This window comes from Dyella monticola (assembly GCF_003363155.1).
Classification (GTDB): Bacteria; Pseudomonadota; Gammaproteobacteria; order Xanthomonadales; family Rhodanobacteraceae; genus Dyella_B; species Dyella_B monticola.
In genome coordinates this window covers 346,028-461,370 of sequence record NZ_QRBE01000001.1, presented here as the reverse complement: position 1 = coordinate 461,370, position 115,343 = coordinate 346,028, and the positions used below count along the sequence as shown (strand labels likewise).

Below are 115,343 nucleotides of genomic sequence, written 5' to 3'. Positions count from 1 at the left end.
TTCGTTGAGACCTTCGTCCAACATCGGCTCTTCGAATTCGTTGGAAGCGATCATGCCGTAGAAATAGCCATGGCCGAATTCGTGGATGTTCACAAAGTCGCTTGCCGTCTGATACATCGTGTCCGGCTCGACCACTTTGTAACCTTCCGACGTAAAGAAGGTCGGGTATTCCATGCCACCGGCTTCTTGTGCGTTATAGGGCGGAACCACCGCTGTCACCGTTTCATACGGATACGGGCCGAGCGTGCGTGAGAAATAACCGAGCGCGTCGATGGTCGACTTCAACGTCGGCGCCGCACTCGCTTCGTATTCCGCGGGATAAATGACCCGCACCGCCACTTTCGGGCTGCCCGGACCTTCATAGGTACCATCCAGCGTTTTGTAGCCTTTGGCGGCCACCCATGCGAAATCGTGCACGTCACCTTGCACGAAGTGATAGGTCGTTTTGCCGCTCTTTTGTTCCGGCGTGCCCTGTAACTTGCCTACTGCGCCGACCGTGTAATCGCTGGGCACGGTCAGGTGCACATCGTACAGACCGAAATCGGCATAGAACTCGCTGTTGAAATGGAACTCGTGCACGTTCCAGCGTACCTGCGTGGCGCCACGTTCCCCGGGCAGCTCAAGCACGCCGATCTTGGGAAACCACTGCCCGATGAGATTGAAATCACCCCACCAGCCCGTGCGCTCCACCACGCGTGGCAATTGGCTGAGGAAATCGATATCCAACGCCATTGAGCCGCCCGCTGGTACGGGTTGCGCCAAATCGATGCGCACCACCGTTTCATCGGTTGCGGGGCCGCCGTCGGGGTGCACGAAGCTCCACTTCAACGCTGTACCGTTCTGCTGCACGCTCTGCAGCCGGACCCAGCCCCACTGCCCTTTTTCCAGTACCGCATTGCCGCGCGACTGGCCATGCGCGGTCAGCACTTTGCGCTCGGTGAAGAAGGTACTGCCTTCGTTCTGGAAGGCGTTGAGATAAAGATGGAAGTAAACACTGCGTACATCGCGATCGCTGCGATTGCGCCAGGTCATGTGTTCTTTGCCGGTTACCGCATGCTTGGCGGCATCCAGATCCGCATCGATGGTGTAACTCACCACCCGATCGGAAAGCGTGGGTTCACTACCCGTACGCTCGCCGCCCCATGCATTGGATGCGCTTTGCGTCGTGATGATGGTGTCATGCGCCGGAGCGAAAGGAATTTCTTGCGCGACTGCCGAAGCCGTACTTGCGGGTGCCGTTGTCGTTTGCGCCATCGCCTGACAGGACCAAAGCACGACGCATGCGGCGAGCCATCGCCCGCCCCTACCCGTTGCAAAGCTCATCATGGTCTCCCCTCGTGATGATTGCCGAGCCTGCGGCAAGCATAGCCAACTGGCATCAGCCAGACGTCATGTCATACGCACCATCTGTGCGAATCCGACCACACGCGCTAAGCTGCCTACCGTAGCGCATCACCAAGCGTAACCTGCTGGAAATCATGGACATACCGCAATACCCGCGGCCAGACGGAGCCCATTGACCATGCGTATCCTGATTGCCGAAGACGACCCCTCCATTGCCGCCGGCGTGAGCGCCGCGCTGCGCCAAGGCGGCCATGCGGTCGACCACGTCGCCGATGGCGTGCGCGCCGACGCTGCATTGAAAGACACCCCTTACGACCTGCTCGTGCTCGACCTGGGCCTGCCGAGCCTGGATGGCAGCGAAGTACTGCAGCGCGCCCGCAAACGCGGCAGCGGCCTGCCGGTGCTGGTGATTACCGCGCGCGAAGGTTTGCGCGAGCGCGTGCGCGTCTTGGATCTGGGCGCGGACGATTATCTGGTAAAGCCCTTTGCACTGGCCGAATTCGAAGCGCGCGTACGGGCACTGCTGCGCCGCTACACCACCCAGGGAGCGCCGGAAATAACCCTGGGCCGCTTGCGTTTGGATCTGCCCGGTCATCGCGCATGGGTTGGCGACAAACCATTGGAACTGACCGCGCGCGAATTTGGCTTGCTCGAAGCACTGGCCGCGCGTCCCGATCGCGTCACCAGCCGCGCGCAACTCATCGAAGCACTGTGCAGCTGGGATCAGGAGCTCACCGATAACGGCCTGGATATCGCCATTTATCGCCTGCGCCGCAAGCTCATCGATTCCGGCACGCAGGTGCGCACCATTCGCGGGCTCGGCTATTTGCTGGAAGAGGTCAAGGGCGCATGAGCCAGCCCCTGCGGTGGCACAACGGGCGCCAAAGCCTGCGCAGGCGCCTGTTGACGACACTGCTGGTGCCGCTGACAGCGTTGTTGCTGTTGAACAGCCTCATCACCTATATCGGTGCGCTGATCTACGCCAATCACGTGCACGACGTAAGTCTGGTGGACGATACGCTGACCTTGGTGCAGATGATGGCCACCAAGAGTCCCGACGGCCAGGTCGCCCCGCAAGCAAAGTTTCTGCTGGAGTACGAACCAGAAGGCCGCAATTACTTCAGCGTATTCAGCGCCAAACATGGACTGATTGCCGGGCACGCCGCATTGAAGCCACCGGGCGGCTTGTTCACCGACGGCATGGCGCCGCAGCTTTACGACATACAGATTGAAAACCACGCCATGCGTGCGGCCAGCATCCAGATGCCCAATCCGCGCGAGGCCGGCGATCAGCTCGAAGTCACCGTCGCCGAAACCCTGCGTGATCGACACCTTGAAGCGCGCCAGATTCTGCTGCTCAGCATTCCCGCGCAAGCGCTATTGATCATTGCCGCCTTTCTGCTGGTATGGCTTGGCGTGAACACCAGTCTGCGCCAATTGGAACCACTCACCAAGCAGCTTGCCAATCGCGAGCATGATCTGGCGCCCATCGGCGATGCCGATGTACCGGTGGAAATTCTTCCGCTCACACGCACCATCGACGGTTTGTTCGCGCGTTTGCGCGCCATGCTCGCGCTGCACGAGCGCTTCATCGCCGACGCCGCGCATCAATTGCGCACACCACTGGCGGGTTTGAGCGTGCATGCAGAACGCGCGCGCTCCACCTCCGATCAGGCCACGATCCAGGATGCGCTCGACCATATTCAGCGGTTGATCCTGCGCGCCAATCGCACGTCCAGCCAATTGCTCGCGCTCACGCGCGCGCAGACCGCGGGCCACGATGCCGGGGACACCCAACTACTCGACCTTGCCACGTTGATTCCCGAGCTCGTCGGCCAGCGCGTGCATGAAGCATTGGCGGCCGATATCGATCTAGGTTACGAGGGCCCGGCAGGTCCGCTACTTATCGAAGGTGATTGTCACCGCCTGCAGGAAATGCTCGACAACCTTATCGACAATGGTCTGCGCTATGCCGGTCGTGGCAGCCTGATGACCGTGTCGCTCGATCGCGAAGGGGACGGCATCTGCCTCGCCGTGGAAGACAATGGCCCCGGGGTACCGCCGGCGTGGATCGAACGTCTGGGCGAACGTTTCTTCCGCGTACCCGGTAGCGAAGAACAAGGCAGCGGCCTTGGATTGGCTATCGTGCAACGCATCGCCGAATGGCACAACGCGCGCGTGCGATACAAAAGCGCAAGCAACACAAGTGGCTTGCGCGTGGAAATTGTTTTTCCTCAATACACCCAATAAGGGCAATCACATCATGCCCGCATAAAAAAAGGCGGCGCTAAGCGCCGCCGTGTTTGTCAGCTTCCCCTGCATGGGAACATCGACAAAAAAATCGGTTTAACGCCCTCACCCGAAAGGGAGAAGACTTAAAAGCATTTACATCGCTTTCTTTGCCTTAGTCAGCAACTGATCGAGCAGCACAATGGCCAGATCGATTTCTTCGTACGTGATGTCCAAAGACGGGGCGAACGTGATCACATTCTTGTACCAGCCGCCGACGTCCAACACGAGGCCGATCTTCTTGCCGTTATGTTCGAGATCACCGGCCAAGCCGATGTCCACCATCTTGTCCAAGAGTGCTTTGTTCGGCGTGAAGCCATCGTCAGTGCAAATTTCAGCGCGCATGGCCAACCCTAGGCCATCGACATCACCGATTTCCTTATGGCGCTTCTGCAAATCCTTAAGCCCTTCGAGGAAGTACGCGCCCTTCTGCGGCACGGTCTTCTCGTAATCGAGCTCGTAACCCATCTTGATCACTTCCAGGCCAAGCGAGGTACCGAGCGGATTGGAATTGAACGTGGAATGCGTGGAGCCCGGTGGGAAGATGGTGGGATTGATCATCTCCTCGCGCGCCCACAGGCCGGAAAGCGGATTCAAACCATTGGTCAGCGCCTTGCCGAATACGATCACGTCCGGCGTCACGCCGAAGTGCTCGATCGACCACAGCTTGCCGGTGCGCCAAAAACCCATCTGGATTTCGTCGACCACCATCAAGATGCCGTATTTATCCAGCACCTTCTTCAGATCCTTGAAGAAATTGCGCGGCGGCACGACGTAGCCGCCGGTGCCCTGGATCGGTTCCACATAGAAGGCAGCGTATTCGGCCTGATTGACCTTTGGATCCCACACGCCGTTGTATTCGGTTTCGAACAGACGCTCGAACTGGCGCACGCACGCATCGGAATATTCTTCCGGTGTCATGCCTTTCGGGCGACGGAACGGATACGGGAACGGGATGAACATCGCGCGCTCGCCAAAATGGCCGAAGCGACGGCGATAGCGGTAGCTGGACGTAATCGACGAAGCACCCAGCGTGCGGCCGTGATACCCACCCTCGAAGGCAAACATCAGGCTCTTGCCGTTCTTGTAGTTGCGAACGAGCTTGAGCGAATCCTCCACTGCCTGCGCGCCACCCACGTTGAAGTGCACGCGGCCTTTGAGGCCGAACTTCTTCTGCGCGTCGACAGCAATGGTCTTGGCCAGTTCGATGCGTGTCTGATGCAGGTACTGGCTGGCCACTTGCGGCAACGTGTCGATCTGCTGCTTCAGCGTCTCGTTGAGGCGCTTGTTGCTGTAGCCGAAGTTGACCGCCGAGTACCACATCTGCAGGTCGAGGAACGGCACGTCGTTCGTGTCGTACATGTAGCTGCCTTCGCAGCGACGGAAGATTTTCGGCGGCTCGACATAATGCACGGTGTCGCCAAAGGAGCTGTATTGCGCTTCGTCGGCCAGCAATTGGTCGTCAGGGAGCACGCTGAGCGTTGCGTTTTTATCGAAAGCATTCATGGAGGGGAAACGTGGAATCGGCTGAGTGTGTTAGAGGGTGATGTCACTGCGTGCTGGAACGTCATTCCCGCTTTCACGGGACTGACGGCGAGGCGACATGGAACATCACAGCGCATGTACGAAGAAGCACAAGCAATGCTAAAAATTGGAAACCGCCGGCAAAACCCGCGGCGCATGCTCGGCCAACAAGCTGCCATCCAGCAAACGCGGCAGCAATTCCAGCGCGTCCTCGAAGCCGGTGATCGGCACATAGGGAATACCGGCAGCGCGGCAGTGCTCGATCAGGCGATGCTTGGCGAACACGAAATCCACCCGGTCGGCGGCGCAGAAATCCGATGCCCCATCACCGATCAACAAGGTCTTGCTACCACCCGAGCGCGCCTGCGCGACACATGCGCACTTGCACGTACCGCTGCGGCAGCCTTCGCTCTGGAACGGCGAGGTAAGCTGCCACTGCCGTGGCGGGGTTCCCGGCGCCAGGTGATTGGCAGCCAGCGGGAGAGAATCCAAACCGTACCGTCCAAGAATTCGATGGATGGCATAATCCAGGCCGTCGCTGACGATGCGGATCGGCGCATCCAGTTCCGCCGCGCGCGTGACGAAGGCGGGAAACGCGTGATCGATCCACAATGCGTTCAGATGCTCATCGAGTTCTTCGCCGCTCATGTCGAGCAAGGCCACCTGGCCGCTCATGCATTCGCGCGAACCGATGCGGCCGGCGCGCCAGTCCTGCTCCAGCGCTTCCCACCCGGGACGTCCGAAACGATCCAGCAGCGAGTCGATCACGTCCTCGACGGAAATGGTGCCGTCGAAGTCGCAGAGGATGTTCCAGGCAGTCACACGCACCACTCCCAACCCAAGGTATCGTGCATCTTGGCGATGAACCCCTTTCGGGCGGCTTTCCGTTGCCACTTGAGCCACCGCTCGAACACGAGAGTTGAGGGCCATAACAGGCTATGCTTAAGGCCTTGCACGCTTCCCTTCACGGCCCGCACCCTGTGCACGATTCCGCATTGCGTCACGCGTCCTTCGCATTTCGACTGATTCCCGCGCTGGCGCTGACGTTGCTGGCCGGTTGCGCCGCAGCACCGTTGCCCGAGCTGAAGCCGCCCACGCCCACGACCTGGCGCAATGCGACGGTCGCCAGCATCGCCCCGGCCCAGCCGGACCTGCAGCACTGGTGGTTGGCCTTCAACGATCCTGAGTTGAACGCTTTGGTGAAGCGCGCGCTGGACAATAACCTGGATGTGAAAGCGGCCGCCGAACGACTGCTCGCCGTGCGTACGCTTTACCGGCATACCAACGACAAGTTTCTGCCCAGCCTGAACCTCGACACCAACCAGGTGATCCAGCCTGATGCCAGCGCCTCGTATTTCATCGTCGGCTTCGATGCCCTGTGGGAGCTGCCGCTTTTCGGGTCGCTTAAGAGCGCGCACCGAGCCGCCGCAGGCGACCTCCAAGCCTCGCGCGCGCAACTGCAAGGCACCTATGTAACCCTCGTGGCAGAGGTGGTGCGCTGCTGGATCGCGCTGCGCAGTGCGCAAGAGCAGGCGCATCTGCTGACCGCAGTAGGCGATGCGGACCGCGAGAAATTACGCCTGCTGCAGGTGCGCGAAGGGCTGAATCTAGTCTCGCCCACCGATGTCGCCAGCGCGCAGGCTGAACTGGCGCATGCGCAGATGGCGCTGACCGATCCGCAGCGCGCGATCAACGCCAATGCTCAGCAGCTCGCCATGCTGCTGGGGCAGAGCGAGCCTGATCCGGCATGGCTCCAGGACAACGGTGCGCAACCGCAGTTGGGCGACTGGCAAATGACCCACGCCCCGGCCGAGCTGCTGCGCACGCGCCCGGAAATCGCCGCCGCCGAAGCCGACGTGTTGCGGGCGGCCGGCGAAGCAGGCATCAGCCATGCGGATGTCTATCCGCATATCGGGCTGGGCAGCTCGCTGGACTGGTCGGTGAATTTGCTCTCCCATCACCATTTGATCCGCTCGGGCGAGGGCATTTTCTCGGCCGGCCCTGTGATCGACATGCCGCTGTTCGACTGGGGCACGCGTGTGGCCAAGGCCCGTGCGCAAGATCATCAACTGCTCGCCGCGGTGTATGCCTATCGCCAAGCCGTACTGCAGGGCGTGGCCGAAACAGAAACGGCCATGGGTGATTTGCAAGCCACGCATCAACGCGAAATCGCCGCCGAACAGGCAACCCAGGCGCTCGACGGCAACGTCACGGCGCTGGACAAGCGTCAACGCCTCGGGCTTTCCAGCACACTGGACGTACAGGATGCCTTGATCGCCCAGCAGAACGCGCAACTGGAGTTGGTATCGGCTCGCGCCGACCGCGATCTGGCCTATGTATCGCTCTACAAAGCACTGGGTGGCGCACCGTTGCCGCCTACGGATGTCGCTGCCGATTACAAAGCGCTCGACACCCACAAAGGGGCGCAGTGATGGTCGCCCTGGCACGAAAGACGCTGATCCACGAATGGCGCCGCTTCGTGCCCGCCATTCTCGCCGTGGGTTTCGCCGGGCTGCTGCAACTGCTGCAGGCGGCACTGGTGCTGGGCATCTTCGGCAGCGCCAGCGTGTACATCACCGGTTCTTCCGCGGATCTATGGGCAGGCTATCCCGGCACGCAGAGCGTGAACCTGGGGCGCCCGATCAGCGAGGACGTAGCGATGCGCCTGCGCATGGATCCGGATGTGGTGAAAGTGGAACCATTCCGCTGGGTGGATGCCGACTGGCGCGGTCCACGCGATACCGGCGGGGTGTCGGTATTCGTCTCCGGCATCGATCCTCGCCCCGACGGCATGATGTTCTCGCGTGCCCTGCCCCAGGCACTACGCGCACGCTTGAACGAACCCGGTGCGGTGATCGTCGACAAAGCCGACCTGGATAGCCTCGGCGTGAACATTGGCGACACCGCCGCCATCAACGGCCAGCGTGTGCGTGTGGTCGGCGTAAGCAGCGGCCTGCGTGCGCTGGGTGGCGTGAACATCGTCGCTTCGCTGGAAACCGCACGCGTGCTCGATATCGACCCGGTCGATGCCGGCAGGATGACGTACTTCGTCGCCAAGTTGCGCCACGGGGTAAAACCCAAAGCGGTGGCCAATCGCATCAATGGCTCCAATGCCTTCGGGCCCTACACCGTTTGGACGGCTAAAGCGTTTGCACGCGAATCGAGTCTCTACTGGATGTTCGACACCGGCGCGGGTGCGGGCGTGCTGTTCCTGGCTGGCATCGTGTTCCTGGTCGGCGCGGTGATCACCAGCCAGACATTGATCGCTGCGGTGATCGGTTCGATTCGCGAGTACGCCACCTTGAACGCGCTTGGCGTCGGCCGCGGTTCGCTGCGCAAGGTCGTCATGGAGCAGGCGTTCTGGGTCGGTGCACTGGGCCTGATATGCAGCATTGTGATAGGGCTGATTCTGCTTGAGATCGCTCGTAACCGCAGTGTGCCGATGGAATTGCATCCGCTCACCGCCATTGTCTGCCTGGCGCTTAGCATGGCATTGGCGATCGTGTCAGGCCTTGCGTCCGTACGTAGCTTGCGTCGCGCCGATCCGGCAAGCTTGCTGAGATGAGCATGGCCACGGTTGCAGCGACACCTCCATCGAACACCCCAGCGCTCCAGGCCAAGGATGTGCGCAAATCATTCGTGTCCGGCCGCCTTCAGAGCACGGTGCTGCACGACCTCACGCTGGATGTCCATGCCGGCGAACTCACGTTGATCTCTGGCCCTTCCGGCTGCGGCAAGAGCACTTTGCTCGCCATCTTGAGTGGCCTGCAGCCTGCCGACACGGGGCAGGTGCGCGCGCTCGGTCAAGACCTGAGCGGCTTGAGCATGCGTGCGCTGGAAGCCTTCCGCTTGCAGCACACCGGCTTCGTGTTTCAAGGCTTCAATTTGTTTCCAGCGCTCACCGCGCTGGAACAGGTGGAACTGCCGCTGAGCTACATGGGGTTGGCCAAAGACGTCGTACGCAAACGCGCGATGGATTCGCTCGAGGAAGTCGGCCTCACTCCCCGCATGCGGTTGCTACCGGCCGAATTGTCCGGTGGTGAGAAGCAGCGCGTGGCCATCGCGCGCGCCCTTGCCAAGCAACCGGAGCTGCTGTTCGCCGACGAACCCACCAGCGCACTGGATGCCGCCAATGGGCAGATCGTGATCGACATCCTGCATCGCATTGCCCGCACGCACGGCACCACGGTGTTGTGCGTCAGCCACGACCCGCGCCTGGTCCATCACGCCGACCGCGTGCTGGCGATGGAAGACGGGCGCATTCTGAGCGACCATGTGCCGCCCACCGCATCAGTTCCTTCGCCTCTCCAGGCAGAGGGGTTGGGGTGAGGGGCCAAACGTGCCAGCAGCCTGCTTTATTTCCAGGAAACCCATGACGTTGCGTGATCTTCGCCTCCCGCTGGCCCTGTTTGCGATAGCGCTGGCCGGCTGCTCGCAAGACCAGCCCCCCGCATCGCCCAACGCGGCCGCCACGTCCACGTATGCCGCCGTGGCGCGTGGACGCATCGATATCGAGGGTGGCCTGCTCAAACTCACCATGCCGGTCGAAGGCGTCGTGGCGCAGGTCGATGTGCGTGAAGGCGAGCATGTGCACAAGGGACAGCTCCTCGCCCAGCTCGACCCGGAACCGGCAAAGCTGGCGCTGAACACCGCCATCGCCGAACAGCAGCAAGCCACGGCCCAGATCGGCGCGCTGCAAGAGCGGGTGAAATCCGCCACGCTGCGCGCATCGCGGCTTCAACAGGCGGCCCAAGCCGGCGCGGGCGACGTGCAGAGCGCGGACGATGCACAGGAAGCCGCGCGCCAGGCACGCGTCGATCTGGACAATGCGCGCGCTGCCGCATCACTAAGCACGCAGAAGGTGGCCGGTGCGCGTTACCAGCTCCAATTGCGCAGCCTGCAGGCACCGGTGGATGGCCAGGTCGTGCAGCGCATGGTGCAGCCGGGTGCGACGGTGTCGCCGGCGGCCGGCCCGATCTTCGTCATACTGCCCGATGCACCGCGCATCGTGCGGGCCGAGCTCAATGAATCATTCGTCGGCGTGGTGCACGAGGGCATGCCAGCGGAAGTGGACGACGACAGCGGCAGCGGCATGGCGCCGCTGAAGGCGCACGTGCTACGCATCGGCAATGTGTTCGGTGCCAGCACGCTGGAGGACGATCCTGAGGTGCGCGCCAATACACGTTCGGTGCAATGCGTGCTGACCTTCGATCAGCCACCGTCGACACCACTGCGCATCGGCCAGCGCGTGCTGGTGAAGTTTGCACCCAGGTAAGAAGCACAGGCTTCCCCTTTATCCTGGGCCCAATCAGCGTCGAATCTCGGTTGCGCGAGACCTCGCGATGGATCATCAAACATCATCGCGAGATTGGCTTCACCCCAACCCTCCCCTACTACATGTAGGGGAGGGAGGAACAGTCGCCACATACCGAGACAACCTAGTCACATCCCGAAGGGGACAGACTCCGGGTCTTACCGCGCCTCAACGATCGTCACGCGTCCAGATCAAGCCATCCGCCTCACGCACCGGAAAACGATGAATCGGCTCATATGCCGGCGGACAGGTGGGTTCGCCCGTACGCAGATCAAAGCGCGCACCATGACGCGGGCACTCCACTTCATGTCCGATGATCTCGCCACCGGCGAGCTCGCCACCGTCGTGCGTGCAAATATCCTCGACCGCATACAGGTCGCCATCAATATTGAACACCGCTATGGCGCTATCGCCATCCCATACGACCTTGAATTCACCGGGTAACAGGTCCGAGCGCGTGCCCACTTCCACCCATGTCTCGCTCATGCCCCCACTCCCGGCCACTCTTTGACCATCAATTCGAACCGCAGATCATTGCGGCGCGGAATGCCGACTCGCTCGTCGCCGGAAGGAAAAGGCGAATATTCGCCGGTACGACGGTAACCGCGCCGCTGATACCAATCGATCAGCTCGCTGCGTACGTCGATCACCTTCATGTGCATGGCCTTGCAGTGCCAGGTTTCGCGCGCGAAGCGTTCCGCCTCGGCCAGCATCAGTCGCCCCACTCCGCCGCCCTGCCGATGCGGGTCTACCGCAAACATGCCGAAATGCCCGACGTCGCCGTGGCGTTCGATGTGACAACACGCAAGCAGCCGATCATCGACCAGCGCCAGCAAGACGGTGCTGTCGGGCACGGCCAACAATTCGACCACGGCTTGCACATCGGTGCGGCGACCATCCAAAAGATGGGCTTCGGTGGTCCAGCCGCGACGACTGGATTCACCGCGATAGGCCGATTCGACCAAAGCGACGACGGCATCGGCATCGGCCTTCGCGGCCGCACGAAAAAGGGGCGTGATAGGGTTATTCATCTCCCTATGATAAACCGCACGCGCCGCGGCAGCAGGGCTGTCCTGGAGCCATTGTTACGGGAAGGCCGGCCCGGGCCGATAAACATGCCGATGACACGCGTCGAATTTGCGCACCCGTACATTGCGGCCATCCGACAACGTGGTACGCAAGTCGTAGAGGCAGTCGTCACCATTACCCTGCACCTCGACGAGCTTCGCGTCCCCGTATTCAAATAGCGGATCGTGAAAATCGATCGTGGTCCAGTTGCTGCTTCCAGCCAGCGCGACGGAAAACGATACAACCCGTGTCCGCGTGTCATTGACAAGCGTGAAGCTATGCACCGACGCGGCATCGACCAGCGTCGTCAAACACAAAAGGCCCATAGCGAAAAGACCAACACGCATGATGCTCTCCTTCAAAACCGGGCACAGCAAACCCTGTGTCGGCACGCACGGCATGCCAACGATGGCTGGGCGATCAGTTGAAGTGCTTCGCTGGCGGAGAACACCAGGCGATCAGCTCAGACGCCGTCCGAACACGGTAAACAGGAGGGAGCCCAACCCGAATGCGCCAAGCAGCACCGCCACCACGCCAGCGTTGATGACGGTCCACCCCACGACTTGAATAATCCCGAAAGCAACGGCTTCCAAAGCGGTCAGGATGCCCCAGCGCAGTGCCGCCAACCGATCACGTCGCGCATCGGCCTGCATGAAGGATTCAACCGTTTCCGCGGTGCAGACTTGCAGCATCTTTATGCGCAGCCGCGCCTGAATCATCAGCCGGACGATATAGGTAATACCCAGCGTCATGCAGATAAAAAGCGCTATGGGAACCGTTTCGTGGAATTCCATGCCTTGCTCCGGGCAACGAGGGAGGCGGATCAAGCGCCCATGAGTATAGAGATACGGCATGCCCCCGCTCGGTTGCACTCACATCGTTTGCAACCATCGGCCGCATACGTGCATCTATTAAAAGTATCACCGGACCCAGGGCCGCATGAGCCAGACGGATCGCCAGCTTGTTCATGCCGTACTGGCAAACGCACCCGGCGCGTTCGAACGGCTGGTACGCGAGCATCAGGCGCTGTGCTGGCACATCATTTATCGCATGGTGCGTCACCCCGAGGACGCGCGTGAACTATGCCAGGACACGTTCCTGCGCGTACATCAACATTTGCGCCAGTATCGCCATGAAAGCGCACTTAAATCCTGGATCGGTCGCGTCGCCTATACGGTGGCGCTACGTCATCTGGAACGTAAGCGCATAGCAGTCGTCAGCCCGCACGAGGAAGAAGAGGCGCTCGATCGGCTGGAGAACATGGGTGACGGGTTCGACCTCGAAGCGGCCCAAGCCAGCAACGAATTGGCCGCTTATTTGCATAAAGCCATCGACACATTGCCGCCCCTGCAACGCATGCTGCTCACGCTTTATCATCTGGACGAGTTATCCATCGATGAGATCGCCCAGATCACCGGCCTCGCTACCGGCACCATCAAGAGCCATTTATTCCGCAGCCGTCTTCGATTGCGCCAACAGCTCGAAACTGCATATGGAGAGTTGCCATGAACCATGAACCCCATGATGACGCCAAGGAACGCGAGTGGGCGCTGCAGGAGCAGGCTTTCAAAGCTGAGCGGCTAGTGCTTGGCGCTGCCGACAATACTAAGCTGGAACGCTATCGCACCGTCATGCGCGCGCTCCGGCAGCCGATGGATGACGAGCTGGCGCCCGATTTTGCACACAACGTTGCCGCCAGCGTTATGCAATGCGACGACATGAAGCTTGAGCTTTATGCGAGCTGGGCGTTGCTTGCCGTGCTGGCGATGATGTTGCTCGGTGTACTGGTGCGTTACAGCGCCGTGTGGATGCGCCTTGCGTCCAATCCCTGGCTCGTCGCTTTGGCTGCCTGCGTGGCTTTATCGGGCTTGCTTGGCAAATTGTGGCCCGAGCACGCTGCGTCCCGAGGATGATCTTTGCAGATCGAGGCTGAAACAATGTTGCTTTGATTTGTAATGCATGGTGCGAAACTTACTTCGTTTCACGCGCTTATCCGTGCCTCGACGTCATTCCGGCGAAGGCCGGAATCCGTGCTTCGCACTCGCCATGGATTTCGGCCTTCGCCGGAATAACGCTGAGAAACCATTGACGCAACAAGTGTAAGCGACGCTACATCAGCAACTTGCGCACTTTCACCAGCGCCGCAATAAACGCATCCACTTCCTCGCGCGTGTTGTAGAACGCCAACGACGCACGCAAGGTCGCCGGCACTCCGTAGAACTGCATCAGCGGATGCGCGCAGTGATGACCCGAGCGAACCGCCACGCCTTCCAGATCAAGTAGCGTGGCCATGTCGGTGGCCTGTGCGCCCTCGATCAGGAAGGATATGACAGGCTCCTTCTCCTTCGCTTCGCCAAAGATGCGCAAACCAGGAATCTCACGCAGGCGCTCGGTGGCGTACGTCAGCAAGGCACGCTCCCACGCACGAACGGCTTCAAAGCCCAGCGAATCGTAGTAGTCGATAGCCGCACCGACACCGGCGAAGCCAGCAATATTGGGCGTACCTGCCTCGAATTTGTGCGGCGGTTCGGCAAACGTCGTGCCTTCGAAACGCACTTCGCGAATCATCTCGCCACCGCCGAAGAACGGCGGCATGGCCTGCAAATGTTCGCGCCTGGCCCATAGCGCGCCAGTACCGGTGGGGGCCAGCATCTTGTGGCCGGTCAGCGCGTAGAAATCGCAACCAAGCGCCTGCACGTCCACCGGGCGATGCGGCAACGCCTGCGAACCGTCCACCATCAGCGGTATGCCACGCTTGCGACATTCGCGTGCGATCTCGCGCACCGGATTCACAGTGCCGAGCACGTTGGACACGTGCGCGACGCAGGCCAGTTTCACGTCCGGCGTAAGCAACTGGAAATATTTCTCAAGAATGAGCTCGCCGTTCTGATCGATCGGTGCAGCCTTCACCGTTGCGCCGGTGCGCGCAGCCATGAGCTGCCAAGGAACGATGTTGGCATGATGCTCCATCACCGTCGTGACGATCGCATCGCCCGGCTTCAACCGCGGCAACGCGTAGCTGTAGGCGACCAGATTCATCGATTGCGTAGTGCCGGATGTGAGCACCACATCGCTGCTCGAACCGGCATTGATAAACGCGGCCAGCTTCTCGCGCGCCTGCTCATAGGCGGCCGTCGCCTCCTCGCCCAACTGATGCACGGCCCGCGCTACGTTCGCGTTGTGCTCGCGATAGTGACGGTCCACCGCCTCGATGACTTGCCGTGGCTTCTGACTGGTGTTGGCGTTATCGAAATACACCAGTGGCTTACCGTGGACAGTGCGCGAAAGCAGCGGAAAATCCGCGCGCACGCGTTCCACGTCGAAATCGAGAGGAGGATGGTTGGGCTTGACGGTCATGGCAGCAATCAGGGCAGATGCGCGAGCAATGCGTCGGAGAAATGATCGCGCAGGGTTTCGTTGGGGAGCGCCGTGAATACCGCACGGCAGAAGGCCGCGGTAAGCAGCGCGCGCGCTTCGGCCCGCGGCAGCCCACGCGAACGCAGATAAAACAGAGCGCGCTCGTCGAGTTGGCCGACCGTGGCACCGTGTGCGGCTTTCACTTCATCGGCATAGATTTCCAGCTCGGGCTTGGTATCGATCTCGGCCAACGGCGACAGCAGCAGGTTCTTGTTATTGAGGCTGGCATCGCTTCCATCGGCACCCTCCGCCACCACGATGGCACCACGGAACACCCCGCGTGCACGCTCGTCGGCCACACCGCGCCAAATGGATTCGGATGCCGTATTGAGCGCCTGGTGGCGAATCGAAAGCTGGGTATCGATATGCTGGCGCCCACGCAGCACGAACACACCCCGCGTATCGAAGCGTGCCCCATCGCCACGCAGTTCGGCGTGCAGATCGTGACGCACCAGCGTGCCGCCGATCTCCAGCACATGCATCATCGCCTGCGCCTTCGCGCCCAGATGCACGCTGCCGCGGCGGATCAACGTGCTTTCCTCGCCCGCATTCTGCAGCAGCGCGTGGTGCAGCTTCGCCCCATCGTGTACCACGATATCGCTGACCAGCGTGCCAAGGTGCTTGTGCGACGCCGTAGCCAGATGGTGCTCAACCAGATTGAGCTCGGCGCCCTCGCCCACTTCGATGACATTGCGCACATGCCATGCGACGTCGCCTTGCGCGGGCGTTCCCACAAAGCACAGATGAACGGGCTTGCCGATCCGCGCACCCGGCGCGACACGCAGCACCACGCCATCGCCAGCCAACGCTGCGTTAAGCCGCGCGAATGCATCGCCGGCTTCACGATAGTGGCGGCTGAGCGCGAAGCGCAGCGGCTCGGGATCGTTTTGCAGCACCTTCGACAGCGGCTGCAGCGTCAAGCCTTGCGACAGTGTTTCCAGGCGCGACAGGTCGGCGCGGAACACGCCGTTGACGAATACAAGACGCGGGCCATCGATACCGGGCAGCGCCAGCGCATGAGGATCGACAAGATGCCCCGTCGCCTGCGCATCACCCAATGCGAAACGTCGCTGACCCAGCGCGCGCAATGCGGTGTATTTCCACGCTTCGGCGCGTGTGTCCGGCAATCCGGCAGCGATGAATGCTTCCAGATTTTCGCGCCGCGCCGCATCCAGCCAGGCCAGGCCGCTACCGGGCAGCCGCAAATCAGCCGCATCACGCAGCGCGTCGATAAAAGGCACGGGTGCTGGCGACTGACTCATGTACTCGCCTCGCCAGCCAAAGCTGGATCGCGCTCGGCCACCCAGGCGTAACCGTGTTCTTCCAGTTTCAGCGCCAGCGTCTTGTCGCCGCTTTCCACGATGCGACCATCGGCCAGCACATGCACGAAATCCGGTTCGATGTAGTCGAGCAGGCGCTGATAGTGCGTGATGACCAGGAAAGCGCGGTCGGGCGAGCGCAGCGCGTTCACGCCTTGCGCCACCTGCTTGAGCGCGTCGATGTCCAAGCCTGAGTCGGTCTCGTCGAGAATCGCCAGCTTCGGCTCAAGCACCGCCATCTGGAAAATCTCGTTGCGCTTCTTCTCGCCACCGGAAAAACCTTCGTTGACGGCGCGATGCAGCAGCTCATCGGAAATCTGCATGATTTTCAGCTTCTCGCGCACCAGCTTGAGAAACTGCATGGAATCGAGCTCCGCCTCACCGCGCCGCTTGCGCTGGGCGTTGAGCGCCGCGCGCAGAAAGTACGTGTTGTTCACGCCGGGAATTTCCACTGGATACTGGAACGCCAGGAACACACCGGCAGCGGCGCGATCTTCCGGCTCCTGCGCAAGCAGATCATGGCCTTCAAATAGCACGGAGCCTGCGGTGACTTCATAGCCATCGCGCCCGGACAACACATTGCCCAGCGTCGATTTGCCGGCCCCATTCGGGCCCATGATGGCGTGTACTTCGCCGGGATTCACGGTCAGCGTGAGCCCTTTGAGAATGTCCTTGCCCTCGACGCGGGCGTGCAGGTTTTCGATCTTCAGCATGGCTAAAAAGTCACATTAAGAGTAATGGAGAACGACGGCGGGTGAGCGCAGGGTATGCGCGGTGACGCAGTTGCAACGTAAGCACGGTTTCCTCACTGCACCACGCCCTCCGCGGTAAGGGCGCAGGCGCCCCTGGCTTTGATCGCGGCATAGAGCGCATCGGGTGCCAAGTCGATATCACCAGGCCACGTTAACGCACCGAATTCGACGTATGCGGCCTGGAACACGGAAGGGTCGCGCAAGAACGCAAACACGCCTGCCGAATCGCTGTTCACGAGAGCTGCCATGTCAACGATGCCGGACGTTCCATCACGGAATCGCACATCCAGCCGATAAGCCGGCATAACAGTGACCGCCACCAATCGCCATGGGGGGGCGGCGTTCAGTCCAGCGGCTCGATCGGATGTGGAGGCTTGCGTGTTGCGCATAGGTCCCAGTCCTCTTGCAGTTCCGCACGGTGCAGTGCGGCCCATTCCAATACAAATACCATTGCCCGACGTGGTAGCTGGCCCTCGATGACTTCCAATGTCCGTATATCGATCAGCGCTTCCGATTCACCGTATACCGCGTGAAAGTGTGGCGGAGCATGATCAGCGAAGTACATCCGTATCAAGATGCCGTAGAAACTGCTGATGATTGGCATCCTCAGCCCACCGCGCCTTCCAGCGAGATTTCCAGCAGCTTCTTCGCTTCCACGGCAAACTCCATCGGCAGCTCGCGAAACACCTGCTTGCAGAAACCGTCAACGATCATCGACACCGCATCCTCTTCACCGATACCGCGTGAGCGGCAGTAGAAGAGCTGGTCGTCGGAGATCTTCGAGGTGGTCGCTTCGTGTTCGACGATGGCGCTGGGATTTTTCACTTCCATGTACGGAAAGGTGTGCGCACCGCATTTCTTGCCGATCAGCAGCGAATCGCACTGCGTGTAATTGCGCGCACCCTCGGCACCTTTCTCCACCTTCACCTGGCCGCGATAGCTATTGGAGCTACGACCTGCGCTGATGCCCTTGGACACGATCTTCGACTTGGTGTCCTTGCCGATGTGGATCATCTTGGTACCGGTGTCGGCCTGCTGACGATGGTGCGTGAGCGCCACCGAGTAGAACTCGCCGACCGAACGATCGCCGCGCAGCACGCAACTGGGATACTTCCAGGTGATGGCCGAGCCGGTTTCCACCTGCGTCCAGGAAATCTTGGAATCGTCGCCACGGCAATCGCCGCGCTTGGTGACGAAGTTGTAGATACCGCCGCGACCTTCCTCGTCACCCGGATACCAGTTCTGCACGGTGGAATACTTGATCTGCGCCTTTTCCAGCGCGACCAGTTCCACCACCGCGGCATGCAGCTGGTTTTCGTCGCGCATCGGCGCCGTGCAACCTTCCAGATACGAAACGTAAGCACCCTCTTCGGCGATGATCAGCGTGCGCTCGAACTGACCGGTGTGACCGGCGTTGATGCGGAAATACGTGGACAACTCCATCGGGCAGCGAACGCCTTGGGGAATGAACACGAACGAGCCGTCGGAGAACACGGCCGAATTGAGCGCAGCGAAGTAGTTGTCACCGGTCGGCACTACGCCGCCGAGGTACTTCTGCACCAGCTCTGGATGTTCGCGGATCGCTTCGCTCATCGAGCAGAAGATCACGCCGGCTTCGGCCAGCTCCTTGCGGAACGTGGTGCCGACGGAGACCGAATCGAATACCGCGTCCACCGCCACACCTGCGAGCTTGGCGCGCTCATGCAGCGGCACGCCGAGCTTGTCGTAGGCTTCCAGCAGCTTGGGGTCGACCTCATCCAGCGATTTGGGTTTGTTCTTCGGCGAGGCGTAGTAGCTGATAGCCTGGAAATCGATCGGCGCGATGTTGAGCTTGGCCCAGTTCGGCATTGGCATGGTGAGCCAATGGCGATACGCCTTCAGGCGCCACTCGGTCATCCACTCAGGCTCGCCCTTCAACGCGGAAAGCTGGCGCACGATGTCTTCGGACAAGCCAGGCGGCAGGCTGTCCGTTTCGATGTCGGTAACGAAACCCGCCTCGTAGCGACGGCCGAGTGCGGCGGCGACTTCGGCATTGTCGCGCAGCACGACGGGGCTATCGTTTTCGATGGTCATGATGCAGTCCTGCCTTTCAAATCGGTAAACGCCACGGTGCTCACAGTCGGCGGCGCAGGGCGCAGCATGTCGGCCAGGCTCATGCTGCGCAGCGCGTTGTCCAGTACGTGGTTGATGCGTTGCCAGCTTCCGCGCACACCGCATTGGGATTGGCGATCGCACTGGCCTTCGCCAACGCTGCATTCGGTCATGCCGAGCGGGCCTTCGATCGCCTCCACGATAGCGGCCAGGCTGATCTGCTGCGCCGGCCGCGCGAGGCGATAACCGCCGTTCACGCCGCGAAAGGACTCCACCAGCCCGGCATGCCCCAGCGACTTCAGCAGCTTGCTGACGGTGGGGAGTTCCAGATGCGCTTCTTCCGCGATCTGGGCAGTGCTGAGGACGTCGCCCGGATGCGCGGCGATGCAAGTCATCACCACGGTGGCGTAGTCCGTCAGTCGGCTGACACGAAACATAAGGGGAGGAGGATGCCGCTCTAATTAGTACTGAAATGGTACTGATTTACCCCTTTCAGGTCAAACCAGCCTCACCGTCGCCCGGCGAAAGCAGAGAGTGGCGGATATTGCACCTTTTTGGCGCAATCACCGCACCAAACCGTGCGCGCCGAACCATCGCAAGAGCCGCGAAACGCCGACCTGACGCCATCCTCCGGCCTCTCGCCGCTTGGCACGTAATCTGCTGTACCGCAACAAATCAACCCGGAGCTGCCTCGCATGAAATGGGTCACCGCCATCATCAAACCTTTCACCCTGGATGACGTGCGGGAGGCGCTTGGCGAGGCCGGCGTCCAGGGCATGACCGTGACCGAGGTGAAAGGCTTCGGGCGCCAGCGTGGCCATACGGAGTTGTACCGCGGCGCAGAGTACGTGGTCGATTTCCTCCCCAAGCTGAAAATCGAGATCGCCGTGGCCGACGAGCAGGTGGAGCTGGCGATCGATGCCATCACGCGCGCCGCGCGCACCGGCAAGGTAGGCGACGGCAAGATTTTCGTGAGCGAACTGGAACAAGTCATTCGCATCCGCACGCAGGAGGTAGATGCCGATGCGCTGTGATGCACGCGCCTGGCTCTCGTTCCGCTTCGGTGCACGTTTTCGCGGCGCATCGCTCTTGGTTGTGTCGGCCGCTGTCACGTCGCCCGCTTTCGCGCAGGCCACGACTGCGTCAACACTCAACGCCGGCGATACCGCCTGGATGATCGTCGCCAGCGCGTTCGTGTTGATGATGACGATTCCCGGCGTAGCACTTTTCTACGGCGGCATGGTGCGTGCGAAGAACGTGCTGTCAGTGATGATGCAGTGCCTTGCCATTACCTCCTTGGTAACGGTGCTGTGGATGGTGTACGGCTATTCGCTCGCCTTCAGCACGCAAGGCATGCACGCGGGCGTGACCAACTGGCATTCGTTCCTGGGCGCGTTTGATCGTGTGATGCTGGCGGGGCTGACGCCTTCGTCGCTGTATCAGACGGTGCCCGAAAGCGTGTACGTGATGTTCCAACTCACCTTCGCAATCATCACGCCGGCGCTAATCATCGGCGCCTACGCCGAACGCATGAAATTCAGCGCCATGCTGTGGTTCAGCGGCTTGTGGCTCACGTTCGTCTATCTGCCGATCGCGCACATGGTGTGGAGCGGCCCAGGTTCGTTGTTGGGCGATCTGGGCGTGCTGGACTTCGCCGGCGGCACGGTGGTACACATCAATGCCGGCATCGCTGGCCTGGTCGCCTGCTTGGTCATCGGCAAGCGTCGTGGTTATCCGCATACGCATATGCCACCGCATAACCTTGGCTATACGGTGATTGGCGCCGCGCTGCTCTGGCTGGGCTGGTTCGGGTTCAACGCCGGTTCGGCCGTAGCGGCCAACGGCAATGCCGGCATGGCGATGCTGGTCACGCAAATTGCCACGGCTGCCGCGGTGATTGGCTGGGTCGCAGTGGAATGGGTTGTGCACAAACGCGCCAGTGTGCTGGGTGCGGCATCTGGCGCGGTGGCGGGCCTGGTCGCGATCACGCCTGCGGCCGGCACGGCGGGGCCTGCCGGCGCGCTGGTCATCGGTTTTGCCGCTGGCGCGGTGTCCTTCTTCACGGCCACGCGCCTGAAGCACATGATCGGTTACGACGACACTCTCGATGTGTTCGGCGTGCACGCCGTGGCCGGCATCATCGGCGCCCTGCTCACCGGCATTTTCGCGGCGCCCAAACTGGGCGGCTTCGGCACCGTTACCTCGCCGCTGGCGCAACTGTGGATTCAGGCAAAGGGCGTGGGCTTCACCATCGCATGGAGCGGCGTGCTGAGCTGGGTGATCCTCAAAGCGTTGGATCTGACGATCGGCCTGCGCATAGGCCCCGAGCAGGAGCAGGTGGGCCTGGATATCGCCGAGCACGAAGAGCGGGCGTACAACCTGTCTTGAGCGCCACGTATTCACTTTGCCCTCATTCCGGCCTGCGCCGGGATGAGGGCAACGCCAGAGTTGAGTGAATGGTGCGGACAGGCACTAAGCTATTCGCGTGCCCGCAATGAATCTCAGCATGGAAACCATCACCGACCGTGCCGCCGCCCGCCTCGCCTGGACGCGTGCAGCACTTGGCGACCACGCCCTCACCCTCGAATCGGCCTCCTCCGACGCGAGCTTCCGCAGCTACTGGCGCACGCATCACGCCGGTCGCAGCTGGATCGTGATGGATTCGCCGCCCGCACAGGAAGATCCGCGCCCGTGGCTGAAGATCGGTCAGCAACTCACCGACGCCGGCTTGCATGTGCCCACCGTGCACGCACACGATCTGGAACAAGGTTTTCTGCTGATCGAAGACCTCGGCACACGGCTTTACCTGTCCGAACTCAAGGACAGCAATGCCGATGCGCTTTATGGTGACGCGATGAACGCCTTGCTGCGCATGCAAACGCGCATGGCCTATCGCGATCTGCCACCGTTCGATCACCGCCTTTTGACGAGCGGGCTGGAGGTCATGCCGGAATGGTTTCTCACACGGCATCTTGGCCATACACCGACGTGCGACGAATGGGATGTACTGGAAGCGGCGTTCCGCGCCATCATCAGCAATGCGCAGGAGCAGCCTCGCTGTTTCGTGCACCGGGATTATCACAGCCGTAACCTGTTGGTCGTCGAGCACAACAATCCCGGCATCATCGACTTCCAGGGCGCGCTCGCCGGCCCGCTTACCTACGACCTGGCTTCGCTGCTGCGCGATGCGTATATTGTGTGGCCGCGCGCACGTATCGAGGCTTGGGTGGAAGCATACCGACAGCGCTTACTTCACACCGGCATGATCGGTACCGCGATCGACCGCGATCATTTTCTACGCTGGTTCGATCTGACTGGCCTGCACCGTCACGTGCGTGTGCTCGGGCAGTTTTATCGTTTGTGGTATCGGGATGGTAAACCCGGCTATCTCGCCGACGTACCTCGCGTGTATGCCTATGTGATATCGGTGGCGCGCAGCTATCCGGAGCTCGCGGACTTCGCCGCACTGATCGAACGCCATGCGGAAGGCCGCGATCTGACCAAGGTGTCCCACGCATGAGGCATGCGCTGATTTTTGCGGCCGGATTGGGCGAACGCATGCGCCCGTTGACCCACCACACGCCCAAACCATTGCTGACGGTGCATGGCAAACCGCTCATCGCATGGCATCTGGAAAAACTCGCCGCCATCGACGTGCGCTACGTGGTCATCAACACATCCCACCTCGCCGAGCAATTTCCGGAAGTGCTTGGCGACGGCTCACGCTGGGGTCTACGCATTCGCTACGCATACGAAGGCCCCACTCCGCTGGAAACCGGCGGTGGGATGCTCAACGCCCTGCCACTGCTGGGACCGGAACCGTTTATCGTGATCAATGGTGACGTGTGGACGGATGCCGATTTCGCAACACTCCCTTCCGACCCGAAAGGCCGTGCGCATCTGCTGATGGTGGACAATCCCCCGCATCATGCAAACGGTGACTTTGCGCTGGATGAGCAGGGGGCATTGCACGATGAAGGCGGCAGGCGTCTGACCTACAGCGGCATCGGCGTGTACCGGCGCGAGCTCTTGAACGACTGGCACGCTGTGACCGGCCAGGGCGACGGTCCAAGCCATACGCCACCGCGCTTCAAGCTTGCACCGTTGTTGCGTACAGCCATGCAACGCGGGGAAGTGAGCGGCAGCCATCATCGTGGCTTGTGGACGGACGTAGGTTCACCCGAACGGCTTGCAGCGCTAAACGCTGCGAATTAGCGCCAACTTTGCCTGAACGTCATTCCGGCGAAGGCCGCAATCCAGTTTTAATATGTTGTGCGCAGCACTCAACACTAAAAATGTTGTGTCCTTCGGACGCATATTTACACTGGATTGCGGCCTTCGCCGGAAAGACAGCGAGGCGGGTTCTAGGTAAATCCGGCACTCTCAAGCCGCTATACGGTCCTACGGCGCACTCGGCTTGATCGTCGCAGGCACGGGCAACGTCGGCGCCGAAGGCGGCGCGGCTTCTGCCTCCTCCTGCGAAAGCGCTGCATCCTGCGCCTGTTTGGTCATCATGATGATGCTGATGCGCCGGTTGATCGGATCGCTCGGATTGGCTTTGTCGAATGGTACCGAAGCCGCCAGGCCGACGACGCGCGCAACCTTTCCTACCTGCATGCCGCCATCGAGCAATGCGCGCCGCGCTGCGTTGGCGCGATCGGCGGAAAGCTCCCAGTTGCTGTAGCCGCTTGCGCCGCTATAAGGCGCGTCGTCGGTGTGACCGGAGATGCTCACCTCATTGGGCGCCTGATTGATGAACCCCGCCAGCTCATGCAGGATCGCCACGGTGTACGACTTGAGCGTGGCGCTGCCCGTGTCGAACATCGGCCGATTCTGTTTATCCACGATCTGAATGCGCAGCCCCTCGGGCGTGATGTCCAGCAAGAGCTGATCTTTGAAAGGTTCCAGCGCCTGACTCTTGTCGATTGCGGCGTGCAGTTGTTGCATCAGATTATCAAGCCGCTGCTTTTCCTGTTCGCGTGCAAGCTTTTCCGCCTGCTGCGCATTCACGCGCGAGGCGGAGCGCTGGTCTTTGCCCGGACCATGCGGCATGTTCATCGCGCCGCCGAGCTTGATCATGCTGTCGCTGGCACCGCCCGGGCCTACTTTGCCCGGTGGCGCCACCGTCGCGGTGCCCGGCGTCATGCTTGGGTTTTTGAAATATTCGGCGATGGCGGCGCGCTGTTGGCGCGAACCCATACCGAGCAGCCACATCACCAGAAAAAACGCCATCATGGCCGTAACGAAGTCGGCATAGGCCACTTTCCACGCGCCACCGTGATGACCATGCGCTTTGCGGCGCGAACGACGCACCACGATCAGCATGTCGCGATCCTGCTCGCTCACACCGATGCTCCTGCGCGTGCGGAATCCTTCAGATGGGCTTCAAAATCCTGGAAGTTGGGTCGCGCCTGCGGCGATAGCGTCTTGCGCGCGAATTCCACGGCAACCTTCGGGTTGTAGCCGCGCAGGCAGGCCAGCAACGCAACCTTGACGCACTCGAACGCCCGCCCGTCTTCCTGCACACGGTTTTCCATGGCCGCGCCCAGTGGGCCGACAAAACCATAGCAAAGCAGAATGCCAAGGAAGGTGCCCACCAAGGCACCGGCGATGTGCTCACCGATTTGCGAGGTGTCACCGCCAAGTTGCGACATCGTGGTCACGATACCGAGCACCGCCGCCACGATGCCAAAGCCAGGCAACGCATCGGCCAACTTCATCACCGCCAGCGCGGGCGCTTCCGCTTCGTGCTGGTGGGTTTCCAGTTCCACTTCCAGCAATTGCTCCAGCTCATGCGGATTCATGTTGCCGCCTACCATCAGGCGCAGGCAGTCGGTCGTGAATTCGATCAGATGGTGTTCTTTCACCAGGCGCGGATAAGCGCTGAATACCGGACTCGATTGCGGATCTTCGATATGCGACTCCAGACCCAGCAGGCCTTGTTTGCGCATGACGCCAAAGATGTCATACAGCAGCGCGAGCAGATCCACGTAATCCTGCTTGCGATACTTTGGACCTTTGAACAGCGCGACGATGTTGTGCAGTGCGCCCTTCACAATCTTGAGCGGATTGGCCGAAAGAAACGCACCCATCGCACCGCCACCGATGATCATCAGTTCGCTCGGCTGCCATAGCGCCAGGATGTGTCCGTGCGACAGCACATAACCACCCAGCACGCAGGAAAGCACCAGCAGGGAACCGACAAGGACAAGCATGGGGACTCCATTCGAGGACGGCGGGAGCGTCCTACCCTGCTTATCGACCGGTGCAGCGTGAAATTTAGATCGACATTTTTGTCACGATGTGACGCAGAAGGTCGCAAATTTTTGTCGCATTCGTGGTGCCACGATCATGCAAAAAACAAAACGGCCCGGATGATCCGGGCCGTTCATGTAAGCAAGGCACTGCCGATTACGGGCGGCGCGCCAACTCAGGATTCTCGCGCGTGACCGGCATCAAATCCTTCTTCGATACGCCCAGCCACAAGAGGATCGGGCTGGCCACGAAGATCGACGACAGCGTACCCACCACAATGCCGATCAGCATGGTGATCGCAAAACCGTGCACCGTCGGACCACCGAAGAAATACAACGCGGCCATCGCGATGCCCGTGAACAGCGAGGTGATGATGGTTCGCGACAGCGTACTGTTGATCGAGCGATTGAGGATTTCTTCCGGATCGGCCTTGCGCGCGGAACGGAACAGCTCGCGGATACGGTCGAACACCACCACTTTGTCGTTGATGGAGTAACCGATCACGGCCAGCACCGAGGCCAGCACGGTCATGTCGAATTCGCGCCGGAACAGCGAGATCACCCCCAACGTGACCAGCACGTCGTGCACTTCGGTCGCCAGCGCGGCGATAGCGAAGCGGCGTTCGAAGCGAATCCACAGATACACACCGATGCCGATGATGACGAAGATGGCCGCGGTGACGCCATCGCTGCGCAACTCCGCGCCCACTTGCGGACCGACGTAACTCTTGCTGGCAATCTTGGCGTCAGGACGTGCCGCCTGCAGCGCTTTGGCCACGTCATTGGTCATCAGGTCGAGGTTGGGCGACTTGCCTTCCTGCGCGACGTAGTGCTTGTCATCCTTGGGCTGGAAGCGGATCGCCACATGGCGCGTACCGCCCACGCTCTGCACGACGGCGTTATCTACGCCCCCCTTGTCCAGCGCATTGCGTACGTCTTCGACCGAGACCGGGTTGTCGTAGATGGCTTCCACGGCGACACCACCGGTGAAATCCAGCCCGTAGTTGAGGCTGCGCGTGGCGAGCAGCACGATCGAAGCGATGACCAGCAGCACGGCCACGCCGATGCTGATTTTGCGTAGTCCCAGGAAGTGGACGTTGGCGTTGTGATTGAAAATTTCCATGGGGGTCTCCGATTACACCGACAGCGTCTTGAGCTTGCGGCCGCCGTGGATCAGCGCGGTGATCGCGTGGGTAACCGTTACCGAGGTGAACATCGAGGTGAGGATACCGATGAGCAGCGTGACGCCGAAACCCTTGATCGGGCCCGAACCCATCGTGGTCAGCGCCAATGCCGCGATAAGGTGCGTCACGTTGGCGTCGAGAATCGTCGCCCATGCTTTCTCGTAACCGGCGCGAATGGCCGCCAGTGGCGTGGAACCGTTGCGCAATTCCTCACGCACGCGTTCGCAGATCAGCACGTTGGAGTCGATCGCCATACCCAACGTCAGCACGATGCCGGCAATGCCCGGCATGGTGAGCGTTACGCCGACCATCGACATCACCGCCACCAGGATCACCAGGTTGAAGAACAGCGCGACGTCCGCCACCAGGCCGAACAGCTTGTAGTAGATCGCCGCGGCCAGCAGAACCAAGGCCAGGCCCAACAACACCGCCTTGAAACCTTTGTCGATGTTGTCCTGCCCGAGGCTGGGGCCGATCACGCCTTCCTGCACGATGTCCATGCGCGCCGCGAGCGAGCCGCCCTTGAGCATGAGCGCCAGTTCCGACGCAGCCTTGGTGCTGGCCAGCCCAGTGGTCTGAAACTTGTTGCTGAAGACGCCCTGGATCGTGGCGTAGTTGATCACCGAATAGGTGGTCTTGGGCGTGTGCACTTCCTTGCCGTCGACGACTTTGGTGTCGGTGGTGGTTTCCACGTACACCACAGCCATCGGCTTGCCGACGTTGTCGCGGGTGAAATCCAGCATCTTGGCCGCGCCGGCCGAGTTCAGCGTCACATTTACGCTGGGCGAACCGCTCTGCGAATCATTGCCGGAGGACGCGTCCACCAGTTCGTCACCGCTGGCGATGATGTTCTTGCTCACCAGATAAGGTTCGCCCTGCCTGCCGTAATACAGGTGCGCATCCGGCGGGATGTTGCCGGTCCTCACGGCATCCTGCACGGCAGGGTCGCGCGCATCGCCGATACCGGCCACGTATTCCAGCGTGGCGGTGGCACCGATCACCTTCTTCGCTTCGGCCGGATCTTGCACACCTGCCAGCTCTACCGAAATGTGATCTTCGCCCTGCACCTGAATCACCGGCTCCGATACACCCAGTGCGTTGATGCGGTTGCTCAGCGTGGCAAGGTTCTGCCGGATAGCATTGGTTTGTATGTCGTGCAACTTATCGGGCTTGATCACCGCGTTGAGTACAAAACGGTCGCCCGTGCTGGCACCGTCGGTAACACCCAGATCGGTGTACTCGGTGGCGATCGCATCGCTGGCCGCCGAGCGATCGGCGGAGGAGCTCAACACCACGTTCACGCCCTGGCCCGCCGTAGCGGCGCGCGCCACGGAGATGAAGGGAATCTTCTTGTCCTTCAGCAGCGCGGCGATGTCCTGCGTATAGCGGTTTTCCTGCCGGTCGATGATGTCGCTCTGGTCGACCGCCATCAGGAAGCGCACGCCGCCTTGCAAATCCAGACCCAGCGGCATGGCACGGCCGCCGATGGCCGAGAGCCAGCGCGGCACGGTGGATTCGAGATTGAAGGCCACGGTGTATTTGTCGCCCAGCACCGGCTTGAGCGCATCGGCCGCACTCTTTTGCTGGTCGCCGTTGGCAAAGCCGATCACCATGTAGTCGCCACGGCTGGCGTCGTGCCTGACGCTCTCGTTGACGTAAGGGATCTTGGCCGACTGCAGCGCGGAAATGACCTTTTGCTGCACGGTCGGATCGAGCGGCTCACTCTGGCTGGACGACACCTGCACAGCCTGAAGCGGCGCGTACACGTTCGGCAAGGCGTACAGAATGCCCGCCACCAGTACGATGGCAACTAGAAAGTATCTCCAGCGTGGAAAATCACTCATGCCTTGCATCCGAATGAACCGCGACGCCTGCCGCGGGTAACGTGGAATAACGGTTGTGTCGAGAAAATCAGCCAATCAGGCGTGCGTGCATGATTGGCGGCAAGCGTCCTGCCTGCTCGTTCGAAAGGTGCTCAGGACGATTTCAGCGTGCCCTTGGGCAACACCTGCTGGACGGCCGACTTTTGCAGCTTGATCTTGACGTTCGTCGCGATCTCCACCGTGATGAACGTCTCGCCCACCTCTTCGACGCGGCCGGCAATGCCGCCATTGGTGACCACTTCGTCGCCCTTGGCCAGATTGGACACCAACTGGCGGTGTTCCTTCTGACGCTTCATCTGCGGGCGGATCATCATGAAATACATCAGGCCGAACAGCACGATCATCAGGAACAGCATGGACAGACCGCCATTGGCCGCCCCTGGCGCGGCCTGCGCCAGCACGAAAGTCGTCGGAAGAGTCATCTACTTATCCCGCAAGTTGTGGCTGCGACTGGAGTTTTCGCCGCGCGCCCAGAAAAAGACGTTGGATTATGCCATGAGTACGGCTTTTTGCGTTCGCCCCGGCTGCCTCCGGTGAAGGGGCGGACGAGGCCACGCGTCACCGCAAGTTTTGGGGGTTTGTCCCTGAAATGGCCTAAAAGTTCGCCAACAGGGTGAAACCTGCCCCCTTCTCCCTCCCGTGCTTGCGGGAGAGGGCCGGGGTGGGCTTACACGAGCTTGCCGCGTGATGCGGGTTCACCACGAGGGTGCTCTGACCCCTCCCTACACGCAGGGAGGGACCACCCAAATGATCATTCCGAACCCACCCGGCGCCGCGCATAGAACTCCGCCACGAACCCCTCCAGCGAGCCCGCCGCAATGGCACCGCGCAGCCCAGCCATCAGGCGCTGGTAATGATGCAGGTTATGCATGGTCGCAAGCTGGCTGCCGAGTATTTCATTGCAGCGGTCCAGGTGGCGCAGGTACGCGCGGCTGAATCCCTGGCTGCAGGCATAGCATTCGCAGCCCTCTTCGATCACGCGGGTGTCGGCGGCGTATTTGGCGTTGCGGATGCGCAGCGTGCCGTGCGAGGTGAACAGGAAGCCATTGCGCGCGTTGCGGGTAGGCATCACGCAATCGAACATGTCGATCCCGCGTCGAACGGCCTCGACGATGTCTTCCGGACGCCCCACACCCATCAGGTAGCGCGGCCGATCCTTGGGCAGCAACGGCACCGTCGCGTCCAGCGTGTGATTGCGCTCCGCTTCGGGCTCGCCCACCGCCAATCCGCCGACGGCGTAGCCATCGAAGCCGATCTGAATCAACCCTTCGGCCGAGCGCTTGCGCAGATTTTCGTACACACTGCCCTGCACGATGCCGAACAGCGCATTGGGGTTTTTCAATTCGTCGAACGCGCGACGCGAACGCTCCGCCCAGCGCAGGCTCAGTTCCATCGACTCCGCCGCCACGTTTTCCGTAGCAGGATAAGGCGTGCACTCATCGAAGATCATCGCGATATCCGAATCGAGCACGGTCTGGATGCGCATCGACTCTTCCGGCGAAAGAAACACCTTCGAGCCATCCACCGGCGAGGCAAACGCGACGCCCTCTTCGGTGATCTTGCGCTTGTGCGCCAGCGAGAACACCTGGAAGCCGCCGGAATCGGTGAGGATGGGCGCCTTCCAGCCGATGAAGCGATGCAGGCCGCCAAATTCACTGACGATGTCCAGGCCCGGCCGCAGGAACAGATGGAACGTGTTGCCAAGGATAATTTCGGCCCCGACCTCGACCAGGTCGCGCGGTGTCATGGCTTTTACCGAGCCATAGGTGCCCACCGGCATGAAGGCCGGCGTTTCCACGGTGCCGCGGTCGAACGTGAGGCGCCCGCGGCGGGCAGCGCCATCGGTGGCGAGGAGGTCGAAGTGCATGGAGGTCATCGGGGAATTATGGCATTTCAACGCACCCGTCGCCCTGGCGGACGCGGGGCGACGGGTGCAAGGTCACATGCCCCTGGGCAGGATCAACATCGCATCGCCATACGAGAAAAACCGATACCGATCTTCCACCGCATGCCGATACGCATCGAGCATGTACTCGCGCCCGACCAGTGCCGAGACCAGCATCAGCAAAGTCGATTGCGGTAAATGGAAGTTGGTGATCAGCGCGTCGATGCTGGTGATGCGATAGCCCGGGAAAATGAAGATCTGCGTTTCGCCCGCAAACGGGCGCAGTTCGCCATTCACTGTTGCGCTTTCCAATGCACGCACCACCGTCGTGCCCACGGCAACGACGCGCCCACCGGTGCGGCGCGTGCGCTCGATGTGCTCCACCAAGCCCGCGCCTACATTCAACCATTCGCGATGCATCTTGTGCTGCGAAAGGTCATCCGCACGTACCGGCTGAAACGTGCCGGCGCCAACGTGCAGGGTTACGTAACCAAAATCCACGCCCATGTCGCGCAACTGCGTCATCAGTGTTTCGTCGAAATGCAGGCCCGCCGTGGGCGCTGCCACCGCGCCGGGTTCGCGCGCATAGACCGTCTGGTAGCGCTCCATGTCGCTCGCATCGGCGTGACGCGAAATGTAAGGAGGTAACGGCATCTCGCCCAGCTTCAACAGCAGGCGCTCCAGCGGCTCGGGGGATTCAAAGCGCAGATGAAAAAAGCTTTCGTCACGCCCCAGCACTGTCGCGTGGCTGCCATCGGCCAGCACGATGACCGTGCCCTCGCGCGGCTTCTTGCTGACCCCCAGCTGCACGGTCGCTTCATGCGCGCCGGTCACGCGCTCGATCAGTATTTCTACCGCACCGCCGCTGGGCTTGTGTCCATAAAGGCGCGCCGGCAACACGCGCGTATCGTTGAACACCAGCAAGTCGCCCTTGTGCAGCAGCGAAGGCAACTCGCGAAACATGCGATCCTGCCAGGTGTGCGTGGGCGCATTGAGCACCAGCAGGCGGCTTGCGCTGCGTTCGACCAGCGGCGCCTGTGCGATCAGCTCAGGAGGCAGGTCGAAATGGAAATCAGACTTTTTCAAGGACATGACATCGTCAGACGTGAGGCACAATTATCGCCCAAACCGCCCGCCGCGCAGGAATCCGCTCTACCACCGCCGCCGACCATCCCGACCCGACCAACGGACGATCCTATGCCTCGCCACAGCCTCCTCCTTTCGCTGGCTCTCCTCATCGCCCTGCACGGCTCTGCCACCCTGGCACAAACCACCGAGGCCTATCCACACGAGCAGGCCAGCCTGCACGCGCTGGCCAACGCACCGGATGAAGCGCAACTTCGGCAAACGATCACCACGCTGGTCGGCTTTGGCACCCGCCACACCCTTTCCGACACCACCTCCCCGACACGCGGCATTGGCGCGGCGCGGCGCTGGGTGACATCGCGCTTCGAAAGCATTTCGCACGAGTGCGGCGGTTGCCTGGAGATCGTCACCCCCTCGCAGGCCGTCACCGGCAAACGCATTCCCAAGCCCACGGTGGTGATGGATGTAGTGGCGATCAAGCGCGGCAGCACGGATCCGCAACGCATGATCGTGATGACCGGCCATCTCGATTCGCGTGTCACCGACGTGATGAACGCGACCAGCGACGCCCCCGGCGCCAACGACGATGCCTCCGGCGTGGCGGCGTTGATCGAAGCCGCGCGACTGTTATCCAAGCAGGACAACCGCGCCACGCTGGTATTCGCCGCCGTTTCCGGTGAAGAACAAGGTTTGTACGGTGGCAAGGTGCTGGCCGATTACGCCAAGGCACAAGGCTGGCAGGTCGAAGTCGATCTCAACAACGACATCGTCGGCAGCGGCCGCGGTCAGAACGGTGTCGACGACAGCACCAGCGTGCGCGTCTTCAGCGAAGGCACGCGCAGCACCGAAACACCCGAGCAGGCAAAAATGCGCAACTACTTCGGCGGCGAGGTCGACTCGCCTTCGCGCAATGTCGCACGCTACATGGCCGCGCTCGCCGATCAGTACCTACCCGACTTGCGTGTGCACATGATCTACCGCACCGACCGCTATGGCCGCGGCGGCGACCAGGTACCGTTCCTCGAAGCGGGTTATCCGGCCATACGCGTCACCGAAAGCAAAGAAGACTACACCCGCCAGCATCAGGATCTGCGCGTGGAAAACGGCGTGACATACGGCGACACCATCAATGGTATCGACTTCGACTACCTCGCGCGCGTGACGGCCCTCAACACGCTTACCATGGCCGCCATGTCACGCGCGCCAGCACCGCCCGCGCACGTTTCCATCAGCGGCGCGGTCGCCACCGACACCACCGTGCGCTGGCAGAAAGTGCCTGGCGCAGCGGGCTATCGTATCCATTGGCGCGACACCACCGCGCCGCAATGGCAATACAGCCACGCCGTCGGCGACGTCGATCATGATGTTTTGAAAAATGTGGTGATCGACGACTGGTTCTTCGGCGTGTCGGCGGTCTCGGCCGACGGCTACGAAAGCCCGGTGGTGTTTCCTGGCGCCGCGGGCAGTTTCGAACAAACGCCGGCCAAATAAAAAAACTCTGCCGAACGAAAGCAGCGCAACGCGTGAACATCAGCCTTTGCCCACACGCGTAGCACCACTACGTGCACATCAAACCGAGCGCCTATTTCTTCGCAGCTTGATTAACATCAGAGGCTTGCCCACAAGGAAGTAAGCGCTCGATGACTTGCGGCGACCCCAACTGCTCCATTTGCTACCCCGCACGAAAAGCACAGCGAAAGCCGTCCGAAGAAAGCAAGCGCGACTGCATCGACTGCTGGCGCAACCTGCAGAAGCGTGCCGAACCCATCGCGTCAGCGTCAGACCCAGTCGCGCGAAACCGGCGCATCAATGCGGCCTATGCCAAGTTGTGGATCGATGACAGACGCTTCCAGTGGACGGGCCTGGCCGCGTTTGCCTCCAAGCAAGTGGGCTGTGGCTTGCTCAATGCCGCGCAAATGGTTCAACGCGCGGCGGCTGAGCGCCAGTTCGCAACGTGTCATCCAGTGCTGGCCTCGCAGCTCGCCATGAACTCTTCAAACGTGTCTCTCTGGGCGCAGGGCATCAACGATCAGGCGGCGGGTGCTGGCGCGGACAAGGTTTATCAGATGCTGGCCATGGGCAACGCTACGTTGTTCCTCGATATCTGGCCGATTCACATGTTCTATAAGGAATTTGGGCTGGCGAGGTTGAAGGAATGTCTGGGAGAGCGTGCGGCACTGGAAGGCTTTGTATGGTGGCCCCCAGGGAGCAAGGTCGGATTCGGCAGAGTAAGGGCCGAGATCATTGAAGGATTTGAGGCCATAGACGCAGGCAGAACTAATGTTGGTGTCGAACGCCTTGCGCACCATGAACAAATCAACATTCTGCAACCTGTCATCCACGATGACCCCATATTTAGCTCGCTGATGCGTGCCAACCAATTTGCCTGGGCCTTGCATTTTGCCTCGGGCTCACCTCAGGAAATTCAATTGGTGTTGTCCAACCAATGCACCGTCAATGGTCACTCCATCCCGCAAGAATCGTTCAGCAACAGCCCCCGGGCCAACTTGGCCGACCCCACGCAACGCATGGGATTTGTACTGCACGCGGCGGAGCGCTTCGACCGGTTGCTTCACGACCCGCTGGAACGGCATATGGTGGAAAACTCGCTCTACATCATCGCGGCGGGCGGGCAATGAAGCGCTATCGTTTAATTGTATGGAGCATGGCTGTTGTTCTTGGCGCTACAACAGCCTATGCCATCCATGCATGGCTTCGCCCTACCGATATCGTCATATTGAACGCCATCGGTGAGCCTTACGAGCAGGTCCGCGCACAGTCCCGCTCCACCCTTCCACCCATGACAGAATGGAATTTCATCAGTCTTTACGTCACGCGACCGGCAATATTCCGCTTCAATGACCCTATCTACGGATTCACTACCCCTGCGGCTAAATTCCTCACCCCTGGCGTTGAGCGCGAAGGTAATGTTTACGACGTAACGCTTTCGCCTCAGAAAGAAACCCTGCCCCTCGACGCATCCATGCGCGTCCTGATCGACCTCCAAAACCAGTTCCGCCGAGGGGGGTGGAGACCGATTTTGGTTTCGGATAGCCCCCCCCATTGAAGACACGCCTGCCACACGCGCGGGGATCCGGCGTTGCAAAAATCCGATCACGTACTGGCAAGCCGAAGACAAACTGCAAATTGTGCTGGATATCCGCTGCTTCTCACACGATAGCAACCCTGATAAAAACCGCTACCTGATTACACTCCAACTCGCAAAACCCTTCGTACCCGACAATTAAAACCCCACTACAAGCACTTTTCCGAAACACCTTTCGGCATACTTTGGCACCATCAGCGCATAGATTTCGTAGCGTGCCGCGCAACGCATTCGAGCAAACACCGAAGTACCCAAATCGCCAAGCGTTCATACTGCACACAATGGGGCATGCAATGACGGTGTTCGAGTCTGCCTGGTGCGTTGAGATAACACCGCAACGCGGACGGAACCCATATTCGAGACCGGCGGTGACAGTTACAACCACCCCTTCTGCCGCGCCAGGCGATAGGCCTCGATGCGATTGGCCGCACCCAATTTGCCGATCGCCTCGGAAAGATAGTTACGCACCGTGCCGTGTGAGAGGTTGAGCTTGGCGGCAATATCGGTTGCCGATTGCCCTTCTCCGGCCAAGCGCAGTACCTGCCGTTCGCGATCGTTCAATGGATCGGCTTCCGACCAGGCCTCCAACGCAAGCTGTGGATCGATCGAACGGCCGCCGCGATACACGGTGCGCAGCGCTTCGGCCAGGTTCTCAGCCGGCGCATCTTTCAGCAAATAGCCCGATACGCCTGCATCCAGTGCGCGCCGCAGAAAGCCGGGTCGCGCAAAGGTGGTGACGATCACGCATTTCACCGGCAGCTCATGGCGGTGCACGCGCTGCGCCAGTTCCAGCCCGGTTATGCCTGGCATTTCGATGTCGGTAACGAGCACGTCCGGCTTGAGTCGTTGCACCTCGCGCCACGCCGTTTCGCCGTCAGATACGGAGCCGAGCACTTCGATGTCCGATTCGAGGTTGAGCAGCGCCGATAAGGCACCGCGCACCATCGCCTGGTCCTCGGCGAGCAATACGCGGATCATGCGGCGCTTCCCGTGACATAGCCGGTCTGTGGGGAGGCCCCCATCACAGCGGTGGTTTTTTGCATCCGCAATGGCACGCTGATCATCAGGCGCGTACCGCGACGCGAGGGTGATTCGATCTGCAAGGTTCCGCCAATGGCGCGTATGCGCTCGCACATGCCGCTTACACCGTTACCGTGGGAGGCGAGCCCGCCTTTCCCGTTATCGCAAATCTGCATGTCCAGTTTTTCCGGTGTGCGGGTAAAGCGCACGCTGGCCTCGGTAGCGCCTGCGTGCCGATGAATATTGGTCGTGGCTTCGCGAATGACCAGGGCCAGCGTGCGCTCCACCTCTTGCGGCAATGAATCGGGCAGGTTGCCGTAATCCAGATGTACGGCCGAGGACTCCAGCAGCAGTCGCGCCGAGGCAAGTTCGGCGGCCAGATCGGTGGAACGGATGCCGGTAACCGCTGCGCGCACTTCCGCCAGAGCGTGGCGCGCGACGCGCTCGGCATCTTCAAGCTCGCGACGCGCGGCCTCGCTGTCGCGATCGAATAGTTTGCGTGAAAGCTCCAGCTTCAATGTGATCAGCGACAAGGTATGCCCCAGCAGATCGTGCAGATCGCGGCCGATGCGCTCGCGTTCGGCGGTGGCCGCAAGCCTGCGCACCTCGTCATGCGAAAGCTTGAGCTGGGCGGTTTTTTCATCGCTGATGCGTTCGGCCGCGTTGACCAGGCCGATGGTGAAACACACCACGGGAATGGACACCACAGCCTGCCACGCGTAGTGCAGCAACCATGTCTCCAACAGGCATGCCGCATTCATGACGGCGATGAATGCCAGGTATTTGTGGAAACTCGTCGAGCAACTGCGTGCCATCACGCAACCGAACACGAAATAGGTCAGACCGCTGGGATACCACGGCAACAAACCCAACGCCAACAGCAGCATGCCGGATGCGTAGATGCCCACATCCTTGCGGGGTGCAACCACGCTTTTGGCGAACAACGCCAAAAATACCGGATAGGACGCCAGCGTGAGCCATGCCCACAACCACGTGAAGTGGTCAAACATCGGCGTGATGAAAATCCACACCGACCACAATAAATGGACCGCGTCTATCCAGGGGGACTTGCCCTTGCGCACGCTGCCTGCAGCGTAGGAATCGGGTGCCGGCACGAACCAGGTGCGAATCGCTGCGATGATAGTCATGGTCACCTTCCCCGCGCCGCCGGCACGTTACGCCCCATCGTACTTCAACCGTAGCGCCGCAGCCTGCGCACTGCGGCAATGAAGAATACCGCGGCAAAACCCATCAATATCACGACATGTTTCGCCATGCCGCCATGCTGTAACCCCACCGCCGCGAGCCCGATCTGATCGAGGTGGTAGCTCGGCCAGATGGGCGCGAGCTGCTGCAAGACTTTCGGCAGCATGGTGATGGGAATCCACAAGCCGGAAAGGAACGACATCGGCAGATAGACCAGGTTGAGCATGCCCGGCGCGCCCTGCCCCTTGATCAGGGTACCCACCAGCATACCCAGCGCGCAGAACGGCAACACGCCAAGCGTGCCGGTCAATAACATCAGGCCCATCTGCTGCAGGGACAACGCAAGATGGCCCAATGCCAAGCCCATGCCGAGCAGCAACAGGATCACTACGGCCGCGGCGGCCATCGCCATCAGCATCTTGCCGAGCAGATACGCGCCGGGCGGCATGGGTAGCGCACGCTTATAGGTGAGCAGACCGCCATCGCGTTCCAGCGCCAGCGAGACACCGAAGCCGAACAAGCCGGGACTCATCACGCCAAACACCCCGTAGCTCACCAGCAGATATCGCGCGGCATCGGCCCCTTCGGACTTACCCATGACAATGCCGAAGAGCAAATAGAACATCGTTGGAAACAGCAAGATCGGCAACATGAACCCCGGCGCACGCATGTAGCGGATGCATTCGCTACGCGCCTCGGCGACGTACGCGCCGATCACGCGAGAAGCACTCATGCCGCTTGATTGCAATGTCGTGTGCGCGGCCGATATCGATCCACTGTTCATCACGCAGCCTCCTGTTCAACGGTTTCTTCGTTCGTCAATGCCGTGAATGCATCGGCGAGGCTCGCGCGCTGCACCTCCAGCTCACTGAGCGATGCGTCAGCGTCAAGCAGACGCCGCAGCACATGTTCGGCCGCGCTGGTGCTGATGCGCATACGTGTGCCGTCGCGTTCAGCGGATACCACCTGTGGCCAGTTGGCAATCACATCGGCATGGAGATCTGTCACGCAGCGTATGTGCGTGAGCGGTACGCGCGCGCGCAACGCATCGACACTGCCGTCGCTCAGCACGCGTCCTTTCGCCATCACGATGACGCGTTGCGCGAGCGCTTCGGCTTCTTCCAGATAGTGTGTAGTCAGGACGACCGAGCATCCTTCTGCAACCAGCGCACGCATCGCCGCCCACAGCTTGCGACGCGCATCGATATCCATGCCGACGGTGGGTTCATCCAGGAACAAGAGTTCCGGCCGCCCACACAACGCCAGCGCGAATTGCACGCGGCGCTGCTGGCCACCCGACAGCTTGCCGTAAGGGCGTTTGAGCAGGTCGCCGACACCCGCCAGGGCCGCGCTTTCTTCCAACGGGCGTGGATTGGGGTAGTAGCTGGACACCAGGCGAAGCAATTCACCCACCTGCAACGTGGCCGGCAGCATGGCCGATTGCAGCATCACGCCAATGCGGCGGCACGCATCAATCTGAACGGGGTCCATGCCAAACAGCTCGGCGCGCCCTTGGTCAGGCTCCATCAGACCGAGCAGCAGGCTGATGCTGGTACTTTTACCGGCACCGTTAGGGCCTAGCACTGCCAGCAGTTCGCCGCGCTGCAACACGAGATCCACGCCATCCAGGGCGGTAAGGGAACCGTAACGTTTGACCGCGCCACAAAGACGGGCCACGACATCAGTTTGCGTATGCATGATGAGCCTCCTTGCATTGCAGCGTAGACATGGCAAGCGTTTTTGCGCAGTTGCCGGCGTCAGCGATCCGATATGACAGCCGTCATCCTGGGGGTACCGCCGCCCTTTCCCACCAGTTATCCTTGCCTGGCGTCAGCGGTTTCCCCATACGCGACGCAGTGCGAACGGGCGCATCGGCCCCGGGGCCTTACGGGCCCTCCACGCACAAAGCACATCCTGCCGGCCTGCTTCGCGTTGGGCGCGAGGCGCTGTCAGATTCGAGGAGAGTAGTCATGGGTGTCATCGATCAGCTGCGCGAACTGCGCGAATTTGGCGGAAAGCCGCGGACCACGGGCCTTGACGACGCCACCATCGAGCGCATGGCCGCGCTGGATCCACACCTTGTCCAGGCGGTTGCCGACGCTGTCGCACGCCATCGCCAATTGCGCACGGACCTTGGCGATTTCCTCAAGCTGGATGAAGCCGAGCAACTGACCCAGTCACAGCATGAGCTCGTCAATTTCTATCCGGACGACGCGGTGAATCCATACATGCCGGCGGCAGCGCGCGGACCGTGGATCGTGACGCTCAAAGGTGCGGTGGTGCACGACAACGGCGGCTACGGCATGCTGGGTTTCGGTCACAATAACGCTGCCATCGATGCCGCGCTGGCGCGTCCGCAAGTGATGGCGAACGTGATGACCCCGAGCGTGTCGCAAATGCGTTTCGCGCGCGCGCTGGATCGCGAGCTGGGTCGCAACCGCGGCAGCAATCCGTATACGCGCTACCTGTGCCTGAATTCCGGTTCCGAGTCGGTGGGCCTGGCCTGCCGCATCGCTGACGTGAATGCCAAGCTGATGACCGATCCGGGCGCGCGTTACGCCGGACGCACCATCAAGCGCATTGCCGTGAAAGGCGCGTTCCATGGCCGCACCGATCGACCGGCGCTGTATTCGGATTCCTCGCGCCGCACGTATGTGCAGCATCTGGCGAGCTATCGCCATGAAGACACACTGCTGACTGTTGCGCCGTACGACACGGCACAACTGGAAGCCGTGTTTGCCGACGCGGACAAGCATGGCTGGTTCATCGAAGCGATGTTCCTTGAGCCGGTGATGGGCGAAGGCGACCCGGGCCGCTCCGTAACGCCGGCGTTCTATCAGGCGGCACGCGAGCTGACCGAATCGCACGGCTCCTTGCTGCTGGTCGACTCCATCCAAGCCGGCCTGCGTGCACACGGCGTGCTGTCGATCATCGATTACCCCGGTTTCGAAAAGCTGGCGCCGCCGGATATGGAGACCTTTTCCAAAGCGCTCAACGCAGGCCAATATCCGTTGTCGGTGCTTGCGGTGGGCGAACGCGTAGCGGGCCTTTATCGCAAGGGCATCTACGGCAATACCATGACCGCCAACCCGCGCGCGCTCGACGTGGCGTTGGCGACGTTGGAACAGCTTACCGACGAGGTGCGCAGCAACATCCGCATGCGCGGCAAGGAGTTTGTCGACAAGCTCAATGAACTGAAGGATGAACTGGGCGGCCTGATCACCAAGGTACAGGGCACTGGCCTTTTGTTCTCCTGCGAGCTGGCACCGCAGTTCAAGTGCTACGGCGCCGGTTCCACCGAGGAATACCTGCGCGAACGCGGCATTGGCGTGATCCACGGCGGCGTCAATTCGCTGCGTTTCACCCCGCACTTCACGATCACTGGGGCGGAAGTGGACATGGTGATCGATCGCGTGCGTCATGCCTTGCTTGAAGGGCCGCGCAAGAGCGAGGCGCAAGCAGCCTGATTCGAAAGGCCGCTGGCTGGGAATGAGGGTAAAGCGCTGCAAATGGGGCGCTCCTCGTTCCCCTGCTCTTTCGCTCGGCATAGACTGCGCTGGCCGGTACCACGGCCGGTCACCCTCCAGGAGGAAGCATCATGTCCATGCGTCTGAGCCTTCTCTTCGCCAGCGTCTCGCTGGTCTTCGCCACCGCCGCTTTCGGCGCCACACCGCAAAGCAAACCTCTTTCTTCATCGCAGCAGAAAATGGCCGATTGCAGCCACGCCGCCAAAGGCAAGACCGGCGCCGACTACAAGAGCGCCGTCAGCAGCTGCATGAAGGGAGATACCACCGCCGCCGCGCCTGCCAAAATGACGTCCCAGCAGCATATGGCGGCATGTGCCAAGGAAAACGCCGGCAAGAAAGGCGCCGATTACAAGAGTGCGGTCAGCGCCTGCATGAAAGCTCATTGAGGCGTTACTCTCCTCGACATTCCAGGCGCCGCTGAAAACGGCGCCTTTTTCGTTTCCGGCTATGCTTGTGCAAACCCCTTCATGTGCATGCCGGTATGAAGATCGTCGAAGTTCGCCATCCTTTGATTCAACACAAGCTTGGCCTGATGCGCCGCGCCGGCATCAGCACCAAGGAATTTCGTGAGCTGGCTTCGGAAGTCGCTTCTCTGCTGACGTATGAAGCCACCAAGGATCTGGAAACGGTCCAAGCACACATCGATGGTTGGGCAGGCCCTGTTCGCATCGAGCAGATCAAGGGCAAGAAAATCACCATCGTGCCGATTCTGCGTGCTGGCCTGGGCATGTTGCCCGGTGTGCTGGAGCTGATCCCATCGGCAAAAGTAGGGGTAGTGGGCCTGCAACGCGACGAACAGACGCTGCAACCCATGGCTTATTACGAAAAGCTCACCGGCCGCATGGATGAGCGCATCGCCCTGATCGTCGATCCGATGTTGGCCACCGCCGGCACCCTGGTGGCGACCGTAGACATGCTCAAAGCGGCTGGATGCAAGCGCATCAAGGGATTGTTCCTGGTGGCCGCGCCGGAAGGTTTGAAGCGCATCGAGGCCACGCATCCGGATATCGAAATCTACACCGCGGCGATCGATGAGCGGCTCAATGAGCACGGTTACATCTTGCCGGGGCTGGGTGATGCGGGCGACAAAATTTTTGGGACCAAGCAGTTGCCGACGGCGGAATGACGACACGCTAGCGATGCAAAATTACTGCTAACTACGCGCAAATCGATCCGTCGCTTCGATCAATGCATGCGTAATACCCGGCTCGAATGCCGAGTGCCCGGCATCCTGCACGACCCGCAGATCCGCTTGCGGCCACGCGCGATGCAGATCCCACGCGCTGCGCATCGGGCATACCACATCGTAACGCCCTTGCACGATGACCGCCGGAATACGGCGAATGCGCTCCACATTGCGCAACAGCTGATCGTCATGTTCGAAAAAGCCGCCATGCACGAAGTAGTGGCACTCGATGCGCGCAAACGCCAGCGCGAATTCATCCTCGCCACTGCTGTTGATATAGGCCTCGTCCTGATACAGATAACTGGTAGCGCCCTCCCATACCGACCAGGCACGTGCAGCATTCAATCGAACGTGCGGATCGGAGCTGGTCAGACGCCGGTGGTATGCGCTCATCAGATCGCCGCGCTCGGCTTCGGGAATGGCCGCCAGGTAAGCTTCCCACGCATCCGGATAGAGCGCATCACAACCCTTCTGGTAAAACCATTCCAGCTCCCAGCGACGCAACATGAAAATGCCGCGCAGCACGAGTTCCGTCACCTTGTCCGGATGTGTCTGTGCGTAGGCCAACGCCAGCGTGGAACCCCATGAACCGCCAAACACCTGCCAACGCTCGATAGCCAGACGCTCGCGCAAGCGCTCGATATCCGCGACCAGGTGCCAGGTGGTGTTGTCGGTCAACTCCGCATGCGGCGTGGACTTGCCGCAACCGCGCTGATCGAACAGCACGATGCGGTAGACCGCCGGATCAAAAAAGCGCCGGCATTTAGGATTGGTGCCGCCACCTGGTCCGCCGTGCAGGAAGACCACCGGCTTGCCGTTGGGATTGCCGCTTTGCTCGTAGTACAGCGTGTGCAGATCGGAGACCTTGAGCTGACCGACGTCGTAGGGTTCGATCTCCGGGTACAGGGTGCGGCGGTCGTGGGACATGGCGTGGCAGCGTTCGATGAAAGGAGAAGCCCATGGTAAAGGGGAGCGCCATGTAACCCAAGCTCCCTCATCACATTTGCAGCGAGCTTCAGCCTCGGCTTGCAGTTGCAATCGGAGGAGAGAGTAAACACCTCACCCCAGGCAATCCCTGGGTCCAGCGGAGGGATAACCTGAGGCTCAAGCGAACAACTTGCCGGGATTGAGAATCCCATTCGGATCGAACACCGTCTTCACCCCACGCATCAGCGCGATTTCCGCCGCACTGCGCGTGCTTTCCAGGTACGCCCGCTTCACTAAACCAATGCCGTGCTCAGCAGAAATGCTGCCTCCATGTCGGTGCAAGGTTTCCGCCAGTCGCTGGGTGACGTGTTCGCATTGCGCGATGAAGTCCGCATCGGAAAGCGATGCCGGCTTGAGCACGTTGATATGCAGATTGCCGTCGCCAATATGACCGAACCACACCACTTCCATATGCGGATACTCATGCGCAAGCAGCGCTTGTATGTCCTGCAGAAACACCGGTACGGCACCGATGCGTACGGAAATATCATTCTTGTAGGGCTTGTGGGGTGCGAGACTTTCCGTGATGCCTTCGCGCAACCGCCATAGCGCCGCAGCTTGCGCGTCGCTTTGCGCCATCACACCATCGGCGATCAAGCCTTGTTCCAGACCTTGCTCGAATACGGCCAGCGCCACTTCTTGCGCACGCTCGTCCGCTGCATCGAATTCCGTCACGACGTAGTACGGATAATCTCCCTCGATAGCGCGCTGCGCGCCATGTGCAAGCACATGCTTCAAGGCGACGTCGGTAAAGAACTCGAATGCCTGCAACGACAATCGCTCGCGGAACAACGCAAACACCTGCATCAACGCCTGCATGTCCGGCAGTGCAAGCAGCATCACGTGCGACGCCGGCGGCGGATCGGTGAGACGAAGCGTGGCTTCCACCACAATGCCCAGCGTGCCCTCCGAGCCGACCATCAGTTGGCGCAAATCGTAGCCGCTGGAGTTCTTGATCAACCCACGGTTCAGATGCAACAGCTCGCCCAGGCCCGTCACCACCTTCAATCCGGCGATCCACTCGCGGGTGTTGCCGTAACGGATCACGCGGATGCCGCCTGCATTGGTCGCGATATTACCGCCGATCGAGCACGAACCGCGCGCGGCGAAATCGACCGGATAGATCAGACCATGCTCACGCGCGGCTGTGTGCACGGCCTCCAGCGCAATGCCCGGCTGCACGGTCAGGGTACGGTCAACCGCATCGAAACCTAACACCCGGTTCATGCGCGCAAGACTCAGCACCAGCTCGCCGTTGGCCGCCACCGCGCCGCCCGAAAGGCCTGTACGACCACCGGAAGGCACGATGGCCACGCGATGATGGTTGGCCCAACGCACGATCTCCTGCACCTCCTCGATAGAGGCTGGCAGTGCGATCGCCAGCGGGGCCGGGGTCCAGCGCCGGGTCCAGTCGCGACCGTAGTGCTCCAGATCGCCGGGCTCGGTGAGCAGGCGAAGCTCGGGCAGGCGGCTGGACAGGTCGGCGAGGGCTTGCGGGTTCATGGCGGCTCCAGACAGGAAGCCCCAGCCTGACAGCGCTTGCCGGACACGTCTAGTGCTGCAACGCGCAAAAATCTGGCATAGTGTTTGGACTTCCAAATGCCAGGCCATCATGAAGACCTCCTTCCCCAAGCAAGACATCAAGGTGCTGTTGCTCGAAGGCGTAAGCCGCACGGCTGTGGAAACCTTCCAGCGCGCGGGTTATACCCAAATCGAATATCACGCCAAGTCCTTGCCGGAGGAGGAGCTCAAAGCGCGCATTGCCGATGCGCACATCGTCGGGATTCGATCACGCACGCACCTAACGGCTGACGTGCTCGACCATGCCAAGCGGCTTATCGCCGTAGGCTGCTACTGCATCGGCACCAACCAGGTGCAGCTGGATGCCGCCGCAAAGCTCGGCATTCCCGTGTTCAACGCGCCCTACTCCAACACGCGCAGCGTGGCGGAGCTGGTGATCGCCGAAACGATCATGCTGCTGCGTGGCATCCCGCAGAAGAACGCGCTGTGCCATCGCGGCGGCTGGACCAAATCCGCCACCGGCAGTTTCGAAGCACGCGACAAGGTGCTTGGCATCGTCGGTTACGGCCACATCGGCACGCAGGTGGGCGTGTTGGCCGAGAGCTTCGGCATGCGGGTGATCTTTCACGACATCGAAACCAAGCTATCCCTGGGCAACGCGCGCGCTGCCACGAGCCTGGAGGATCTGCTCGAGCGTTCCGATATCGTGACGCTGCACGTGCCGGAAACACCGGCCACCAAATGGATGATCGGTCATAACGAAATCGCGAAAATGCGCAAGGGCGCATTGTTGATCAATGCCTCGCGCGGCACGGTCGTGGATATCGATGCGCTGGCTGACGCCTTGCGCAGCGAGCATATCGGCGGCGCTGCCATCGACGTGTTCCCGGCCGAACCCAAGGGCAATGACGATCCATTCGTCTCGCCGCTGGTGGGCGTGGACAATGTGATCCTGACGCCGCACATCGGCGGCAGCACGCTGGAAGCGCAGGACAACATCGGCATCGAAGTCGCCAGCAAGCTGGTGCGTTACAGCGACAACGGCTCCACCTTGTCCGCGGTGAATTTCCCGGAAGTGACGCTCCCCGAACACCCACACAGCAGCCGCCTGTTGCACATCCACCGCAACGTGCCCGGCGTGCTGTCGCGCATCAACGAGCTGTTCTCCGCCGGCAACATGAACATCGATGCGCAGTTCCTGCAGACCAACCCGGATGTGGGCTATGTCGTGATCGACGTATCCGCCGATGAGCAGCAAGCCGCCGCCTTGAAGGAAAAGCTGAGCGCGATTCCGGGGACTTTGCGCACCCGCCTGCTCTACTGAAAGACAGGGGTCAGGCTGGGGGCCGCATCCAGCCTGAACGCCCTGTTCAAGCGAATCGGCGGTTTTGCCGATAACGCCTTTAACTCGGCAGCCTTTCCACGCGGATTCCTTATGCGTTTTCGATTTCGTGACCTACCTATCGCGGCCCGCCTGTGCCTGCTAGGTGTTCTATTGCTAGCGGCAACTGTCATCGTCGGGTTGGGTGGCTGGCGCGGCTTGGTCCGTACGCACGACCTCGAAGTACGCTCGACCCAGACCGCGGCAAACTTTGCCGCGGCCGTCGACACCGCGCGCGTGGCGCAGGTCGATTTCAAGAAGCAGGTGCAGGAATGGAAAGATCTGCTTCTACGCGGTGCGAATGCCGATGATTTCTCGAAACATCACAATGCCTTTGTCGCACAAGCTCATGCGGTCGATACCGATCTCGCTGCGCTCAAGCAGCAGATGAGCGCGCTTGGCTTAGATACGCACGGTGTGGACGCGGCGCTCAACACGCATGCCGACCTTGGCCTCACATATCTGGCCGCTCTTCAGCACTACGACGCGAAGGATGAGAAAAGCGTCCACATCGTGGATGGTTTAGTGGTGGGTATCGATCGCGCGCCCACCACGGCTATCGATGGGCTGGTCGCCGGCATGAAGAAAGAGGCACAGGTGGCGTCCCAGCGCATCGATGCACAAAGCCATGCGGCGTTCTCCCAGGCGTGCATGCTGCTGGCCTCGGTTGTGCTGAGCGCGGTGATCGCCAGCGTCGTGCTCGTGGGGCTGCTGGCCTATAGCATTACGGCGCCGCTGGGTCGCGCGGTGAAAGTGGCGGAGGCTGTCGCCGGTGGCGACCTTGCCATGGATGTGGTGGCGACCAGCCGTGATGAAACCGGCAAGCTGCTCTGCGCGCTTGCGGTGATGAATAAACAATTGCGCAACGTGGTAGGCGTCATTCGTGCTGGCTCCACCGAGATCTCCGCCTCGACGCGACAGATCGCGATGGGCAATCAGGACCTCTCACAGCGCACTAGCGAGCAAGCGGCTGCGCTGGAGGAAACCTCGACGTCCATGCAAGAACTTACCGACAGCGTCAACGCCAATGCGCGGCATGCGCATGAAGCAAGTTGCCTGGCGGGATCGGCGTCTGATATCGCGCGTCAAAGCGGCGCGGCAATGACCGAAGCGGTAGGCGCCATGGCGCACGTGCAGGACGCCGCCAACCGCATCACTGACATCACCGAGACGATGGAGCGCATTGCCACGCAGACGCATATCCTCGCGCTGAATGCATCGGTGGAAGCGGCGCGTGCAGGCGAAGCGGGCAAAGGCTTCACAATCGTCGCGGCGGAAGTGCAGGCGCTGGCGCGCAGCTCGCGCACAGCATCACGCGAAATCCGCGCGCTGATCGAAGAATCGGCCACCATCATCGGCAGCGGCACGCAGATTATCGGGCATGCCGAATCAATGGTCGGCAAGCTGCTCGACAGCGTCGAAACCGTCACCAAGACCGTGGATGCGATCGCCTCCATGAGCACGCAGCAGGCGAGCGGTATCCAGTTGATCAATCGCGCCGTGCGCCAGATGGACGAAGTCACCCAAAACAACGCAGCGCTGGTGGAGGAAGCCGCGGCCGCCGCCGATACCGTGCAGATGCGCGCACGCTCGCTGGTGGAGAGCGTGGAATTCTTCAAGCTGGAGGGAAAGCAGGCGCCCCCGGGTTCGCCGGCGCCGAAGACAGCATCCGTAAGCTCGCAAGCTTCAACACGCCCCCAGTTGCAAGCTGCCTGAGCCGGTCATCAAGGCCTGACCGCCCTCTTCTGGCCAAGGTGGAATCGGCTCACCCCAGTTTCGAAATAGGCGGCAATCAGCCAGCCACGCGCCAGCCTCCACGCCGCCATAAATGCGTGCGACACTTTTCCCATACTCAGGGAGAGTTCTATGACGCGCACGACGATCGGCCGCCGTTTCCACGGCGGGTGGTTGGTGGGGTTATGCATGGTGTCGATGGCTGGGCTGCTTACCGCCTGCCATCATCAAGAAGGGGGCAAGCCGGCCTTGCAGGGGGCGCCGGCAACAAGCCACTCCGCGGCAGCCCCCGCCAGTCAGCCCTTCGCGCTGCTATCAGCCGGTTCGCAAACCACCGATTCGCGCACGGCCATCAGCCTGCACTTCAGTGCGCCGCTGGCCTCCGCCCAGCCGTTCGACCAGCAGCTCGCCGTCACCGGCCCGAACGGTGAAGCGATCAACGGCAGCTGGGACTTGCAGCAAGACGGCAAGACCCTGAGCTTCCCCTTCGTCTCGCCGAATCAGCATTATGCCGTGGTGCTGCACGCTGGCCTCTTGGCCGCGGACGGACGCACGCTCGGACATGAGGTCAAGCGCGATGTCTACTCCGGCAATCTCACGCCGGCGATCGGCTTCGCCTCGATGGGCAGCGTATTGCCCGCGCGCGGTTCGCGGGGACTGCCGCTGGTTTCGGTCAACGTGGACGATGCGGATATCGAATTCTTCCGCGTGCATGACGACGCATTATCGGATCTGTTCTGCGCGTATCCAAACAACAAGCATCGCAACGATTACGAGCTGCAGCATGACCCATCCCCCTGGGATCGCTGCGAACACGGTGATCGCGCAAAACGCGCCATCACCGACATGGGCGATTCGGTCTACGCCAATCACTACACCCTAGGCGGCGAGCAGAACGAACGCACGATCACCTACATTCCTATCCAGAACATACCGCAGCTGGCGCAGCCGGGCGTTTACATGGCCGTGCTCAAGCAAGGCGGAACGTTTACCGGCGGCTACGATACGGCGATCTTCTTCGTCGGCGACCTGGGCCTGCATCTGCGTGTCTATCACGACAATGCGTTGCTTCACGTTGCTTCGCTGCATGATGGTTCGCCGATGAGCGGCGTGGATATCGAAGTCAACGATGCATCAGGCAATACCAAACTGAAAGCCACCACCGACGACAACGGCAACGCACTGATCGCGTACAAGGTAAACCCTGCCGATGTATTGATCGCACGCCACGGCAAGGATGTTTCCGTGCTGCCGTTCAATAAGCCCGCACTGGATGTTTCCAACTTCGATATCACGGGCCGCCCGGAGGCGCCCTTCGAAGTATTCGCCTGGTCCGGACGCGATTTGTATCGCCCTGGCGAAACCCTGCATGCCTCGGCACTTCTGCGCGACTACGACGGCAAACCAATGAAGCAGCAGGCGCTGTTCGTGCGCCTGAAACAACCCGATGGCCGCAGCCTGGTCGATACACGCCTTGATCCGCACGATCTCAATTACTTCGAACTGAGCCAGGTCATTCCCAGCGACGCACCGACCGGGCTATGGCAACTCGAATTCCGGCTCGATCCGGCCAGCAGAGAAGCCGTGCAGGCGTTCCCCTTCCATGTGGAGGAATTCCTGCCCGAGCGTCTGAAGGTGGACCTCAGCAGCCCGCAAGCGCGATTGGTGCCGAGCGAACCGCTGAAGCTTGCCGTCACCTCCAGTTATCTCTATGGCGCGCCGGCCGATGGCAATCGTTTCACCGCAACGTTGATGGTGAAGCCTGAAGTGCATCCGCTGCCGAACCTGCCGGATACGTTCTTTGGCAATCCGCTGGTCGACCTGCCCAAGGAAGCCAACAACATCCTTGACACCAAGCTCGATGCGCAGGGTCGTCTGGAACAGGACATCGCCCTACCCGATGACGTAAAACCGATAGCGCCGCTGGCCGCGACGCTCTCTGGCAGTGTGTTCGAAACGGGCGGCCGCGCGGTCACTCGCTTGTTGAATCGCGTGTACTGGCCGGCGCCGGAGTTGGTCGGCGTGCGCCCGCTGTTCGACCCCACACAGGGCGCGGAGAGCGAAGGCCGCGCATCGTTCGAAATCATGCGTGCCAATGTGGATGGCAAGCTCGTCGCCGGCTCGCATCTGAAAGTGCGCCTGCAGCGCGAAATCCGCGACTTCTATTGGCTGTACGAACATGGCGACGACTGGAAATCCAACGCCAACGTGCAGTTGCAGCAGGTCGACGAAAAGGATGTGGACGTTACCGCCGGGCAGCGCGTGCAGGTCGATTTCCCGGTCGAATGGGGCGGCTATCGCCTGGAGGTTTATGACCCGGCGACCCAGCTCACGACCGTGTTTCCCTTCTTCGCCGGCTATAGCTGGGACGACGAAAACATCGGCAAGGAAGCTCGCCCTGACAAAGTAAAGCTCGCCCTGGATAAAGCGCGCTATCGTGCCGGCGACACCATGAAAGTCACCGTCACGCCGCCGCACGAAGGCCCCGGCGTGTTGCTGGTGGAATCGGACCATCTGCTGTACACGCAAAATATCGAAGCCAAGGCCGGCGCTACGTTCGACATTCCGGTCACCAAGGATTGGGAGCGTCATGACGTGTACGTCGTCGCGCTCGTATTCCGCGGTGGCGATGCGACCGAACACACGACACCTGCGCGCGCCATCGGCATCGAGCATGTCACGATGGATCGCAATGATCGGCGCATACCACTGAACCTGAGTGCGCCGTCACTCATGCGTCCTGGTAATCCGCTGGATGTCAGCGTGCAGGCGAAGGGTCTTGCCGGCCAACACGCCTACGTCACGCTTTCGGCGGTCGACCAAGGTGTGTTGAATATCACCAATTACCCGGTGCCGGATGCGTGGACGTGGATGTTCGCCAAGCGTGCACTAGGTGTGGACGCCTACGATCTGTACAGCCGCGTGATCGAGGCGATGGACGGCGCAGAAGCAAAACTGCGCTACGGCGGCGACATGAGCGGCAAGGGTCTGCCGCATGCGGCACGCCTGAATCCGAAAGTGCAGATCGTGGATCTGTTCACCGGCCCGGTCGCGTTCGACGCGCAAGGCAAAGCCACGCTGCATGTGCAGGTGCCCGATTTCAACGGCAGCCTGCGCCTTGCCGCGCTGGCCTACAGCGATGATCGCTTCGGCAACGCCGATGGCAACGTCACCGTGCGCGCACCGCTGGTGGTCGAACCCAGCACGCCACGCGTGATGGCCAATGGCGATAAGGCGCAGATCAGCCTGGATCTTAGAAATCTTTCCGGCAAGGATGGCGTCGCCAAAATAAGCGTGAAGACCAACGACGTGATCAAGGTGGATAACGCCACGCGCAACGTACCGCTCAAGGATGGCGCAAACACCACGCTGCTGATGCCCGTCACAGCGCAAGGTGGCGTGGGCGTGGCCACCCTGGATATCCATGCCGAGCTCAACGATTACAGCGTCGACCGGCATTTCGAATTCGCCATGCGACCGGCATGGCCCGAGCAGATCACCACCACACCCATGGCGTTGGAAGGCGCCAAGCCGACGCATCTGGATGGCTCGATGGCGGGTCTCATTCCACAGACCGTGCGCGCACAACTCACGTTGAGCACGCTGCCACCGCTGCCTTACAGCACGGCGCTGCGCAACTTGCTCGATTATCCGTATGGCTGCATCGAACAGACCACCAGCAAGGGCTATGCGGCCTTGTACATGGACGAGAAAACCGCCAAGGCGCTGGGCACCACAGGGCTTTCCGATAGTGCGCGACAGGCTGCAGTCGAAGGCGCCCTGGACCGCATCGCGTCATTCCAGGCCAGCAACGGTCACTTCAGCTTCTGGGGCGGCACCAGTCCCATCGAAACCTTCATCACGCCGTATGTGGTCGACTTCATGCTTGACGCGCGCGATGCAGGCTTCGCCGTGCCGCAGGATGTGCTGCAAAAGTCCCTGCAACGCCTTAGCGATGATCTGCTCGCCGGCGGTCATCCGTATTACGCCTACGAGCATCACGATCACATGCGCATCGCCGATGAAGCGTATTCCGGCTTTGTGCTGGCGCGTGTGAATCGCGCACCGCTCGGCACGCTGCGCGCGATCTTCGACAACGATCGCCAGAAGCTGGTGGCACCGCTGCCGCTGGTGCACTTAGGCATTGCGCTCAAGCTGATGGGTGACAACGCTCGTGCGCAAAAGGCCATCGACGAAGCATTCGCGTGGAACAAGGAACGGCCATGGTACGTCGGGGATTACGGTTCGGACCTGCGCGACCTGGCCACCATGGTCGCGCTCACTCACGCCTACGGGATGAACAAACCCGAATACGACGCGAAGCTCATCGACTGGGCCCGCAATGCCACCGCCAACGTGCGCGCCACGCAGGAGAAAATTCCGTATTACCACTGGTCATGGTCTTACCTGAGCACGCAGGAACAGGTGGCGATCGCGCGCGTGGCGCATACGTTCGATGCGGCGAATCACCCGCCGCTTTCCGCGACGTTGAATGTCAGTGGCAAAACGGAATCCGTACCGCCTAATACGTTCATGTGGACACGCGTACTCACATCGGCGGAAGTCGGCAGTGGCATTACGGTGCAACCGAACGACACATCCACCGTGTTCGCCACCTTCGACATTGCCGGCATCCCGACCAAGGCACCTTCCGCCGACCCGGATCAGGTTGACGTACGTCGCAGCTATTTCACCACCGACGGCAAGCCGTGGACGGGCGATACGCTGAAGGAAGGCGATAGTCTTATCGTCGAACTGACCATCGAAGCGCGTATGAACATGCCCGATGCGCTGGTCACCGACCTGTTGCCCGGCGGCCTGGAAGTGGAAAATCTCAACCTGGGTGGTGCGAAACAGTGGGAAGGTGTGGTGGTGGATGGCATCAATCTGGATCAACACACCGATGCGGCTGACATCGTGCACGAGGAATATCGCGACGATCGTTATGATGCCGCGCTGAAATTGCAGCGTGGTCAGGCGGCACATGTGTTCTATCTGGTGCGCGCGGTGACGCCTGGTACCTACACAGTGCCACCGCCGCTGGTGGAAGATATGTATCGGCCGGCGGTGCGTGGTATTGGCGGGGTCGCACTGACGCAATTGAAGGTGGTGGAGCCGTAATCCTCACACGCCCTCGACTTAAACGCTCCCCCTCCCCTCCGGGGAGAGGGTTGGGGTGAGGGACCAATCTTGCGAAGACATCGCGTTCCTTTGCGCAAAAAACCATGAAGCTTCCTGCAAGCGCGCCGCCTCACCCTAAACCTCTCCCCGAAGGGGAGAGGGGATCGTACGCGCGGCGCTCATATCGCTGGCTACGAGTGCTTCTCATCGCAGTCGTAGCGCTCGCGCTGATCGCAGTGCTGTTGGATCGCATCTTTCCCCTTCAACTTCCCGCCCCCGACACCGGCAGCACCGTTGTGCTCGCGCGCGATGGCACACCGTTGCGTGCGTTTGCCGACAGCGACGGTGTGTGGCGTTATCCGATCACCGCCAAGCAGGTTTCACCGCTCTATCTGCAGGCTCTGCTGACGTACGAGGACCAATGGTTCTATCGCCATCCCGGCGTCAATCCCTATGCACTGCTACGCGGTGTATTCGGTGCGCTACGCCACGGTCACGTAGTTTCAGGCGGATCCACGTTAACGATGCAGGTGGCACGCATCATTACGCCGATTCCGCACACCGTTCCCGGCAAACTGGTGCAGATCTTCCGCGCGTTGCAGTTGGAAGCACACCTGAGCAAGGCGCAGATTCTCGATCTCTATCTCAACCATGCTCCGTTCGGCGGCCCGATCCAGGGTGTCGAGGCCGCATCCTGGGCTTACCTGGGTAAACCGGCCAGCCGGCTGTCGCATGCCGAAGCGGCGTTGCTTGCGGTGTTACCGCAATCGCCCAGCCTCTTACGCCCCGATCGCCATCCGGATGCCGCGCGCCGCGCACGCGACAAGGTGCTCAAGCGCATGCGCGACAAAGGTTTATGGAGCGACGCGCAACTGCGCGATGCCGATATGGAGCCGGTCGTGGCGCGCTCGTTGCGCGCGCCGCTGGATGCCGCGCTCCTGGCTGAGCGGCTGCATCAACAGCAGCCGCAGGCGCGTCGCATCGTCACCACCATCGACGCCAACCTGCAACGCGCGGTGGAAGATCGCGTCAGCGATTACCTTTCGCGCCTGCCATCACGCACATCGGCCGCGGTGCTGGTGGTGGACAATGCCACGCTTGAAGCACGCGTGTATGTGGGTACGGCGGCGTTTGCCGATCCGTCGCGTCTGGGCCATGTGGATATGGTGCGCGCGCAACGTTCGCCCGGCTCCACGCTCAAACCGTTTTTGTATGGACTCGCGCTCGACGATGGGCTGATAACGTCGCAAAGTTTGCTGGTGGATGCACCGCAGGATTTCGGCGGCTACAAGCCTTCCAACTTTGACGATGCGTTCAATGGCCCGGTCAGCGTCGCTGACGCTTTGCAGCGGTCGCTCAACGTTCCCGCGGTGGATGTGCTCGATCACGTCGGCACCAATCGTTTCGTCGCGCGTCTTGCCAACGGAGGCGTCGATTTGAGCTTACCGCAAGGTGCACAACCTAATCTCTCCATCATTCTTGGCGGCGCATCCACGCGCCTGGAAAACCTGGTGGGTGCCTATACCGCGTTCGCCAATGGCGGGGTGGCGGGTGCACCTCGTTATCTGCCCGACGCACCCAGGCAGGCGCGTCGCCTGCTTTCTCCAGGGGCGGCCTGGATCATCCGTGACATACTTTCCACCAATCCCGCCGATGTCGAAGGCGCGCCGCTGGAAGGAACGATCAGTCAGCACGACACCGTTGCGTGGAAGACCGGCACCAGTTACGGCTACCGCGATGCGTGGGCGATCGGTGTCACGGACCGCTGGACGATTGGCGTGTGGATCGGCCGACCCGATGGCACGCCATCGCCAGGCCAATACGGTGCAGTGACATCGCTGCCATTGATGTTTGCCGTGGTCGATATGCTGCCCAACGGCGGCGACCATGTGCATGCCGCGCAGCCAGCCACTGTGCGCCAGGTGGATATCTGCTGGCCACTGGGCGGCTTGGCTGCCCATACGCCGCCCGTACTCTGTCGTAAGCAACGCAAAGCGTGGGCGCTCGATGGCGCCATACCGCCCACATTTGCCGAGCGTGATGTCACCGCGTGGTCATCCGGCCTCGTCATCGTGCGCGTAGATGCGAAAGGGCGGCGTCTGAGCGCTACATGTCATGGCAAGAGTGAGCACACGATGCAGATTGCACGTTGGCCCGCCCTGGCGACGCCATGGCTGAGCGTCGACGATGCGGCGCAAGCGGCGCTGCCGCCGCTTGCGCCAGGATGTGCGCCCGATTCGCTGGATGTCGCCAATCCAATTCGTATTGTGGGCCTGAGCCAGGGTACTCGCCTGCGGCAGGCGCCCAACAGTACGCAACCATTGCATGTGACCCTGCAGGCATTGGGCGCAAGCGGCGACGTGCAGTGGTTGCTGGATGGTCGCCTGCAGGGAAGCAGCCTTGGCGACGCGAAAATGCAGCTCAACCTGCCCCAGCCTGGCGATCACCGGATTACCGCATTGACCCGTAACGGCGCCTTCGCTCAGTTGGCGGTGTACGTGGAGAAATCATAGATTCCCTTCCGCGCACCTGCGGGCGCCGTCGCGGGTTTCATCGCTTGACGCGCTCGGCAGGTGCTCGTTTGGGCTTCGCTTTGGCAGAACGTGCAGCAGACGTTTTCTTTGAAACGACCTTACTGCGCCTGGCACTGTCTGCTGGCGCTGCATGCCGTTGCTGGTCACGCAGTTCTTCACGAAACGCCGCGGCATAGCTTTTCAATTCCGCCTTTTTGCTAGCGGCCAGCGTCTTGTCACGCGCCAGATGCTGCTGCATCCGGTGCAGCAAGTCGTAGTCGTGATAATCGCGATACGGCTTAAGGTCGAGATCCTCCGGCACCTTGGTCAGGCGCTCGTCGCCAATGCGCTTTACATACTTCTGCATGAAGCGGTCATAGGCTTTCCAAGTAATGCGCTGCGCATGTATGGCGGCTTCCTCTGCGCGCGTGGCGATCTGATGCGCATGCAGATAGTGCAGGCCGAGCTGATCGATGAGTGTCTTTTCCACTTCCTCATGCAGAATGAGGAAGCGATCCACCTCAATAGTGCGTCCACGAAAGACAAAGGACGTGGGCAGATGACGATCAATGTAGATCGTCTTGCCATCCTCGCTGTAACCGGCGAGATAGGGGATGTCGTGTTTGCGATCGAGCTTCTTCACCCGCCGCAGGATCGCGTCCAGCGCACGATCCATCATCAACGAAGAGATGTACCAGTCCGGCGCTTTCAGCTTTACGTGCGGTGCGTTGGGGTGACAGGTGTTCGACGGCATAGCGGCAGCTCCTTATCGCGCAAAGGTGTGCCGAGATTAGGGCCTATTTACGTTATTTGCGTAGCCCGAGCCGCGTCGAAAACAAAAACGGCGCTCGATGCGCCGTTTGCTTTTATCTGCGAATTGGTCGGGGCGGCCGGATTCGAACCGACGACCCTTTGCCCCCCAGGCAAATGCGCTACCAGGCTGCGCTACGCCCCGACTGATCCGGTAAAGAAAAGGAGTTTAGCAGTTGTCGCTGCAGAGCGGCTAGCCTGAGCGTTGGTGAGTGACAAGAAGACTACCGCAGGCTTGGCTACGCCCTTTTTCCTCTCCGCACGGGGGAGGAAAATACCGACTACGCTCAGCGACGCAGCAGTGCCAATACTTCTTCCAGTTCCATGCGCACCTGGCGCACGATCTGGTGCGACATGCTGGCCTCCATGCGGGCCTGTGGCCCTTCCAGGCGCGCACGCGCTCCCGTAATGGTGAAGCCTTCGTCGTAAAGCAGGGAACGGATCTGCCGGATCATCAGCACGTCGTGGCGCTGGTAATAGCGGCGGTTGCCACGGCGCTTGACGGGATTGAGCGCAGGGAACTCCTGCTCCCAATACCGCAGCACATGAGGCTTCACCCCGCACAACTCGCTTACTTCACCAATGGTGAAGTAGCGCTTGGCCGGGATGGCGGGCAGCTCGGTGTTATTCCCCTGATCCAGCATAGCCCTCGACTCTCACCTTGAGTTTCTGTCCTGGCCGGAACGTCACCACCCGGCGGGCGGAGATGGGGATCTCCTCGCCGGTTTTGGGGTTACGTCCCGGTCGCTGGTTCTTCTGCCGCAAATCGAAGTTGCCAAAACCCGACAGCTTGACCTGCTCGCCCCTCTCCAACGCCTCGCGGACGACCTCGAAATAGGCGTCCACGAACTCTTTGGCTTCACGTTTGTTAAGGCCCACCTCGAGGAAGAGGCGCTCTGCCATCTCCGCCTTTGTCAGCGCCGCCATCTTATCCTCGCAATTTCGCCTCGCATGCAGCCCCCAACGCCGATACCGCATTTTGAACACAGCGATCAGCGTCTTCGTCGGTAAGGGTGCGGGAAGCGTCCTGCAAAATCAAGCCCATAGCGAGACTCTTTCGGCCCGCTTCGACCCCCTTTCCGCTGTAACGATCAAACAGCCGTAGCTCTGCCAGGGTCACGCCCAGGCTGCCGCGAATGGCCTGCTCGATCTGTGACCAGCTTACCTGTTCGGGTACGTCCACGGCGATATCCCGGCGTACGGTCGGGAAACGCGACACCGGCTGCGCCTTTGGCAGGCGCCGCCCGAGCAGCGGTTCCAGGGCCAGCTCCAGCACGTGTACGTCGGGTCCCAGATCCAGTGCCTTGGCCAGACGCGGATGCAGGGCGCCCACATAGCCGACTGTCTCACCGTCACGTGTGACGCGCGCAGCTCGCCCTGGGTGCAGCCACGCCGGCAAGCTGTCACGGTGGACGGCCCAGCGCTGGGGCTCGCCGCCCCAGGTGACCAAGGCGTCGAGGTCGCCTTTGAGGTCGAAGAAATCCAAGGGGCGCGACGCTTCGCCCCACTGCTCGGCGCGCGCGTTGCCGCTGGCGACGATGGCCAGGCTGGGTGTCTCTACGGGTGGGTTGCCCGCCATAAATACGCGGCCCAGCTCGAACAGGCGTACCCGCTCCTGCTGGCGCGCGCGATTGTGCGACAGCGCCTCAATCAGACCGGGCAGCAGCGACGGACGCATCACCGCCAGGTCAGTGGAAAGTGGATTGGCGAGCGGCACGAGCTGTTCGGTGAACCCCCAGGTCTCCAGGGTGCCATGGCTTACGAAGGCGAGATTCACGGCTTCGTAGTACTCGCGCGCCGCGAGTTGCTCGCGCACAGCCAGCTCGTTGAGACGCGCCTCCGGCTCCGTCGCTAGCGCGAGCGCGCCTTCCGGCGTGTGCGTGGGGATGCGATCGTAGCCGTAGATGCGAGCGACTTCCTCGATCAGGTCTTCTTCCAGCTCGATATCGAAACGGCTGGTAGGGGCGGTGACGCGCCAGCCTTCGCTGGTGCCCTCCACCCGCATGCCGAGCGCGGTGAAGATGCGCGCGACCTCGGTATCGGCCACGTCGACGCCCAGCACGCGCTTCAGCCGTGCACGACGCAGGCACACCATTGCCGGCTTGGGCAGATCGGCGAGGTTTTCCGCCGCCAGCACCGGCCCGGCCTTGCCGCCCGCAATAGCGAGCAGCAGTTCGGTGGCGCGCTCCAGCGCACGACGCGGGAGTTCGGGATCGACGCCACGTTCGAAGCGGTGCGAAGCATCGGTGTGCATGCCAAGTTTGCGCGCGCGGCCCATGATCGCAGCCGGTGCGAAATGCGCGGACTCAAGGAAGATGTTATGCGTAGCGTCGGTGACGCGCGAGTCATAACCGCCCATCACGCCGGCAACGGCGAGCGCTTTGTTGTCATCGGCAATCAGCACGAAACCGCTGTCGAGCTTCGCCTCGGAACCATCGAGCAGCTTCAGCACTTCACCGTCGCGTGCATGGCGCACGACGATATCGCCCTCGAGCGTGCCGTTATCGAACGCATGCAGCGGCTGGCCGAGTTCCAGCATCACATAGTTGGTGACGTCGACCACGGCGCTGATCGGGCGAAGGCCGGCGCGACGCAGGCGCTCTGCCAGCCACAGTGGTGTGCGCGCAGCCGGGTCGATGCCTTCGATGATGCGCCCCAGATAGCGCGGCGCGTCCTTGCCGGCTTGGAGACGAATGCCACGCCGCGCGCTGCTCGTCACCGCCGCATCAACCTGCGCCGCGGCTTTCACATGGCTGCCGAACAATGCGGCGACATCATGTGCCAGGCCAACCAGACCCAGACAATCAGGACGGTTCGGTGTGAGCTTCAGTTCGATGCTCGCATCCGGCAGCGCCAGATAGGTGGCAAGCGGTTGGCCCACCGGCGCATCCAGCGGCAGTTCCAGCAAGCCGGACGCGTCGCTATCGATGCCCAGCTCCTTGGCCGAACAAAGCATGCCAAACGATTCCACACCACGCAGCTTGGCCGCCTTGATGGTGATGTCGCCCGGCAAGCTAGCGCCAACGGTGGCGAGCGGTACTTTGATGCCGATGCGTGCATTCGGTGCGCCACAAACGATCTGCAGCAGCTCGCCACTGCCGGCGTTCACTTTGCACACCTGCAGGCGATCGGCTTCCGGATGCTTTTCGGCGCCGACGATTTCGGCCACTACCACACCGCCAAGATTTTCACCCAGCGGAGTGAGCGCTTCCACTTCCAGCCCGGCCATGGTCAGCGCGTGCGCCAGCGCGGCACGGTCTGCCTTGATTTCGACCAGCTCGCGCAGCCAGTTTTCGGAGAATTTCATTGCTTAGTTCCTAAACGCGAATCAGGCGAATTGCTTGAGAAAACGCAGATCGTTCTCGAAGAACGCGCGCAGATCGGAAACGCCATAACGCAGCATGGCAAAACGCTCGACGCCCAGTCCGAAGGCGAAGCCGGTGTAGCGTTCCGGGTCGATGCCACAGTTCTTCAACACGTTCGGATGCACCATGCCGCAGCCGAGCACTTCCAACCAGCGCGTGCTGCCGTCTTCGGCATCCCAGCGGATATCCACCTCGGCTGACGGCTCGGTGAAGGGGAAATAGCTGGGACGGAAGCGCATTTCGAAATCGCGCTCGAAGAAGGCGCGAATGAATTCGGCCAGCGTGCCTTTGAGATCGGCGAAACTGGAGGTTTCGTCCACCAACAGACCTTCGATCTGGTGGAACATCGGCGAGTGCGTTTGATCCGAATCACTGCGATAGACCTTGCCGGGGGCGATGATGCGGATCGGTGGTTGACGATCTTTCATCGAACGGATCTGCACCGGCGAGGTATGCGTGCGCAGCAGGCGGCCATCGCCGAAATAGAACGTGTCGTGCATCGCGCGCGCAGGATGATGCGGCGGGAAGTTCAGCGCTTCGAAGTTGTGCCAGTCGTCCTCGATTTCCGGACCATCGGCGCGTTGATACCCCAGTCGCGCGAAGATCGCCGCGATGCGTTCGAGTGCACGCGTGATCGGATGAATGCCACCGCGCTCGCCATTGCGGCCTGGCATGCTGATGTCGAGCTTTTCGGAAGCAAGGCGTCGATCGAGTTCGGCTTGTTCCAACGCCTGCTTGCGCACGGTGAGTGCGTCGTTGAGGCGTTCCTTGAGGCGGTTCACTTCGGCGCCGCGCGCTTTGCGCTCGTCCGGCGACAGGGTGCCGAGCGTTTTGAGTGCGGCGGTGACGACGCCGCTCTTACCCAAGAGGCTTACGCGCAGCGCGTCGAGCGCGTCGAGCGTGTCGGTCTTGTCGATTTCAGCTAGCGCCTGGGTGGCGCGGCTATCGAGGTCTTCCATCGATGCGGTCCCGACTTGATTCATGTTGATTGGCCTCTTCTACACGTCGCATGAAGCTTTCTTGCCTTGACGTCATTCGCGCGAAAGCGGGGGTGACGTCGCATAAGAAGATCATGGAAATATGCAGATATCCACGTACCGTTTGGAACGAACAGAAACAAAAACGGGGAGAAGGCTTAAGGCCTTCTCCCCGCTTGATTCACATCATTTCGTCAGTGCTTGACGATCAAGCGGCCAGACTGGCCTTCGCCTTTTCCGCGATGGCCCCAAACGCCTTGATGTCGTGCACGGCGATGTCGGCCAGCACCTTGCGATCCACCGTGATACCGGCCTTGGCAAGGCCGTTGATCAGGCGGCTGTAGGACAAGCCGAACTGACGAGCCGCCGCATTGATACGCACGATCCACAGGGCACGGAACTGGCGCTTCTTCTGCTTGCGGCCGATATAAGCGTACTGACCGGCCTTGATGACGGCTTGGTTGGCAACGCGGAAGACCTTGCGACGGGCGTTGTAGTAACCCTTCGCACGGCCGATGACCTTCTTATGACGACGACGGGCGGTAACGCCACGCTTTACACGAGCCATGGTTTAGTCCTCCGCCTTAGAGATACGGCAACATGCGTGCTACACCCTTGGTGTCGCATGCCTTGACGTGGTTGGTGGCGCGCAGATTGCGCTTACGCTTGGTCGACTTCTTGGTCAGAATGTGCGACTTGAACGCATGGCCGGCCTTGAACTTGCCGGACGCGGTCTTGCGAAAACGCTTCGCCGCCGCGCGATTGGTCTTGATCTTGGGCATGGAATGCTCCTTGATGGGGATGGACCCCGGTTTCTGACTGATCTGGCGGCGACCCAGGGGGCTGCACTTTCCGTCCTGCCATGATCGGTTCACGACCCTTCCTTGCGGGTCGAACCGGCGATTATACGCAGACCAATGAGCCAAAGCCAGCATTCCCTCGGATGCCTGACCTTGGCCCTCCTCCTGCTTACATAGGTCGAGGTCGGGAGGGGTGAACACTCGCGGCAACATTCACGCAAGCACTCCCCCACTCCGGCCCTCCCGTGCAGGCGTGGGAGGGAGTGATCCGAAGCAATGGGGGAACATTGGGGCGAAGCTGGCCCCTCGCTCACCTTCTCCCTTAGGGGGAAGGCAGCCGCTGGGCTTACTTCTTCTTCGGCCCGATCATCATCACCATCTGGCGACCTTCCAGACGCGGGAAGGACTCGATCACGCCGCTCTCGCCCACATCTTCCTGGATGCGCTTGGCCAGGCCCTGACCGAGGTCCTGGTGGGACATTTCGCGGCCGCGGAAGCGGATGGTGACCTTGACCTTGTCGCCTTCCTCGAGGAATCGAAGCATGTTGCGCAGCTTGATCTGGTAGTCGCCCACGTCCGTAACCGGACGGAACTTCACTTCCTTGATCTCGACCTGCTTCTGCTTCTTCTTGGCGGCCTGAGCCTTCTTCTGGGTTTCGAACTTGAACTTGCCGTAATCCATGATGCGGCAGACGGGCGGATCACCGTTGGGCTGGATCTCGACCAGGTCGAGCCCTGCTTCTTCGGCCGCACGCAGTGCCTCGTCGCGGGTGAGGATGCCGAGCTGTTCGGAATCCGGTCCAATCACACGTACGCGAGGTACGCGGATCTCATGGTTGCGGCGGTTGCCCTTAGTTTCTGTGGTGGCGATACCACTATCCTCCAGAAGTTGTTTTCAATTTGGCCGGGCGGCATCAGTGCCGCGTCTCGGCCTCCAGGCGTTCGATGAAGCTGGCCAGCGGTATGCTGCCGAGATCTTCGCTCGAGCGCGTACGCACGGAAACAGTGCCCGACTCCTTTTCGCGATCACCAACCACAAGCAGGTAGGGCACTTTCTGTAGCGTATGTTCGCGGATTTTATAGCCGACCTTTTCGTTGCGCAAATCGGCCTTCACGCGGAAGCCTTTGTCGACAAGGGCTTGCGTTACCTCACGGACATAGTCTGACTGGGCATCGGTGATGCTGAAGACCTGCGCCTGCACTGGCGCCAGCCACGCGGGCAGATTGCCGGCGTGATGCTCGATCAGGATGCCAATGAAGCGCTCCATCGAGCCGACGATAGCCCGGTGCAGCATCACCGGATGGCGACGCTGGCTGTGTTCGTCCACATATTCGGCGCCCAGGCGCTCGGGCATCATGAAATCCACCTGCATGGTGCCGACCTGCCAGGCGCGGCCGATCGAATCCTTCATGTGGTACTCGATCTTCGGGCCGTAGAACGCCCCTTCGCCCGGCAACTCTTCCCACTGTACACCAGCCGAACGCAACGCGGCGCGTAGCGCGTCCTCGGCGCGATCCCACACATCGTCACCGCCGATGCGTTTGTCGGGGCGCAGGGCGATCTTCAGCGCGATGTCCTCGAAGCCGAAATCGGCGTACACCTTCATGGCCTGCTGGTGAAACGCGGTGACCTCCGATTCAATCTGCTGCTCCGTGCAGAAGACGTGACCGTCGTCCTGCGTGAAGGCACGCACGCGCATGATGCCGTGCAGCGCACCCGACGGCTCGTTGCGATGGCATCCGCCAAATTCGCCATAGCGCACAGGCAGGTCGCGATAGCTGTGCAGGGTGGTGTTGAAGATCTGCACGTGACCGGGGCAGTTCATCGGTTTCAGCGCATAGGTGCGCTTTTCCGATTCCGTGAAGAACATGTTTTCCTGGTAGTTGTCCCAGTGGCCGGATTTCTTCCACAGGCTCACATCCATGATCTGCGGGCCGCGCACTTCCTGGTAACCGCTGCTGCGATAGACGCCACGCACATACTGCTCCACGGCCTGCCAGATGGCCCAGCCATTGGGATGCCAGAACACCATGCCAGGCGCCTCTTCCTGCTGATGAAACAGGTCCAGCGCCTTGCCGATCTTGCGGTGATCGCGCTTCTCGGCCTCTTCGAGCTGATGCAAGTAGGCCTTGAGGTCCTTATCGTTCAACCACGCCGTGCCGTAGATGCGCGTGAGCATGGCGTTGTTGGAATCGCCGCGCCAATACGCACCGGCCACTTTCATCAGCTTGAACGCGCGCAGCTTGCCCGTGTTGGGCACGTGCGGACCACGGCAGAGATCGGTGAATTCGCCTTGCGAGTAGAGCGAGAGCTCCTCATTCTGCGGAATGCTCTGGATGATCTCGGCCTTGTAGTCCTCGCCGATGCCCCGGAAGAACGAGACCGCCTCATCGCGCGATTTCACACCGCGCGTGACGGGCAGCCCTTCCTTCACGATCCTTTCCATTTCCGCTTCGATCTTCACCAGATCGTCGGGCGTAAACGGGCGCTCATAGGCAAAGTCGTAATAAAAGCCGTTGTCGATCACTGGGCCGATCGTTACCTGCGCGCCCGGGTACAGACGCTGCACGGCCTGCGCCAGCAAATGTGCCGTGGAGTGACGCAGGATTTCCAGCGCGTCCGGGCTCTTCTCGGTGACGATTTCCAGGCTGGCGTTATGGTCGATCGTGAAACTGGCATCCACCAGTTTGCCGTTCACCTTGCCGGCAAGGGTGGCCTTGGCCAGGCCGGCGCCAATGGAGGCGGCCACGTCCTGCACCGTGACGGGATGGTCGAAGGGGCGCTTGCTACCGTCGGGGAGCGTTATTTCGATCATAAAGTTCGTATCTCTGGAAAACAAAAAGGGCGCCACGCGCCCTTTTGCATGAACACAAGGCGTGGCGAAAATCAGCGCTGGAGGCTCGTAGTTGTCATGTCGCACACTCGACCAGCGCTTGGGCGCGGGCCACCTTGGCTCACTAAAGTTGGGAAGCGAACGCTAGTTTAGCGCGGCCGCTGTGTCAATTCAGCCATCACCGGGCAGCCACTACAATCTGCCACCCCTCGACCCGCCGAAAGCCGGGACAACGAGCCCCCTAACCAGCAACCCAAGGATCTTGCGATGCGTGTACTCGTCACCGGCTCGGCCGGCTTCGTTGGCGCCGCCCTCACCGAACGTCTTTTGGCGCGTGGCGACCAAGTGCATGGCATCGACAATCACAACGACTACTACGATCCGGCACTGAAAGAGGCGCGCCTCGCACGCTTCGCCAAGCATCCAAACTACACCCACCTGCGCGGCGACCTTGCCGATGACGAGGCGGTGAACAGGGTGTTTCACGACTTCCAGCCACAACGCGTGGTGAACCTGGCCGCGCAGGCCGGTGTGCGCTATTCGCTGAAAAACCCTCACGTTTACGCGCAAAGCAACCTGATCGGTTTCGTGAACATCCTGGAAGCCTGTCGGCATCACAAGGTTGAGCACCTGGTCTACGCCTCGTCCAGCTCCGTCTATGGCGCAAACCGCAAATTGCCGTTCGCGGTGGAGGACGCCGTGGATCATCCGGTGAGCTTGTACGCTGCGACGAAAAAGGCCAACGAACTGATGGCGCACACTTACAGCCATCTCTATGGCCTGCCCACTACCGGCTTGCGCTTCTTCACCGTGTATGGGCCGTGGGGACGCCCGGACATGTCGCCGATGTTGTTCGCCGATCGCATCGTGCGCGGCGAGCCTCTGGATGTGTTCAACCATGGCAACCACAGTCGCGACTTCACGTTCATTGACGATATCGTGGAGGGTGTGATCCGCACGCTGGACCACATCGCCGAGCCCGACCTGACCTACGAGCCGACGCAACCGAACCCCGGCACGTCCCATGCTCCCTATCGCCTGTACAACATCGGCAACGATCAGCCGGTGCAGCTCATGCGCTTTATCGAGCTGATGGAACAAAACCTCGGGCGCACAGTGGAAAAACGCCTACTACCGATGCAACCGGGTGATGTGCCGGATACGTGGGCGGATGTCTCTGCACTGCGGCGCGATGTGGGTTATGCGCCGAACACCTCGATTGAAGAGGGCGTGGCGAAGTTCGTGAAGTGGTATCGCGACTACCACCATATCACCTGATTGCTTTTCTCTAGCCCGATAGTAAATATCGCCTTACCTTCATTCCGGCGAGGGCCGGAATGACGATTCGCTACTAAGAAGCTCCGCGAAAATGCGGCCTCTCAAAACGGCTTGGCGATCGCCAAAAAGATCACGCCAAGCAGCAGCAGTACCGGCAGCTCATTGAGCAAGCGCAACGTACGCGCCGGAGGCAACACGCCACCCTTCATGCTGCGCTTTATCAGGCGACCGCTCCATACGTAATAGATCAGCAGGAGCGCAACCAGACCGAGCTTTGCATGCAGCCACCCCAGTCTCCCCCACTGCGGCAACACGTTCGGAAAAACGTGCGACCCCAGCCAAAGCGTGAGGCCGAACAGAAAGGCGATGCCAAACATCATGTGGCCGAACCGATACAGGCGCAGGCCCATCAACTCGAGACGAGCCTTGACAGCCGGCTCACTGCCCGCCTCGGCGATATTCACCACGATCCTGGGCAGATAGAACACCGCGGCGATCCATGCCATCACAAACAGGACATGCAGGCTTTTGATCCACAGATAGGTCATGGGGGCTCCGCGCGATGGGATGACGTGCGTGATGGTACGTGGATTGGGCGTTTGCGTCAGTGATTGCGGCCATGGGCCGCATAGCGCAATTATTTGTATATCTTCCCGAAATGGATTTTCCTCATCGTCACTCCGGCCTTCGCCGAAATGACGTCTCGCCCTGATGACATCAACTACTCCATCACCCGAGGTGAACTATGCGAAAGATTGGCGAGCGGTTCCTGATCATCTATGCAACCGTGCTTACCGCCATCGTTGCAACGAGCACGATCTATGGCTTTGCACGTCCCACGCAAAAGCTCTCGGTGGAAGAGCTCGATGTACAACGCATCAACTTGCGTGAACCGGATGGCACGGTACGCCTCATCATTTCCGACGCGGCACGAGCCCCAGGCATCCTCATCAAGGGCAAGGAATACCCGCACCCCGACCGCAAATCCGCGGGGATGATTTTCTACAACGACGAAGGCACCGAAAACGGCGGCCTGATTTTCGGCGGCGAGAAAACCGGAGATGGCACCAAGCGTTCATCCGGCCATTTGTCCTTCGATGCCTACGAACAAGATCAGACGCTAGCCCTCGAGTCGACCCAGGACGGCAATGACAGATCGACGCAATTCAAAATCACCGATTATCCGGACTACTCCATTCTTGAGCTGATCCAACTGCTCGACTCGACCAAAGGCCTGCCTAAGGATCAGCAACAAAAAGCCCTCGACGCGTTTCTCGCCAAGCACGGACGGCCTGTTACGCGGCTCGTGCTCGGAAGAGGCCTGGACGGCAGCGGCGACAACAGCGTGATGCTCGGCCTGAACGACACCACCGGCAAACCGCGCATCCTCATGAAGGTGGCATCCGACGGAACCCCCTCGCTGGAAATGCTCGATGCCCATGGCAAGGTGATCAGCGCGCTGCAGCGCAAGCAATAGTGATACCAAAAACAAAAAAGCCACGCTTTGAAAGGCGTGGCTTTTCGTTTTTTTTGCATCGCCCCGCGTACTGCGGATCAATGCGCTGAATTGGTGGGCGGTACAAGGATCGAACTTGTGACCCCTTCCATGTCAAGGAAGTGCTCTACCGCTGAGCTAACCGCCCAAGAGCCGTGCAGTATACGGGAACGGATGGGGGCTGAAAAGGTTTGACTGTAAAGCACAGGGTTACGGCGAGCTCCGGCAATCCCTCCCCTGCCCCCCCTGCAGGCAGGGGAGGGAGACAAGTGCTGCCTAACGTGTGGCCCGCTCACGGAGCTGGTGGATTTTGTCGCGCAAGCGGGCGGCTTCTTCGAACTCCAGGTTTTCGGCATGCTTGCGCATATCGGCCTCCAGCCGCTTGATCAGCGTCGCGGCCTGATCGGCGTTCAGGTTCGCATAGTCGGCGGCCTGTTCGGCCACGGCGGTGGCGCGGCCACGTCCAGCCTTGCCGCGCGCCCTGCCCGGCACGTCGCTGCGCGCGCCTTCCATGATGTCGGCAATGCGGCGCACCACCGATTGTGGGGTGATGCCATGCGCCTGGTTCCACGCGACCTGCTTTTCGCGGCGGCGGTTGGTTTCCTCGATCGCCGCCTGCATGGAGCGTGTCACTTCGTCGCCATAGAGGATCGCCTTGCCACGCACATTGCGCGCCGCGCGCCCAACGGTCTGAATCAGCGAGCCGGTAGAACGCAGGAAGCCTTCCTTGTCGGCATCAAGAATCGCGACCAGCGACACCTCGGGCATGTCCAGACCCTCACGCAGCAGGTTGATACCCACCAATACGTCGAACTCGCCCAGGCGCAGGTCGCGGATGATCTCCACGCGCTCCACCGTTTCGATATCCGAGTGGAGATAGCGCACTTTGATATCGTGTTCGCTCAGGTATTCGGTGAGATTTTCTGCCATGCGCTTGGTGAGCGTGGTGACCAGTACGCGATCGCCCATGGCGATGCGCTTTTTTGCTTCGCCGAGCAAATCGTCCACCTGCGTGCGCACCGGCCGCACTTCCACCTCGGGATCGACCAGACCGGTGGGACGCACCACCAGTTCCACGACCGCATCAGCGGATTTTTCCAGCTCGTACGCCCTGGGTGTAGCGGAAACATAAATGGAGCGTGGCGCGCGACGCTCGAACTCCTCGAAACGTAGCGGGCGGTTGTCCATCGCCGAGGGTAGACGGAAACCGAATTCCACCAGCGTCTCTTTGCGTGAGCGGTCACCCTTGTACATGGCGCCGAGCTGCGGCACGGTGACGTGCGATTCGTCGATCACCAGCAACGCGTCCGGCGGCAGGTAATCGAACAAGGTCGGCGGCGGCTCGCCCGGTGCGCGACGCGTTAGATGGCGCGAATAGTTTTCGATGCCCTGGCAATAACCCACCTCGGCCATCATTTCGATATCGAAACGCGTGCGCTGATCCAGGCGCTGCGCTTCCACCAGCCGATTTTCCTTATAGAGCAGCTCCAGGCGTTCCTTCAGCTCGATCTTGATGGTCTCGATCGCGTTCAACACGCTTTCGCGCGTGCTGGCGTAGTGAGTACGCGGATATACGGTGTAACGCGGCACCTTGCGGATCGTCTCGCCAGTGAGCGGGTCGAACAGCGACAGATTTTCCACTTCGCCATCGAACAGTTCGATGCGCAGCGCCTCGGTCTCCGATTCGGCCGGAAACACGTCGACGATTTCGCCGCGCACGCGATACGTACCGCGACGCAGTTCCATCTCGTTGCGGGTGTATTGCAGTTCCGTGAGCTGGCGAATCAGGGCGCGCTGATCGATACGCTCGCCACGCGCGAGGATCAGGCGGAGCGAAAGATAATCCTCCGGATCACCCAAACCATAGATGGCCGAAACCGTTGCGACGATCAACGCATCTTTGCGCGAGAGCAGCGCCTTGGTGGCGGCCAGCCGCATCTGCTCGATGTGATCGTTGATCGAGGCATCCTTTTCGATATAGGTGTCCGACGCCACCACGTAGGCTTCGGGCTGGTAGTAGTCGTAATAGCTGACAAAGTATTCCACCGCGTTGTGCGGGAAGAATTCCTTGAATTCGCCATAGAGCTGCGCCGCCAGCGTCTTGTTCGGCGCGAGCACGATCGTAGGGCGCTGAACCTGTGCTACCACATTGGCAATGGTGAAGGTCTTGCCCGAACCCGTCACCCCCAGCAGCGTCTGCCCTGCCAGGCCGGATTCAAAGCCTTCCACCAGGCGCTTGATCGCGTCAGGCTGGTCGCCGGCGGGCTTGTAGTCGGAAACGAGTTCGAAACGGTCACGATCGGTCATGGGCATACTTTGCGGGCGTTTGGACGCATTTTAAATGCCATGTACTGACAGAGCCTGTCAGCAGTACCCGACGCCGCCCCGCCCTCAGACCGCTTGGCTCGCTGAATTTGAGGCCTAGCATGGGCTGGATGAAGCCAGATTACGTCAGCAAGGCCGCGTGGGGCAGCCACCAAGGGTTTGGGTTAGTGGAGCAGATCGCGACGCTCGCGGTGCTCGCCGTAGCAATGGCGATGGCGGTGCCAGCTTTCCACAGGTTGGCGCAGAGCCACGAACTGCGCGTGGCGCAATCCGATTACATTGCGGCACTTCAACATGCCCGCAGCGTGGCCGTGAACGAGCAAGCACGCATGATCTTTTGCGCAACCCGCGACGCGCACACCTGCAGCGGCGAGGACACATGGAATCAGGGCTGGCTGATCGGCCGTGCGGATCCGGCACGTGCCGGTCAGCTAGTTGGCCCGCCGCGCTATGCGGGCCGTGGATATCACGACAGGCTCGTCATCACCAGCAACAGCGGGAAGAAATATATTTGGTTTGGTCCAGATGGAACAGCCGTCAATACCTTTGCCACGCTGTCCTTTTGCGTGAAGGACGATCCGCAACGCGTGCTGCTCGTCGTCATTACCCGTGTAGGGCGCGTAAGAGGCGAGCAAGGGAAAAGCACTGACGCCCCTTGTGCCGCAGCGCTCGAATAACGACTTGCCCGCATCAACCGCGAGATGTAATCGCCTCCACTGCTTGCAGGGGAGGGTTAGGGTGAGATCGAGGCGAGCTTTGCTCGCATCCGGCTGCCCATCATGGCCAACGGAAAATTCAAATTAGTCCGCGGATGCGAAACTCAAAGCAACACCGGCCGATCCGGCAGCTCATCCGGCCGCGACCGCCCGTGGCTGGGAAAGTGTTTCGCCAACAATGCATGCACTTGCGTAATGCCATGCAGCACACCTGCGCGCCACTGGCCCGCCGTAAATTGTTCCCGCATACCGTTGCAGATCGACATCCACTCATGCACCTTCACACGCCGCGCGATGCCGCGATCGGCAACGATCTCGATGTGGTGTTCGGACATCAGCACGTAAATCAGCACGCCGCAGTTGTGTTCTGTATCCCACACGCCAAGCTGACCGAAAACCTGCCGCGCACGTGTGCTGGCATCCAGGCCCGCCCAGACGGCCGACAACGGAAGGCGCGATTCGATCGCAAAACGAACCTCGCCCAGATGCGTACGCTCGCCGTCCTCGATGGCAGCGGTCATGTCATCCAGCAGTTCGGGCGGGAACCGACGATGGAGTTGAAACCAGCCCTCCAACAGATTCGCGATGAGTCGTTGACTGCGTGAAGGCATATCACCAGCTCCCCGAAGCGCCGCCGCCACCAAAACTGCCGCCGCCGCCACTGAAGCCGCCGCCTCCACCACCGAAGCCGCCGCCGCCGAAACCGCCACCACCGCCCCAGCCGCCGAAGCCACCCCACCCGCCACCGCCGATCGAGCGGCCCGCGCCAGCGGGGAGCAGCATGAACAAGCCGCCGATCAGCGCTCCGAAAATGCCGATGCCGAGCGATGCCATCAGCCACAGCACACCGCCCACCACGAATCCGCCTAACGGCGCACGCACCAGTGCTGGCAAGCGCCCGAACACACCGCGCATCATGATCAGCACAAATATGCCGAGGAAAAAAACGCCCTGCAGGTCCGGGCCATGGCGCCCCACTTCATTACCGTGCACCGGCGGAGGCAAGGGCTCCCCGTTAACGAGTTGCGTAAGCGCACCGACGGCATCGCTGATACCGCCGAAGTAATCGTTGTTGCGGAATTTCGGCGCGATGTATTCGCGGATGATGCGCGCCGCGGCGGCGTCAGGAATGGCACCTTCCAGGCCATAACCGACCTCGATGCGAACTTGACGATCGTTCTTGGCGATGAACAGCAACACGCCGTCGTCCACGGCCTTGCGCCCGAGTTTGTTCGCTTCTGCCACGCGCAGCGAATAATCGTCGATGTCATCCGGCTGCGTGCTGCCGATCATCAGCACGACCAGTTGCGCGCCTTTCTGCTTCTCCAGATTGATCAGTTGCGTGTCGAGCTGATCGATCTGCTGCGCCGTCAACGTACCGGTAAGATCGGTAACGTGGCGCGTCAGCGTGGGCACAGCCGGTTGATCGTCGGCGTGCACCGTCCAAGGCGACAGCAACGCCATCGCCAGGATCATCCAAAGGCGCACCCAGCGCCGCGTCATATCAATGCGCCGACGAAGCGGGGGCCGGGGTGGGCGGCGCTTGTCCGGACGGCGTCGCGCCGCTGAAATCCACGGTCGGTGCCGCGGAAATCGCCTTCTCGTTCTCCACCGAGAAATTGGGCTTCACCTGGTAGCCGAACATCTTGGCGGTGAGATTGTTGGGGAAGGTGCGGATCATCGAGTTGTACTGCTGCACCGCCTGGATGTAGCGATTACGCGCGACCGCGATACGGTTCTCAGTACCTTCCAATTGCGCTTGAAGATTCTGAAACACGCCATCGGCTTTCAGGTTCGGATAGTTCTCGCTGACCGCCATCAATCGCGACAACGCGCCGGTAAGCTGCCCCTGTGCGGCCTGGAACTTGGCCAGCGCAGCGGGATCGTTCGCCAGCTCAGGCGTAATCTGGATGCTGCCTACGCGCGAACGCGCCTGCGCCACTTCGGTGAAAATCGTTTGCTCGTGCGCGGCATAGCCTTTCACCGTGTTGACCAGGTTGGGCACGAGATCGGCGCGACGCTGATACTGATTGAGCACCTCAGACCATTGCGCCTTGACCGCTTCATCCTGCTTCTGGATCGAGTTATAGCCGCAACCGCTAAGCGTGAAGACCAGCAGTAGCAACACCAGGGCGCGTAGGCTTTTCATGGTCGGGCTCCTTTCCTGTAGGCGTCTCATTGCAGCATCAGGCTTGCGCGGATGCAATTGGTTGCGCGGGGCTCACCTACTTTCATGGCCGTCATTCCCGCGCAAGCGAGCATGCTGGCAGGACAACGGTAACGCCTCAGAACCAGCGCGGCCCGAGAATCAGGCCCCAACACAGCAGCACCAGCACCAGCAGCAGGAATACCGCGGCCGAGCCCATATCCTTCGCGCGCCCGGCCAATTCGTGAAATTCAGGGCTGACCTTGTCCACCACGGCCTCGATCGCGGAGTTAAGCAGCTCCACCGACAGCACCAGAATCACCGGCGATACCAGGGCAATCTTCTCCAACGGCCCATTTCCCGCCCACAGCCCGACGGGAACAAGGATGACGGTAAGCATCGCTTCGAGCCGAAACGACGCTTCGTAGCGCCAGCCGGCGCGCAAACCGCTCATCGACCAGCGGAAGGCGCGCCAAAGCTGGCGGGGGTCGCCGCGAAACCCGTTACCCGGCATGGCAAAAAGCGCCTGCACGCACGGAAAAGACGGTGTTTTTCGGCATGGCGGGTGGCGCTCCAGATAAGGCGGCAACAGGCGCGCCATGATGCCACAAGCCGGCCGATGCACCGTTTCCCCGCAGGATTTTGCTTGCCGCAATGCAACTTAAAGCTAATGACGAATCGGTTACCCTTCGCCAAATTTGCCCGCTAAAGGCCTGCCAATAACAGGCCGATTACGGCCTTGTAGTACACGTTTTATGGAAGCATCCATGGCAACTTCGATTCGACCCGTTTCACAAACCCGCTCCTTCACCACGATCTTCCTGATCGAGATGTGGGAGCGCTTCGGCTTCTACGGCATGCAGGTGTTGATGGTCACCTTCATGATGAAGAAGCTGGGCTTCATCGATACCAAGGCCAACCTGGTCTGGGGCGCGGCGGCGGCACTGATCTACGCCACGCCGGCGATCGGCGGCTGGGTAGGCGACAAGTTGCTGGGGACACGGCGCACAATGGTGATGGGCGCGGTGATTCTCGCGCTCGGTTACGCGATGCTGTGGATTCCTTCGAATAACGCCTACGTAACGTATCTGTCCCTAGGCGTGATCGTCGTCGGCAACGGTTTCTTCAAACCCAACTCCGGCAACCTGGTGCGCAAGATCTACGAAGGCGATGAAACGCGTATCGACAGCGCCTTTACCATCTACTACATGGCCGTGAACATCGGCTCGATGATTTCGATGACGGCGACGCCCTGGATCCGCAATTACATCGGCGCGCGCTATGGCGACGATCTGGGTTGGCATACCGCGTTCGGCGTCTGCTCCATCGGCATGGTTCTTGGCCTGATCAATTTCACGCTGATGCGGCGCACGCTGGCGCACATCGGCTCGCCGAGCGATGACCGCCCGGTCGACGTAAAGCGACTTATCGCCGTGCTGGCGGTTGCACTGGTGATGGTTTTCATCGCCGCGTTCATCCTGCAAAGCGAAACGGTTGCGAAGTGGTGCGTGTATGCGGCGGGTATCGTGATCCTTGGCATCTTCGTCCACCTTATCCGCAGCAGCCATACCAGCGAACGTGCAGGACTCACCGCAGCGCTGGTGCTCACGATCCAGACCATCTTCTTCTTCATCTTCTATGCGCAGATGGCGACCTCGCTGAATCTGTTCGCGCAGCGCAATGTCGATCTGTCGTTCAGCGTGTTCGGCTTCCATCTGTTCACCTGGATTCCCGAGCAGTATCAGAACTTGAACTCCATCTGGATCGTGCTGCTGAGCCCGGTGCTGGTGTTCATCTACAACTCGCTGGGCGCGATCGGCAAAGATCCTTCCGTGGCGACGAAATTCGCCTGGGGTTTTGCGGCGGTGGCGTTGGGCTTTTTCATGTACGGCTTTGGTGCGAACTGGGCAGTCCATGGCCAAGTGTCTTCGTGGGTGATGGTTTGGGGTTATGGCCTGTACTCCCTGGGCGAGTTGCTGGTGAGCGGCCTGGGCCTGGCGATGATCGCGCGCTATGTGCCCGCGCGCATGGGCGGCTTCATGATGGGCGCTTACTACGTGGCCGTCGGTATTTCACAATACCTGGGCAGCGTGATGGCCAACATCGCGCACATTCCGGATAACATCACCGATCCGCTGCAGTCGCTGACGATTTACACGCACCTGTTCAACATCCTCGGCTTCGTCGGCGTGGGCTGCACGGCGGTAGCGGTTGCCATACTGCCGCTCATGAACAAGCTTTCTGCCACGCATTCAGATCCGGCCACCAATCATGAGCCGCTGCCCGCCGTGCGCAGCGAGGAATTCAACACACCTTGATACGTAGCCCCTCTCCCATTCTAGGAGAGGGGCCTGTTAGGCTGCGGCGATGCCGCAACACCCACTCAAACAACCCATTGGTCCCTTCGCACTGACGCGCGCGCTCGCATGGCTGCGCCTGTGCGCCATCGCCGGTCAGAGCACAGCGGTGATGATTTGCTCGTGGTGGATGCACATCGACATCCCCACCTTATCGCTGTTCCTTGGCATCGACCTGCTTGCCGTGTTCGCGGTGTTTGCCGCATGGCGTATCGGCCAGCCGTGGCCGGTGCGCGAATGGGAGACAGTGTGTCATATCGTCGCAGACACACTGGTACTGGTTTACCTGCTCTATTTCACCGGCGGCGCGAGCAATCCCTTTATCACCCTGCTGCTGGTGCCCATCGCACTTAGCGCGGCAGCCTTGTCGATACGCGCGGTACTCGCCGTAGCCGCCATTGCCGGCACGGCCTACTTCGTACTGTTGCGCTGGCATGTGCCGCTGCCCATTAACGAGCAGATGCGCAGCGACTATGGCTTCTCGCTGCATGTCGCGGGCATGGGCGTGAACTTCTGCATCACGGCACTGCTGCTCGGCTTCTTTATCAACCGGCTGGCCACCGCTGTGCGCGTGCAACAGCAAGAGGTGCAGCGCGTGCGCGAACGCGCGCTGCGCGATGAAGGCATCATGGCCATTGCCACGCAAGCGGCCGGCGCGGCGCACGAATTGAACACGCCGCTATCGACCATGCGCACATTGCTGCCTGAATTGCGGCGCGAACATGTCGCGGACATGAGGTTGAACGAAGACCTCACGCTGCTGGAAGATCAGGTGGAACGCTGCCGCATGATTCTTCGCGAGATGGTCGCGTTCGGCAAAGCGCAATTGTCGCAGGACTTCGAACGCCTCGCGCTTGCCGATTTCATCCGCGGATGCGTCGAACGCTTCCAGCTCTTGCGCCCCGAGGCAGAGTTGGAGCTGCATGTTGCGCCTCAGATCGAACAGCTCGTACTTCGATCACCGCCCGGATTGCGCCACGCCTTGCTCAACCTGCTCAACAACGCGGTGGACGCGTCAAACCTGCGCGACTCCAGCAGCGTGACGCTGGAAGTGCGTCGCGACAAGCAATGGCTGGAGTGGATCGTGCGCGATCGCGGCCCAGGCTTTGCCACCGCCGGCACGCGTACCGCGATTGGCGAAAGCGGCAAGCAGAGCGGCCTGGGTATCGGGCTGGCGCTGGCAGAAGCCACCGCCGAACGGCTGGATGGTGAATTGCTCGCCACCAATACCGAAAGTGGCGCGGAGGTGTGTCTGCGGCTGCCGCTCTGGGCCATCCACGATGAGTGAGCGCACAATCTCCATATCCGGCAAAATAGATAGGCTTATGGCTGGAAATCGCTCATGAATCACCCCAATCCCGTCCCCACCGCCCGTCCGCTACTCATCGTGGATGACGACGCAACCTTTGTACGTGTGCTCACCCGCGCCCTGACGTCGCGCAATTTCGAGGTAATCAACGCCAGCAGCACCGGCGAAGCACGCGCCCTCGCCCAGCGCCACCAGCCCCGTTACTGCGTGCTCGATCTGAAGCTCGGCGAGGAAAACGGCCTGCGCCTGATCCCCGAATTGCGCGAGCTGGTGCCCGACCTGCGCATTCTGCTGCTCACCGGCTACGCCTCCATCGCCACCGCCGTGGAAGCCATCAAGCGTGGTGCACACGATTACCTGGCCAAGCCGGTCGACGCCGACGCCGTGGTCCGCGCGTTGCTCGAGGGTAGCGATGCGGCACCACAAGCCGAAGACGAAGTGATCGACGCCCCCGAAGCACCGCTGGCCTTGCGCCGACTGGAGTGGGAACACATCCAACGCGTGCTCACCGAATGCGATGGCAATATTTCGGAAACGGCTCGGCGACTCGGCATGCATCGCCGTACCTTGCAGCGCAAACTGAGCAAACATCCGGTGCGTGAACGGCCGTAATGCCGGGCGACGGCTCAAATACCAGGAATATTTGAGCCGCCGCGTCGTACGTAATCGCTAAACGACGCCGCTTGTTCAACCTGCTACGGCGTTATGCGCGTAGCAATGCCGTTGCCTTGAGAAAAGGCACCCCCTGGACTGTTCTCGGAATTCGTAACGCCGGTGACGGCAGTGACCTCATTTCCGCCTGCGGCACACACAGGGCTGCCAAGCGTCATATTAAATGATGCGTGCGAGCCACTAATGGGGGCCGAAATTGAAAGCCCCCCAGGGGTAAGGAAATATCTAGCTTGCAGATCACCATACTCCACGGTGGAGATCGTCGCAGAAGAAGAACTACCCAGAACGAGAGAAACGATACCCTGGAGGCTCGAAGTATCAACCAGCCACTGCGTACTCCCACTGGACGAAATCCAGTCAGCCAACACCCCACCACATGTGCCTTGGGCGCGGACGCCGGGAGACGATGCGAGGGCGCCCATAACTCCCAGCAAGAGAACGGCCATGCCTCTAAAGCTCTTGATTCGATGCAGCATATAACCTCCTCAAATGGCAATGAGGCCTCGAAAGCAGGCCTATCAATCCCGACTGAGAAACGGATTAGCTTACAAAGACAAGAAACTTAGCTCGAATGCCAAGCGCTTGCGGCTTAGCGATGCGAGTATAAATGCGCACCGTTAAAGGCACGTCATCGGCGCGTTAATGCATGTAGTATTGCGCTATTGCACGACGACGCCGTCAAGCGCAATTCGTAGCTTTGCTTTGGGAGTATCGGGTCGCAGTTCGATCCTCCGGAAGTATTCGTCGTTGGCAGCGCTGGGAACATCGAATCTCCAGCTACTGCAACCGCTATTTGCCATGCTGCAACGGGCGATGCGCTTTCCTTCAAACCACGCCTCGAACCCCATCGCCATCGACTTGCCACGATTGGCGCGATGAAGATCGAGCTCAACATGCAGCGTTCGCTGCGCATCATCGCCACTCGGCACAAACACTGTCGCAGCATCGGAAAGGCTCATGAGACCTTCGCCCGTCGCGTTCCATCCCCGACCGAGCAACAGGCGTCCGGCACCGTCGGGTGCAAAATCGCTTTTGAATGGAAGCTCAAATGACAGCGCCGACGTAGTGCTTCGCATATCGATGGCCGGCGCAGGCAAGGGCGACGTCCAACCCGGGGCCAACACGTTTTTGCCATCCAATTGGAACAACGCGGCGCGCTGGGCCGGGATGGCTTTGCGCGCCACCGCCACCTCCCGGTCGTCGAGCACGTAAAGCGTTCGCTCGCTCAACTGATCGCTCAACAACGCTTGCTGCCCAGCGTTGTAGCGCACAAGGAACCCGTCCATATCGATACGCGCCAATTGCACGCCATCCATACCCATGCGGTGGCTGTTTGCATAGAAAGCGAGTTGCTCCCAGTCATTGCGCTTTGATAGCGGCAGCACGCTGAGCATGGTGTAGCGCTGGCCCGCTTCGTCCCAAAACGCGCCGCGAAGACCCCATGCCGCTTGATCATGAGCGCGTGCCGACAGCATCGCATGCAAGCTTGAAAGGCCCGAACCGATATCCACGCACTGCAAAATGGCGGCGCATACCAGCACCACCTTCTGCCAGCGTAGCGAACACACTTGCAGCAATACATACAGTGCCGCGAGCAAGGCGACGTAATAAGCGACCCAGAACAAACGCCCTGTCGACTGAAGGGGAATGCGAGAAAGCGCATCCCACCATTTCTGGGGCAATGGCATATGCCATTGCAGCGCGCCAATCCCGATATTGCAGGTGATGGCGGTTACGGCCAGCAGCACAGCCATCACTATCAGGGAAACCGGCAAGCGCAATGACCTGGGCGCAGACCTTCGCATCAACGAAATAACCGCCGCCGACAGCATGATGGCCAAGCCGCCCGCGCCGAAGTAATTGAATCCTTCGTACTCACCCGCCGCTTGCGGGAAGTTCAGGCCAAGCGTGGACCAACCATCCCCGTTGATAGGCGCCAGCACATTCATCTTGTAATAGCCGAAGCCTTCCGCCTGCGTGCCGTGGCCCGAAACCATGAACAGCCCGGCCAGCCACGCGGCGAGCAGTGCTACCACGATCACGGGCCAAATTTGCGATAGCACCGTTTTTAAACGCGATGCCCACACGCCAGGGGCCGCCAGCAACATCGTTCGATAACCATGCACGACATCCGCCACCCAGATTGCTGCTGCGATAGCGAAGAGATACGCATGAACCATCATCGCCACGGCCAGTAATACCGTCCACCCGATCGTTTGGCGTTTTCGATCGGTCCGAAGACATAGATAGATCGCAGCCAACACGACCCAGTGGCCAACCAGCGCCATGTGTCCAGCAAGCCGCACCAGCATCGGCGGCGCGAACACAAAAAACAGCACGCCCAATAGTTTTACCAGCGCATCGCAGGTCGCCAGTCCAAGCAATCGCCATGCAAACCAGGCTTGGAGCACGAAACACGCAAGCACCCACAAACCAAAATATTGGAAAGGCACCGGCAACCACGATGCCAGCGGCTTGAACACCATCGCCAGCAGCGGAATGGAGTCCGAGTAATAGATCGACGTATGTAACCCTGCGCCGTAAAGCGGGTTGGAGCCCAGTGGCCAGCTCCACGGTGCGTGACGATAAAATGCCCAACCCAGGTAGCTCTGCGCCAGATCACCATGCGTCAGCCAACGGACGTTGCCCGGCTGCAGCATGGCAACGCCTGTGATCCATACACACGCCACTACGCCGATGAGGACGGGCACCGGCCACGAATCAAGAATGCGGGATATCCGTCCTGTGCTTGCCACTGCTACGCGCACCGCTTTTTGAAAGGTGCATGAGCATTACACATTGGCCGACGCGGCAACACTTGCCGTTATCGAGCGCGCGTTGTTCTTCGCTCGAATCACAAAACGGTCCGTTCTCCAGGGAGGACTAGGGAGCACCCCGATGATCCGACGGATCTAGCTCATCGGCATAAATCGCCACATGCGGTATGCCATCGGCAGTGATCCAGCCCCGGTACATGCCATCGGTGTTGAAGGGCATGGCGATGGTGCCGCTCGCATCCAATGCAATGGCTCCGCCGCTCCCGCCCATGGCAGGAATGTCTCGATTGATCACGTCGGTGGCCGCGCGTTGCAGCGATTCATTCAGCGTCGATACCTTCATGCAGATTGTGTGGGCTGCCATGGCACGTATGTAGAACTCGCCCCACCCCGTGCCTGAGACTGCGCAATGCGCATCGGCATACGTGCCGGCCCCGATGATCGCCGAATCGCCGACGCGCCCCCAGCGCTTGTCGTTCATGCCGCCGGTGGAGGTACCCGCGGCGAGATACCCTCGCCGATCGAGCGCCACCGCGCCAACGGTGCCGAAGTGCTCGGTCGGGCCGGTGTCTTCCTTCAACGCCCGTTGCCGTTGCTGCCAACGCTCTTCGGTGCGGAAATAGGAAGGATCGACCGATGCGATGCCCCGCTCCTTCGCGAACGCTTCGGCGCCATCGCCGATCAGCATGACATGCGGCGAATACTCCATAACCGCACGTGCCAGCAGGATCGGATTTTTCACTTGCGCTACGCCCGCCACCGCCCCCGCACGCAGGCCGTCGCCTTCCATCACGGCGGCGTCCATTTCGTTCTTGCCATCGTGGGTGAAGACCGACCCTTTGCCGGCGTTGAAGTGCGGATCGTCCTCAAGCACCACGATAGCTGCCATTACGGCATCGATGGCCGGCCTGCCGAGCTTAAGCAGGGCATGCCCTTCCTGCAGCGCCCTGACCAAGGCCGCGTGCGCGGCTTTTTCCTTCGCCCGATTCATGTCGCGCTTGATCACCCCCGCGCCGCCATGAATGACCAATATCGGCGTGGCAGTTTGCATCATGGCGGCTACTCCCCAGCGCGCTGAGCACAGTCAGGAGACAGTAACTTCGCACGTCCAATGCGTGCCCTGCCGTAGCGTTTTGAAGCCATTGGACCCCGGCGTACGGCGGCTTGAGGCCTTACCGGTGCGCCCTTCGATGTTTGTACAGCATGTCCCGTCACCGATCCGTCGTATCCTAATGGACTACTGGTCCCCTGCAATAAAGGCATCCCTCATGGAAAAGGTCTACGCAAGCGCAAGCAAGGCTCTGGATGGTCTGCTGTTCGATGGCATGACCATCGCGGCCGGCGGTTTTGGTCTTTGCGGCATTCCCGAAAACCTGATCGGCGCCCTGCTCGCCGCCGGCACCAAGGGTTTGACGATCGTCGGCAACAACGCCGGCGTGGACGATTTCGGCATGGGGCCGTTGTTGAAGACGCGCCAGGTGAAACGCGTGTATGCCTCCTACGTGGGCGAGAACAAGGAATTCGAGCGCCAGGTGTTGGCCGGAGAACTGGAACTGCACCTGGTGCCGCAAGGCACGCTGGCGGAAAAGTTGCGCGCCGGCGGCGCGGGCATTCCGGGCTTCTACACGCGCACGGCATTCGGCACCAAGCTGGCCGAGGGTAAGGAAACCAAGCGCTTCGGTGAGAAGGAATACGTGCTGGAAGAAGCCATCCACGCCGACGTTGCCATCGTGAAGGCATGGAAGGGCGACCGCCTCGGCAACCTGGTTTTCCGCAAGACGGCGCGCAATTTCAACCCCATGATCGCCACCTGCGGCAAGGTTTGCGTGGCAGAAGTGGAAGAGCTCGTCGAGGTGGGTCAATTGGAGCCCGATCAGGTCCACGTGCCAGGCATCTACATCGACCGCATCGTCAAAGGCGAAAAATACGAAAAGCGCATCGAATTTCGCACGATCGCCGGCGCCAACACCGGCAAGGAAAGCCCGATCCGCATGTCAATGGCACAGCGCGCAGCAAAAGAGTTGCGGGATGGCTTCTACGTAAACCTCGGTATTGGCATTCCCACACTGGTGGCCAATTTCATTCCGCCAGGCATGGATGTGACACTGCAATCGGAAAATGGCCTGCTGGGCATCGGCCCGTTTCCGGACGACGCGCATATCGATCCGGATCTGATCAATGCCGGCAAACAGACGATTACCGCGCTGCCCGGTTCGAGCTATTTCTCCAGCGCGGAATCCTTCGCGATGATTCGCGGCGGCCACATCGACCTGTCGATTCTGGGCGGCCTGGAAGTGTCCTGCACCGGTGATCTCGCCAACTGGATGGTGCCGGGCAAGATGGTCAAAGGCCCCGGTGGTGCCATGGACTTGGTCAGCGGCGTGAAGCGCGTCGTGGTGCTGATGGAGCACACTGCAAAAGACGGGTCGCCGAAGATCAAAACACAATGCGACCTGCCACTCACCGGCAAGCAGGTCGTGGATTTGATCATTACCGATCTGTGCGTATTCGAAGTGGCGAAGGGCAAAGGTTTGACCTTGCTGGAGCTGCAGCCGGGCGCGACGGTGGATGACGTAAAGGCGAAGACGGGATGTCCGTTTGAGGTGCATGCGTCGTTGCGTTGACGTGTCTGGCGCTGGCCGCTAAAGAACCACCACCCCCACCCTAACCCTCCCCTGCACGCAGGGGAGGGAACCACGACATACTCCTCTCCTGCGACGCTTCATCACACGAGAGGGTTTACGCGGTAACCGGCAACGGCTTCGGAAACCGAATCTCCGCCACATAACGATTGCCGCCTTGGACGTGCAAACTCAGCGGCCACGCAAATCGCTCGCTGATGCGTTGCGCGATGGCGTATTCGAAACCGTGCTGCCCCGCTGCCGCGGAGCTGTTTTCCTCGCTGGCCAGGGCACTCACGCTCACCATGCCAGGTTGCACGGTGATCTGCACGGTACCTTGCCCGGTGTATTGGCTGGCGTGGCGAATCAGTTGCCAGCACAGCACTGCAAACACGCGCGGCGAGCCGTGCAAGGCGAACGCGGCCGGTTCCTCCAACTGCAATTCGATCGGGTGGCCGTGCAGCATTTCACGCGCGTTATCCAGTTCATCACGCAGCACCTCGTTCACCACGAAATCCTGTTCGCCCTGACCGTTGTCCGCTTCGCGCGCGAGGATCAGCAACGCCTCCACCAGCGCTTCCATTTCGCGCGTGGCGCGACGTATGCGCTGCACGGAACGCATGCCGAAATCGCTCAGCTCCGACTCGTCAGACAACATGTCGGTGGACATCTTGATGACGGTGAGCGGGCTGCGCAGTTCATGGCTGGCGTCGCGAGTGAAGTTGCGCTCGCGTTCGTTGTAGCCGGCGATGCGGCTGGCGAAATTGTGGAAGCCGCGCGCCAAGGTGGCGATGTCGCTATTGTCCTGGCGCAGGCGATCCGGTTGCAGGGCGTCCAGATCGGCCTGCCCCTCTTTCCAGTTGCCGACCCATTGCGCCAGCGTGCTGACCTGCCGCCATGTGCGTTCCGTCGCCAGCCAGGTGAGCGAGCTCACGATCACGATCAACAACAGCACGGCGGCGGCCGGTGCAACGTTGTAATACCCCATCAGACAAACCACAGCCACCGCCACGAGCTGCATGCCGAAAATCAGCAGCAGCCTGCGTTGAAAGCCGCCGCGCACGCGTGTGGCGCGCGGCACCGGGGCACCCGTTGTGGTCATATTGATGTCGGGCGGTTACGCGATGTGGCTGGCGGGCGTTGTCTCTGCCTCTAAGTCGGCCAGACGGTAGCCAGCCGAGTGGATGGTATGCAGCAAAGGCCGATCGAACGGCTTGTCGATCACTCGGCGCAGATTGTAAAGGTGCGAGCGCAAGGTATCGGAGTCGGGCAGCGTATCGCCCCAGATTTCGCGTTCGATATCGCGGCGGCTGACCACCCTCGGCGATTCCCGCATCAGAATAGCCAGCAGCTTCAGGCCGATCGGGGACACCGTCAGCTCCTGCCCGGCACGGGTGAGCCGAAGGGTGGCCGTGTCCAGGGTCATGTCGCCCACGGTCAGCACTTCGCTGGATACCTGCCGGCGGTCGCGCCGAATCAGGGCGCGCAGGCGCGCTTCCAGCTCTCGCACTTCGAAGGGCTTGACCAGGTAGTCGTCCGCGCCGGCCTCCAGGCCTACCAGCTTGTCCTCCAGGGTATCGCGCGCGGTGAGCATCAACACCGGGGTGGATTTCTTGGCGTCGCCGCGCAGCTTGCGGCAGACGTCCAGGCCGTCGATGCCCGGCAGCATCAGGTCCAGTACCACCACGTCGTAGCTATTGGACACCGCCAGGTGCAAGCCGCTGACACCATCTTGAGCAAAATCAACGGAGTAGCCACGCCGCTCCAGGAATTCGCCCACCATTTCCGCGATCTGACGGTTGTCTTCTACAAGAAGGATCAGCCCTGCATGCTCGTCACGTGAACTCATGGTCGCCTCGCCAACTAGGGGTCTTCACATTTGTGAAGGCTAACCGCTAGGGTGGTAAGAGCGATGTGAATTTCAGTGAATGAAAACGTCGTGGCCGCACAATTACAGCAACGGTTCAAGTTTTGGCCACACATTTCCCAGCACCAGCGGCTCGCCAGTGGCCACCGGATGCAGGCCGTCCTCCTGCATCAGCGCAGGCTTCAGGGCGATCCCTTCCAGCAAAAAGGGCACCAGCGCGGTGTGTTTTTGGCTGGCCAGGTCGGCGTACACCGCACGCAGCCCATCGCGATAGCGCGGCCCGTAATTCACCGGCATTTCAATGCCCAGCAGCAGCACCTTGGCGCCGGCGTGCTGGGCCATATCGATCATGGCGGCGAGGTTGCTGCGCAGGTCGGCCAGCGGCAGTCCGCGCAGCCCATCGTTGGCGCCCAATTCGATGATGACCACGCGCGGGTGGTATTGCGCCAGCAGGGCTGGGAGCCGGTTGCGTCCACTGACCGAGGTTTCGCCGCTGATACTGGCATTGATCACCGACCAGCCCGGCTCCATTTGCTTGAGACGTACTTCCAGCAGATGCACCCAGCCGGCTTCTACCGGAATGTTGTGTGCAGCGGACAGCGAGTCGCCCAGCACAAGTACGTTTTTCGCGGGTGCCGCCTGCACTGCACCGATAACGCAGCACAACAGCACGAACAGACAAAGGAAGCGACGCATGAGTGGTGGTTCTCGTCCAGTGGTTGCAAGACACGTGCTCGATGTTCGCGATGTTAGCAAGTCGGTGATCGGTCCCGAGGGAAGGCTGGATATCCTCAGCAACGTGGTGATGCAGGTGAGCGAGGGTGAGAGTTTCGCCATTGTCGGCGCGTCGGGCTCGGGCAAAACCACCCTGCTCGGCTTGCTTGCCGGCCTTGACACGCCCACGCACGGCAGCATTCAACTGGACGGGCACGCGCTGGAGACGCTCGATGAGGAGGCACGTGCGGATCTGCGACGCCGACTGGTGGGTTTCGTCTTCCAATCGTTCCACTTGCTGCCGGCGTTGACGGCCGAACAGAACGTGATGCTGCCGTTGGAACTGGAAGGCCAATCCGACGCGCGCGAAAAGGCGCATGCGGCGCTGGACGCCGTCGGCCTCGGCTCGCGCCGCAAGCATTACCCCGCGCAGCTTTCCGGTGGCGAGCAACAACGCGTGGCGATTGCGCGCGCGTTCGTACACAGCCCGCGTGTACTGTTTGCGGATGAGCCCACCGGCAATCTCGATCGACGTACGGGGCGGCACGTTTGCGACCTGCTGTTCGCGTTGAATCGCGATCATCAAACAACACTGGTGCTCGTGACGCACGACCTGCAATTGGCCGAACGCTGCGTGCGGAGCGTGGAATTGCAGGAAGGCCGCTTGGCGCCTTTGGAGCGACCTGCATGAAGATCCTGCTGCTGGCCTTGCGCACGCTGCGGCGCGAATGGCATCTGCCGGAACTGCGCACGCTGGCGGCGTCGCTGGTGCTGGCGGTGGTGGCGTTGGGCGTGGTGGCCACGCTCACAACGCGCATGGAGCGTGGTGTGCTCGCTAGCGCGGCCGAATTGATCGGTGGCGACGTGGGCGTGTCGGCGCCCGAAACCATTCCAGCCCCATTTGCGCAAATGGGCGAGCAGCGTGGTTTATCGGTGACCCGCACGGCGAGCTTTCCCAGCGTGGCCTTCGCGCAGCAGCAAAGCCAATTGCTGGACGTGCTGGCGACCGACACGGCTTATCCGCTGCGCGGCACACTGCTGATTGCCGATGCACGTGGACAGCAACGCGTGACGCACGGGCCAGCGCCGGGCACGGTGTATGTGGATCATCGCGCGCTGGTCGGTCTGCAGCGGCGCGTGGGCGATACGGTGCAATTGGGTGGCCGCGATCTGCGTATTGCCGGTGAACTGATGCAACAACCGGATGGTGGCGAGCTGGTGGCCATGGCGCCGCGTGCGCTGATGAATCTCGATGACGCAGACCGCGCCGGGCTGCTGGGTGTCGGCAGCCGCGCACGGCATTACGTGCTGCTGGCCGGTCAGCCTGCCGCCGTGCAGAGCTGGCGTAGCTGGGCCCAATCGGCCACGTTACCGCAGGGCGGTGAACTCATCACACCCGAGCAAACACAGGAGCGCATGCGCAACGCCTTCGATCGCTCGGATGCGTTTTTGCGCTTGACCGCGCTGCTGTCGGCGTTGCTTTCAGGTGTTGCCATCGCGTTGGCGTCGCAGCGTTATGCACGGCGCAAGACGGGCGAAGTCTCTTTATTGCGCGCACTGGGCACGTCGCGTGCGCGCGTTTTCGGTTTGTTGCTCGGCACGATGGGTGGCCTGGCGTTGCCTGCCGCCTTGATCGGCGTAGCGCTTGCGCTGCTGCTGGCGCAAGGCGCCTGGTACTTCGCCAGCCAGCTTTTTTCAGGTGTCCCCACCGTGTTGCCCGTGTTGCCGTCACTCGCCGCCGCAGGCATGGGCATCGCGGTGCTGGTCGGTTTCGCGTTGCCGCCGCTGGTGCGGCTGGCGGACGTGCCGCCGGTCGCGGTGTTTCGCGCCAGCATGGCGCGTCGTATTCGGCGCTTCGATGTGCTTTATCTCATCCCGGCCGTCGTAGCATTGGCATTGATCTGGAATCTCAGCGGTTCGGCCAAGCTTGCCGGTATTCTCGCCGCGAGCTTGCTGGGTGTGGCCGTGACGGCCGGCTTGCTTGCTGCGTTGTTGTTGTGGATCGCGCGGCGCATCGCACCTGGCGGCCATCCGGCATTGCGGCTGGGCATGGCTGCGCTGGCGCGTCGACGCGGACTGAGCATCGTGCAAGCCACGGCGCTGAGCATGGGCCTTACCGCATTGCTGTTGCTGGCGGTGGTCGCCCCGGCCTTGCTGGACGGTTGGCGCAAGGAGCTACCCAGCGATACGCCCAACTGGTTCGTGCTCAACCTGCAGGATGATCAACGCGCCGATTTCAGCAAGGCGCTGGCGCGCATCGGCGCCAATCAGCTCAACATGATGCCGCTGGCGGTCGGCAAGCTCACGGCCATCAACGGACATCCCATCGACAGCCTGCATTTCAAGGACGAACGCGCAAAAGATTGGAGCGATCGGCAGCTCCGCCTATCATGGTCCGATGAACTGCCGCCAGCCAATACAGTGATCGCAGGCCAGTGGTTCACACCGCATCCGGCGCAGGCCGAAGTGTCGGTGGATACGATGTGGCGTGACATGTATGCGCTCAAGCTTGGCGACACCATGCGCTTCGATGTCGGCGAAGGCCAGATCGATGCACGCGTAACCAGCTTTCGCCACGTGGACTGGACATCGTTTCGCGTGAATTTCTTCCTCATGCTGGATCCCACCCACGCCAGTGCACTGCCGCACACCTGGCTTGCCAGCTTTTACCTCCCACACGGACATACCGAGGCCTTGGCAGCACTCTCGCGCGATGATCCGAACCTCAGCCTGGTGGATGTGGATGCGCTGCTCGATCGCGTACGTGACATCGTGCAACGCGTGACCAGCGCCGTACGCTGGGTGCTGGGTTTCAGCCTGCTGGCCGGTGCTTTGGTGCTGGCTGCCGCACTGGCCACGAGCGGTCAGGAACGCCGCCATGAAGCCGCCTTGCTGCGCACGCTAGGTGCGCGACGTGGTTTGCTGCGCATCGCGGCCGCCTGCGAATTCGCCATGCTCGGCTTGATTGCCGGCATCACCGCCGCACTCGGCGCGATGATCGGCGGCTGGTGGCTGGGGCGCAGCGTGTTCCACATCAAAGACTTCATGCCGCAGCCGTTGCCGCTGGCATGGTCTGCCCTGGCTGCGGCGGTGCTGGTGATGCTGCTTGGATTGGCGGGCACGCGCAAAGTGACCCATACGCCGCCGATGCGATTGCTGCGGGCCGAGTGATCGTGCCCCCTGCGCGCAAGCAGGGATAGGGTGGGGTTGCGTGCGCTCGCTGCGTGGTTTGTACTCTGCGCAAGACGGCTTCACTCCACCCGGCCCTCCCCTCCTGCTCGGCGGGGAGGAGCAAATCGCGCAACGACAAGGATCCAGGCATGTACACCCTGTACTACTCCCCCGGCACCGCCAGCATGGTCGTGCACCTGGCGCTGCTCGAACTCGGCGTGGAGTACCGTCTTGAACTCGTCGATCTGAAGAACCGTGGCCAACATAGCGACGCGTACCTGAAGCTCAATCCGGGCGGCAAGGTACCAACCTTGTTGATCGATGATCGACCGGTGTACGAATCGGGCGCGCTGCTCATCATTCTGGCCGAGCGCCATCCGGAATCGGCATTGAGCCCACCTGCCGGCACGCCGGAACGCGATGCGTGGTTGCAATGGGTGGTGTTCCTGAGCAATACGCTGATGTCGACCTATCGGCTCTGGTTTTATCCAAACGAGTGGGCTCACGATGAGGAACCATCGGACATTCGCGCCGCGGTGCAGGCCAAGATCGAAAGCGTGTGGGACAGGTTGCAAGCACACCTTTCGGCACAGGGACCGTATCTGCTCGGCAGCACTTTTTCCGGTGTTGATCTCCTGCTGACGATGCTGATGCGATGGTCCCGCAACATGCCACGACCGGCGACGGATTGGCCTGCGTTGAAACGGCTGGCCGATGCGGTGCGTGCGCGGCCAAGCTGGAAAAAGCTGTATGCGCTGGAAGGTTTGACGGAGTGGTGAAAGCGATTATTCAAATCTTTCCCCTGTGCATCAGAGCCTGTGGATTCCCGCTATCGCGGGAATGACGGCACAGATAAAGATACGGATGATGGCCACTAACCTGTTCAATCGGCACCCATGGCTCAAGCGCATCAGGCACGAATGGCTGCTGCTGTTGTTCGCAGCCCTCGCCGTGCTGCTGGCTTGCGTCGATCCGCAACCCTGGTCACGCTACAAGACGTGGCTGCAAATACCGACGCTGTGCGGCCTGCTGGGTTTGCTGATCGCCATCCAGGGCATCCGTGACAGCGGGCTGGTGCAGCGCGTTGCCGGCATGCTGGTCATGCACGTGCATTCACTGCGCGGTGTCGCACTGCTGTTGGTAAGCATGACGGCGGTGCTGTCGATGGTGCTCACCAACGACGTAAGCCTGTTCCTGATGGTGCCACTGACATTGGCCATTGGCAGCATGTCGAACTTGCCGGTCCTGCGCATGGCTGTGCTCGAAGCGCTGGCGGTGAATGCCGGCTCCACGCTCAGCCCGATCGGCAATCCGCAGAATCTTTTGATCTGGCAGCATGCGCAGATACCGTTTCCATCGTTCATCATGCATCTGTTGCCGGCCGCTGCAGTGATGTTTTTGCTGGTCGCCGCACTCGCCTGGTTCTGGATGCCGAAAGAACGGGTCGCGTTGCATGCCGACCGGCTCGACGGCCATGGCGTTTCGAGGGCCATGGCAACGCTATCCATCCTTGCGCTCGCGTTGATGGTGCTGATGATGCAATACCATCAGGCCCCCCTGGGTGCACTGGTGCTGGTGATTGGCTTTGCGCTGTTTTCGCGCCGCACGCTCGCATGCATCGACTGGCTGCTGATGGCGACCTTCGCCGCGATTTTTCTCGGACTGGGCCATTTCGCGACGCTGCCGATCGTCGGCCACGCGCTCGACACGATCAACGTCCAGCAGCCGCTGGCGCTTTTTCTAAGCGGCATCGTCAGCTCGCAGCTGATCAGCAATGTACCGGCGACCGTACTGCTGCTCGATCGCGCCAAGGACGCCCTGGCGCTGGCCGTGGCGGTGAATGTGGGGGGCTTCGGCGTGGTGATCGGCTCGCTCGCGAACCTGATTGCGCTGCGCCTGGCAAAACAGCCGCATGGTATGCGGCTGTTTCATGAGGTATCGCTACCCTTCCTGCTGGTTTGCGCGCCGCTGGTGTATCTGGTGACGCGCCTGCTGGCTTGAGCGATCAGTCATCGTCGTCATCATGCGGCACGCTTACCTTGCCGCCAATATCACTGTGCGAGACGTCGCCGCTGCCTTTTGCGCCCACGACGAAATCGCCGCGCACGTCCCGCACCACCAGGTCGCCGGAACCGATCGTGCCGACATACACGTTGCCGCCCACGTGCTCCAGCGTGATATCGCCGGAGCCGACGCTACCGAAGTTCACGCCATTGCGGATATTTCGCGCCTTGACGTCACCCGACCCGACAGACCCCGCGCGCAGGCTGCCGACGTCGGAAATCTCCGCATCGCCCGATTCAACCGAAAGGGACACTTCGCCGGAGATATCGTTGATGTGCAGATCGCCCGAGTCGGAATGCACCTGCAGCTGCGTCAATCCGCTGAGGTAGGCATCGCCGGAATTGGTATCGACGCTGACGGCGACGTTCGCAGGCAATTGGGCTTGCAGGTCGAGGTAAGCGTAAGAGACACCGAATACGCGCACATTGAAACTGTGGTGTTCGCCGACTTCAATGATGAGCTGATCACCCTCGCGATGCGAGGTGACTTGCAGATTGTCCAGCTGCTCCTGCGAGGAGGCGCAGGCGCGCCCACTGAGCTGCAGCCCGGCCGCGCTGTTGCTGCCGGCCAAATGCAGGTCCTGGCTGTGCAGTTCGATTTCTACGCGGTGCACGCCGTTCAGATCGTCATGCAGGTCGCGGGGCGCGGAGTACCGGCATTCCGCCCCCATGGCGGATAGCGGCAAGAGGACCAACAAAGCAAGTAGGTAACGCATGCGAGATCTCCCGGAGTGTTCGATGACTTCAGATGCGTGGCGCGGATAAAAGGTTGAAGGCTCGCCCCACTGGACCGCCCTAACGATGTTCCTCGGCTTTGGCTTGCCGCCAGAGTGCTTCCTGTTCGTCCAGCGCCAGCGAGGAAAGCGAGCCACCCTTTCCGGCGGCCAATTGTTCCATACGGCGAAATCTGCGCTCGAACTTGGCGTTGGCGCCTTTGAGTGCCCGGGCAAAATCCACCCCGGCATGACGCGCCAGGTTGACCGCCACAAAGAGCACGTCGCCGATCTCGTCTTCCAGCCGGGCCGGGTCGGAACCGGCCTCGAACTCGACGGCGACTTCGGCCAGCTCTTCGTGCAGCTTGCCAATCACCGGCCGATGGTCGGGCCAATCGAAACCGAGCGTGGCGGCACGCTGTTGCAGCTTTAGCGCGCGCTGCCATTCGGGCTGGCCGCGCGAGACGCCGGCAAGCACGCTGTCGTCAGGGATTGCGCTTTTCGCGGCGCGTTCGGTCGCCTTGATCTCGTCCCAGGCGCGCTTCTGTTCCTCGACGTCGGCATACGTGACATCGCCGAATACGTGCGGATGACGACGCAGCATCTTGTCACTGATGGCGTGTGCCACGTCGTCGAAATCGAACAGACCTCGTTCTTTCGCCATCTGCGAGTGGAACACCACTTGCAGGAGCAAGTCGCCGAGTTCGGCGCGCAAATCATGCCAATCCTTGCGATCGATGGCCTCGGCGACTTCGTAGGCTTCTTCGATGGTGTAGGGCGCGATGGTGCTGAAATCCTGCTGCAGATCCCACGGACAGCCACTCTGCGGATCGCGCAAGCGCGCCATGATGGCAAGCAGGTCGGCGAGGCTGTGCCGTTTAGCGGAATCCATCCACGTTCCTCATGACCGTCGCACCGGCGACGAGGTGGGAAATGTCACGGCAATCCCGCTTCACGCAGGCGTGCGGCCCAGTCGATACCCGCGTCGCCCACGGCGAGGAATTCCGGATTGAGCAACGATTCGCCACGGTTGTAGTGCAGCGGTACACCGTTGAGATCGAGCACTGCGCCACCGGCCTCTTCCAGTACGCATTGCGCGGCGGCGGTGTCCCACTCGCTGGTAGGGCCGCGGCGCAGATAAACATCGGCCGAACCGCGTGCGATCAGGCAGAACTTCAGCGACGAACCCAGCGCATGCAACTGGAATTCCTCACCCAGCAAACGGCGCAGCGTGAGTTCTGACGAACCGCCATGCGAGCGACTGCCGGCAGCGACCGGCGGATTGGCAAGCTCGCGCGTGGAAATGCGCTCCCACTCTGCATCGCGTTGAACTTGCCACCACGCGCCGTATCCGCGCGCGGCTGCGAACAATTCCTCGGTGACAGGCGCGAGCACCACGCCCAGCACCGGCTTGCCGTTTTCAATAAGCGCGATGTTGACGGTGAATTCGCCATTGCGCTTGACGAATTCGCGCGTGCCATCCAGCGGATCGACCAGCCAGTAACGCGACCATGCGTGGCGCTCCTGCCACGGAAGCTGGCTTGCTTCCTCCGACACCACGGGCAGCACGGGATCGAGCTCCGCAAGGCCCGCGACGATAACCTTCTGCGCGGCCAGATCGGCGGCGGTCAGGGGTGAATGATCGGACTTCATTTCGACATCGAAGTCTTCGCGGTAAATGGCCATGATGGCGTCGCCCGCGCGGCGTGCCAGCAAGCCGATGTCGAGCAGGAGTGGATGATCAGGTGTGTGGGTCACGCAGGCGTCCGGCAAGGTATTCGCGCGCAAGGAAAAGCGCGGCAATGGAGCGGCCTTCGGTGACATCGTCCCGCGAGACCAGGTTGTGCAGTTCGGAAAGTTTCCAGGGCACCACTTCGAGCGGCTCGGGCTCATCACCCTCCAGGCGCTCGGGGTAGAGATCCTGCGCCAGCACCACGTGCGCCATGTGCGTCATGTAGGAAGGCGACAGCGAGAGGTTGTGCAGGATCTTGAGCTTGCGTGCGCCGTAGCCGACTTCTTCCTTCAGCTCGCGGTCGGCGCCCTGCTCCACGGTTTCATCCTTGTCGAGACGGCCCTTTGGCAGCCCCAGTTCGTAGCGATCCACGCCGGCGCCGTATTCGCGCACCAGCAACACGGTTTCGTCATCGAGCATCGGCACGATGATCACCGCGCCCAGGCCATGGCCCTTCAAGCGTTCGAAAGTGCGCCGCTGACCGTTGGAAAACTCCAGATCCACCTGCTCGGCGCGGAGAAACCGGCTGGAGTCGAGGTCGCGCGTCGCATGGATGATAGGGTAGCGAGGTGGCATATCGGAATTGTAAGGAGAACGGGGTACGGGGAACAGGGAACCGGGCTACGCGTTGGCCATCGCAAAACGCTGCAGCGCCTGCGCGTGGATGGCGGGCGTTCCGGCCAGCACGCTGCGTGTATCGAGATTCAACGACTTGCCCTCCAGATCCGTGAACACGCCGCCCGCTTCGCGCACTATCACCGCCAGCGCGGCCACGTCGAGGATGTTCACATCCGACTCGATCACCAGGTCCAGGGCGCCACGTGCAAGCAGGTGATAGTGACAAAAATCGCCATAACCGCGAATGCGGTTGCTGTCGCGGATCATCGCGCCCAACACCTGCCAGCGCGCATCGGCAGTAAGCGTCTTGACGTTGCCGATGGAAAGCGACGCCTGCGCCATATCGAACGTGGGTGCGACGCGAACACGCTCGCCGTTGAACCACGTACCACCACCGAGACTCGCCCACATCGTTTCGCCATAGATCGGCGCACTCGACACGCCCAACACCAGTTCGCCCTTGTGCATCAGCGCGATCTGGGTGGAGAAAAAAGGCGTGCGACGCACGAAGCTCTTGGTGCCGTCGAGTGGATCGACCAGCCAGAGCCGTTCGGCATGATCGTCGTCCAGGCCAAATTCCTCGCCATAGATCGCCGCACCCGGCAGCGCCGAGGCGAGGATGTTACGTATCGCCTGCTCTGCTTCGCGGTCTGCCACCGTGACGGGCGTGGCGTCGGACTTGATTTCCACCTCCACGCCGCGACGCCAGTAATGCCGAATTACTTCACCGGCGGCTTCTGCAGCTTCGCGCGCGGCGTTCAGTGCCGCCTCCCATGGCTGGTCGTTCATGATGTTCGGGTCGTATTCCATTGCGCCAAACCGCCACGATAGCGGAGTTCGAGCGTGCCGTCCGCTGCGGGCTTGCCCAGGCTCTCGAGCCACGGCCGCACCACCGGATCATCGCGGCGCGGGACCAGGCGCAGGTCCAGATCCCAACCCAGCGGACTGAGAGATAGCCGTCCAGCCGTCTGTACGGCTCCGGTGCCGTCGTCGCTGAGCGTGGCGTGCAGCACCCCCGCCTGACCGGTCACCGCCAGCCGTAACGTGCCCAGCGGCACATGGCCCGCAGGCGTGCGCATCACGGCATGGGACCAGGTACCGGCCGCATCGAGCTGCATCGGCCAATAGCCTTGCAGTTGCACCTGCGGAGCCTGCAGATCGAGCTGACCTTGCGGCTGCCCGCGCAGCAAGGGTTGCGGGCCGAGCATGCTCATAGCCATCGTCAGGGTCACGTCACTGAGGTCGATCTGCGTGGACGAGGCACGCTCTAGCTGCCCCTGCAAGCGCAACTGCGGCTGGCGCAGGTCCACGTGAGCCCGGATCTGACCCAGCAGGGCGCGATGCGAGAGCGTCCATGCAAGGCTGCCGAGCTGCGGGCCGCCCGCGATGGACACCTGCTCCGCCCGCCCCTCCCATACCGTGCCGCTCACGCCTTCCACGCGCACGCCACGTAGCTGCGCTTGCAGCCAGGGCAAGGCCCACCGCGCCGGCATGAACCAAACCAGCGCGGCCAGGACCAATATCGCGATCACTAATGCGGCAAACCATCGTTTCACTACCCACTCCAACGGGATACAAAAAAGCGCCCAGGCGCGCGTTCGCGCCCTGCAAAACGCCTAGAAATGCGGCGCGGACACCGGTCTTCAGCGAAAAACCCGTGGTGTCAATGCTTGAGCAGCACCGCCGCTACCCCGATCATAGCCCGATGACCGATCAGCTCGATGCGAACGCCGCCCTCGCCCAGCGCGACCTGCGCCATATCTGGCACCCCTGCACGCAGATGCACGATCACCAGCACGTACCCATGGTGCCGATCGTGCGCGGCGAAGGTCCCTGGCTGATCGACGCGCAGGGGCGCCGCTACCTGGATGGGATCAGCTCCTGGTGGACCAATCTGTTCGGCCACGCCAACCCGCGCATCGCCGCCGCGCTGGCCGAGCAGGCCAGGACACTGGAACACGTGATCTTTGCCGGCTTCACGCATCCGGTGGCGATCGAGCTGGCCGAGCAGTTGGTCCAGATCACGCCGCCGGGCCTGGAGAAGGTCTTTTTTGCCGACAACGGCTCGGCAGCGGTCGAAGTGGCGCTCAAGATGAGCTTTCACTATTGGCTCAACCAGGGGCATGGTGAGAAGACTCGCTTTATCGCACTCACAGGCAGCTATCACGGCGAAACGCTCGGCGCGTTGTCGGTCAGCGATGTGGCGCTGTATCGCAAGACCTACGCACCACTGCTGCTCACGCCCATTCTCGCGCCCTCGCCGGATGCATATGAGGCCGAACCCGGTGAATCGCCGGAGCAGGTCGCCACGCGTCGCCTGGAAGCCATGCGCATTTTGCTGGAGCGCCATGCGCACGAAACGTGCGCGGTGATCGTGGAACCGCTGGTGCAATGCGCAGGCGGCATGCGCATGCATCACCCCAGCTATCTCACCGGGCTGCGCGCATTGTGCGATCACTACGGCGTACATTTCATCGCTGACGAAATCGCCGTGGGCTTTGGGCGCACCGGTACGCTGTTCGCGTGTGAGCAGGCGCACGTCGCACCGGATTTCATGTGCCTGTCCAAGGGACTGACGGGTGGTACGCTGCCCCTTTCGGCGGTGCTGACGACGCAACATGTCTATGATGCGTTTTACGCGGAATACAACGCGGGCAAGGCGTTCCTGCATTCGCACAGCTACACCGGCAACCCGCTGGCATGTCGCGCCGCGCTGGAAACGCTGGCGATTTTTCGTGATGAGCCAGTGCTCGAACGCAACCGCATGTTGTCGGCACATCTGGCTAAACGGCTTGCATCGCTACGCGACCATCCGAACGTTGCTGACGTGCGTCAACGAGGCATGATCGCCGCCGTTGAGCTGGTAGCCGACAAGGCCACGCGGCGCGATTTTCCTGCCGAAGAACGACGCGGCCTGCGCGTCTATCTGCACGGACTGGAACACGGCGCGCTGCTGCGTCCATTGGGCAACGTGATCTACGTCATGCCGCCTTACGTGGTGGGCGAAAGTGAGATCGACCATCTCGTGGATGTGGCCGTCACGGGCATAGCGCGCGCCGTCAAGGACGACTGACTGCTCAGCCCGTTCCTTTTCGCAGACCCGAAAACCGCACTAATTGCCGGCTTGGTTACCGTGCAAGGTAATCGCGGGATCAAGGTCTCTCAGCGCTGGACCTAAGGTCCGGGCCCCTGTGGCATCTATATCGCTCTTGCTATAGGAGCGCCCTGTCACTGGCAGACACTCGCCTTTCTTGGCAGGAATCAGGCTGCCCGTATCGCGTATGCAGTTGCGATCACCCGGCTTGATCGGCGAATGGTTGGCCGTGGGGGCGGTGGGCGATGTACCGCTCATGGGCGCATTCTGGTTCTGCGCCCATAGCGGTGTTGCAAACCCAAGCGTCAACAGGGCGGCGGAAAGAAGCAGTCTGGACATGGAAAACCTCCTCGCTCGCAGCGTGGGGAAACGGCGAGCCTTACGGGGTTAGACCATGCTGATACGCCACCCGCTCCATCGCAAGCCCCATGGACAACGCTTGTGTTCAGATGGCTGAATACACATCGGCGGTACCCTGAACAACCGGCTTCCTTCGAACGCTCATGCGCACGACCCGCATTCACATCGATCAACCCCTGGCGCTCGCTATGGACCTGGCGTTGCCTGCGCAAGCCGCCGAACATGTGGCGCGCGTGCTGCGCATGAATGCGGGCGACGCGCTCACGGTATTCAACGGCGACGGTTACGACTACCGCGCAACGCTTACGAGCGTGGGCAAGCGCGATGTGATCATCCGGATCGACAGCCGCGAGGAAATTGCGAACGAATCCCCGCTCCAGCTCACCCTGGCGCAAGCTGTTGCGCGCGGCGAAAAGATGGACCTGATCGTGCAGAAAGCCACCGAACTGGGCGTTGCGCGCATCGTGCCGCTCTTTACGGAACGCTCGGAGGTGAAACTGGATGCTGCGCGCGCGGAAAAACGCTTGCAGCATTGGCAGGCGGTGGCCGCCAGCGCGTGCGAACAAAGCGGCCGCGTGCGGATTGCGCACGTGATGCCCGCGCAACCGTTGCAGACCTGGCTGGATGGCCTGGCGGACAGCGATACGCAGCGCCTGGCCTTGCTCCCAGAAGGAACGTTACGGGCGCGCGATGTGCGCCTGGGTGCCACCGGCGCGTTGCTGGTGGTGGGGCCGGAAGGCGGCTTGGGTGAGCGTGATACCGCCTCGTTGCGTGAAGCTGGTTTTCAAGGGCTGCGCCTAGGCCCGCGGATTCTGCGTACGGAAACGGCGGGGCTGGCGGCGCTGGCGGCCCTGCAGGCGCTGCACGGCGATTTCTGACCCCATGGTCTTGGAGGGTGTTTGGGCGGATGGCACATCCCACCTCAACACGTGCCCCTACCTCGGTGTCATTCCGGCACCTTCGCCGGAATGACACTGGGTTACATTTCAGCTTGACGGTAGCCCGAAAGAGAAAAGCTCAGCTCGCCTGCCGCAGCAGCTCAGTCACTTCCATTTCGATGCCTTCCAGGTCCGGTATCACCGCGATGTCGTCGCGTACCAGCACCTGCGCTTTGACACCGCGCGGCAAAGGCTTGCCGTCGTGGGTGGGAATGATCAGCTCGGCATTGAGCGTGGTCAGGCGCGGGAAGCCCTGCGTAACGACCGCGACGAAAGGTACGTCCGGGTTATCGCCGAGCGCCTTGAGCACGGCCACGCGCACGCTCAGCTCCGCATCGCCCTCTTCGGCGCCGGCCAGCTTGGTGAACGACACCAAGGGCACGCGCCAGCCGCGCCAGGCAATACGGCCGAGCAACCACTCAGGCGCACCGGGGACGGGTTCGGGCGCGGAGAAGGTGATCACTTCGGCCACGGTGGCGTTGGGCAGCAGCATGCGCAGGTTGCCGACCGGCACCAGCACGCAGCGGATTTCGCGGGGTAATGGCTGCTCGCTCATGGAAATCCTCTAATCTTCAGGCGGAATGGAACAGCGTATCGGCCAGGTGCTCGGCGAGCTCCAGCGGCGACCCGGAAAAGCTCGCCAGATGTTCGGCCAGCACGCCATTGACCATATCGGTGTAGTGATCGCTGGATGAGGCTTCCACCCATACCTGCCCGCCACGATCATGAATGGCTTGCGCACCGGCCACCGCATCGGTGGCTTGGCCCGCAAATACGATCGCCAACGCATCGCGACCGAATACGCTCGCGGCCATGGTGAAACTGCTGTCGATGGAAGGCGACTGCCCGCTGGCATCGTCGGCAGCGACCTGCAATTCCACACGTCCATCGCGCGTAATGCGCACCTGCTGACCACGCGGTGCTACCACTACTTCGCCGTTGCGGGCGCGCAAGCCGGGGGCAGCGACTTTGATCGGCAATGCACAACGCGCCGTCAGCGATGCCGCCAATTGATCTGGCGAAAGCGGGCCATGATGCTGCGCCAGCAATATAGGCAGTTTGAAATCGTCGGGCAGCGCAGCGAGGAACGCGATGAGCGAGTCGCCGCCGTCACTTGCAGCGCCAAGCACAAGTATGCGCGTGAGCACGCTGCTCAGCTCGGTGAGGTGCGTCTCGTGCGGCTGATACTCTTCTCTGGGCGCGATGGCTTGCTCGATCGACTCCAGCTCCAAGCTCATGCCGGGCTCGATGAATGATTCAGCGCCTTCGAGATGTTCGACATCCGGTGCCAGGTAATCCGCGGCGCTCATCTTTTCCACGCCGAACGGCTCTTTGCTGCCAGGTGACTGGGAGACCGCGAGCGAGTCTTCTTCCACGAAGCCCCATTCCGGCGCAACGGGTGTGGGCGTCTGCTGCGCGAGCGTCGCCTTTTCCAGCACCGGAGGTGTCACTTCTTCTTCGAACGATGCGAGCGAGAGGTGATCCAGATTGATGTTGAACGGCGGCGGCTCGGCGCGCGATGGCGACGGTAACGTTGCTTCGACAAGCAGCTCGGCGTGCGACGGCGACGGTGGCGCTGCTTCGACGGGCGCCTCCTCGTGCGGTGCGGGCTCACTGTCGTGATCGTTCCAGCCGAAATTGCCGTCATGCAACGACGGCAGTTCATCGTGCGCGTTGTATTTGAGGCCCGAACCGAATTCGTTCTCCTGGACGTCCGATGGCTCGTCGGACGCCAGCAAGGCTTCCAGTTCGGCGGCCAGCGTTTCGGAGGTTTCCGCGGTGACGTGGGCCTCTTCGGTTTCCCGCGGCTCATCGGCAGACGGTGCTGCGATAGGTTCCGGCTGTTGTGCGGCTTCTTCGGGCTCGATCGGCACAAGCGGCGCATCCACCACTCGGGCGTTGTCGGGGCGCGGCGGATCGATGTCTTCCGTGCTGAGCGCCTTGGCGGCCAGGTGACGCGCCCAGCGCGCACGATCCCAGCCACCCAGGCCGCCACTGGCCTGCGCGTCGTTGAAGACCACCGGAATATCGCCCGAACCGGCCAGTTCGTAGATGCGGTCCAGCGCGGCATCGTCGACCGATTCATCCAGGTTCACGACCAGCACGTCGACGCCGGCTTGCCGCAGTTTGTCTGCATCGAAGCTGTTTACGGGACCTTCGTGCGCAATCCGGGCACCGTGCTCGGAGAGTGCGCTGCGCAAATGACCACCCAGCTCAACATCGTCGAACAGCAGCGCAACCGCGGTAACCTCTGAAGCTGCCTTCATATTGCCGACACCCTCGAAAGCCGGGCAGATCCACCCGACGCCGCATGCGTGACATAGGCGGACACGCGGTTACTCATTCACAGACTCCTGTGCGCGCTGCTCCATTACCTCGTTGATCTGCGCCAGCAATTCGGCCTCTTGATAAGGCTTACCCAGATACCGGTCCACACCGATATCGAACGCACGCTGGCGATGCTTTTCGCCGGTACGCGAGGTGATCATGATGATCGGTACCCGGCGCAGGCGCGGATCGGCTTTCATCTGCGTGGCGAGCTCGTAGCCATCCATGCGGGGCATTTCGATATCGAGCAGCACCAGGTCAGGCACACGCTCGTGCAGTTTTTCCAGCGCGTCCAAGCCATCCTTCGCGGTTTCCACTTCGTACTCGTGGCGTTCGAGGACGCGGCCGGTGACTTTGCGCATGGTGATGGAATCGTCCACCACCATGACCAGCGGACGCACGCGCAGCTCTTCGATCATCGGTGCAGTGGTGGCGTGATCGAGACCTTCGGCCAGACGTTGTTCGCGACGGGCCAGACCGTGGCGCACCAGCGGAGCGAGGTCGAGAATGACCAGCACCGAGCCGTCGCCCATGATGGTGGCGCCGAGAATGCCGGGCACCGAGCTCACTTGCGGGCCAACCGACTTCACCACGATTTCGCGCGAGCCGATCACCGCATCCACGCGGATGGCTGCACGCAACTCACCTGAGCGGGTGAGCAGCAGCGGCAACTGCTCGTCATCGCTGATACCCGGCACCAGGCCGAGCAACCCGGCCAGGTCGTGGATGGAGTAATCCTCGCCGTTGTAGTCGAACTGCGGATTGTCCTCGGCCAGACGCTGGGCCAGTTCATCCGGGCTGATACGCGCCACACCTTGCACCGAGGTCATCGGAATGGCGAAGCTGGATTCACCAATGCGCACCAGAATCGCCTGCGTGACCGCCAGGGTGAATGGCAGGCGCAGCACGAACGTGGTGCCTTCGCCCTGGCGCGATTCGATGGCAAGCGAGCCGCCCAACGACTTGATCTCGCTGGCCACCACGTCCATGCCCACGCCGCGACCGGCGAGCTGGGTGACGGTGCTGGCGGTGGAGAAGCCGGTTTGCGTGATCAGTGCGAGCAATTGGTCGTCGGACAAGCGCGTTTCCGAGCGCACCAAGCCGCGTTCGATCGCGCGCTTGCGGATCGCTTCGCGGTCCAGGCCGCGACCGTCGTCGCTGACGCGAACCACTACCTCGGTCGCTTCGCGCGTTACACGGATACGCACCGCGCCTTCGTCGGGCTTGCCCGCCTTATGACGTTCTTTCGGCGTTTCGATACCGTGCGCCACGGCATTGCGCAGCATGTGCTCGAACGGCGCCTTGATGCGGTCGAGCAGGTTGCGATCCATTTCGCCGTGCGCACCTTCCACGTACAGCTGCGCTTTTTTGTTTTCTTCCTGTGCGGCCTGACGCAGCGTGCGACGCAGGTTCGGCACCATGGTGTCGAACGGCAGCATGCGCGTGCGCAGCAAGCCTTCTTGCAGTTCCGAACTTACGCGCGACTGCTGGATCAGCAGCGTTTCGGCCTGACGGGTAAGTTCGTCCAGCATGCCCTGGATGGAGACCAAGTCCGACACCGATTCGGCCAGTGCGCGCGAGTACTGTTGCAATTGCGAGAAGCGGTCCAGTTCCAAGGGATCGAACACCGCGATGCCTGCTTCGCGGTGTTCGCGCTGGAAGCGCGCGATGATCTGCGCTTCGGTTTCGATTTCCAGCATGCGCAGCTGGCTGCGCAGACGCGCTACGGTCTGCTCCAGTTCCACCAGGTTGAAGCGGTAGGCCGATACCTGCTGCTCCAGGCGCGAGCGGTAGATAGCCACCTCGCCGGCGTGGTTCACCAGGCTATCGAGCAGTTCGGCGCGGACGCGGATCTGTTCCTGCGCGGTACGCGCTGCATCTTCATGCAGCAGTTCGTCTTCGATGGGTAGCAGCGAGGGCAGCTCGATGGGCGCGACGGGTATCGCGGGCGTGGCTTCGGCAATCGATGCCTGCGCCTCCTGCGTACCGCCCTGCAGCCGCTCGATCATGCTATGCGGATAGGCGATGGCCTTGCCTTGCGATACGCGCTGCACCAGGCCATGCAATTCGTCAAACGCAGCTTCGAGCGTGTCGATCAGCGGTGCGGTGCGGTGCGGATCGATGTTGTGCGAGCGTTCGAGCAAACTTTCAATCGCATGCGTAAGGTCGCCCACCGGCGCGACGCCAGCGATACGCGCACCACCCTTGAGGGTGTGCAACGCGCGGAGCAGACCGGCCATGTGCGAAACCTCGGTCGGTTCCGCATGCCACTGCGCCAGCGTGCTGTCGGCTTCGTCGAGAATTTCGCGCGCTTCTTCGCTGAAGATTTCCAGCAAGTCCTGATCGACGTGGCTAAAACTAAGCAGCTCGCCGGCCGGTACGCGTTCGACCGGCCGATGTTCGACCACTGGCTCAGCAACGACCGGTTCATCAGCAGGCTCATCAATCACCGGCTCGGGTTCCGGTGCGGCTTCGACTGGCGCAACCGGTTCTTCGTGATGCGGTATCTCGGCGGCCGGTGCTTGCACCAGCTCCTGGACTTGCGGGGCTTGTTCCGCCAAGGCGTCGTGCAGTTGCTCGATCAGCTCGTTGGCCGCTTCGTGGCCGATATCGAGATGGTGTTCGATCGATGCAGGGGTCTCGGTCGCTTCGACGATCGCCTGTTCGGGGTCGAGCGCTTCGAGGCTGGCCAGCAGTTCGGCGAATTCCTCGTCCTCGTCGCTGGGCTCAAGCACGTGATGATGAATCACCGGCTCGACGTTACCCAGTTCTTCGGCATCGAGGGCGTCAAGCAGTTCGGCGGTGTAATCGGCCGGCTCTTCCGTGGACACCTCCTCGCTCGCACGCGCTGGTTCCGCATGCTCGACGGCTGCGGGCTCGGCATGTGTCGTCGGTTCGATCGGCTCGAATGGGATCGGCTCGACGGTATGCGGCTCGAACACCACGTGCGCCATCTGCGGCTCGGGTTGGTGATCGCGCAATTCAGTAAGGCGCGCGATCAGTCCGGCTGCATCCGGCAGGTGCGGGTGCGGCGCATCGAACTGCGCCATCACTTCGTCCACGACATCCGCGCTTTGTTGCAGCAGGCGGATGCCTTCCAGCGAGAGCGGCTGGCCGCCTGCGCGCAGGCGCTTGAGCAAGCTTTCCAGCGGCGACAGCAGTTGGATCAGCAGCGGGATGTCGACCATCGCGATGGCACCGTGCAAGGTGTGCACGGCGCGCAGCAAGCCATCGTCGACCGGCAGTTCGCCTTCGGCGAAGGTGACGGTGTTGCGGATGGTCTGCAGGTATTGCGCCACTTCGCTGCGCAGGATTTCCAACAAGACCGGATCGACCGGCGGCAGCACCGGCGCATCGATCACCTCGACGACAGGTGCCGGTGGTTCGACAGGCTGCGCGGCAGCGACGGAATGCTCGGTATGGGTGGCTACCGGAATGGCATCGGCCAATATGCGCGGTACGCGGCGACGCACAACGCGGCGCACGGTCTGCGTGCCCATGGAAACGAACTGCTCCATAGCAGCCTGCTCGCCCGCAGCAAGCTGGTCGGCGGCGTGCATGATGGCGCTGAGTGGTGCGGTGGGAACGGTGCCGTCCAGCAGCATGGCGCGCAACTGCGGCAAGGCTTCAATGGCGTGGCCGACCAGCACCTGCACGCCGTCATGCGGCGGGACGGTGCCGTCCAGCACGCGATTGAGCATGTTCTCCACGCGCCAGGCAAATTCACCCAGCACGCTGGCGCCGACCAGACGGCCGGAACCCTTGAGTGTGTGGAACGAACGACGGATCGACATCAGCTCGCCGAGCTGCGTCGGATCGGTCATCCAGACCTGCTGTGCGTGGCGCAGGTTGCTGATCTCTTCCTGCATTTCCTCCAGGAAGATCTCGCGGATATCGTCGTCGATGCCTTCCGTGCTGGCCTGGAAGCCAGCCGTGGCGGCCAGTGGATCGATGCCGGAAACCTGTTCTTCGATTTCCTCGTCGATTTCCATCCAGTCGCCGTCTTCATCGGCAACGGCCGGCACATACACATGCGATTGGGTTTCGACCAGATGCAGGCCGGTGATGTCGTGCCCGATCGGCGCGGGTGTTTCGCTGCTGCCGATGAACAGCGCAGTGGCGTCTTCCCCTTCCGCAAGCGAAACCGGCTCGCTGAGCGACGGAGCGGGTGTCGCCACTGGTGCTGCTTCGCGCACGGTCTCCGGCGCGGCTTTGGCCAGCGGCGGCGGCCAGTAACCCAATCCGCCCAGGCTGTGTTCGGCGACATCCAATACGTGTTCGAGCCCACCGCGATGTTCGCGCGCGGCCTCCAGGTAATACTCCAGCGCGGCGAGCGCGTCGGCGAGCTGATCCATTTGCGCGCTGCTGGGAATGCGCTTGTCCACGCACAGCTCGTTGCCGATGAAACGGCCCACGCCTTCGGCGATCTGTGCCGCGCGTGGTGAAGAAAGCATGCGCAACGCGCCGGACACTTCGTCCATCTGCGCGGGCAGTCCATCGAGCTGTTCGTGTTGCCAGCCCGATTCGACGAAGGCGACGATGCCGTTCTTCACCTTGCCGGTGTTTCCCACGGCCTCGCTCATCAATGTGGCGAGGATGTGCCGCGCCTCGCTGCGCGGCATCATGCTGACTGATTGATCTTCGCTCGGCTGCTGTTCTGCGCCGAGGCTTTCGATGTGATCGTCCAGCGATGCTTCAACGTAAAGCAACGCGCCAGCCACGTCGAGCAGCGACTCCTCATCGGGGCTGCGCAGGCGGTTGGCCACCTCTTCCAATACACGCCTCTGTTCGTTCACAACGCGGCGTGGCACGTTCAGCGCGAGCATGCCCAGCGTATCGCCCACGCGCTCGAGCAGTTCGGCCTGCGCACCAAGCTGTGCCGGATCGGCATCGCTCTGGCGCAGGAACAGATCCAGCGCTTCCTTCACGCGCAGCAGATCGTCCTTCAGCGCGCGGGCCACCGAATCGAGCAATGCACGGTTGTGGCCGGCCATTGAGCCGCGTGCATGTTCCAGCTCGGTGGCATCGGGCATCAGGTTGTCGAGGTTGTACGTCTGCGCGAGCAGTGCCATCTGCGGGCTGCGCTGTTTGGATTGCGCCACGATGTACAGCAGCTTGCGCGCAAGATCGTCGGCGTCGCTGCCTTGCAGCGCGTCTTCACCTTGCTCGATCAACTGACGAATGCTGCGATCGACCTTACCGATCAACTGGCGCACGTCGGCGGCATGGCTCTTGAGCATGCCGTGATCGAGACCTTCAAGCACCGCGGCCGCGATCCACCACAGGCGCCGACCGGGAACGGTGGCGCAACGTGCTGCGATCGCGTTGAGCGTGCTGCGCATACCTGAAAGCTGCTGCGCGCTGCCTTGTCCGCGGAACCAGGCCAACAGCTGTTGTTGGAAACGCAGGCGCAATTCGCCGATCTCGGCCTTGCGTTGCTGCGCATCGCTGTCGGCGTTTGCGACCGGTGCCTGCGGCGGCAGTGAGGCTTCGAGGTTGGGTGTGAACAGCGCCGATTCGCTCAGCGCTTCTTGTTCGCGGCTGGCGCGCAGCTCATTGAGCAGCGGCAGCAATACCACCGGTACGTCGCGGTGACCGCTGGAAAGGCGTTCAAGATAATCGGGCAGTTGCATCAAGCCGCGCATCAGCGCGGCGTAAGCATCTTCGCGGTTGTGTACGTGGTCTTCGAGCAGGGAGATGGCGAGCGTTTCCATCTCTTCGGCAACCATGGCCGCGCCGTAGAGCTCCACCATGCGCAAAGTACCCTGCACCTGGTGCAGGTTGTCGGCGCACTGGCGCATGACGTCGCGTTCGCCGGGGTTGTCCACGTAGGACTCCAGCGCTTGTCGGGCGAGCGCAAGCGTTTCGTCAAGCTCAGGCTTGACCCACTGCAGCGTGGTGAAATCGATGTGGTCTTGAAGTCTCATGCGCCCCCCTCAGCGGCTGCGCTTTTGCGCATCGACACAACCGTCGAGGTTGCCCTCTTGTGAATGCCTGATAAAACCCGGTCCAGTGCCAACGTGGCTTACCCCGGCAACTTGAAGTGCGCCACCGAGCGGCGCAAGTCACTTGCCAGCTGTGCCAGGTAACCAATCGATTCGGCCGTCTGGCTTGCGCCTTGCGACGTCTGCGAAGTGATTTCCTGAATCGCGTTCATGGATTGCGAAATATCCGTTGCAGCGATCGACTGCTGACGCGCCGCGGCGGAGATGTTCTGAATCAGTGCGGACAAATCGTGCGATACGCGCTCGATGTCGCCCAGTGCGCTACCGGCGTCCTCGGCTTTGCGGGCACCGGCCACCACTTCGGCGGTGGTCTGCTCCATCGAGTTCACCGCTTCGTTGGTATCGGACTGAATCGTCTGCACCAGCGTTTCGATACGTTTCGTAGCACTCGCGGAGCGTTCCGCGAGGCGCTGCACTTCGTCCGCCACCACCGCAAAACCGCGGCCCGCTTCACCCGCCGACGCCGCCTGGATAGCGGCATTCAAGGCGAGGATGTTGGTCTGCTCGGCAATGTCGTTAATCAGTTCCACGATGGAGCCGATTTCCTGCGAGGATTCGCCCAGTCGCTTAATACGCTTGGACGTTTCCTGGATCTGGTCGCGGATCGAGTCCATGCCCGAGATCGTTTCACGCACCACTTCGGCACCTCGCGAGGCAATTTGCACCGAGCGCTCGGCCACATCGGCCGACTCGGCGGAGTTCTTGGACACGTCGTCCATCGAGCTGGCGATCTGGTTGATCGCGGTGGTCGCCGTACTGATGCGATGCGCCTGGGCTTTCGCGGCGTCGGCCAGGTGGCGTGCGGTGGTCTGCGTTTCCTGGGCGGAGGACGATACCTGCTCGGAGGTTTCGTTGATCGTCGTCACCAGGGTGCGCAATTCGTCGATAGCGTAGTTCACCGAGTCGGCGATCGCGCCCGTGATGTCTTCGGACACGGTGGTTTTTACCGTCAGGTCACCTTCGGCGAGCGAACCCATTTCGTCCAGCAGGCGCATGATCGCCTCCTGGTTGCGCTGGTTGAGCTCGGTACTCTCGCGGAAGCGGCGGCGCTGGTCGCCGACGAGTTGGATAACCAGCAAGATCGCAAAAGCCACGGCGCCGCCCGCGCCGATCACGCCCCACCAGACGTTCGGGAACAAACGACGCACGGGCAACAAGCCGATCTGCTCGGACAAGTCGTTCGCGCGCAGCAGCACGTTCTGCGAGTCCAGCGAGGCCTGGTTGCCGGCGCTCTTCACTTCGGCGAGGTTGTTGGCAGCAGCAACGAGCTTGGAAACCGGATCGCTCAGCTTTTGCCAGTCGCCCTGCATTTCCGAGAGGATCTTGCGCGCATTGGCATCACCCAACTGCTGCACGCCCATGCTCTGGTTACCTTGCAGCAGGCCTTGCAACACTTCGCCGTAGCTCTGCGCATCGCGCGACAGACCGTCGGCGGATGCTTGCGCCGAGTCGCCGCCCTGCAGCACCTCCTGCACGCGACGGATGATACGGTCGGCCAGCAGCATCTGACGGGAGGCGCCAAGCATTTCGTCGGCGCTACTGCCCTTGCGCTGCTGCAGGATGTTGACCACCTGCTCCATGTTGGAGTTGAGCAGCGGCAATTGCTTGGAAAGGTCGTCGGCGCGCTGCGAGGAATCGAGCACCACCGCCTTGTTGGACAGGATCTTGCCGATGTCGCCATCGAGCTGGCTCCAGGCATCGGCCAGCTTGCTGACGGAACGGCCGGTCGGCGTGACGTTCTTGTCGGCATAGGGCTTCATGCCGGTCTTGGCATCGCCTTTGACCAGGCGCTGCACCGACGAATCGATCGCGTCGCGCGCGTTTTCCAACTCAGCGAACGAATCGGAGTTACCGCCGGAGGCCTCCAGCGCGTACTTGGCCGTCTGCTGCGAAAGCACCTGAATCTGCGTGGTGAGCGCGCTCGCCTGACGGTCTTCACCGTTCTTGAGGTTGAGTAGAACGAAGTCGACCGCCGCGAAGCCGATCGATACCACCAGCAAGACGATAAGGATGGTATATCCCCGTTCCTTGCCGACGCCCCCTGTAGTGCTCATATCTTCACCTCATCCGTCTACTCACCACGACCCTGTCCCCCTGACCACTCTCAAGGAGGGTTTGGGCGAAGGACCGGGGCTTGCTATAACTTTCATAATTATCGTGAAGCAAATTTGTTGCCATTCATCGCGCCAATCACGCGGCTGCCTGGCGAAAATCCGGGGCACGCACCAACCTGCCCATGCTGAACAATGCCAGCCGCTGTCCGTCCACATCCACGCGATCCTCGACGAAACGGGCCAGGCGCGGATCGTCTTCGTGCTCGGCGTCACGACGTTGCTCTGAATCCACCGTGCGCTGACCGAACACTTCGTCCACCAGCAACGCCACGTTGCCGGCGCCCTGGCGCACCACCAGCAGGCGCGCGCGTTCGGAATGCTGCGTGCGCTCACTGAACAGGAAGCGCGCCATATCCACCACGGGCATCAGGTTGCCGCGCACGTTGGCCACGCCCAGCAGCCACGGCTTGGTACCGGGCACCGGCGTCAGCGGCGGGACCGCGAGCAGTTCATTGATTTCGTCGATAGCGCTCACGAACAATCGGCTGCCCGCGCGGTAGCCGATACCGCGCCACAGACCCGGTGCTTCGAAACGTTCCTGCGTGCCTGACGCGTGTGCGAGCGAAAGCCGCTCGTAACGGGCCAGGACTTCGAACGGCGAGTGGGCGGCGGTCGCGTTCATCAGGCTGCCTTCGGCAGCAGCTCGTCGATGCACGCCAACAGTTCCTTCTCGTTCACCGGTTTGGTGATGAAGGCCTTGGCGCCCTGACGCATGCCCCACACGCGATCGGTTTCCATCGACTTGGTGGTGATGATGACGATCGGAACGCCGGCGGTCGCTGGATCGCGCGTTAACGTGCGCGTCGCCTGGAAGCCATTCATGCCGGGCATGATGACGTCCATGATCACGAGATCCGGGCGCGTGGCACGCACGCGCTCGATCCCGTCTTCGGCGTTGTTGACAGCATCGACGCGATGACCGGCGCGTTCGAGCAGCGTGGTGAACACGCGCACGTCGGTCGGCGAATCGTCGATGATGAGGATATTAGCCACGGCTCCCCCTTTAGAGCTGATCTTCACGAGCCTCAAACCGTGCTGGCGACATGACGGTGGATGGCACCAAGCAGTTCATCACGCGTGAACGGTTTGGTGAGGTATTGCTCCGCGCCGACGATGCGGCCGCGCGCCTTGTCGAACAACCCGTCCTTCGAGCTCAGCATAATCACCGGCGTCGAACGGAACTGCGGATTATTCTTGATCAGCGCGCACGTCTGGTAGCCGTCCAGCCGCGGCATCATGATGTCCACGAAGATGATGGCCGGTTTCTGGTCGGAGATCTTGGCCAGCGCCTCGAAGCCGTCGACAGCAGTGAGCACCTCGCAGCCTTCTTTCTTCAGCAAGGTCTCTGCCGTGCGGCGGATGGTCTTTGAGTCATCGATAACCATGACCTTCAGACCCGCTAGGCCGTTCGTACCTACATTCAAGTTCACTTAACCCCCCTGCTGCCTGCCCCAGGCTCAGGTACAACATTTGGTGAACGGAAATCGCCGCCACCTAACGCGAATGAAAAATCCTGCTCAAACCATCTCAGGTGCCCGATTCTTCGTCAGGCACTCCGCCGTTGCTGTTTACTGCCTAAGATGGCCTTCCGTCAAGAAAAAATCGTTTGGGACGGGGTGCTTATCGCGAAATTGGCAATGACGAATGTGAAGGACTTGGGCTCCTGAGGCCCTGGACCAGGTGGCGACCACCCGGGTGTGTGCCTGCTTCTGTGCCTGCAGCCATCGCCGGCGTCCCCTGCCCCTTGTGCCTTCCGTGCCCCCTCAGCCAACATGCACGCCCCGCCACATCGCCTCTGCAGAACCGCCATGCCCCGTTCGGTCGCCGTGCTGATGGACCCCATCGGCAGTATCAAGATCGCCAAGGACACCACCTTCGCCCTGCTGCTGGAAGCCGCACGGCGAGGACATCAGCTCTACTACATGGAACAGGGCGACCTGGCCCTGCGCGACGGCGTGCCGTGGGCGCGGCTGCGCTCCCTCAGCGTGAAGGACGATCCGTCCGGCTGGTACACCCTGGGCGAGGCGCGCTGGACCGACTTGCGCGAGCTGGACGCGGTGCTCCTGCGCAAGGATCCACCGGTCGATGCGCAGTTTCTCTACGACACCCTGGTGATGGATGTAGCCCAGCGCGCTGGCGTGCAGGTGGTGAACGACCCGCGTGCCCTGCGCGATTGCAACGAAAAGGTGTTCGCCCTGCACTTCCCCCAATGCATGGCGCCGACCCTGGTGGCGCGCGATCCGGCCCAATTGCGCCACTTCGTCGCCGAACATGGCGATGCCGTGCTCAAGCCGCTGGACGGCATGGGTGGGCGCGGCATCTTCCGCGTGCAATCAGGCGACAAAAATCTCAATTCGATGCTGGAAACGCTGCTTGGCGGTGATGCGCACGGTCAAGGTCGTCAGTTCGCCATGGCGCAGAAGTTCATCCCCCAGATCAACGCGGGCGACAAGCGCATCCTGATGATCGACGGCGAGCCGGTGCCCTATGCGCTGGCCCGCATTCCGCAGGGTGACGAATTCCGCGGCAACCTCGCCGCTGGCGGACGCGGCGAAGGCGTGCCGCTGTCCGACCATGATCGCTGGATCGCCGCGGAAATCGGCCCGGAACTGCGCCGCCGCGGACTGCGTTTCGTCGGCCTGGATGTCATTGGCGACTACCTGACCGAGATCAACGTCACATCGCCGACGTGCGCACGCGAACTGGACAAGCAGTTCGGGCTTAATATCGCGGGAATGCTGTTTGACGCTCTTGAGAGTAGGTCAACCCTCGCGTGAATGCCGTAGTCCAACGCCCCGGCGACAACAAAATCGGGGCCACTTTCATTTTTTCCCTGCTGGTGCACGGCCTGCTGCTGTTCGGTATCGGCATCGGCTACGTCGCGACGCGCCCTGCGTTGCCCACGCTCGATGTCACCCTGGTGAATGTTGCCAACAGCGAAGCGCCGGACAAAGCCGATTTCCTGGCCCAGGCCAACAACAAGGGCGGCGGCGACAGCGACAAGTCGAGCCGTCCATCGCAACCCTTCTCAGGCCTTCTTCCCGTACCTAGCCAAGGTACGGCGCCGCAACCGGTCACGGCGGCAACACCAGCGCCGCAACAAGCTACCGACCAGCGCATGCTCACCACCACCGGGCAGGCCAGTTTCAGCGTGAACAGCGACACCGCCAAGGATGCGCGCGATACGCCGGACACCGCCAATGACAGCGAAGCGCGCATCGAACAACAGGCTGCACAGCTCGCTGCCGAGGTGCGCCAGCAAAGCCGGGCCTACGCCAAGCGTCCGCACAAGAAGTTCATTTCGGCAAGCACCAAGGAATATGCCTATGCCGCGTACATGCGCGGCTGGGTGGATCGCATCGAGCGCGTGGGCAATCTCAACTACCCGGAAATGGCGCGCGAGCAACACCTGCATGGCGATGTGATTCTCACCGTGGGTCTCGACCGCGACGGCGGCGTACACAGCATCGACGTTACGCAAAGCTCCGGCTACAGCGTGATCGATAAAGCAGCGATCGCAATCGTGAAACTTTGTGCACCGTTTCCGCCGCTGCCACCCGATAGCAAGGAAAAAGTCGACATCCTTTACATCACGCGCACCTGGCAGTTCCAGCCGGGCGACGTGTTGAAAACACGGTGAGCGGACGGGCGTACACTCTCGCCCGGCAACGCCGGTAAACGCCGATAAACGCCGTTAATTGTTGGCCAACGCCGTAGCGGATCGAGCTACGGTATCGGCATTGTTTACAGCGTTGTCAAACGTGAATGGATAAAGCTGCCCCCCGAGATTGGGGCGCCGATTGCCAGCCCGATCCAAATACCAACCATCGTTAGTGTGTGCTCCGGCATGCGTATGTTCGTGCACCATCGTCTCAGTGAGCGCCTGATCTGATTGGCCAGCCGAATTCGGAGCGAAGGCGATGATTCCATTGGACCGGGATTCTGCCGCCGCACCTGGCCTTAAATTCTCGATCGCAATATCTGCGCCTCCTGCGTCTTTGCTCTTCAGCAGTGCCTTCAATGTCGCAAGAAACTCCTGTTTGATGCGCGCCCTGCCTTCGGGTGTCGAAGCTTCGGGACCAAAAAGTTTGCTCATGATCTGGGCCGTTGCGCCAGACCACCCTTTATCAATCTGATCCAACGCCCTGCGGACCGTTTGTATGCCACTGTCGAGGGCATGCATCAGGCGGCCGTGAAAGCCCGCCGGTTCCTGCCCGTGCGTTTCACTCGCGCCAGGGTACTGAGACCCGACTCCTCCTGGTGCGCCGCCTCCTTGAGTGCCGGCTCCTCTCTGAGTACCGCCGCCTCCTTGAGCACCGCCCGGACCTGTCATTACCTCGGGCGGCACAGCACTTTGCACGCCCCACTTGGTACCGACATGGCCTGGACGCCCGAGTGTCCCCACCGCTTTGCCTGTCTGGGGATCCAGGACGCGCCACGTCGAGGTATGCGAATCAAAGTCGCCCACCTGATAGACGTTCCTATCGACATCGATGAAATGATCCTTGCTTCCGTCCTGGTTTACATGCGTGTACACGCCGTTACGATCGGGTCGCAATCCATCCAGGCGACTTCGGTCCACCCGGTATCGGGACAAATCCGGGCCACGTGGTTCGTGTGTACCGGCTGAAATATCCGGCACACGCGGGGGAAAACCTTCGGCTCGATTGACATGAGCCGGTAACAAATAACCTGCACCTGGTGCGCCGTGACCCGCATCATTTGTCGCTGTACGAGCCTGTCCCTCATAGCGCCCGGCCAGATAGCAAGGCGTAGATGTAGATATAGCGTTAATGGACATCGCGGTTCCTTCACTGTTTCCCTGGGCGAACCTTAGAAGTCGGCTGGCGCCATCTGGGGGTACGTATCAACCCCGGATCCACCCATACGTTGCTCATGAATCCGGTTCAGGGCAGACGCCGCCGCACCACCGGCCTACAATGCGGGCATGCACGCCAACTCGCCGCAGTCCCTCGCTGGTCAGTTCCTGATCGCCATGCCCAGCCTTACCGAGCCGCCGTTTTCGCGTGGTGTGGCCTTCGTTTGCCAGCACGATGAAGACGGTGCGGTAGGCCTCCTGGTCAACCAGCTTTCCGAATACCGCTTCGGCGACGTGTTGGCGCAGATGAAGCTCAACTGCAACGATCAGGAGTTGGCCGATGCGCCGGTGCTGATCGGTGGACCCGTGCAGCAGGAGCGCGGGTTTGTGCTCCATCGCGAACACGGTCATTGGGAATCGAGCTATCGCATCAACGGTGATTGGTCGGTCACCACCTCGCGCGACATCCTGGTGGCGATGGCGGCCGGCGAAGGCCCGCGCCAGGCGCTGATAGCGCTGGGGTATTCAGGCTGGGGCGCCGGCCAGCTCGAACAGGAATTGAAAGACAACACCTGGCTCACCGCCGATGCCAGCGAACGAGTGATCTTCCACACCCCGCTGGAAGAGCGCTGGAGTGCCGCCGCGGGCCTGGTTGGCATCGATCCGCTGCAACTTCCCGGCTACGCGGGCCACGCATGAGCTGCGTGTTCGGCTTCGACGTCGGCAGCAAATTTATCGGCGTCGCAGTCGGCAATCGCGTCACCGCCAGCGCCCGCGCCATCGCCACCCTCGCCATGCGTGACGATGCGCCCGATTGGGCCGTGCTCGATACCCTGCGCAACGAATGGTTGCCCGACAGCTTCGTGGTGGGTTTACCGCTTACGCTAGAGGGCGACGAACAAGCCGCAAGCAAACGCGCGCGCCGCTTCGCCGAGCGCCTGCGCGAACGCTACGGCGTGCCGGTGACCTTGGTGGACGAACGCCACAGCTCGCGCGAAGCCGCTGAGCGGTTTGCCCGGGCACGCGCTGCAGGATTGAAACGCCGCCGCGACGCCGCACAGTTGGATGCCGAAGCGGCGGCTGTGATTCTCGAACGCTGGCTGCACGAAGCCGCATAACAACACACAAAAGACTCCCGCCATGTTCCAACGCCTGCGCCACCTCACCACCCTGGAAAGCCTGTCGCGCGATTGCATAGAGCGATTGCTCGACCGCGCCATCACCATGCGCGACGCCTGCGCGCACGGTACGCGCAAGCTGGACCTGCTCAATGGGCGCACCATTCTCAACCTGTTTTTCGAGCCCTCCACGCGCACGCGCACATCCTTCGAACTGGCGGCGCGGCGCCTCGGTGCGGATGTCATCAATTTCGACATCGGCTTTTCTTCCACCGCCAAGGGCGAGGAGCTGTTCGATACCTTGCATACGCTGGAAGCGATGCATCTGGACGCCATCGTCGTGCGCCACAAAGTCTCCGGCACACCGGACGAACTTGTGCGTCACGCCATGAGCGGCGTGTCGGTGGTCAACGCCGGTGATGGCAATCGCGCACACCCCACGCAGGGTCTGCTCGATGCGCTCACGGTTCGCCAACACCGTCCTGATTTTCGCCAGCTCACCGTGGTGATCTGCGGCGACGTCAAGCACTCGCGCGTCGCGCGCTCGGACGTACACGCGTTCACCAAGCTCGGCGCCCGGGAAGTACGCTTGTGCGGCCCGACTGCGTTGATGCCCGATCAGCAGGAATTCCCTGGGTGCAAGTTCTATGACAACTTCGACCAGGCCATCGAAGGCGCGGATGTAGCGATCATGCTTCGCCTGCAGAAAGAGCGCATGGCCAGCACCGATCTCCCCGACGAGGCGGCTTATTTCCGCGAATATGGCCTGGACAGCCGGCGCCTTGCGCTGGCCGCGCGAGGCTGCATGGTGATGCACCCGGGTCCCATCAACCGCGGCATCGAAATCGCTTCGGAAGTGGCCGACGGCCCGCAATCACGCATTCTCGAACAGGTTGGCAACGGCGTATTCGTGCGCATGGCGGTGCTGTACGAAATGCTGGCGCGCTGATCGCCCCGACCACGTCGAACACAGGGCTACCACGCCGGCAACACGCCAAACAGGCATAATGTCGCGCTATATCACGACCTCCCGGGAATTGAATATGCGTAGAACCAAGCGCGTGCTGGCGCTGGCGTTATCCGGCTTGATGCTGGCCGCCTGCTCGCACAAGGACAAGGATGCCCCCCTGGCCTTCGTGCCGGCGGATACGCCCTACGTTTTGGCCAATCTCGACGTATTGGATGACACCACGCGCCAGGCTCTGTTGACCCAGCTCGACGCGGAGATGCCGGCGCAGGTCGCGCAACTGAAGACACAGGCCGACCAGCTCGCCAGTACCGATCCGGACATGGCCAAGTACCTGCGCACCCTGGCTGGCGAATTTGACGGCAAGACGGCCGAACAGATCATCCAGGAAACCGGCGTCAACCCCAAGGGTTATATGGCTTTTTATGGCATCGGCCTGTCGCCGGTGCTGCGCATGGAGCTGGCCGACGCGAACGCGTTCGACAGTTTCGTCGCCAAGCTTCAGAACGATTACGGCAAGAAGTTCGACGCAGTGACCCTGGGCACGCAGAGCTACCAGCGCTACGTCGCGCCTGCCTCCCACGTGCAGTTCATCGTGGCGGTGGTCGGCAAGCATGCGGTACTCGCGCTGCTGCCGCAGGATGCTCCCCAGCCATTGCTGCGTCAGGTACTGGGCCTGGATCGCCCCGCCAAGAGCGTGCAGGACACCGATCGCCTGACCGACCTGGCTAAATCCAAGGGCTACGCGAAATGGGCGGTCGGCGACATCAATGTCGCGCGCCTGCTGCCGCTGGCCATCGGCGGCAAGGATCCCCTGGCCCAGGCATTCCTGAAAACGCGTGCGGAAAACGAATCGACCAAGACGGGCGAACCGGTGACGAACCTCATGCAGGTTCCGGCCAGCTGCCCGGCCGAGGCGGCACGCATCGCGGCGCGCATACCGGAAATGAGCATGGGCTACACCACGCTCGACGAGAAACATCGGGATATGCGTTTCGACGTATCGCTGGCCAGCGATATCGCTAGCGCGTTCAGCGGTCTGAAAGTGGAGCTGCCCGGCCTCGGCAACGATCCCACCGCGCCCTTCGAGGTGAGCATTGCCTTGCCGATGCCGCAACTGCGCGCTTTCTGGAGCGCCCAGGCCGAAGCGGTGGCGGCCAAGCCGTTCGCCTGCCCCGTGCTGGATAACCTCAACGACACCTTCAGCAGCCTGGGTGACAGCATGCAGAAGGCCGCGGTGCCCCCGATCGGTGACCTGCTCGGCCTGCACATCGCGCTGGACAGCTATACCCCCAATCCGAATGGCGGCATGCCGAAATTCTCAGGTCGCCTGGTGATCGGCACGAACAACCCCGCCGGCTTGCTGGCGATGGCGCAGATAACCAGCCCTCTGCTCGCGGGTCTGAAGCTCACTCCCGACGGCAAACCGGTGGCGTTGCCGGCGCAGGTCACCAATGCATTGAGCGAATCGGGCTGGGCGGCGATGGGGCCCAAATCCCTCGGCGTTGCGGTGGGCAGCGATGAGGAC

General features: G+C 61.5%; 103 protein-coding genes and 2 tRNA genes (2 of these 105 running past the window's edge). 41 read left to right on the top strand and 64 right to left on the bottom strand.

Going from position 1 to position 115,343, the window contains the following annotated elements:
* On the bottom strand, positions 1-1,326 hold the 5' portion of the coding sequence (locus DWU98_RS01865) for a M1 family metallopeptidase (protein ID WP_329955394.1). It extends 888 nt beyond the left edge of the window; 1,326 of the gene's 2,214 nt are visible here — the first part of the coding sequence; its start codon is at positions 1,324-1,326; its stop codon lies beyond the left edge, outside the window.
* A gap of 196 nt (positions 1,327-1,522) precedes the next feature.
* Here DWU98_RS01865 and DWU98_RS01860 point away from each other — a divergent pair, with 196 nt between their 5' ends.
* Both DWU98_RS01860 and DWU98_RS01855 read left to right on the top strand, forming a co-directional pair.
* Positions 1,523-2,197 carry a response regulator gene (locus tag DWU98_RS01860; RefSeq protein WP_115493759.1) on the top strand — a complete coding sequence of 225 codons (675 nt, stop codon included), beginning with the start codon at positions 1,523-1,525 and terminating at the stop codon, positions 2,195-2,197.
* Positions 2,194-3,594, top strand: coding sequence for a sensor histidine kinase (locus DWU98_RS01855; protein WP_115493758.1), 1,401 nt, complete (start codon positions 2,194-2,196; stop codon positions 3,592-3,594). The genes DWU98_RS01860 and DWU98_RS01855 overlap by 4 nt, the downstream gene beginning before the upstream one ends.
* 135 nt (positions 3,595-3,729) lie before the next feature.
* Here the strand turns inward: DWU98_RS01855 and DWU98_RS01850 are convergent, their stop codons facing one another.
* Both DWU98_RS01850 and DWU98_RS01845 read right to left on the bottom strand, forming a co-directional pair.
* Positions 3,730-5,139 carry an aspartate aminotransferase family protein gene (locus tag DWU98_RS01850; RefSeq protein WP_115493757.1) on the bottom strand — a complete coding sequence of 470 codons (1,410 nt, stop codon included), beginning with the start codon at positions 5,137-5,139 and terminating at the stop codon, positions 3,730-3,732.
* A 138-nt stretch (positions 5,140-5,277) separates the two neighbouring features.
* Complete coding sequence (locus DWU98_RS01845; RefSeq protein ID WP_425480208.1) at positions 5,278-5,979, bottom strand: MtnX-like HAD-IB family phosphatase; 702 nt, start codon at positions 5,977-5,979, stop codon at positions 5,278-5,280.
* A gap of 173 nt (positions 5,980-6,152) precedes the next feature.
* Here DWU98_RS01845 and DWU98_RS01840 point away from each other — a divergent pair, with 173 nt between their 5' ends.
* The 4 genes from DWU98_RS01840 to DWU98_RS01825 are packed head-to-tail and all read left to right on the top strand — an operon-like array spanning position 6,153 to position 10,432.
* Complete coding sequence (locus tag DWU98_RS01840; RefSeq protein WP_230474617.1) at positions 6,153-7,589, top strand: efflux transporter outer membrane subunit; 1,437 nt, start codon at positions 6,153-6,155, stop codon at positions 7,587-7,589.
* A complete protein-coding gene (locus DWU98_RS01835; protein ID WP_115493755.1) occupies positions 7,589-8,722 on the top strand; it encodes an ABC transporter permease in 1,134 nt (377 codons plus the stop codon). The genes DWU98_RS01840 and DWU98_RS01835 overlap by 1 nt, the downstream gene beginning before the upstream one ends.
* The gene (locus tag DWU98_RS01830; RefSeq protein WP_115493754.1) at positions 8,719-9,486 is read left to right on the top strand and encodes an ABC transporter ATP-binding protein; all 768 of its coding nucleotides are present in this window, start codon (positions 8,719-8,721) and stop codon (positions 9,484-9,486) included. The genes DWU98_RS01835 and DWU98_RS01830 overlap by 4 nt, the downstream gene beginning before the upstream one ends.
* A gap of 43 nt (positions 9,487-9,529) precedes the next feature.
* Complete coding sequence (locus DWU98_RS01825) at positions 9,530-10,432, top strand: HlyD family secretion protein (RefSeq protein ID WP_115493753.1); 903 nt, start codon at positions 9,530-9,532, stop codon at positions 10,430-10,432.
* Between the two features lie 207 nt (positions 10,433-10,639).
* Here DWU98_RS01825 and DWU98_RS01820 read toward each other — a convergent pair whose 3' ends face one another.
* From DWU98_RS01820 to DWU98_RS01805, 4 genes are all read right to left on the bottom strand, one after another.
* Positions 10,640-10,957 carry a non-heme iron oxygenase ferredoxin subunit gene (locus DWU98_RS01820; protein ID WP_115493752.1) on the bottom strand — a complete coding sequence of 106 codons (318 nt, stop codon included), beginning with the start codon at positions 10,955-10,957 and terminating at the stop codon, positions 10,640-10,642.
* Complete coding sequence (locus DWU98_RS01815; RefSeq protein WP_115493751.1) at positions 10,954-11,502, bottom strand: GNAT family N-acetyltransferase; 549 nt, start codon at positions 11,500-11,502, stop codon at positions 10,954-10,956. The genes DWU98_RS01820 and DWU98_RS01815 overlap by 4 nt, the downstream gene beginning before the upstream one ends.
* 54 nt (positions 11,503-11,556) lie before the next feature.
* Entirely contained in the window at positions 11,557-11,886 is a 330-nt protein-coding gene (locus tag DWU98_RS01810; protein ID WP_147293176.1) for a hypothetical protein, read from the bottom strand.
* A 111-nt stretch (positions 11,887-11,997) separates the two neighbouring features.
* On the bottom strand, positions 11,998-12,333 hold the full coding sequence (locus DWU98_RS01805; protein WP_115493749.1) for a hypothetical protein: 336 nt from the start codon (positions 12,331-12,333) through the stop codon (positions 11,998-12,000).
* 145 nt (positions 12,334-12,478) lie between these two features.
* Between DWU98_RS01805 and DWU98_RS01800 the strand changes: the two genes are divergently transcribed.
* Positions 12,479-13,048 carry an RNA polymerase sigma factor gene (locus DWU98_RS01800; RefSeq protein ID WP_115493748.1) on the top strand — a complete coding sequence of 190 codons (570 nt, stop codon included), beginning with the start codon at positions 12,479-12,481 and terminating at the stop codon, positions 13,046-13,048.
* Positions 13,045-13,452 (top strand): hypothetical protein, encoded by a 408-nt coding sequence (locus tag DWU98_RS01795; protein WP_115493747.1) that lies wholly within the window; start codon positions 13,045-13,047, stop codon positions 13,450-13,452. The genes DWU98_RS01800 and DWU98_RS01795 overlap by 4 nt, the downstream gene beginning before the upstream one ends.
* A 196-nt stretch (positions 13,453-13,648) precedes the next feature.
* On the opposite strand, the gene DWU98_RS01790 is transcribed toward DWU98_RS01795, so the two are convergent.
* From DWU98_RS01790 to DWU98_RS01760, 7 genes are all read right to left on the bottom strand, one after another.
* Entirely contained in the window at positions 13,649-14,896 is a 1,248-nt protein-coding gene (locus DWU98_RS01790) for a cysteine desulfurase (protein ID WP_115493746.1), read from the bottom strand.
* A gap of 8 nt (positions 14,897-14,904) precedes the next feature.
* Entirely contained in the window at positions 14,905-16,218 is a 1,314-nt protein-coding gene (gene sufD, locus DWU98_RS01785; protein ID WP_115493745.1) for a Fe-S cluster assembly protein SufD, read from the bottom strand.
* Positions 16,215-16,988, bottom strand: a complete 774-nt coding sequence (gene sufC / locus DWU98_RS01780; RefSeq protein WP_115493744.1) for a Fe-S cluster assembly ATPase SufC — start codon at positions 16,986-16,988, stop codon at positions 16,215-16,217. The genes sufD and sufC overlap by 4 nt, the downstream gene beginning before the upstream one ends.
* 92 nt (positions 16,989-17,080) lie before the next feature.
* Positions 17,081-17,416, bottom strand: a complete 336-nt coding sequence (locus DWU98_RS01775; RefSeq protein WP_115493743.1) for a DUF2442 domain-containing protein — start codon at positions 17,414-17,416, stop codon at positions 17,081-17,083.
* Complete coding sequence (locus DWU98_RS01770; RefSeq protein ID WP_115493742.1) at positions 17,371-17,631, bottom strand: DUF4160 domain-containing protein; 261 nt, start codon at positions 17,629-17,631, stop codon at positions 17,371-17,373. The genes DWU98_RS01775 and DWU98_RS01770 overlap by 46 nt, the downstream gene beginning before the upstream one ends.
* A gap of 2 nt (positions 17,632-17,633) precedes the next feature.
* Positions 17,634-19,100: a Fe-S cluster assembly protein SufB gene (sufB, locus tag DWU98_RS01765; RefSeq protein WP_115493741.1), complete on the bottom strand. Its 1,467-nt coding sequence runs from the start codon at positions 19,098-19,100 to the stop codon at positions 17,634-17,636.
* The gene (locus tag DWU98_RS01760) at positions 19,097-19,555 is read right to left on the bottom strand and encodes an SUF system Fe-S cluster assembly regulator (RefSeq protein WP_115493740.1); all 459 of its coding nucleotides are present in this window, start codon (positions 19,553-19,555) and stop codon (positions 19,097-19,099) included. Before DWU98_RS01760 ends, sufB begins: the two co-directional genes overlap by 4 nt.
* A 258-nt stretch (positions 19,556-19,813) precedes the next feature.
* Here DWU98_RS01760 and DWU98_RS01755 point away from each other — a divergent pair, with 258 nt between their 5' ends.
* The 4 genes from DWU98_RS01755 (at position 19,814) to murU (ending at position 23,333) form a co-directional block, all read left to right on the top strand.
* Entirely contained in the window at positions 19,814-20,152 is a 339-nt protein-coding gene (locus tag DWU98_RS01755; protein ID WP_115493739.1) for a P-II family nitrogen regulator, read from the top strand.
* On the top strand, positions 20,136-21,506 hold the full coding sequence (locus DWU98_RS01750) for an ammonium transporter (protein ID WP_230474615.1): 1,371 nt from the start codon (positions 20,136-20,138) through the stop codon (positions 21,504-21,506). Before DWU98_RS01755 ends, DWU98_RS01750 begins: the two co-directional genes overlap by 17 nt.
* 118 nt (positions 21,507-21,624) lie before the next feature.
* The gene (locus DWU98_RS01745; protein WP_115494143.1) at positions 21,625-22,638 is read left to right on the top strand and encodes an aminoglycoside phosphotransferase family protein; all 1,014 of its coding nucleotides are present in this window, start codon (positions 21,625-21,627) and stop codon (positions 22,636-22,638) included.
* On the top strand, positions 22,635-23,333 hold the full coding sequence (murU, locus tag DWU98_RS01740) for an N-acetylmuramate alpha-1-phosphate uridylyltransferase MurU (protein ID WP_115493738.1): 699 nt from the start codon (positions 22,635-22,637) through the stop codon (positions 23,331-23,333). Before DWU98_RS01745 ends, murU begins: the two co-directional genes overlap by 4 nt.
* Positions 23,334-23,519: 186 nt before the next feature.
* Here the strand turns inward: murU and motB are convergent, their stop codons facing one another.
* The 7 genes from motB to queA all read right to left on the bottom strand — a co-directional run bounded on the left by motB (position 23,520) and on the right by queA (position 31,410).
* Entirely contained in the window at positions 23,520-24,443 is a 924-nt protein-coding gene (gene motB / locus DWU98_RS01735) for a flagellar motor protein MotB (RefSeq protein ID WP_115494142.1), read from the bottom strand.
* A gap of 17 nt (positions 24,444-24,460) precedes the next feature.
* Positions 24,461-25,333 carry a flagellar motor stator protein MotA gene (gene motA, locus DWU98_RS01730; protein WP_115493737.1) on the bottom strand — a complete coding sequence of 291 codons (873 nt, stop codon included), beginning with the start codon at positions 25,331-25,333 and terminating at the stop codon, positions 24,461-24,463.
* 196 nt (positions 25,334-25,529) lie between these two features.
* Positions 25,530-26,495 carry a protein translocase subunit SecF gene (secF, locus tag DWU98_RS01725; protein WP_115493736.1) on the bottom strand — a complete coding sequence of 322 codons (966 nt, stop codon included), beginning with the start codon at positions 26,493-26,495 and terminating at the stop codon, positions 25,530-25,532.
* 12 nt (positions 26,496-26,507) lie between these two features.
* Positions 26,508-28,400: a protein translocase subunit SecD gene (secD, locus tag DWU98_RS01720; protein ID WP_115494141.1), complete on the bottom strand. Its 1,893-nt coding sequence runs from the start codon at positions 28,398-28,400 to the stop codon at positions 26,508-26,510.
* Between the two features lie 131 nt (positions 28,401-28,531).
* On the bottom strand, positions 28,532-28,861 hold the full coding sequence (yajC, locus tag DWU98_RS01715) for a preprotein translocase subunit YajC (protein ID WP_115493735.1): 330 nt from the start codon (positions 28,859-28,861) through the stop codon (positions 28,532-28,534).
* A 329-nt stretch (positions 28,862-29,190) separates the two neighbouring features.
* Positions 29,191-30,315, bottom strand: a complete 1,125-nt coding sequence (tgt, locus tag DWU98_RS01710) for a tRNA guanosine(34) transglycosylase Tgt (RefSeq protein ID WP_115493734.1) — start codon at positions 30,313-30,315, stop codon at positions 29,191-29,193.
* Between the two features lie 63 nt (positions 30,316-30,378).
* Positions 30,379-31,410, bottom strand: coding sequence for a tRNA preQ1(34) S-adenosylmethionine ribosyltransferase-isomerase QueA (gene queA / locus DWU98_RS01705; RefSeq protein WP_115494140.1), 1,032 nt, complete (start codon positions 31,408-31,410; stop codon positions 30,379-30,381).
* A 111-nt stretch (positions 31,411-31,521) separates the two neighbouring features.
* Here queA and DWU98_RS01700 point away from each other — a divergent pair, with 111 nt between their 5' ends.
* From DWU98_RS01700 to DWU98_RS01690, 3 genes are all read left to right on the top strand, one after another.
* The gene (locus DWU98_RS01700) at positions 31,522-32,901 is read left to right on the top strand and encodes a M20/M25/M40 family metallo-hydrolase (protein ID WP_115493733.1); all 1,380 of its coding nucleotides are present in this window, start codon (positions 31,522-31,524) and stop codon (positions 32,899-32,901) included.
* A 149-nt stretch (positions 32,902-33,050) separates the two neighbouring features.
* Positions 33,051-34,049 (top strand): DUF2515 family protein, encoded by a 999-nt coding sequence (locus tag DWU98_RS01695; RefSeq protein ID WP_115493732.1) that lies wholly within the window; start codon positions 33,051-33,053, stop codon positions 34,047-34,049.
* On the top strand, positions 34,046-34,477 hold the full coding sequence (locus tag DWU98_RS01690) for a hypothetical protein (RefSeq protein WP_115493731.1): 432 nt from the start codon (positions 34,046-34,048) through the stop codon (positions 34,475-34,477). Before DWU98_RS01695 ends, DWU98_RS01690 begins: the two co-directional genes overlap by 4 nt.
* 414 nt (positions 34,478-34,891) lie before the next feature.
* Here the strand turns inward: DWU98_RS01690 and DWU98_RS01685 are convergent, their stop codons facing one another.
* Genes DWU98_RS01685 through DWU98_RS01670 form a run of 4 tightly spaced genes read right to left on the bottom strand, consistent with a single transcriptional unit; the run spans position 34,892 to position 38,440 of the window.
* Positions 34,892-35,494: a response regulator transcription factor gene (locus DWU98_RS01685; RefSeq protein ID WP_115493730.1), complete on the bottom strand. Its 603-nt coding sequence runs from the start codon at positions 35,492-35,494 to the stop codon at positions 34,892-34,894.
* Complete coding sequence (locus tag DWU98_RS01680; protein WP_115494139.1) at positions 35,491-36,684, bottom strand: sensor histidine kinase; 1,194 nt, start codon at positions 36,682-36,684, stop codon at positions 35,491-35,493. Before DWU98_RS01680 ends, DWU98_RS01685 begins: the two co-directional genes overlap by 4 nt.
* A gap of 44 nt (positions 36,685-36,728) precedes the next feature.
* Positions 36,729-37,526, bottom strand: a complete 798-nt coding sequence (locus DWU98_RS01675; RefSeq protein ID WP_425480207.1) for an ABC transporter permease — start codon at positions 37,524-37,526, stop codon at positions 36,729-36,731.
* A complete protein-coding gene (locus DWU98_RS01670; RefSeq protein WP_115493729.1) occupies positions 37,526-38,440 on the bottom strand; it encodes an ABC transporter ATP-binding protein in 915 nt (304 codons plus the stop codon). Before DWU98_RS01670 ends, DWU98_RS01675 begins: the two co-directional genes overlap by 1 nt.
* Before the next feature lie 272 nt (positions 38,441-38,712).
* Between DWU98_RS01670 and DWU98_RS01665 the strand changes: the two genes are divergently transcribed.
* The 3 genes from DWU98_RS01665 (at position 38,713) to upp (ending at position 41,395) form a co-directional block, all read left to right on the top strand.
* Positions 38,713-40,209, top strand: coding sequence for an aminotransferase class III-fold pyridoxal phosphate-dependent enzyme (locus DWU98_RS01665; protein ID WP_115493728.1), 1,497 nt, complete (start codon positions 38,713-38,715; stop codon positions 40,207-40,209).
* 131 nt (positions 40,210-40,340) lie between these two features.
* On the top strand, positions 40,341-40,655 hold the full coding sequence (locus DWU98_RS01660) for a PsiF family protein (RefSeq protein ID WP_115493727.1): 315 nt from the start codon (positions 40,341-40,343) through the stop codon (positions 40,653-40,655).
* Positions 40,656-40,750: 95 nt separating this feature from the next.
* The gene (gene upp / locus DWU98_RS01655) at positions 40,751-41,395 is read left to right on the top strand and encodes a uracil phosphoribosyltransferase (protein ID WP_115493726.1); all 645 of its coding nucleotides are present in this window, start codon (positions 40,751-40,753) and stop codon (positions 41,393-41,395) included.
* A 27-nt stretch (positions 41,396-41,422) separates the two neighbouring features.
* On the opposite strand, the gene pip is transcribed toward upp, so the two are convergent.
* The gene (gene pip, locus DWU98_RS01650; RefSeq protein ID WP_115493725.1) at positions 41,423-42,382 is read right to left on the bottom strand and encodes a prolyl aminopeptidase; all 960 of its coding nucleotides are present in this window, start codon (positions 42,380-42,382) and stop codon (positions 41,423-41,425) included.
* A 177-nt stretch (positions 42,383-42,559) separates the two neighbouring features.
* Positions 42,560-43,945 carry an FAD-binding oxidoreductase gene (locus DWU98_RS01645; RefSeq protein WP_115493724.1) on the bottom strand — a complete coding sequence of 462 codons (1,386 nt, stop codon included), beginning with the start codon at positions 43,943-43,945 and terminating at the stop codon, positions 42,560-42,562.
* Between the two features lie 109 nt (positions 43,946-44,054).
* Between DWU98_RS01645 and serA the strand changes: the two genes are divergently transcribed.
* The 4 genes from serA (at position 44,055) to pbpC (ending at position 54,712) form a co-directional block, all read left to right on the top strand.
* Positions 44,055-45,287, top strand: a complete 1,233-nt coding sequence (gene serA, locus DWU98_RS01640; RefSeq protein WP_115493723.1) for a phosphoglycerate dehydrogenase — start codon at positions 44,055-44,057, stop codon at positions 45,285-45,287.
* Between the two features lie 111 nt (positions 45,288-45,398).
* The gene (locus DWU98_RS01635) at positions 45,399-47,060 is read left to right on the top strand and encodes a methyl-accepting chemotaxis protein (RefSeq protein ID WP_115493722.1); all 1,662 of its coding nucleotides are present in this window, start codon (positions 45,399-45,401) and stop codon (positions 47,058-47,060) included.
* Between the two features lie 207 nt (positions 47,061-47,267).
* Complete coding sequence (locus DWU98_RS01630) at positions 47,268-52,199, top strand: alpha-2-macroglobulin family protein (RefSeq protein WP_230474657.1); 4,932 nt, start codon at positions 47,268-47,270, stop codon at positions 52,197-52,199.
* Between the two features lie 104 nt (positions 52,200-52,303).
* The gene (gene pbpC / locus DWU98_RS01625) at positions 52,304-54,712 is read left to right on the top strand and encodes a penicillin-binding protein 1C (RefSeq protein WP_115493720.1); all 2,409 of its coding nucleotides are present in this window, start codon (positions 52,304-52,306) and stop codon (positions 54,710-54,712) included.
* Between the two features lie 37 nt (positions 54,713-54,749).
* Here pbpC and DWU98_RS01620 read toward each other — a convergent pair whose 3' ends face one another.
* The 10 genes from DWU98_RS01620 to thrS form a co-directional block, all read right to left on the bottom strand.
* A complete protein-coding gene (locus DWU98_RS01620; protein WP_230474613.1) occupies positions 54,750-55,388 on the bottom strand; it encodes a hypothetical protein in 639 nt (212 codons plus the stop codon).
* A 202-nt stretch (positions 55,389-55,590) separates the two neighbouring features.
* Positions 55,591-55,667, bottom strand: a tRNA-Pro gene (locus DWU98_RS01615).
* A 142-nt stretch (positions 55,668-55,809) separates the two neighbouring features.
* Positions 55,810-56,166 (bottom strand): MerR family transcriptional regulator, encoded by a 357-nt coding sequence (locus tag DWU98_RS01610; protein WP_115493718.1) that lies wholly within the window; start codon positions 56,164-56,166, stop codon positions 55,810-55,812.
* Complete coding sequence (gene ihfA / locus DWU98_RS01605) at positions 56,147-56,449, bottom strand: integration host factor subunit alpha (RefSeq protein WP_115477488.1); 303 nt, start codon at positions 56,447-56,449, stop codon at positions 56,147-56,149. Before ihfA ends, DWU98_RS01610 begins: the two co-directional genes overlap by 20 nt.
* A 1-nt stretch (position 56,450) precedes the next feature.
* Positions 56,451-58,829, bottom strand: a complete 2,379-nt coding sequence (gene pheT, locus DWU98_RS01600) for a phenylalanine--tRNA ligase subunit beta (protein ID WP_115493717.1) — start codon at positions 58,827-58,829, stop codon at positions 56,451-56,453.
* Positions 58,830-58,850: 21 nt separating this feature from the next.
* The gene (gene pheS / locus DWU98_RS01595) at positions 58,851-59,846 is read right to left on the bottom strand and encodes a phenylalanine--tRNA ligase subunit alpha (protein ID WP_115494137.1); all 996 of its coding nucleotides are present in this window, start codon (positions 59,844-59,846) and stop codon (positions 58,851-58,853) included.
* 226 nt (positions 59,847-60,072) lie between these two features.
* Entirely contained in the window at positions 60,073-60,432 is a 360-nt protein-coding gene (rplT, locus tag DWU98_RS01590; RefSeq protein WP_115493716.1) for a 50S ribosomal protein L20, read from the bottom strand.
* A 16-nt stretch (positions 60,433-60,448) separates the two neighbouring features.
* The gene (rpmI, locus tag DWU98_RS01585; RefSeq protein ID WP_019467379.1) at positions 60,449-60,646 is read right to left on the bottom strand and encodes a 50S ribosomal protein L35; all 198 of its coding nucleotides are present in this window, start codon (positions 60,644-60,646) and stop codon (positions 60,449-60,451) included.
* A 364-nt stretch (positions 60,647-61,010) separates the two neighbouring features.
* Positions 61,011-61,535: a translation initiation factor IF-3 gene (gene infC, locus DWU98_RS01580; protein WP_329955395.1), complete on the bottom strand. Its 525-nt coding sequence runs from the start codon at positions 61,533-61,535 to the stop codon at positions 61,011-61,013.
* 43 nt (positions 61,536-61,578) lie between these two features.
* On the bottom strand, positions 61,579-63,480 hold the full coding sequence (gene thrS, locus DWU98_RS01575) for a threonine--tRNA ligase (RefSeq protein ID WP_115493714.1): 1,902 nt from the start codon (positions 63,478-63,480) through the stop codon (positions 61,579-61,581).
* A 285-nt stretch (positions 63,481-63,765) separates the two neighbouring features.
* Between thrS and DWU98_RS01570 the strand changes: the two genes are divergently transcribed.
* A complete protein-coding gene (locus DWU98_RS01570) occupies positions 63,766-64,776 on the top strand; it encodes an NAD-dependent epimerase (RefSeq protein WP_115493713.1) in 1,011 nt (336 codons plus the stop codon).
* Positions 64,777-64,877: 101 nt separating this feature from the next.
* Here the strand turns inward: DWU98_RS01570 and DWU98_RS01565 are convergent, their stop codons facing one another.
* The gene (locus DWU98_RS01565; protein WP_115493712.1) at positions 64,878-65,324 is read right to left on the bottom strand and encodes a CopD family protein; all 447 of its coding nucleotides are present in this window, start codon (positions 65,322-65,324) and stop codon (positions 64,878-64,880) included.
* Positions 65,325-65,521: 197 nt separating this feature from the next.
* On the opposite strand from DWU98_RS01565, the gene DWU98_RS01560 reads away from it, so the two are divergent.
* The gene (locus DWU98_RS01560; RefSeq protein WP_115493711.1) at positions 65,522-66,253 is read left to right on the top strand and encodes a hypothetical protein; all 732 of its coding nucleotides are present in this window, start codon (positions 65,522-65,524) and stop codon (positions 66,251-66,253) included.
* Positions 66,254-66,344: 91 nt separating this feature from the next.
* Here the strand turns inward: DWU98_RS01560 and DWU98_RS01555 are convergent.
* Positions 66,345-66,419: transfer RNA gene (locus tag DWU98_RS01555), tRNA-Val, on the bottom strand.
* Positions 66,420-66,547: 128 nt separating this feature from the next.
* A complete protein-coding gene (uvrB, locus tag DWU98_RS01550) occupies positions 66,548-68,578 on the bottom strand; it encodes an excinuclease ABC subunit UvrB (RefSeq protein WP_115493710.1) in 2,031 nt (676 codons plus the stop codon).
* 119 nt (positions 68,579-68,697) lie between these two features.
* On the opposite strand from uvrB, the gene DWU98_RS01545 reads away from it, so the two are divergent.
* Positions 68,698-69,273 carry a GspH/FimT family protein gene (locus tag DWU98_RS01545; RefSeq protein WP_115493709.1) on the top strand — a complete coding sequence of 192 codons (576 nt, stop codon included), beginning with the start codon at positions 68,698-68,700 and terminating at the stop codon, positions 69,271-69,273.
* A gap of 143 nt (positions 69,274-69,416) precedes the next feature.
* Here the strand turns inward: DWU98_RS01545 and DWU98_RS01540 are convergent, their stop codons facing one another.
* The 4 genes from DWU98_RS01540 to DWU98_RS01525 form a co-directional block, all read right to left on the bottom strand.
* Positions 69,417-69,923: a TPM domain-containing protein gene (locus DWU98_RS01540; RefSeq protein WP_115493708.1), complete on the bottom strand. Its 507-nt coding sequence runs from the start codon at positions 69,921-69,923 to the stop codon at positions 69,417-69,419.
* A 1-nt stretch (position 69,924) separates the two neighbouring features.
* Entirely contained in the window at positions 69,925-70,815 is an 891-nt protein-coding gene (locus tag DWU98_RS01535) for a TPM domain-containing protein (protein ID WP_115493707.1), read from the bottom strand.
* A gap of 1 nt (position 70,816) precedes the next feature.
* Positions 70,817-71,461, bottom strand: a complete 645-nt coding sequence (locus tag DWU98_RS01530; RefSeq protein ID WP_115493706.1) for a LemA family protein — start codon at positions 71,459-71,461, stop codon at positions 70,817-70,819.
* Positions 71,462-71,597: 136 nt separating this feature from the next.
* On the bottom strand, positions 71,598-71,972 hold the full coding sequence (locus tag DWU98_RS01525) for a diacylglycerol kinase (protein WP_115494136.1): 375 nt from the start codon (positions 71,970-71,972) through the stop codon (positions 71,598-71,600).
* Between the two features lie 253 nt (positions 71,973-72,225).
* Here DWU98_RS01525 and DWU98_RS01520 point away from each other — a divergent pair, with 253 nt between their 5' ends.
* Genes DWU98_RS01520 through DWU98_RS01510 form a run of 3 tightly spaced genes read left to right on the top strand, consistent with a single transcriptional unit; the run spans position 72,226 to position 75,736 of the window.
* On the top strand, positions 72,226-73,776 hold the full coding sequence (locus DWU98_RS01520; RefSeq protein WP_115494135.1) for a peptide MFS transporter: 1,551 nt from the start codon (positions 72,226-72,228) through the stop codon (positions 73,774-73,776).
* Positions 73,777-73,825: 49 nt separating this feature from the next.
* The gene (locus DWU98_RS01515; RefSeq protein WP_115493705.1) at positions 73,826-75,103 is read left to right on the top strand and encodes an ATP-binding protein; all 1,278 of its coding nucleotides are present in this window, start codon (positions 73,826-73,828) and stop codon (positions 75,101-75,103) included.
* 54 nt (positions 75,104-75,157) lie between these two features.
* Positions 75,158-75,736, top strand: coding sequence for a response regulator transcription factor (locus DWU98_RS01510; protein WP_115493704.1), 579 nt, complete (start codon positions 75,158-75,160; stop codon positions 75,734-75,736).
* Positions 75,737-76,455: 719 nt separating this feature from the next.
* On the opposite strand, the gene DWU98_RS01505 is transcribed toward DWU98_RS01510, so the two are convergent.
* Together DWU98_RS01505 and DWU98_RS01500 are read right to left on the bottom strand one after the other, a co-directional pair.
* Positions 76,456-78,507 carry a DUF6311 domain-containing protein gene (locus tag DWU98_RS01505; RefSeq protein ID WP_115493703.1) on the bottom strand — a complete coding sequence of 684 codons (2,052 nt, stop codon included), beginning with the start codon at positions 78,505-78,507 and terminating at the stop codon, positions 76,456-76,458.
* Positions 78,508-78,679: 172 nt separating this feature from the next.
* Entirely contained in the window at positions 78,680-79,627 is a 948-nt protein-coding gene (locus DWU98_RS01500) for an isoaspartyl peptidase/L-asparaginase family protein (protein ID WP_115493702.1), read from the bottom strand.
* Between the two features lie 214 nt (positions 79,628-79,841).
* Between DWU98_RS01500 and DWU98_RS01495 the strand changes: the two genes are divergently transcribed.
* Positions 79,842-81,197 carry a 3-oxoacid CoA-transferase subunit B gene (locus DWU98_RS01495; protein ID WP_115493701.1) on the top strand — a complete coding sequence of 452 codons (1,356 nt, stop codon included), beginning with the start codon at positions 79,842-79,844 and terminating at the stop codon, positions 81,195-81,197.
* 115 nt (positions 81,198-81,312) lie between these two features.
* Here DWU98_RS01495 and DWU98_RS01490 read toward each other — a convergent pair whose 3' ends face one another.
* From DWU98_RS01490 to DWU98_RS01480, 3 genes are all read right to left on the bottom strand, one after another.
* A complete protein-coding gene (locus DWU98_RS01490) occupies positions 81,313-82,296 on the bottom strand; it encodes a sensor histidine kinase (protein ID WP_115493700.1) in 984 nt (327 codons plus the stop codon).
* A 15-nt stretch (positions 82,297-82,311) separates the two neighbouring features.
* Complete coding sequence (locus DWU98_RS01485) at positions 82,312-83,043, bottom strand: response regulator transcription factor (RefSeq protein WP_115493699.1); 732 nt, start codon at positions 83,041-83,043, stop codon at positions 82,312-82,314.
* Positions 83,044-83,145: 102 nt separating this feature from the next.
* A complete protein-coding gene (locus DWU98_RS01480; protein ID WP_115493698.1) occupies positions 83,146-83,757 on the bottom strand; it encodes an arylesterase in 612 nt (203 codons plus the stop codon).
* Between DWU98_RS01480 and DWU98_RS01475 the strand changes: the two genes are divergently transcribed.
* The 4 genes from DWU98_RS01475 (at position 83,756) to DWU98_RS01460 (ending at position 88,947) form a co-directional block, all read left to right on the top strand.
* Positions 83,756-84,466: an ABC transporter ATP-binding protein gene (locus DWU98_RS01475; RefSeq protein WP_115493697.1), complete on the top strand. Its 711-nt coding sequence runs from the start codon at positions 83,756-83,758 to the stop codon at positions 84,464-84,466. The two genes, DWU98_RS01480 and DWU98_RS01475, sit on opposite strands and share 2 nt — an antisense overlap.
* Positions 84,463-86,946: an ABC transporter permease gene (locus DWU98_RS01470; protein WP_115493696.1), complete on the top strand. Its 2,484-nt coding sequence runs from the start codon at positions 84,463-84,465 to the stop codon at positions 86,944-86,946. The genes DWU98_RS01475 and DWU98_RS01470 overlap by 4 nt, the downstream gene beginning before the upstream one ends.
* Before the next feature lie 149 nt (positions 86,947-87,095).
* On the top strand, positions 87,096-87,725 hold the full coding sequence (locus DWU98_RS01465) for a glutathione S-transferase family protein (RefSeq protein ID WP_115493695.1): 630 nt from the start codon (positions 87,096-87,098) through the stop codon (positions 87,723-87,725).
* Positions 87,726-87,813: 88 nt separating this feature from the next.
* Positions 87,814-88,947 (top strand): SLC13 family permease, encoded by a 1,134-nt coding sequence (locus DWU98_RS01460; RefSeq protein ID WP_425480206.1) that lies wholly within the window; start codon positions 87,814-87,816, stop codon positions 88,945-88,947.
* 4 nt (positions 88,948-88,951) lie between these two features.
* On the opposite strand, the gene DWU98_RS01455 is transcribed toward DWU98_RS01460, so the two are convergent.
* The 6 genes from DWU98_RS01455 to DWU98_RS01430 form a co-directional block, all read right to left on the bottom strand.
* Entirely contained in the window at positions 88,952-89,725 is a 774-nt protein-coding gene (locus DWU98_RS01455; RefSeq protein ID WP_115493693.1) for a DUF4097 family beta strand repeat-containing protein, read from the bottom strand.
* A gap of 79 nt (positions 89,726-89,804) precedes the next feature.
* Positions 89,805-90,614, bottom strand: a complete 810-nt coding sequence (mazG, locus tag DWU98_RS01450; RefSeq protein ID WP_115493692.1) for a nucleoside triphosphate pyrophosphohydrolase — start codon at positions 90,612-90,614, stop codon at positions 89,805-89,807.
* A 44-nt stretch (positions 90,615-90,658) separates the two neighbouring features.
* Positions 90,659-91,480 (bottom strand): 3'(2'),5'-bisphosphate nucleotidase CysQ, encoded by an 822-nt coding sequence (cysQ, locus tag DWU98_RS01445; RefSeq protein WP_268990227.1) that lies wholly within the window; start codon positions 91,478-91,480, stop codon positions 90,659-90,661.
* Entirely contained in the window at positions 91,464-92,030 is a 567-nt protein-coding gene (gene nudE, locus DWU98_RS01440) for an ADP compounds hydrolase NudE (protein WP_115493690.1), read from the bottom strand. The genes cysQ and nudE overlap by 17 nt, the downstream gene beginning before the upstream one ends.
* Before the next feature lie 45 nt (positions 92,031-92,075).
* Complete coding sequence (locus DWU98_RS01435; RefSeq protein WP_115494134.1) at positions 92,076-92,861, bottom strand: inositol monophosphatase family protein; 786 nt, start codon at positions 92,859-92,861, stop codon at positions 92,076-92,078.
* Positions 92,858-93,628 carry a type II secretion system protein N gene (locus DWU98_RS01430; protein ID WP_147293173.1) on the bottom strand — a complete coding sequence of 257 codons (771 nt, stop codon included), beginning with the start codon at positions 93,626-93,628 and terminating at the stop codon, positions 92,858-92,860. The genes DWU98_RS01435 and DWU98_RS01430 overlap by 4 nt, the downstream gene beginning before the upstream one ends.
* Before the next feature lie 110 nt (positions 93,629-93,738).
* Here DWU98_RS01430 and DWU98_RS01425 point away from each other — a divergent pair, with 110 nt between their 5' ends.
* Positions 93,739-95,145, top strand: coding sequence for an adenosylmethionine--8-amino-7-oxononanoate transaminase (locus DWU98_RS01425; protein ID WP_425480212.1), 1,407 nt, complete (start codon positions 93,739-93,741; stop codon positions 95,143-95,145).
* Positions 95,146-95,184: 39 nt separating this feature from the next.
* Here the strand turns inward: DWU98_RS01425 and DWU98_RS01420 are convergent, their stop codons facing one another.
* Positions 95,185-95,505: a hypothetical protein gene (locus tag DWU98_RS01420; RefSeq protein ID WP_230474612.1), complete on the bottom strand. Its 321-nt coding sequence runs from the start codon at positions 95,503-95,505 to the stop codon at positions 95,185-95,187.
* 164 nt (positions 95,506-95,669) lie between these two features.
* Between DWU98_RS01420 and DWU98_RS01415 the strand changes: the two genes are divergently transcribed.
* The gene (locus DWU98_RS01415; protein ID WP_115493688.1) at positions 95,670-96,404 is read left to right on the top strand and encodes a 16S rRNA (uracil(1498)-N(3))-methyltransferase; all 735 of its coding nucleotides are present in this window, start codon (positions 95,670-95,672) and stop codon (positions 96,402-96,404) included.
* A gap of 139 nt (positions 96,405-96,543) precedes the next feature.
* Here the strand turns inward: DWU98_RS01415 and DWU98_RS01410 are convergent, their stop codons facing one another.
* From DWU98_RS01410 to pilG, 7 genes are all read right to left on the bottom strand, one after another.
* The gene (locus DWU98_RS01410) at positions 96,544-97,020 is read right to left on the bottom strand and encodes a chemotaxis protein CheW (protein ID WP_115493687.1); all 477 of its coding nucleotides are present in this window, start codon (positions 97,018-97,020) and stop codon (positions 96,544-96,546) included.
* Positions 97,021-97,036: 16 nt separating this feature from the next.
* Positions 97,037-98,731 (bottom strand): chemotaxis protein CheB, encoded by a 1,695-nt coding sequence (locus DWU98_RS01405; protein ID WP_115493686.1) that lies wholly within the window; start codon positions 98,729-98,731, stop codon positions 97,037-97,039.
* A gap of 69 nt (positions 98,732-98,800) precedes the next feature.
* Positions 98,801-104,719, bottom strand: a complete 5,919-nt coding sequence (locus tag DWU98_RS01400; protein ID WP_115493685.1) for an Hpt domain-containing protein — start codon at positions 104,717-104,719, stop codon at positions 98,801-98,803.
* 98 nt (positions 104,720-104,817) lie between these two features.
* A complete protein-coding gene (locus DWU98_RS01395) occupies positions 104,818-106,851 on the bottom strand; it encodes a methyl-accepting chemotaxis protein (protein ID WP_115493684.1) in 2,034 nt (677 codons plus the stop codon).
* 136 nt (positions 106,852-106,987) lie between these two features.
* Complete coding sequence (locus tag DWU98_RS01390; protein ID WP_115493683.1) at positions 106,988-107,533, bottom strand: chemotaxis protein CheW; 546 nt, start codon at positions 107,531-107,533, stop codon at positions 106,988-106,990.
* On the bottom strand, positions 107,533-107,904 hold the full coding sequence (locus DWU98_RS01385) for a response regulator (RefSeq protein ID WP_115493682.1): 372 nt from the start codon (positions 107,902-107,904) through the stop codon (positions 107,533-107,535). The genes DWU98_RS01390 and DWU98_RS01385 overlap by 1 nt, the downstream gene beginning before the upstream one ends.
* A gap of 32 nt (positions 107,905-107,936) precedes the next feature.
* Positions 107,937-108,296, bottom strand: coding sequence for a twitching motility response regulator PilG (pilG, locus tag DWU98_RS01380; RefSeq protein WP_188795642.1), 360 nt, complete (start codon positions 108,294-108,296; stop codon positions 107,937-107,939).
* A 423-nt stretch (positions 108,297-108,719) separates the two neighbouring features.
* Here pilG and gshB point away from each other — a divergent pair, with 423 nt between their 5' ends.
* Together gshB and DWU98_RS01370 are read left to right on the top strand one after the other, a co-directional pair.
* Positions 108,720-109,688, top strand: a complete 969-nt coding sequence (gene gshB / locus DWU98_RS01375; protein WP_115493680.1) for a glutathione synthase — start codon at positions 108,720-108,722, stop codon at positions 109,686-109,688.
* Positions 109,685-110,551, top strand: a complete 867-nt coding sequence (locus tag DWU98_RS01370) for an energy transducer TonB (protein ID WP_115493679.1) — start codon at positions 109,685-109,687, stop codon at positions 110,549-110,551. Before gshB ends, DWU98_RS01370 begins: the two co-directional genes overlap by 4 nt.
* Positions 110,552-110,605: 54 nt before the next feature.
* Here the strand turns inward: DWU98_RS01370 and DWU98_RS01365 are convergent, their stop codons facing one another.
* On the bottom strand, positions 110,606-111,007 hold the full coding sequence (locus DWU98_RS01365) for a hypothetical protein (protein ID WP_147293172.1): 402 nt from the start codon (positions 111,005-111,007) through the stop codon (positions 110,606-110,608).
* Between the two features lie 852 nt (positions 111,008-111,859).
* Here DWU98_RS01365 and DWU98_RS01355 point away from each other — a divergent pair.
* From DWU98_RS01355 to DWU98_RS01340, 4 genes are all read left to right on the top strand, one after another.
* A complete protein-coding gene (locus tag DWU98_RS01355; protein ID WP_115493676.1) occupies positions 111,860-112,429 on the top strand; it encodes a YqgE/AlgH family protein in 570 nt (189 codons plus the stop codon).
* Positions 112,426-112,848: a Holliday junction resolvase RuvX gene (gene ruvX, locus DWU98_RS01350; RefSeq protein ID WP_115493675.1), complete on the top strand. Its 423-nt coding sequence runs from the start codon at positions 112,426-112,428 to the stop codon at positions 112,846-112,848. The genes DWU98_RS01355 and ruvX overlap by 4 nt, the downstream gene beginning before the upstream one ends.
* Positions 112,849-112,870: 22 nt before the next feature.
* Positions 112,871-113,797 (top strand): aspartate carbamoyltransferase catalytic subunit, encoded by a 927-nt coding sequence (locus DWU98_RS01345; RefSeq protein ID WP_115493674.1) that lies wholly within the window; start codon positions 112,871-112,873, stop codon positions 113,795-113,797.
* 94 nt (positions 113,798-113,891) lie between these two features.
* On the top strand, positions 113,892-115,343 hold the 5' portion of the coding sequence (locus DWU98_RS01340) for a hypothetical protein (RefSeq protein WP_115494131.1). Its footprint extends 321 nt past the window's final position; only the first 1,452 of its 1,773 coding nucleotides appear in the window; it begins with the start codon at positions 113,892-113,894; the stop codon falls past the right edge of the window.

Bases quoted from the DNA above. Each gene is read 5' to 3' on its own strand.
- DWU98_RS01860 (WP_115493759.1), top strand. From the start codon at position 1,523: ATGCGTATCCTGATTGCCGAAGACGACCCCTCCATTGCCGCCGGCGTG.
- DWU98_RS01855 (WP_115493758.1), top strand. From the start codon at position 2,194: ATGAGCCAGCCCCTGCGGTGGCACAACGGGCGCCAAAGCCTGCGCAGG.
- DWU98_RS01850 (WP_115493757.1), bottom strand. From the start codon at position 5,139: ATGAATGCTTTCGATAAAAACGCAACGCTCAGCGTGCTCCCTGACGAC.
- DWU98_RS01835 (WP_115493755.1), top strand. From the start codon at position 7,589: ATGGTCGCCCTGGCACGAAAGACGCTGATCCACGAATGGCGCCGCTTC.
- DWU98_RS01830 (WP_115493754.1), top strand. From the start codon at position 8,719: ATGAGCATGGCCACGGTTGCAGCGACACCTCCATCGAACACCCCAGCG.
- DWU98_RS01825 (WP_115493753.1), top strand. From the start codon at position 9,530: ATGACGTTGCGTGATCTTCGCCTCCCGCTGGCCCTGTTTGCGATAGCG.
- DWU98_RS01820 (WP_115493752.1), bottom strand. From the start codon at position 10,957: ATGAGCGAGACATGGGTGGAAGTGGGCACGCGCTCGGACCTGTTACCC.
- DWU98_RS01815 (WP_115493751.1), bottom strand. From the start codon at position 11,502: ATGAATAACCCTATCACGCCCCTTTTTCGTGCGGCCGCGAAGGCCGAT.
- DWU98_RS01810 (WP_147293176.1), bottom strand. From the start codon at position 11,886: ATGCGTGTTGGTCTTTTCGCTATGGGCCTTTTGTGTTTGACGACGCTG.
- DWU98_RS01805 (WP_115493749.1), bottom strand. From the start codon at position 12,333: ATGGAATTCCACGAAACGGTTCCCATAGCGCTTTTTATCTGCATGACG.
- DWU98_RS01800 (WP_115493748.1), top strand. From the start codon at position 12,479: ATGAGCCAGACGGATCGCCAGCTTGTTCATGCCGTACTGGCAAACGCA.
- DWU98_RS01795 (WP_115493747.1), top strand. From the start codon at position 13,045: ATGAACCATGAACCCCATGATGACGCCAAGGAACGCGAGTGGGCGCTG.
- DWU98_RS01790 (WP_115493746.1), bottom strand. From the start codon at position 14,896: ATGACCGTCAAGCCCAACCATCCTCCTCTCGATTTCGACGTGGAACGC.
- sufD (WP_115493745.1), bottom strand. From the start codon at position 16,218: ATGAGTCAGTCGCCAGCACCCGTGCCTTTTATCGACGCGCTGCGTGAT.
- sufC (WP_115493744.1), bottom strand. From the start codon at position 16,988: ATGCTGAAGATCGAAAACCTGCACGCCCGCGTCGAGGGCAAGGACATT.
- DWU98_RS01775 (WP_115493743.1), bottom strand. From the start codon at position 17,416: ATGCGCAACACGCAAGCCTCCACATCCGATCGAGCCGCTGGACTGAAC.
- DWU98_RS01770 (WP_115493742.1), bottom strand. From the start codon at position 17,631: ATGCCAATCATCAGCAGTTTCTACGGCATCTTGATACGGATGTACTTC.
- sufB (WP_115493741.1), bottom strand. From the start codon at position 19,100: ATGACCATCGAAAACGATAGCCCCGTCGTGCTGCGCGACAATGCCGAA.
- DWU98_RS01760 (WP_115493740.1), bottom strand. From the start codon at position 19,555: ATGTTTCGTGTCAGCCGACTGACGGACTACGCCACCGTGGTGATGACT.
- DWU98_RS01755 (WP_115493739.1), top strand. From the start codon at position 19,814: ATGAAATGGGTCACCGCCATCATCAAACCTTTCACCCTGGATGACGTG.
- DWU98_RS01750 (WP_230474615.1), top strand. From the start codon at position 20,136: ATGCCGATGCGCTGTGATGCACGCGCCTGGCTCTCGTTCCGCTTCGGT.
- DWU98_RS01745 (WP_115494143.1), top strand. From the start codon at position 21,625: ATGGAAACCATCACCGACCGTGCCGCCGCCCGCCTCGCCTGGACGCGT.
- murU (WP_115493738.1), top strand. From the start codon at position 22,635: ATGAGGCATGCGCTGATTTTTGCGGCCGGATTGGGCGAACGCATGCGC.
- motB (WP_115494142.1), bottom strand. From the start codon at position 24,443: ATGCTGATCGTGGTGCGTCGTTCGCGCCGCAAAGCGCATGGTCATCAC.
- motA (WP_115493737.1), bottom strand. From the start codon at position 25,333: ATGCTTGTCCTTGTCGGTTCCCTGCTGGTGCTTTCCTGCGTGCTGGGT.
- secF (WP_115493736.1), bottom strand. From the start codon at position 26,495: ATGGAAATTTTCAATCACAACGCCAACGTCCACTTCCTGGGACTACGC.
- secD (WP_115494141.1), bottom strand. From the start codon at position 28,400: ATGAGTGATTTTCCACGCTGGAGATACTTTCTAGTTGCCATCGTACTG.
- yajC (WP_115493735.1), bottom strand. From the start codon at position 28,861: ATGACTCTTCCGACGACTTTCGTGCTGGCGCAGGCCGCGCCAGGGGCG.
- tgt (WP_115493734.1), bottom strand. From the start codon at position 30,315: ATGACCTCCATGCACTTCGACCTCCTCGCCACCGATGGCGCTGCCCGC.
- DWU98_RS01700 (WP_115493733.1), top strand. From the start codon at position 31,522: ATGCCTCGCCACAGCCTCCTCCTTTCGCTGGCTCTCCTCATCGCCCTG.
- DWU98_RS01695 (WP_115493732.1), top strand. From the start codon at position 33,051: ATGACTTGCGGCGACCCCAACTGCTCCATTTGCTACCCCGCACGAAAA.
- DWU98_RS01690 (WP_115493731.1), top strand. From the start codon at position 34,046: ATGAAGCGCTATCGTTTAATTGTATGGAGCATGGCTGTTGTTCTTGGC.
- DWU98_RS01685 (WP_115493730.1), bottom strand. From the start codon at position 35,494: ATGATCCGCGTATTGCTCGCCGAGGACCAGGCGATGGTGCGCGGTGCC.
- DWU98_RS01680 (WP_115494139.1), bottom strand. From the start codon at position 36,684: ATGACTATCATCGCAGCGATTCGCACCTGGTTCGTGCCGGCACCCGAT.
- DWU98_RS01675 (WP_425480207.1), bottom strand. From the start codon at position 37,526: ATGAACAGTGGATCGATATCGGCCGCGCACACGACATTGCAATCAAGC.
- DWU98_RS01670 (WP_115493729.1), bottom strand. From the start codon at position 38,440: ATGCATACGCAAACTGATGTCGTGGCCCGTCTTTGTGGCGCGGTCAAA.
- DWU98_RS01665 (WP_115493728.1), top strand. From the start codon at position 38,713: ATGGGTGTCATCGATCAGCTGCGCGAACTGCGCGAATTTGGCGGAAAG.
- DWU98_RS01660 (WP_115493727.1), top strand. From the start codon at position 40,341: ATGTCCATGCGTCTGAGCCTTCTCTTCGCCAGCGTCTCGCTGGTCTTC.
- upp (WP_115493726.1), top strand. From the start codon at position 40,751: ATGAAGATCGTCGAAGTTCGCCATCCTTTGATTCAACACAAGCTTGGC.
- pip (WP_115493725.1), bottom strand. From the start codon at position 42,382: ATGTCCCACGACCGCCGCACCCTGTACCCGGAGATCGAACCCTACGAC.
- DWU98_RS01645 (WP_115493724.1), bottom strand. From the start codon at position 43,945: ATGAACCCGCAAGCCCTCGCCGACCTGTCCAGCCGCCTGCCCGAGCTT.
- serA (WP_115493723.1), top strand. From the start codon at position 44,055: ATGAAGACCTCCTTCCCCAAGCAAGACATCAAGGTGCTGTTGCTCGAA.
- DWU98_RS01635 (WP_115493722.1), top strand. From the start codon at position 45,399: ATGCGTTTTCGATTTCGTGACCTACCTATCGCGGCCCGCCTGTGCCTG.
- DWU98_RS01630 (WP_230474657.1), top strand. From the start codon at position 47,268: ATGGTGTCGATGGCTGGGCTGCTTACCGCCTGCCATCATCAAGAAGGG.
- pbpC (WP_115493720.1), top strand. From the start codon at position 52,304: ATGAAGCTTCCTGCAAGCGCGCCGCCTCACCCTAAACCTCTCCCCGAA.
- DWU98_RS01620 (WP_230474613.1), bottom strand. From the start codon at position 55,388: ATGGATCGTGCGCTGGACGCGATCCTGCGGCGGGTGAAGAAGCTCGAT.
- DWU98_RS01610 (WP_115493718.1), bottom strand. From the start codon at position 56,166: ATGCTGGATCAGGGGAATAACACCGAGCTGCCCGCCATCCCGGCCAAG.
- ihfA (WP_115477488.1), bottom strand. From the start codon at position 56,449: ATGGCGGCGCTGACAAAGGCGGAGATGGCAGAGCGCCTCTTCCTCGAG.
- pheT (WP_115493717.1), bottom strand. From the start codon at position 58,829: ATGAAATTCTCCGAAAACTGGCTGCGCGAGCTGGTCGAAATCAAGGCA.
- pheS (WP_115494137.1), bottom strand. From the start codon at position 59,846: ATGGAAGACCTCGATAGCCGCGCCACCCAGGCGCTAGCTGAAATCGAC.
- rplT (WP_115493716.1), bottom strand. From the start codon at position 60,432: ATGGCTCGTGTAAAGCGTGGCGTTACCGCCCGTCGTCGTCATAAGAAG.
- rpmI (WP_019467379.1), bottom strand. From the start codon at position 60,646: ATGCCCAAGATCAAGACCAATCGCGCGGCGGCGAAGCGTTTTCGCAAG.
- thrS (WP_115493714.1), bottom strand. From the start codon at position 63,480: ATGATCGAAATAACGCTCCCCGACGGTAGCAAGCGCCCCTTCGACCAT.
- DWU98_RS01570 (WP_115493713.1), top strand. From the start codon at position 63,766: ATGCGTGTACTCGTCACCGGCTCGGCCGGCTTCGTTGGCGCCGCCCTC.
- DWU98_RS01565 (WP_115493712.1), bottom strand. From the start codon at position 65,324: ATGACCTATCTGTGGATCAAAAGCCTGCATGTCCTGTTTGTGATGGCA.
- DWU98_RS01560 (WP_115493711.1), top strand. From the start codon at position 65,522: ATGCGAAAGATTGGCGAGCGGTTCCTGATCATCTATGCAACCGTGCTT.
- uvrB (WP_115493710.1), bottom strand. From the start codon at position 68,578: ATGACCGATCGTGACCGTTTCGAACTCGTTTCCGACTACAAGCCCGCC.
- DWU98_RS01545 (WP_115493709.1), top strand. From the start codon at position 68,698: ATGGGCTGGATGAAGCCAGATTACGTCAGCAAGGCCGCGTGGGGCAGC.
- DWU98_RS01540 (WP_115493708.1), bottom strand. From the start codon at position 69,923: ATGCCTTCACGCAGTCAACGACTCATCGCGAATCTGTTGGAGGGCTGG.
- DWU98_RS01535 (WP_115493707.1), bottom strand. From the start codon at position 70,815: ATGACGCGGCGCTGGGTGCGCCTTTGGATGATCCTGGCGATGGCGTTG.
- DWU98_RS01530 (WP_115493706.1), bottom strand. From the start codon at position 71,461: ATGAAAAGCCTACGCGCCCTGGTGTTGCTACTGCTGGTCTTCACGCTT.
- DWU98_RS01525 (WP_115494136.1), bottom strand. From the start codon at position 71,972: ATGCCGGGTAACGGGTTTCGCGGCGACCCCCGCCAGCTTTGGCGCGCC.
- DWU98_RS01520 (WP_115494135.1), top strand. From the start codon at position 72,226: ATGGCAACTTCGATTCGACCCGTTTCACAAACCCGCTCCTTCACCACG.
- DWU98_RS01515 (WP_115493705.1), top strand. From the start codon at position 73,826: ATGCCGCAACACCCACTCAAACAACCCATTGGTCCCTTCGCACTGACG.
- DWU98_RS01510 (WP_115493704.1), top strand. From the start codon at position 75,158: ATGAATCACCCCAATCCCGTCCCCACCGCCCGTCCGCTACTCATCGTG.
- DWU98_RS01500 (WP_115493702.1), bottom strand. From the start codon at position 79,627: ATGATGCAAACTGCCACGCCGATATTGGTCATTCATGGCGGCGCGGGG.
- DWU98_RS01495 (WP_115493701.1), top strand. From the start codon at position 79,842: ATGGAAAAGGTCTACGCAAGCGCAAGCAAGGCTCTGGATGGTCTGCTG.
- DWU98_RS01490 (WP_115493700.1), bottom strand. From the start codon at position 82,296: ATGACCACAACGGGTGCCCCGGTGCCGCGCGCCACACGCGTGCGCGGC.
- DWU98_RS01485 (WP_115493699.1), bottom strand. From the start codon at position 83,043: ATGAGTTCACGTGACGAGCATGCAGGGCTGATCCTTCTTGTAGAAGAC.
- DWU98_RS01475 (WP_115493697.1), top strand. From the start codon at position 83,756: ATGAGTGGTGGTTCTCGTCCAGTGGTTGCAAGACACGTGCTCGATGTT.
- DWU98_RS01480 (WP_115493698.1), bottom strand. From the start codon at position 83,757: ATGCGTCGCTTCCTTTGTCTGTTCGTGCTGTTGTGCTGCGTTATCGGT.
- DWU98_RS01470 (WP_115493696.1), top strand. From the start codon at position 84,463: ATGAAGATCCTGCTGCTGGCCTTGCGCACGCTGCGGCGCGAATGGCAT.
- DWU98_RS01465 (WP_115493695.1), top strand. From the start codon at position 87,096: ATGTACACCCTGTACTACTCCCCCGGCACCGCCAGCATGGTCGTGCAC.
- DWU98_RS01460 (WP_425480206.1), top strand. From the start codon at position 87,814: ATGGCCACTAACCTGTTCAATCGGCACCCATGGCTCAAGCGCATCAGG.
- DWU98_RS01455 (WP_115493693.1), bottom strand. From the start codon at position 89,725: ATGCGTTACCTACTTGCTTTGTTGGTCCTCTTGCCGCTATCCGCCATG.
- mazG (WP_115493692.1), bottom strand. From the start codon at position 90,614: ATGGATTCCGCTAAACGGCACAGCCTCGCCGACCTGCTTGCCATCATG.
- nudE (WP_115493690.1), bottom strand. From the start codon at position 92,030: ATGCCACCTCGCTACCCTATCATCCATGCGACGCGCGACCTCGACTCC.
- DWU98_RS01435 (WP_115494134.1), bottom strand. From the start codon at position 92,861: ATGAACGACCAGCCATGGGAGGCGGCACTGAACGCCGCGCGCGAAGCT.
- DWU98_RS01425 (WP_425480212.1), top strand. From the start codon at position 93,739: ATGCTTGAGCAGCACCGCCGCTACCCCGATCATAGCCCGATGACCGAT.
- DWU98_RS01420 (WP_230474612.1), bottom strand. From the start codon at position 95,505: ATGTCCAGACTGCTTCTTTCCGCCGCCCTGTTGACGCTTGGGTTTGCA.
- DWU98_RS01415 (WP_115493688.1), top strand. From the start codon at position 95,670: ATGCGCACGACCCGCATTCACATCGATCAACCCCTGGCGCTCGCTATG.
- DWU98_RS01410 (WP_115493687.1), bottom strand. From the start codon at position 97,020: ATGAGCGAGCAGCCATTACCCCGCGAAATCCGCTGCGTGCTGGTGCCG.
- DWU98_RS01405 (WP_115493686.1), bottom strand. From the start codon at position 98,731: ATGAAGGCAGCTTCAGAGGTTACCGCGGTTGCGCTGCTGTTCGACGAT.
- DWU98_RS01400 (WP_115493685.1), bottom strand. From the start codon at position 104,719: ATGAGACTTCAAGACCACATCGATTTCACCACGCTGCAGTGGGTCAAG.
- DWU98_RS01395 (WP_115493684.1), bottom strand. From the start codon at position 106,851: ATGAGCACTACAGGGGGCGTCGGCAAGGAACGGGGATATACCATCCTT.
- DWU98_RS01390 (WP_115493683.1), bottom strand. From the start codon at position 107,533: ATGAACGCGACCGCCGCCCACTCGCCGTTCGAAGTCCTGGCCCGTTAC.
- pilG (WP_188795642.1), bottom strand. From the start codon at position 108,296: ATGGTTATCGATGACTCAAAGACCATCCGCCGCACGGCAGAGACCTTG.
- gshB (WP_115493680.1), top strand. From the start codon at position 108,720: ATGCCCCGTTCGGTCGCCGTGCTGATGGACCCCATCGGCAGTATCAAG.
- DWU98_RS01365 (WP_147293172.1), bottom strand. From the start codon at position 111,007: ATGAGCAAACTTTTTGGTCCCGAAGCTTCGACACCCGAAGGCAGGGCG.
- DWU98_RS01355 (WP_115493676.1), top strand. From the start codon at position 111,860: ATGCACGCCAACTCGCCGCAGTCCCTCGCTGGTCAGTTCCTGATCGCC.
- ruvX (WP_115493675.1), top strand. From the start codon at position 112,426: ATGAGCTGCGTGTTCGGCTTCGACGTCGGCAGCAAATTTATCGGCGTC.
- DWU98_RS01345 (WP_115493674.1), top strand. From the start codon at position 112,871: ATGTTCCAACGCCTGCGCCACCTCACCACCCTGGAAAGCCTGTCGCGC.